This window comes from Pseudomonas sp. Pseusp9 (assembly GCF_059491265.1).
In genome coordinates this window covers 1,831,777-1,944,529 of record NZ_CP168500.1, presented here as the reverse complement: position 1 = coordinate 1,944,529, position 112,753 = coordinate 1,831,777, and the positions used below count along the sequence as shown (strand labels likewise).

107 protein-coding genes and 3 pseudogenes (1 of these 110 cut by a window edge) are annotated in these 112,753 nt (G+C 61.6%); 56 read left to right on the top strand and 54 right to left on the bottom strand.

Going from position 1 to position 112,753, the window contains the following annotated elements:
* Positions 1-279, top strand: the 3' end of a protein-coding gene (surE, locus tag ACEN8E_RS08860) for a 5'/3'-nucleotidase SurE (protein WP_495592279.1). The gene continues 699 nt to the left of window position 1, outside the view; only the last 279 of its 978 coding nucleotides appear in the window; the start codon falls outside the window, past its left edge; its stop codon occupies positions 277-279.
* A gap of 427 nt (positions 280-706) precedes the next feature.
* Here the strand turns inward: surE and ACEN8E_RS08855 are convergent, their stop codons facing one another.
* Genes ACEN8E_RS08855 through ACEN8E_RS08845 form a run of 3 tightly spaced genes read right to left on the bottom strand, consistent with a single transcriptional unit; the run spans position 707 to position 3,571 of the window.
* Complete coding sequence (locus tag ACEN8E_RS08855; protein ID WP_495592278.1) at positions 707-1,822, bottom strand: 3,4-dihydroxy-2-butanone-4-phosphate synthase; 1,116 nt, start codon at positions 1,820-1,822, stop codon at positions 707-709.
* Positions 1,819-2,745 (bottom strand): LipP1 family hormone-sensitive lipase, encoded by a 927-nt coding sequence (lipP1, locus tag ACEN8E_RS08850; RefSeq protein ID WP_495592277.1) that lies wholly within the window; start codon positions 2,743-2,745, stop codon positions 1,819-1,821. The genes ACEN8E_RS08855 and lipP1 overlap by 4 nt, the downstream gene beginning before the upstream one ends.
* Entirely contained in the window at positions 2,732-3,571 is an 840-nt protein-coding gene (locus ACEN8E_RS08845) for an SDR family NAD(P)-dependent oxidoreductase (protein WP_495592276.1), read from the bottom strand. Before ACEN8E_RS08845 ends, lipP1 begins: the two co-directional genes overlap by 14 nt.
* 146 nt (positions 3,572-3,717) lie before the next feature.
* On the opposite strand from ACEN8E_RS08845, the gene ACEN8E_RS08840 reads away from it, so the two are divergent.
* The 4 genes from ACEN8E_RS08840 (at position 3,718) to ACEN8E_RS08825 (ending at position 7,213) form a co-directional block, all read left to right on the top strand.
* Complete coding sequence (locus ACEN8E_RS08840; protein WP_429372844.1) at positions 3,718-4,761, top strand: 3-ketosteroid-9-alpha-monooxygenase, oxygenase component; 1,044 nt, start codon at positions 3,718-3,720, stop codon at positions 4,759-4,761.
* Between the two features lie 135 nt (positions 4,762-4,896).
* The gene (locus ACEN8E_RS08835) at positions 4,897-6,027 is read left to right on the top strand and encodes a helix-turn-helix transcriptional regulator (protein ID WP_495592275.1); all 1,131 of its coding nucleotides are present in this window, start codon (positions 4,897-4,899) and stop codon (positions 6,025-6,027) included.
* Positions 6,028-6,113: 86 nt separating this feature from the next.
* Positions 6,114-6,662 (top strand): ADP compounds hydrolase NudE, encoded by a 549-nt coding sequence (gene nudE, locus ACEN8E_RS08830; protein WP_429372842.1) that lies wholly within the window; start codon positions 6,114-6,116, stop codon positions 6,660-6,662.
* Positions 6,663-7,045: 383 nt separating this feature from the next.
* Positions 7,046-7,213 carry a hypothetical protein gene (locus tag ACEN8E_RS08825; RefSeq protein ID WP_429372840.1) on the top strand — a complete coding sequence of 56 codons (168 nt, stop codon included), beginning with the start codon at positions 7,046-7,048 and terminating at the stop codon, positions 7,211-7,213.
* A 64-nt stretch (positions 7,214-7,277) separates the two neighbouring features.
* On the opposite strand, the gene dmpG is transcribed toward ACEN8E_RS08825, so the two are convergent.
* Genes dmpG through ACEN8E_RS08805 form a run of 4 tightly spaced genes read right to left on the bottom strand, consistent with a single transcriptional unit; the run spans position 7,278 to position 10,868 of the window.
* Positions 7,278-8,312 carry a 4-hydroxy-2-oxovalerate aldolase gene (dmpG, locus tag ACEN8E_RS08820; RefSeq protein ID WP_495592274.1) on the bottom strand — a complete coding sequence of 345 codons (1,035 nt, stop codon included), beginning with the start codon at positions 8,310-8,312 and terminating at the stop codon, positions 7,278-7,280.
* A gap of 13 nt (positions 8,313-8,325) precedes the next feature.
* On the bottom strand, positions 8,326-9,234 hold the full coding sequence (locus tag ACEN8E_RS08815) for an acetaldehyde dehydrogenase (acetylating) (protein ID WP_495592273.1): 909 nt from the start codon (positions 9,232-9,234) through the stop codon (positions 8,326-8,328).
* An 18-nt stretch (positions 9,235-9,252) separates the two neighbouring features.
* Complete coding sequence (locus tag ACEN8E_RS08810) at positions 9,253-10,044, bottom strand: fumarylacetoacetate hydrolase family protein (RefSeq protein ID WP_495592272.1); 792 nt, start codon at positions 10,042-10,044, stop codon at positions 9,253-9,255.
* Positions 10,041-10,868: an alpha/beta fold hydrolase gene (locus ACEN8E_RS08805; protein WP_495592271.1), complete on the bottom strand. Its 828-nt coding sequence runs from the start codon at positions 10,866-10,868 to the stop codon at positions 10,041-10,043. The genes ACEN8E_RS08810 and ACEN8E_RS08805 overlap by 4 nt, the downstream gene beginning before the upstream one ends.
* Before the next feature lie 285 nt (positions 10,869-11,153).
* Here ACEN8E_RS08805 and ACEN8E_RS08800 point away from each other — a divergent pair, with 285 nt between their 5' ends.
* On the top strand, positions 11,154-11,930 hold the full coding sequence (locus tag ACEN8E_RS08800; protein ID WP_495592270.1) for an SDR family oxidoreductase: 777 nt from the start codon (positions 11,154-11,156) through the stop codon (positions 11,928-11,930).
* Positions 11,931-11,943: 13 nt separating this feature from the next.
* On the top strand, positions 11,944-12,438 hold the full coding sequence (locus ACEN8E_RS08795; protein ID WP_495592269.1) for an SRPBCC family protein: 495 nt from the start codon (positions 11,944-11,946) through the stop codon (positions 12,436-12,438).
* Positions 12,439-12,497: 59 nt separating this feature from the next.
* Here ACEN8E_RS08795 and ACEN8E_RS08790 read toward each other — a convergent pair whose 3' ends face one another.
* From ACEN8E_RS08790 to ACEN8E_RS08745, 10 genes are all read right to left on the bottom strand, one after another.
* Positions 12,498-12,932, bottom strand: a complete 435-nt coding sequence (locus ACEN8E_RS08790; protein WP_495592268.1) for a nuclear transport factor 2 family protein — start codon at positions 12,930-12,932, stop codon at positions 12,498-12,500.
* Entirely contained in the window at positions 12,929-13,318 is a 390-nt protein-coding gene (locus tag ACEN8E_RS08785) for a steroid Delta-isomerase (protein WP_495592267.1), read from the bottom strand. The genes ACEN8E_RS08790 and ACEN8E_RS08785 overlap by 4 nt, the downstream gene beginning before the upstream one ends.
* Complete coding sequence (locus ACEN8E_RS08780) at positions 13,319-14,521, bottom strand: acetyl-CoA C-acyltransferase (RefSeq protein ID WP_495592266.1); 1,203 nt, start codon at positions 14,519-14,521, stop codon at positions 13,319-13,321.
* Between the two features lie 30 nt (positions 14,522-14,551).
* Entirely contained in the window at positions 14,552-15,010 is a 459-nt protein-coding gene (locus tag ACEN8E_RS08775) for a MaoC family dehydratase (protein WP_495592265.1), read from the bottom strand.
* 2 nt (positions 15,011-15,012) lie between these two features.
* A complete protein-coding gene (locus ACEN8E_RS08770) occupies positions 15,013-15,795 on the bottom strand; it encodes an SDR family oxidoreductase (protein ID WP_495592264.1) in 783 nt (260 codons plus the stop codon).
* A 13-nt stretch (positions 15,796-15,808) separates the two neighbouring features.
* Positions 15,809-17,002 (bottom strand): acyl-CoA dehydrogenase family protein, encoded by a 1,194-nt coding sequence (locus ACEN8E_RS08765; protein ID WP_495592263.1) that lies wholly within the window; start codon positions 17,000-17,002, stop codon positions 15,809-15,811.
* On the bottom strand, positions 16,999-18,171 hold the full coding sequence (locus ACEN8E_RS08760) for an acyl-CoA dehydrogenase family protein (RefSeq protein ID WP_495592262.1): 1,173 nt from the start codon (positions 18,169-18,171) through the stop codon (positions 16,999-17,001). Before ACEN8E_RS08760 ends, ACEN8E_RS08765 begins: the two co-directional genes overlap by 4 nt.
* A gap of 150 nt (positions 18,172-18,321) precedes the next feature.
* Positions 18,322-19,731, bottom strand: coding sequence for an ArnT family glycosyltransferase (locus tag ACEN8E_RS08755; protein ID WP_495592261.1), 1,410 nt, complete (start codon positions 19,729-19,731; stop codon positions 18,322-18,324).
* 3 nt (positions 19,732-19,734) lie between these two features.
* Entirely contained in the window at positions 19,735-20,013 is a 279-nt protein-coding gene (locus ACEN8E_RS08750) for a lipid-A-disaccharide synthase N-terminal domain-containing protein (RefSeq protein WP_495592260.1), read from the bottom strand.
* Positions 20,010-20,750 carry a glycosyltransferase family 2 protein gene (locus tag ACEN8E_RS08745; protein ID WP_495592259.1) on the bottom strand — a complete coding sequence of 247 codons (741 nt, stop codon included), beginning with the start codon at positions 20,748-20,750 and terminating at the stop codon, positions 20,010-20,012. The genes ACEN8E_RS08750 and ACEN8E_RS08745 overlap by 4 nt, the downstream gene beginning before the upstream one ends.
* 305 nt (positions 20,751-21,055) lie before the next feature.
* Between ACEN8E_RS08745 and ACEN8E_RS08740 the strand changes: the two genes are divergently transcribed.
* Positions 21,056-21,700 (top strand): YceH family protein, encoded by a 645-nt coding sequence (locus ACEN8E_RS08740; RefSeq protein WP_495592258.1) that lies wholly within the window; start codon positions 21,056-21,058, stop codon positions 21,698-21,700.
* A gap of 168 nt (positions 21,701-21,868) precedes the next feature.
* Here the strand turns inward: ACEN8E_RS08740 and ACEN8E_RS08735 are convergent, their stop codons facing one another.
* Both ACEN8E_RS08735 and ACEN8E_RS08730 read right to left on the bottom strand, forming a co-directional pair.
* Entirely contained in the window at positions 21,869-22,387 is a 519-nt protein-coding gene (locus tag ACEN8E_RS08735; protein ID WP_495592257.1) for a cupin domain-containing protein, read from the bottom strand.
* Positions 22,388-22,396: 9 nt separating this feature from the next.
* Positions 22,397-23,215, bottom strand: coding sequence for a shikimate 5-dehydrogenase (locus ACEN8E_RS08730; RefSeq protein WP_495592256.1), 819 nt, complete (start codon positions 23,213-23,215; stop codon positions 22,397-22,399).
* A 246-nt stretch (positions 23,216-23,461) separates the two neighbouring features.
* Between ACEN8E_RS08730 and ACEN8E_RS08725 the strand changes: the two genes are divergently transcribed.
* From ACEN8E_RS08725 to trhP, 3 genes are all read left to right on the top strand, one after another.
* Positions 23,462-23,806 (top strand): hypothetical protein, encoded by a 345-nt coding sequence (locus ACEN8E_RS08725; RefSeq protein WP_495592255.1) that lies wholly within the window; start codon positions 23,462-23,464, stop codon positions 23,804-23,806.
* Between the two features lie 543 nt (positions 23,807-24,349).
* Positions 24,350-24,541: a hypothetical protein gene (locus tag ACEN8E_RS08720; protein WP_495592254.1), complete on the top strand. Its 192-nt coding sequence runs from the start codon at positions 24,350-24,352 to the stop codon at positions 24,539-24,541.
* 261 nt (positions 24,542-24,802) lie between these two features.
* Positions 24,803-26,128, top strand: a complete 1,326-nt coding sequence (gene trhP, locus ACEN8E_RS08715) for a prephenate-dependent tRNA uridine(34) hydroxylase TrhP (RefSeq protein ID WP_495592253.1) — start codon at positions 24,803-24,805, stop codon at positions 26,126-26,128.
* A gap of 124 nt (positions 26,129-26,252) precedes the next feature.
* Here the strand turns inward: trhP and ACEN8E_RS08710 are convergent, their stop codons facing one another.
* A complete protein-coding gene (locus ACEN8E_RS08710) occupies positions 26,253-27,116 on the bottom strand; it encodes a LysR family transcriptional regulator (RefSeq protein WP_495592252.1) in 864 nt (287 codons plus the stop codon).
* 96 nt (positions 27,117-27,212) lie between these two features.
* Here ACEN8E_RS08710 and ACEN8E_RS08705 point away from each other — a divergent pair, with 96 nt between their 5' ends.
* Positions 27,213-28,124 (top strand): DMT family transporter, encoded by a 912-nt coding sequence (locus ACEN8E_RS08705; protein WP_495592251.1) that lies wholly within the window; start codon positions 27,213-27,215, stop codon positions 28,122-28,124.
* Positions 28,125-28,266: 142 nt separating this feature from the next.
* On the opposite strand, the gene ACEN8E_RS08700 is transcribed toward ACEN8E_RS08705, so the two are convergent.
* The gene (locus ACEN8E_RS08700; protein ID WP_495592250.1) at positions 28,267-28,977 is read right to left on the bottom strand and encodes a FadR/GntR family transcriptional regulator; all 711 of its coding nucleotides are present in this window, start codon (positions 28,975-28,977) and stop codon (positions 28,267-28,269) included.
* A gap of 280 nt (positions 28,978-29,257) precedes the next feature.
* Between ACEN8E_RS08700 and ACEN8E_RS08695 the strand changes: the two genes are divergently transcribed.
* The 6 genes from ACEN8E_RS08695 (at position 29,258) to ACEN8E_RS08670 (ending at position 40,117) form a co-directional block, all read left to right on the top strand.
* Entirely contained in the window at positions 29,258-30,604 is a 1,347-nt protein-coding gene (locus ACEN8E_RS08695) for an MFS transporter (protein WP_495592249.1), read from the top strand.
* Positions 30,605-30,628: 24 nt separating this feature from the next.
* Positions 30,629-31,972, top strand: a complete 1,344-nt coding sequence (gudD, locus tag ACEN8E_RS08690; RefSeq protein WP_495592248.1) for a glucarate dehydratase — start codon at positions 30,629-30,631, stop codon at positions 31,970-31,972.
* A gap of 142 nt (positions 31,973-32,114) precedes the next feature.
* Positions 32,115-33,224 carry a class C beta-lactamase gene (gene ampC / locus ACEN8E_RS08685; RefSeq protein WP_495593292.1) on the top strand — a complete coding sequence of 370 codons (1,110 nt, stop codon included), beginning with the start codon at positions 32,115-32,117 and terminating at the stop codon, positions 33,222-33,224.
* 277 nt (positions 33,225-33,501) lie between these two features.
* Positions 33,502-34,125, top strand: coding sequence for a response regulator (locus ACEN8E_RS08680; protein ID WP_495592247.1), 624 nt, complete (start codon positions 33,502-33,504; stop codon positions 34,123-34,125).
* A gap of 3 nt (positions 34,126-34,128) precedes the next feature.
* Entirely contained in the window at positions 34,129-37,722 is a 3,594-nt protein-coding gene (locus ACEN8E_RS08675; RefSeq protein ID WP_495592246.1) for an ATP-binding protein, read from the top strand.
* Between the two features lie 97 nt (positions 37,723-37,819).
* Positions 37,820-40,117: an autotransporter outer membrane beta-barrel domain-containing protein gene (locus tag ACEN8E_RS08670; RefSeq protein WP_495592245.1), complete on the top strand. Its 2,298-nt coding sequence runs from the start codon at positions 37,820-37,822 to the stop codon at positions 40,115-40,117.
* An 88-nt stretch (positions 40,118-40,205) separates the two neighbouring features.
* On the opposite strand, the gene ACEN8E_RS08665 is transcribed toward ACEN8E_RS08670, so the two are convergent.
* Positions 40,206-40,757: a DUF4174 domain-containing protein gene (locus ACEN8E_RS08665; protein ID WP_495592244.1), complete on the bottom strand. Its 552-nt coding sequence runs from the start codon at positions 40,755-40,757 to the stop codon at positions 40,206-40,208.
* Between the two features lie 181 nt (positions 40,758-40,938).
* Here ACEN8E_RS08665 and ACEN8E_RS08660 point away from each other — a divergent pair, with 181 nt between their 5' ends.
* A complete protein-coding gene (locus ACEN8E_RS08660) occupies positions 40,939-41,307 on the top strand; it encodes a VOC family protein (RefSeq protein WP_495592243.1) in 369 nt (122 codons plus the stop codon).
* 20 nt (positions 41,308-41,327) lie between these two features.
* Here ACEN8E_RS08660 and ACEN8E_RS08655 read toward each other — a convergent pair whose 3' ends face one another.
* A complete protein-coding gene (locus tag ACEN8E_RS08655; protein WP_495592242.1) occupies positions 41,328-42,113 on the bottom strand; it encodes a sulfite exporter TauE/SafE family protein in 786 nt (261 codons plus the stop codon).
* Between the two features lie 128 nt (positions 42,114-42,241).
* Positions 42,242-42,991, bottom strand: coding sequence for a hypothetical protein (locus ACEN8E_RS08650; RefSeq protein ID WP_495593291.1), 750 nt, complete (start codon positions 42,989-42,991; stop codon positions 42,242-42,244).
* Positions 42,992-43,210: 219 nt separating this feature from the next.
* On the opposite strand from ACEN8E_RS08650, the gene ACEN8E_RS08645 reads away from it, so the two are divergent.
* Together ACEN8E_RS08645 and ACEN8E_RS08640 are read left to right on the top strand one after the other, a co-directional pair.
* Positions 43,211-44,032 carry an aldo/keto reductase gene (locus ACEN8E_RS08645; RefSeq protein ID WP_495592241.1) on the top strand — a complete coding sequence of 274 codons (822 nt, stop codon included), beginning with the start codon at positions 43,211-43,213 and terminating at the stop codon, positions 44,030-44,032.
* 25 nt (positions 44,033-44,057) lie between these two features.
* Positions 44,058-44,528 carry a DUF1810 domain-containing protein gene (locus ACEN8E_RS08640; RefSeq protein ID WP_495592240.1) on the top strand — a complete coding sequence of 157 codons (471 nt, stop codon included), beginning with the start codon at positions 44,058-44,060 and terminating at the stop codon, positions 44,526-44,528.
* Here the strand turns inward: ACEN8E_RS08640 and ACEN8E_RS08635 are convergent.
* Complete coding sequence (locus ACEN8E_RS08635; RefSeq protein WP_495592239.1) at positions 44,493-46,853, bottom strand: DNA polymerase II; 2,361 nt, start codon at positions 46,851-46,853, stop codon at positions 44,493-44,495. The two genes, ACEN8E_RS08640 and ACEN8E_RS08635, sit on opposite strands and share 36 nt — an antisense overlap.
* 331 nt (positions 46,854-47,184) lie before the next feature.
* On the opposite strand from ACEN8E_RS08635, the gene ACEN8E_RS08630 reads away from it, so the two are divergent.
* A complete protein-coding gene (locus ACEN8E_RS08630; protein WP_495592238.1) occupies positions 47,185-47,625 on the top strand; it encodes a CBS domain-containing protein in 441 nt (146 codons plus the stop codon).
* A gap of 129 nt (positions 47,626-47,754) precedes the next feature.
* Here the strand turns inward: ACEN8E_RS08630 and ACEN8E_RS08625 are convergent, their stop codons facing one another.
* Entirely contained in the window at positions 47,755-48,378 is a 624-nt protein-coding gene (locus ACEN8E_RS08625; RefSeq protein ID WP_495592237.1) for a glutathione S-transferase, read from the bottom strand.
* A 261-nt stretch (positions 48,379-48,639) separates the two neighbouring features.
* On the opposite strand from ACEN8E_RS08625, the gene ACEN8E_RS08620 reads away from it, so the two are divergent.
* Entirely contained in the window at positions 48,640-49,041 is a 402-nt protein-coding gene (locus tag ACEN8E_RS08620) for a hypothetical protein (RefSeq protein WP_495592236.1), read from the top strand.
* Between the two features lie 77 nt (positions 49,042-49,118).
* Here ACEN8E_RS08620 and ACEN8E_RS08615 read toward each other — a convergent pair whose 3' ends face one another.
* Positions 49,119-50,213: a DUF1615 domain-containing protein gene (locus tag ACEN8E_RS08615; protein ID WP_495592235.1), complete on the bottom strand. Its 1,095-nt coding sequence runs from the start codon at positions 50,211-50,213 to the stop codon at positions 49,119-49,121.
* 137 nt (positions 50,214-50,350) lie between these two features.
* Here ACEN8E_RS08615 and ACEN8E_RS08610 point away from each other — a divergent pair, with 137 nt between their 5' ends.
* The gene (locus tag ACEN8E_RS08610; protein ID WP_495592234.1) at positions 50,351-51,886 is read left to right on the top strand and encodes an FAD-dependent oxidoreductase; all 1,536 of its coding nucleotides are present in this window, start codon (positions 50,351-50,353) and stop codon (positions 51,884-51,886) included.
* 136 nt (positions 51,887-52,022) lie between these two features.
* Here ACEN8E_RS08610 and hemB read toward each other — a convergent pair whose 3' ends face one another.
* Together hemB and ACEN8E_RS08600 are read right to left on the bottom strand one after the other, a co-directional pair.
* A complete protein-coding gene (gene hemB, locus ACEN8E_RS08605; RefSeq protein WP_008021700.1) occupies positions 52,023-52,997 on the bottom strand; it encodes a porphobilinogen synthase in 975 nt (324 codons plus the stop codon).
* Positions 52,998-53,135: 138 nt separating this feature from the next.
* Complete coding sequence (locus tag ACEN8E_RS08600) at positions 53,136-53,846, bottom strand: glutathione S-transferase family protein (protein ID WP_495592233.1); 711 nt, start codon at positions 53,844-53,846, stop codon at positions 53,136-53,138.
* 367 nt (positions 53,847-54,213) lie between these two features.
* Here ACEN8E_RS08600 and ACEN8E_RS08595 point away from each other — a divergent pair, with 367 nt between their 5' ends.
* Positions 54,214-54,885 carry a histidine phosphatase family protein gene (locus ACEN8E_RS08595; RefSeq protein ID WP_495592232.1) on the top strand — a complete coding sequence of 224 codons (672 nt, stop codon included), beginning with the start codon at positions 54,214-54,216 and terminating at the stop codon, positions 54,883-54,885.
* 138 nt (positions 54,886-55,023) lie between these two features.
* Here ACEN8E_RS08595 and mnmH read toward each other — a convergent pair whose 3' ends face one another.
* The 5 genes from mnmH to ACEN8E_RS08570 all read right to left on the bottom strand — a co-directional run bounded on the left by mnmH (position 55,024) and on the right by ACEN8E_RS08570 (position 59,403).
* Complete coding sequence (gene mnmH / locus ACEN8E_RS08590; protein ID WP_495592231.1) at positions 55,024-56,127, bottom strand: tRNA 2-selenouridine(34) synthase MnmH; 1,104 nt, start codon at positions 56,125-56,127, stop codon at positions 55,024-55,026.
* A complete protein-coding gene (gene selD / locus ACEN8E_RS08585; RefSeq protein ID WP_495592230.1) occupies positions 56,127-57,161 on the bottom strand; it encodes a selenide, water dikinase SelD in 1,035 nt (344 codons plus the stop codon). The genes mnmH and selD overlap by 1 nt, the downstream gene beginning before the upstream one ends.
* A 199-nt stretch (positions 57,162-57,360) precedes the next feature.
* Positions 57,361-58,317 carry a quinone oxidoreductase family protein gene (locus ACEN8E_RS08580; protein ID WP_495592229.1) on the bottom strand — a complete coding sequence of 319 codons (957 nt, stop codon included), beginning with the start codon at positions 58,315-58,317 and terminating at the stop codon, positions 57,361-57,363.
* A gap of 27 nt (positions 58,318-58,344) precedes the next feature.
* A complete protein-coding gene (locus tag ACEN8E_RS08575; RefSeq protein WP_495592228.1) occupies positions 58,345-58,518 on the bottom strand; it encodes a DUF1427 family protein in 174 nt (57 codons plus the stop codon).
* Between the two features lie 105 nt (positions 58,519-58,623).
* Positions 58,624-59,403, bottom strand: a complete 780-nt coding sequence (locus tag ACEN8E_RS08570; RefSeq protein WP_495592227.1) for an AraC family transcriptional regulator — start codon at positions 59,401-59,403, stop codon at positions 58,624-58,626.
* A 147-nt stretch (positions 59,404-59,550) separates the two neighbouring features.
* On the opposite strand from ACEN8E_RS08570, the gene ACEN8E_RS08565 reads away from it, so the two are divergent.
* Complete coding sequence (locus tag ACEN8E_RS08565) at positions 59,551-59,778, top strand: DUF6555 family protein (RefSeq protein WP_495592226.1); 228 nt, start codon at positions 59,551-59,553, stop codon at positions 59,776-59,778.
* A 35-nt stretch (positions 59,779-59,813) separates the two neighbouring features.
* Positions 59,814-60,092: a hypothetical protein gene (locus ACEN8E_RS08560; RefSeq protein WP_495592225.1), complete on the top strand. Its 279-nt coding sequence runs from the start codon at positions 59,814-59,816 to the stop codon at positions 60,090-60,092.
* Positions 60,093-60,119: 27 nt separating this feature from the next.
* On the opposite strand, the gene ACEN8E_RS08555 is transcribed toward ACEN8E_RS08560, so the two are convergent.
* Positions 60,120-60,275, bottom strand: coding sequence for a metallothionein (locus ACEN8E_RS08555; protein WP_495592224.1), 156 nt, complete (start codon positions 60,273-60,275; stop codon positions 60,120-60,122).
* Between the two features lie 220 nt (positions 60,276-60,495).
* Positions 60,496-61,812, bottom strand: coding sequence for a Na+/H+ antiporter family protein (locus ACEN8E_RS08550; RefSeq protein ID WP_495592223.1), 1,317 nt, complete (start codon positions 61,810-61,812; stop codon positions 60,496-60,498).
* A 156-nt stretch (positions 61,813-61,968) separates the two neighbouring features.
* Between ACEN8E_RS08550 and ACEN8E_RS08545 the strand changes: the two are divergent.
* From ACEN8E_RS08545 to ACEN8E_RS08535, 3 genes and pseudogenes are all read left to right on the top strand, one after another.
* Positions 61,969-63,462, top strand: a pseudogene (locus ACEN8E_RS08545) (methyl-accepting chemotaxis protein); the annotation flags it as partial.
* A 102-nt stretch (positions 63,463-63,564) separates the two neighbouring features.
* Positions 63,565-64,320, top strand: coding sequence for a methyl-accepting chemotaxis protein (locus ACEN8E_RS08540; protein WP_419188604.1), 756 nt, complete (start codon positions 63,565-63,567; stop codon positions 64,318-64,320).
* 261 nt (positions 64,321-64,581) lie between these two features.
* Complete coding sequence (locus tag ACEN8E_RS08535) at positions 64,582-66,258, top strand: MFS transporter (protein ID WP_495592222.1); 1,677 nt, start codon at positions 64,582-64,584, stop codon at positions 66,256-66,258.
* 118 nt (positions 66,259-66,376) lie between these two features.
* On the opposite strand, the gene ACEN8E_RS08530 is transcribed toward ACEN8E_RS08535, so the two are convergent.
* The 4 genes and pseudogenes from ACEN8E_RS08530 to ACEN8E_RS08515 form a co-directional block, all read right to left on the bottom strand.
* Positions 66,377-67,693: a sensor histidine kinase gene (locus ACEN8E_RS08530; protein WP_495592221.1), complete on the bottom strand. Its 1,317-nt coding sequence runs from the start codon at positions 67,691-67,693 to the stop codon at positions 66,377-66,379.
* Positions 67,690-68,358, bottom strand: coding sequence for a response regulator transcription factor (locus tag ACEN8E_RS08525; RefSeq protein ID WP_495592220.1), 669 nt, complete (start codon positions 68,356-68,358; stop codon positions 67,690-67,692). Before ACEN8E_RS08525 ends, ACEN8E_RS08530 begins: the two co-directional genes overlap by 4 nt.
* Positions 68,359-68,361: 3 nt before the next feature.
* Positions 68,362-68,682, bottom strand: a complete 321-nt coding sequence (locus ACEN8E_RS08520) for a PepSY domain-containing protein (protein WP_495592219.1) — start codon at positions 68,680-68,682, stop codon at positions 68,362-68,364.
* Positions 68,682-68,873 (bottom strand): annotated as a pseudogene (locus ACEN8E_RS08515) (PepSY domain-containing protein); the annotation flags it as partial. The gene ACEN8E_RS08520 and the pseudogene ACEN8E_RS08515, both read right to left, overlap by 1 nt.
* Before the next feature lie 192 nt (positions 68,874-69,065).
* On the opposite strand from ACEN8E_RS08515, the gene ACEN8E_RS08510 reads away from it, so the two are divergent.
* The 4 genes from ACEN8E_RS08510 (at position 69,066) to codA (ending at position 72,987) form a co-directional block, all read left to right on the top strand.
* Entirely contained in the window at positions 69,066-70,145 is a 1,080-nt protein-coding gene (locus ACEN8E_RS08510; protein WP_495592218.1) for a patatin-like phospholipase family protein, read from the top strand.
* 75 nt (positions 70,146-70,220) lie between these two features.
* Positions 70,221-70,577 (top strand): 6-carboxytetrahydropterin synthase QueD, encoded by a 357-nt coding sequence (gene queD, locus ACEN8E_RS08505; protein WP_008021670.1) that lies wholly within the window; start codon positions 70,221-70,223, stop codon positions 70,575-70,577.
* A 135-nt stretch (positions 70,578-70,712) separates the two neighbouring features.
* Entirely contained in the window at positions 70,713-71,543 is an 831-nt protein-coding gene (locus ACEN8E_RS08500) for an alpha/beta fold hydrolase (protein ID WP_495592217.1), read from the top strand.
* A 199-nt stretch (positions 71,544-71,742) separates the two neighbouring features.
* The gene (codA, locus tag ACEN8E_RS08495; RefSeq protein ID WP_495592216.1) at positions 71,743-72,987 is read left to right on the top strand and encodes a cytosine deaminase; all 1,245 of its coding nucleotides are present in this window, start codon (positions 71,743-71,745) and stop codon (positions 72,985-72,987) included.
* A gap of 111 nt (positions 72,988-73,098) precedes the next feature.
* Here the strand turns inward: codA and ACEN8E_RS08490 are convergent, their stop codons facing one another.
* The gene (locus ACEN8E_RS08490) at positions 73,099-74,091 is read right to left on the bottom strand and encodes a diaminopimelate epimerase (protein WP_495592215.1); all 993 of its coding nucleotides are present in this window, start codon (positions 74,089-74,091) and stop codon (positions 73,099-73,101) included.
* Positions 74,092-74,256: 165 nt separating this feature from the next.
* Between ACEN8E_RS08490 and ACEN8E_RS08485 the strand changes: the two genes are divergently transcribed.
* Positions 74,257-75,408: an MFS transporter gene (locus tag ACEN8E_RS08485; RefSeq protein WP_495592214.1), complete on the top strand. Its 1,152-nt coding sequence runs from the start codon at positions 74,257-74,259 to the stop codon at positions 75,406-75,408.
* A gap of 127 nt (positions 75,409-75,535) precedes the next feature.
* Here ACEN8E_RS08485 and ACEN8E_RS08480 read toward each other — a convergent pair whose 3' ends face one another.
* The 3 genes from ACEN8E_RS08480 to ACEN8E_RS08470 form a co-directional block, all read right to left on the bottom strand.
* Positions 75,536-77,959: a TonB-dependent siderophore receptor gene (locus tag ACEN8E_RS08480; RefSeq protein ID WP_495592213.1), complete on the bottom strand. Its 2,424-nt coding sequence runs from the start codon at positions 77,957-77,959 to the stop codon at positions 75,536-75,538.
* 98 nt (positions 77,960-78,057) lie between these two features.
* Positions 78,058-79,041, bottom strand: coding sequence for a FecR family protein (locus ACEN8E_RS08475; RefSeq protein WP_495592212.1), 984 nt, complete (start codon positions 79,039-79,041; stop codon positions 78,058-78,060).
* Positions 79,042-79,081: 40 nt separating this feature from the next.
* Positions 79,082-79,582 (bottom strand): sigma-70 family RNA polymerase sigma factor, encoded by a 501-nt coding sequence (locus ACEN8E_RS08470; protein ID WP_495592211.1) that lies wholly within the window; start codon positions 79,580-79,582, stop codon positions 79,082-79,084.
* A 234-nt stretch (positions 79,583-79,816) separates the two neighbouring features.
* On the opposite strand from ACEN8E_RS08470, the gene tynA reads away from it, so the two are divergent.
* On the top strand, positions 79,817-82,105 hold the full coding sequence (gene tynA, locus ACEN8E_RS08465; RefSeq protein WP_495592210.1) for a primary-amine oxidase: 2,289 nt from the start codon (positions 79,817-79,819) through the stop codon (positions 82,103-82,105).
* 136 nt (positions 82,106-82,241) lie between these two features.
* On the opposite strand, the gene ACEN8E_RS08460 is transcribed toward tynA, so the two are convergent.
* The gene (locus ACEN8E_RS08460; protein WP_495592209.1) at positions 82,242-82,550 is read right to left on the bottom strand and encodes a plastocyanin/azurin family copper-binding protein; all 309 of its coding nucleotides are present in this window, start codon (positions 82,548-82,550) and stop codon (positions 82,242-82,244) included.
* A 14-nt stretch (positions 82,551-82,564) separates the two neighbouring features.
* Positions 82,565-83,533: a metallophosphoesterase family protein gene (locus ACEN8E_RS08455; protein WP_495592208.1), complete on the bottom strand. Its 969-nt coding sequence runs from the start codon at positions 83,531-83,533 to the stop codon at positions 82,565-82,567.
* 154 nt (positions 83,534-83,687) lie between these two features.
* Between ACEN8E_RS08455 and ACEN8E_RS08450 the strand changes: the two genes are divergently transcribed.
* A complete protein-coding gene (locus ACEN8E_RS08450) occupies positions 83,688-84,200 on the top strand; it encodes a sigma-70 family RNA polymerase sigma factor (protein WP_495592207.1) in 513 nt (170 codons plus the stop codon).
* Entirely contained in the window at positions 84,193-84,936 is a 744-nt protein-coding gene (locus ACEN8E_RS08445) for an anti-sigma factor family protein (RefSeq protein WP_495592206.1), read from the top strand. The genes ACEN8E_RS08450 and ACEN8E_RS08445 overlap by 8 nt, the downstream gene beginning before the upstream one ends.
* A 12-nt stretch (positions 84,937-84,948) precedes the next feature.
* Here ACEN8E_RS08445 and ACEN8E_RS08440 read toward each other — a convergent pair.
* From ACEN8E_RS08440 to paaY, 4 genes and pseudogenes are all read right to left on the bottom strand, one after another.
* Positions 84,949-85,050, bottom strand: a pseudogene (locus ACEN8E_RS08440) (metal ABC transporter ATP-binding protein); the annotation flags it as partial.
* A 15-nt stretch (positions 85,051-85,065) separates the two neighbouring features.
* Positions 85,066-85,980, bottom strand: a complete 915-nt coding sequence (gene feaR / locus ACEN8E_RS08435; RefSeq protein WP_495592205.1) for a transcriptional regulator FeaR — start codon at positions 85,978-85,980, stop codon at positions 85,066-85,068.
* 101 nt (positions 85,981-86,081) lie between these two features.
* The gene (gene paaX / locus ACEN8E_RS08430; RefSeq protein ID WP_495592204.1) at positions 86,082-87,005 is read right to left on the bottom strand and encodes a phenylacetic acid degradation operon negative regulatory protein PaaX; all 924 of its coding nucleotides are present in this window, start codon (positions 87,003-87,005) and stop codon (positions 86,082-86,084) included.
* A gap of 176 nt (positions 87,006-87,181) precedes the next feature.
* Positions 87,182-87,778 (bottom strand): phenylacetic acid degradation protein PaaY, encoded by a 597-nt coding sequence (gene paaY, locus ACEN8E_RS08425; protein WP_495592203.1) that lies wholly within the window; start codon positions 87,776-87,778, stop codon positions 87,182-87,184.
* A 349-nt stretch (positions 87,779-88,127) separates the two neighbouring features.
* On the opposite strand from paaY, the gene paaF reads away from it, so the two are divergent.
* The 16 genes from paaF (at position 88,128) to ACEN8E_RS08345 (ending at position 105,361) form a co-directional block, all read left to right on the top strand.
* Complete coding sequence (gene paaF, locus ACEN8E_RS08420) at positions 88,128-88,901, top strand: 2,3-dehydroadipyl-CoA hydratase PaaF (RefSeq protein ID WP_495592202.1); 774 nt, start codon at positions 88,128-88,130, stop codon at positions 88,899-88,901.
* A 37-nt stretch (positions 88,902-88,938) separates the two neighbouring features.
* Positions 88,939-89,730: a 2-(1,2-epoxy-1,2-dihydrophenyl)acetyl-CoA isomerase PaaG gene (paaG, locus tag ACEN8E_RS08415; RefSeq protein WP_495592201.1), complete on the top strand. Its 792-nt coding sequence runs from the start codon at positions 88,939-88,941 to the stop codon at positions 89,728-89,730.
* Between the two features lie 3 nt (positions 89,731-89,733).
* Positions 89,734-91,251, top strand: a complete 1,518-nt coding sequence (gene paaH, locus ACEN8E_RS08410; RefSeq protein ID WP_495592200.1) for a 3-hydroxyacyl-CoA dehydrogenase PaaH — start codon at positions 89,734-89,736, stop codon at positions 91,249-91,251.
* Positions 91,244-91,690: a hydroxyphenylacetyl-CoA thioesterase PaaI gene (paaI, locus tag ACEN8E_RS08405; RefSeq protein WP_495592199.1), complete on the top strand. Its 447-nt coding sequence runs from the start codon at positions 91,244-91,246 to the stop codon at positions 91,688-91,690. The genes paaH and paaI overlap by 8 nt, the downstream gene beginning before the upstream one ends.
* Positions 91,687-92,898, top strand: a complete 1,212-nt coding sequence (gene pcaF / locus ACEN8E_RS08400; protein ID WP_495592198.1) for a 3-oxoadipyl-CoA thiolase — start codon at positions 91,687-91,689, stop codon at positions 92,896-92,898. The genes paaI and pcaF overlap by 4 nt, the downstream gene beginning before the upstream one ends.
* Before the next feature lie 99 nt (positions 92,899-92,997).
* Entirely contained in the window at positions 92,998-94,323 is a 1,326-nt protein-coding gene (gene paaK / locus ACEN8E_RS08395; RefSeq protein WP_495592197.1) for a phenylacetate--CoA ligase PaaK, read from the top strand.
* 871 nt (positions 94,324-95,194) lie between these two features.
* Positions 95,195-96,184, top strand: coding sequence for a 1,2-phenylacetyl-CoA epoxidase subunit PaaA (paaA, locus tag ACEN8E_RS08390; protein ID WP_495592196.1), 990 nt, complete (start codon positions 95,195-95,197; stop codon positions 96,182-96,184).
* Positions 96,185-96,212: 28 nt separating this feature from the next.
* The gene (gene paaB, locus ACEN8E_RS08385; protein ID WP_007943393.1) at positions 96,213-96,494 is read left to right on the top strand and encodes a 1,2-phenylacetyl-CoA epoxidase subunit PaaB; all 282 of its coding nucleotides are present in this window, start codon (positions 96,213-96,215) and stop codon (positions 96,492-96,494) included.
* Between the two features lie 8 nt (positions 96,495-96,502).
* Positions 96,503-97,264, top strand: a complete 762-nt coding sequence (gene paaC / locus ACEN8E_RS08380; protein WP_495592195.1) for a 1,2-phenylacetyl-CoA epoxidase subunit PaaC — start codon at positions 96,503-96,505, stop codon at positions 97,262-97,264.
* Positions 97,251-97,784 (top strand): 1,2-phenylacetyl-CoA epoxidase subunit PaaD, encoded by a 534-nt coding sequence (gene paaD / locus ACEN8E_RS08375; protein ID WP_495592194.1) that lies wholly within the window; start codon positions 97,251-97,253, stop codon positions 97,782-97,784. The genes paaC and paaD overlap by 14 nt, the downstream gene beginning before the upstream one ends.
* A gap of 34 nt (positions 97,785-97,818) precedes the next feature.
* Positions 97,819-98,895 (top strand): 1,2-phenylacetyl-CoA epoxidase subunit PaaE, encoded by a 1,077-nt coding sequence (gene paaE / locus ACEN8E_RS08370; RefSeq protein ID WP_495592193.1) that lies wholly within the window; start codon positions 97,819-97,821, stop codon positions 98,893-98,895.
* A 184-nt stretch (positions 98,896-99,079) separates the two neighbouring features.
* Positions 99,080-99,388 (top strand): DUF485 domain-containing protein, encoded by a 309-nt coding sequence (locus tag ACEN8E_RS08365; protein ID WP_495592192.1) that lies wholly within the window; start codon positions 99,080-99,082, stop codon positions 99,386-99,388.
* Positions 99,385-101,031 carry a cation acetate symporter gene (locus tag ACEN8E_RS08360; protein ID WP_495592191.1) on the top strand — a complete coding sequence of 549 codons (1,647 nt, stop codon included), beginning with the start codon at positions 99,385-99,387 and terminating at the stop codon, positions 101,029-101,031. The genes ACEN8E_RS08365 and ACEN8E_RS08360 overlap by 4 nt, the downstream gene beginning before the upstream one ends.
* Positions 101,032-101,065: 34 nt before the next feature.
* Complete coding sequence (locus tag ACEN8E_RS08355; RefSeq protein ID WP_495592190.1) at positions 101,066-102,319, top strand: OprD family porin; 1,254 nt, start codon at positions 101,066-101,068, stop codon at positions 102,317-102,319.
* Positions 102,320-102,377: 58 nt separating this feature from the next.
* Positions 102,378-104,432: a phenylacetic acid degradation bifunctional protein PaaZ gene (gene paaZ / locus ACEN8E_RS08350; RefSeq protein WP_495592189.1), complete on the top strand. Its 2,055-nt coding sequence runs from the start codon at positions 102,378-102,380 to the stop codon at positions 104,430-104,432.
* Between the two features lie 614 nt (positions 104,433-105,046).
* Positions 105,047-105,361: a hypothetical protein gene (locus tag ACEN8E_RS08345; protein WP_495592188.1), complete on the top strand. Its 315-nt coding sequence runs from the start codon at positions 105,047-105,049 to the stop codon at positions 105,359-105,361.
* A gap of 129 nt (positions 105,362-105,490) precedes the next feature.
* Here ACEN8E_RS08345 and ACEN8E_RS08340 read toward each other — a convergent pair whose 3' ends face one another.
* The 3 genes from ACEN8E_RS08340 to ACEN8E_RS08330 are packed head-to-tail and all read right to left on the bottom strand — an operon-like array spanning position 105,491 to position 108,960.
* A complete protein-coding gene (locus ACEN8E_RS08340) occupies positions 105,491-106,399 on the bottom strand; it encodes a helix-turn-helix domain-containing protein (protein WP_495592187.1) in 909 nt (302 codons plus the stop codon).
* Entirely contained in the window at positions 106,396-107,814 is a 1,419-nt protein-coding gene (locus ACEN8E_RS08335) for an aminotransferase (protein WP_495592186.1), read from the bottom strand. The genes ACEN8E_RS08340 and ACEN8E_RS08335 overlap by 4 nt, the downstream gene beginning before the upstream one ends.
* Positions 107,815-107,853: 39 nt before the next feature.
* On the bottom strand, positions 107,854-108,960 hold the full coding sequence (locus ACEN8E_RS08330; protein WP_495592185.1) for a polyamine ABC transporter substrate-binding protein: 1,107 nt from the start codon (positions 108,958-108,960) through the stop codon (positions 107,854-107,856).
* A gap of 215 nt (positions 108,961-109,175) precedes the next feature.
* On the opposite strand from ACEN8E_RS08330, the gene ACEN8E_RS08325 reads away from it, so the two are divergent.
* The gene (locus tag ACEN8E_RS08325) at positions 109,176-109,958 is read left to right on the top strand and encodes an enoyl-CoA hydratase-related protein (protein WP_495592184.1); all 783 of its coding nucleotides are present in this window, start codon (positions 109,176-109,178) and stop codon (positions 109,956-109,958) included.
* Positions 109,955-111,136 carry an acetyl-CoA C-acyltransferase family protein gene (locus tag ACEN8E_RS08320; protein ID WP_495592183.1) on the top strand — a complete coding sequence of 394 codons (1,182 nt, stop codon included), beginning with the start codon at positions 109,955-109,957 and terminating at the stop codon, positions 111,134-111,136. Before ACEN8E_RS08325 ends, ACEN8E_RS08320 begins: the two co-directional genes overlap by 4 nt.
* A gap of 976 nt (positions 111,137-112,112) precedes the next feature.
* Here ACEN8E_RS08320 and ACEN8E_RS08315 read toward each other — a convergent pair.
* Positions 112,113-112,463, bottom strand: a complete 351-nt coding sequence (locus ACEN8E_RS08315; RefSeq protein ID WP_495592182.1) for a hypothetical protein — start codon at positions 112,461-112,463, stop codon at positions 112,113-112,115.
* Positions 112,464-112,753: the final 290 nt, after the last annotated feature.

Here is a 112,753-nt window from a genome sequence, read left to right as displayed (position 1 = left end):
CTCAACTACCCGCCGCTGCCGCCAGGCGAAGTCAAAGGCGTAAGCTTTGCCCCGATCGGCAATTGGGATCGGGTGAACTTCACCTCACAGCGCGGCGCCGACGGCGTGGTCCATGTCAATCTCGCTGCCCCGTCGACACCGACCGCCATCCAGCAAAAGGCCGATGCCTATCAACTGTGGCAAGGCCACGCGGTGATCACCGTGATCGACGGCAACATGACCGCATCGGAGGCGGTGCAGGATCAGGCGAAGATGATGTTGCGGGGTATCAAACCCTGACACCGCACAAAACCTGTGGGCGTACGCAAATTCTACAGGCAACCGAAAATTACTGTAGGAGCGAGCCTGCTCGCGAAGAGGCCGGTACATTCGACATTGATGTCGGCTGCTAAACCGCCTTCGCGAGCAGGCTCGCTCCCACTGGGCCAGTGGGTGTACACAAAATCTGTGACCACCTCAAAACCACTGTGGGAGCGAGCCTGCTCGCGAAGAGGCCGGTACATTCGACATTGATGTCGGCTGCTAAACCGCCTTCGCGAGCAGGCTCGCTCCCACTGGGCCAGTGGGTGTACACAAAATCTGTGACCACCTCAAAACCACTGTGGGAGCGAGCCCGCTCGCGAAGAGGCCGGTACATTCGACATTGATGTCGGCTGCTAAACCGCCTTCGCGAGCAGGCTCGCTCCCACTGGGTCATTGATTGAAGTCAGATTGCCGGTTGGAACGGCACAAACTCGGTGACTTCCAGATCGAATCCGGACACCGCCTTGTAGGGAACCGGTGAGCTCATCAGGCGCATTTTGCGCACGTTCTGGTCGCGCAGTATCTGCGCGCCGATGCCCAGGGTCCTCTGCGGAAATTGCGGTGTACGCAGTTTGCCGCCGCTGCGTTGGCGCAATTGTTCGAGCACGCCGTCAGCGGTTTCCTTCTGTGCCAGCAACACCAGTACGCCGCAATCGGCGGCTGCGATGCTCGCCAGCGAACGCTCGAGGGTCCACTGTTGCGCCCCGCTCTCGCTTTCACACCCCAGCACATCACGCAACGTCTCGATGCTTTGCACCCGCACCAGCACTGGCTGGGTGCTGTCGATCCGGCCCTTGACCAGCGCCAGGTGCAACGAGCCCTGGTAGGTGTCCTGATAGGTCGTCACCTGGAATTCGCCGTGGCGGGTATGCAACGGGTATTCGCCACCGCGCTCGATCGTGCCTTCATGCAGGATGCGGTAGTGAATCAGGTCGGCGATGGTGCCGATCCGCAAGCCATGCCGCTGGGCGAACTCGTGCAACTCGGCACCACGGGCCAGTTCGCCATCCTCGTTGAGAATCCCCACCAGGGTTGCTGCCGGTTGCAGGCCCGCCAGACGCGTCAGGTCGCAGGCGGCCTCGACATGCCCGGCCCGCTGCATCACGCCACCGGGTAATGCCTGTACGGGGAAGATATGCCCCGGTTGCACCAGGTCCGCCGGGCCGCTGGCCGGGTCGACCGCCACCTGGATCGAGCGCGCCCGGTCCGCCGCCGAGATACCGGTGGACACCCCGGTGGCGGCTTCGATGGAGCGGGTAAATCCCACGCCATGTTGCGCCCGGGAGTTGGGCACCATCAGGTCCAGGCCCAGCGCACGGCAGCGCTGTTCGGTCAGAGCCAGACAAATCAACCCGCGCGCCTGCACTGCCATGAAGGTGACAGCCTCGGCGCCGGCCTGTTCGGCGGCCATCAGCAAGGAGCCTTCGCCGTTGTTTTCGTCGTCGGTGATCACCACCATCTGACCCGCGCCGATGGCCTCGATCAGTTGCGGCACGGTATGGAACGTCAGGCCGTTCATTTGAGGGCTCCACGCAGATCGACGCAGGCGTCTGACAACGCTTGCGCGGCGGCTTCGACAAACGGCGCCATGCTGATGAAACCGTGGATCATGCCTTCGCAGCGCTGCACTCGCACCGCAACTTCAGCCTCGCGCAGGCACTCGGCCAACGCCTCGCCCTCGTCCCGCAACGGGTCGAACCCGGCAGTGATCAACGTGGTCGGTGGCAAGCCTGCCAGGTTCTCGGCACGCAACGGCGAAGCCAGTGGGTCATCGGCCTGCGCCGGGGCTTGCAGGTACTGCTCCCAGAACCAGCGCATCGCCTTCGCCGACAACAGATAACTTTCGGCAAATTCCTCGAAGGACTGACTGTCGCAACCCGCATCGGTGACCGGGTAGAACAGGCACTGATAACTGACCTTCGGCCCCTTGCGTTGCGCCGCCAACTGACTGACCGCCAGCGCCAGGTTGCCCCCGGCACTGTCGCCGGCCACGGCCAGACGGCTGCCATCAAAACCAAGCTCGGCCGCCTGTTCGACCAACCAGCAAGTCGCCGCATAACAATCGAGCGGTGCTGCCGGAAACTTGTGTTCCGGCGCCAGTCGATAGGCGACAGACACCACCACTGCTTCGGTCTGGCGGGCCAGTGAGCGGCAGAGATTGTCGTGGGTATCAAGATTGCCCATGACAAAACCGCCACCATGGAAAAACACCAGCAACGGCAGGTTGTGCTCATCCGTAGGCCGATACAGCCGGGCATCCAGCTCACCCTCCGCGCCGGCCACCCGCAGGTCGCGCACCTCACTCATCGGGTCACCAGGGATGACCGGCAGCAGGTTGTCGGAGAACTGTCGGTACTGAACGGCATCGACCTGGCTGAAATCGGGTTCCGGGATGTCGCGAAACTGCTGGAGTACGCCAGCGATCTGCTTATCGAGCGGCATGGGCATCGTCCTCTACATCGGCCATTTGAAACTGCGGATTGGTCTCGCCCAGGATGCTTTTCACCCGGCGCTCAAGGGCCGCCTTGAAACCCTTGTGGGGCAGAATCCAGAAACGTTTTTGCGCGACGGCGGCGAACACTTGCGCGGCCAGTTCAGCCGGGGTCATGCCCTGGCGAATGGTGCTGTCGAGCAGTTGACTGAAGTCGGATCCGGCGGTGTCCACCACCTGGTTCGACGCCATGATTTCACTGGCTACCGGCCCCGGGCACAGCACCGAAACCGACACTGGCGCACCGAGCATGGCGAGTTCGTAATGCAGGGTTTCCGAGAGCGCGACCACGGCCTGCTTGGTCACGTTGTACGGCGCCATCAACGGACTGCTGACCAGCCCGGCAAGGGACGCGGTGTTGATCACATGGGCGGCACGGCCCTGACTGAGCAACAGCGGCACAAAGCTGCGAATGCCGTTGATCACGCCGTTGAGGTTGACGTTCAGCATGCGCTGCCATTGCGCCTCGGTGATTTCCCAGCTGAAGCCGGTCTGCATCACGCCGGCGTTGTTGAACAGCAGGTCGACCCCGCCAAAATGCTCGACAGCAAGGTCTCGCAAGCGCTCGACCTGCTGCACATCACCGACATCGGTGGCGCAGGCAATTGCTTGCACACCGCCGGCCGTCAATTCGTCGCACAGGGCTTGCAGGCCCGCTGCATCCCGATCCGCCAGCACCAGGCGCATGCCCAGCGTCGCCGCGTGTTCGGCCAGGCCTCGGCCAATACCGCTCGCGGCACCGGTAATCACCGCTACCGGCCCTTGTTCATCACTCATCGCCAACTCCTGCCATGGGTCCAATGGCGCCAGTAGAGCGGGCCTGCATAAAGCAGCCATCGTCCATTCAGACGATGCCCGCTTTTACAGGGCCGGCAGAATCCCTTACATGCGCCAACCCCGTGATCCCTTGGGAGAATAACAAGATGAGTACCCTGCACCGCATCGAAGCCAAACTGCTGGAAGACCGCTACGCCCGCGGCTGGCATTGCCTGGGCCTGGCCGCGCAATACCGCGACGGCAAGGCCCATCGCCTGGAGGTGTTCGGCACGCGTCTGGTGGCGTTCCAGGGTGAAGACGGCGAGTTGCATATCCTCGATGGCTACTGCCCGCACATGGGCGCCGACCTGAGCACCGGTTGCGTTGAAGGCAACTCGATCCGCTGTCCGTTTCACGCCTGGCGCTGGGGCGCCGATGGCGTGTGCGATGACATCCCCTATGCCAAGCGCATTCCGCCACGGGCCAAAATCAAAAGCTGGCCGATCATGGAAGAGAACCAGCTGCTGTTCGTCTGGAATGACCCCGAAGGCAACCCGCCGCTGCCCGAACAACGCATTCCGCGCATCGACGCCTGCTACAGCGACGAATGGGCAGCCTGGGAAGTCGCCGAATTGCAGATTGGCACCAACTGCCGCGAACTGATCGACAACATCGCCGACATGGCGCACTTCGGCACCGTGCACGGAGCGCCGGTCGAAGAGTTCATCAACGTTTTCGAAGGCCACCTGGCGACCCAGATCATGCGCGCCCGCAGTGAGCGCCTGTCGGGCGACAGCGTGTTGACTACCGAGGCCACCTATTTCGGCCCGGCCTATCAGATCACCGAGATGAACGGCGCGATGAACGGTCAGCCGATCCACTCGATCCTGCTCAACTGCCACGTACCGATCGATCTCGACAGTTTCACCCTGCGTTACGGCGTGCTGGTGAAAAAGATCCCGGGCTTGAGCGAAGAGCAGAACCAGGCGATGGCCAAGGCTTACGTGGCGCAGGCTCAGGCAGCCTTCTACGAAGACGTGGCCATCTGGCACAGCAAGACCCGCGTCGACAATCCGCTGCTGTGTGACGGCGACGGTCCGGTCTATCAGTTGCGCCGCTGGTACGAGCAGTTCTACACCGATGTCCAGGCGCTGTCGGCGGACGTTGCCGAACACAAGAAGTTTGTCGTGCGCGCCAGCGAACGGGTCTGACCCAGCGGCTTTTCGCCCGCCCCGGGCCTGAGCGGCAGCCGCCGGTCAGGCCCTGAGCCCGAGCGTTGCAAGGAGCCGATACCGGCGCTTATTCTCGGCCACCGCCAACGCTAATAATAAAAACGGTTTTTCCCCATGCAGCAGAGCCTCAGTCTCGATACGTTCAGTGATTTGATCGGCAACCTCTATCAGGGTCCGCTGGAAAACATTCCCTGGGCCACCTTTCTCAATCAACTCAACGTGCACCTGCACAGCAAATATGTGACCTTCATCCTGCGTCCGCCCAGCGCCCACGTGGACGGCTTGATGGTCAACACCACCGGCACCTCGACCGAGGCGACCGCGTCCTACAACAAGCACTTTTTCAGCCTCGACCCGTTTGTCGACCTGCCCAACCGCCAGGTCGTGACCCTCGCCGAGTTCGTCTCCAACGACGACTGGCAGAACTCCGAGTTCTACAAGAATTTCCTCGAGCCGGTGGACGTGTTCCACATCCTCGGTGCCGACATCAACACGGTCGATGGTGCGCAGTGCCGCATTCGCATCAGCCGCGGACGTGACGACAAGCCCTTCGGCAATGAAGAAAAGGCCATGCTCACGCATTTCATTCCGCACCTGGAGCGCTCGATCAAGATTCATATGCAGCTCAACCGTATCGAGGCCGAGCGCAACCTGTACGCTGGCGCGGTGAACCAGATGGCGGTCGGCACGATCATCCTCGACGAGTCCGGCAAGGTGCTGCAGACCAACCAGGTCGCCGACCGGCTGATCCAGGAAAAGGACGGCATCAAACTGGTCAACGATGGCCTGCAGGTCGGCACGGCCCGGGATACCCAGGAGTTCCGCCGACTGGTCAAGCAGTCACTGCTGTCGCAAAAGAGCAGCAACCCGTCGGTGGTCGAGGCTCTGCGCGTGCAGCGGCCGTCCGGGAAAGCGGACCTGGGGATCATCGTGCGCTCGGTGCCCTTGACGGACTGGAGCGAGGGCAAGCAGTGCCCGACCGTGGTGATTTTCATCAGCGACCCGGAGCAACAGTCCACTGCGCCACAGGAAATCGTTCGCGCGCTGTTCGACTTCACCCCGGCGGAAACCCAGCTGGCGATGTTGCTAGCCAACGGCCTGACCCTCGACGAAGCGTCGGAAGAGCTGGGCATCAGCCGCAACACCTCGCGGGCGCACTTGCGCTCGACCTTCTCCAAGACCGGCGTGACCCGCCAGACCATGCTGGTGCGCCTGATCCTGCGCAGTGTGGCGACCCTCGGCTAGCGGCCCTTGCCGCCTCGTCCGCTCGGACGATGGCGGCCTGCGTTGTACGGCGCACAGTGTCTGTATCCCAAACAGGGGACTGCCCCATGCGCAACTGCCCAACCATCCTCAAGACTGAACTGCTGGCGCAAAGCGGCCACTTTCAGATCGAAGCCCTGCACCTGCAATTCAGCAATGGCCAGCAACGGGTCTACGAACGCCTGCGCGGCACCGGTTATCGCTCGGTGATGCTGGTGGCGATGCCCGATCCGCAACATGTGTTGCTGGTGCGCGAATACGCGGTCGGTGTGGAAAAAACCATACTCGGCCTGCCCAAGGGTGGCGCCGAGCCCGACGAAGACTATTTGCAGGCAGCGCAGCGCGAGCTGAGCGAAGAAGTCGGCATGCGTGCCGAACGCCTGACCGAACTGGGCGAGCTGACACTGGCACCAGGTCACCTGTGCCATCGCTACAAGGTGGTACTGGCCGAACAACTGAGCCCCTGCCAACTGCAAGGCGACGAACCCGAACCCCTGGAATGCCTGCGAGTGCCCCTGGCCCATATCCCTGAACTGGTGGCCCGCGGCGAACTGCATGAAGCCCGGGCCATTGCCGCGTTGTTCATGGCAATAGGCGCCCTCGCCCAACGCGACTGACACAACACACTCCTGTGGGAGCGAGCCTGCTCGCGAAGAGGCCGGCACAGCCAACATCTGCTTCGCCTGACACGCCGTCTTCGCGAGCAGGCTCGCTCCCACAGGGGATCATGGCCAGGCACAGGTCCCGGGAACACCCGATAAACCTGTGGGAGCGAGCCTGCTCGCGAAGAGGCCGGTACAGCCAACATCTGCTTCGCCTGACACGCCGTCTTCGCGAGCAGGCTCGCTCCCACAGGGGATCATGGCCAGGTACAGGTCCCGGGAACACCACAAGGGGCGAGGCAGCGTCAATTCGATCAGCTAGTCCATTCGGACGAAGTCACCCTCGCGCTACCGCCATAACCTGTCTCTACAACAATAAAACCGTGTCGAGACCCATCATGCGCAAATCTACTTGTGCTCTGTTCATCATCCTCTGTGCGGGTACTTCCACCAGCCTGTGCCAACTGTTCAAGAATGAAGCCTACCGACCGACCACGGCCTACTTCAGCTGTTCGAGCGCAGCCATCAACTGTTATCCGCCAGTGGTGCGCAATCTGCTGCCTTGAGCGCGCTTTGCAACTGCCATAAAAAAACCACCGAATCATCGGTGGTTTTTTTGTTTCTCCGGGATCAGGTCGGCAACACGCCCCTGGCCCGCGACAGCGTCAGCGCCAGGTCTTCGATCATGTCTTCCTGACCGCCCACCGTGCCACGTCGCCCCAGCTCCACCAACAGTTCACGAGCAGCGATGCCGTACTTCTGTTCGGCACGTTTGGCGAACAGCAGGAACGAGCTGTAGACCCCGGCGTAACCCAGGGTCAGTGCATCGCGGTCGAGGCGGATCGGCTGGTCCATCATCGGCACCACCAGGTCTTCGGCCACGTCCATGATCTTGTACAGGTCCACACCACTGTTGACGCCCATGCGCTCAAGCACCGCGACGAATACTTCCAGCGGCGTATTGCCCGCTCCGGCGCCAAGGCCTGCAACCGATCCGTCGATCCGCGCAGCACCGGCCTCGATGGCCGCCAGGGAGTTGGCGATGGCCATGCCCATGTTGTGATGGCCGTGGAAGCCGACTTCGGTCCCGGCATTCAGTCCGGCACGCAGGGCACCGATTTTTTGCGTCACTTCATCGGGCAGCATGTAGCCGGCCGAGTCGGTGCAATAGATGCAATTGGCGCCGTAGCTTTCCATCAACCGCGCCTGCTCCAGCAGTTTCTCCGGGCTGACCATGTGCGCCATCATCAGGAAACCGACGGTGTCCAGGCCCATCTTCGCCGACATGCCGATGTGCTGGCCGGACACATCCGCTTCGGTGCAGTGAGTGGCCACGCGAATGGTCGACACGCCGTGCTCATGGGCCATCTTCAGATGGTCGAGGGTACCGATCCCCGGCAACAACAGGGCCGAGACCCGGGCCTGTTTCATCTGCGGGATCACCGCGGCGAAATACTCCTCGTCGCTGTGGGCGGGGAAACCATAGTTCAGCGACGCACCGCCCAGGCCATCGCCATGGGTGATTTCGATCAGCGGCACGCCCGCGGTATCGAGGCCGGTGGCCACCGAGACCATTTGTTCGATACTGATCTGATGCTGTTTGGCATGCATGCCGTCGCGCAGACTCATGTCGTGCAGGCGCACGCTCTTACCTTGCAAATTCATGGCAATTCTCCACTCAACGGACGGGCAGTTGCAGGGTGCCCTTGTGGGCTTCTTCGGCGAACATCTCGGCCGTGCGCAAACCGGCGGCGGTCATGATGTCGAGGTTGCCGGCGGACTTGGGCAGGAAATCGCCGAGGCCTTCGACCTCGATGAAAATCGACACCTTGCGCCCGTCGAACACCGGCCCGTTGATCAGCTTGTAGCCGGGCACATAGCGCTGCACTTCGCGGACCATCTCCAGCACCGAGGTGCGGATTGCATCCTGGTTCGGCTCGTCATCGGTCAGGCAGTGGATGGTGTCGCGCATCATCAGCGGCGGCTCGGCCGGGTTGATCACGATGATCGCCTTGCCGCGTCGGGCACCGCCGATCTTCTCAACCGCACCGGCAGTGGTGCGGGTGAATTCGTCGATGTTCTGCCGCGTGCCCGGGCCCACCGAACCTGAGGACACCGTGGCGACGATTTCGCCGTAGCTCACCGGCTGCACCCGCGACACCGCCGCCACCATCGGGATGGTCGCCTGGCCACCGCAAGTGACCATGTTGACGTTCATCGCAAGGCTCGAGGCGTGCTCCTTGAGATTGACCGGCGGCACGCAGTACGGGCCGATGGCCGCCGGCGTGAGGTCGATCATGATCACCCCGAGTTCGTTGAGCTTGCGGCTGTTTTCCGCATGCACGTAGGCCGAAGTGGCATCGAAGGCGACGCGGATGTCATCGTCGAGTACGTGCGGCAGCAAACCGTCGACGCCCTCGGCGGTGGTCTTGATACCCATTTCCCGGGCACGTTTGAGGCCTTCGGATTCAGGGTCGACGCCGACCATCCATACCGGCTCGATCCACTCCGACCGGCACATTTTCATCAGCAGGTCAGTGCCGATATTGCCCGGGCCGATAATGGCCGCTCTGAGTTTTTTGCTCATTGGGTCAAACTCCAAAAGTCAGGCGCAGAAAGACACCCGGGCACTGCCCAGGCCATCGATGGTCAATTCAAAACGGTCGCCGGCACGGGCCGGCTCCAGCGGTACCAGGGAGCCCGACAGGATGATTTCCCCGGCCTTGAACGGGATGCCGAAGGCGCCCAGGGTGTTGGCCAGCCAGGCCACGGCGGTCAGCGGATTGCCCTGCACCGCCGAGCCCAGGCCTTCACTCAGGGGCTGGCCATTCTTGAACACGCGCATGCGCAGGTTGGGCAGGTCCAGCTCACGTGGATCGACCTTGCTGTCGCCCAGCACGAACACGCCGCAGGAGGCGTTGTCGGCCACGGTGTCCTGGATGCGGATGCGCCACTCGTGAATCCGCGAGTCGACGATCTCGAAGCACGGCATCACGTATTCGGTGGCGTCCAGCACGTCGGCCTCGGTGATACCCGGGCCGACCAGATCACGTTTGAGCTTGAAGGCGATCTCGCCCTCGGCGCGGGGCTGGATCAGCTTGTTGGCGGCCAGGGAAATCAGCGCGTCGTCATCGAACGCCATCTGCCGCGTGATGAAGCCGAAATCCGGCTGATGCACGTTGAGCATCTGTTGGACCGCGGCCGAGGTCACACCGATTTTCTTGCCGACGATCTGGTCACCGGCCGCCACCCGACGCTCAATGGCGTACAGGGAAATGTGATAGGCATCCTCAATGCTGATCGCCGGCCAACGCTCGGTCAACGGCGCCAGGGTGGAGCCGCTGAGCAGCGCCTGATAAAGCTCTTCGCCGAACTCACGGCGCAATTGCACGCTCATCGGCGGGCCTCCTGAAGAAAGGCCAGGCACTGGCGGTTGAACAGGTCACGATGCTCGACCTGGACCCAATGCCCACATTCGCTGAGCATCACGAAACGGATGCCGGAGCAGTTTTCCAGCATGGTCTGGGCACCGGAGGACGGGCAGAACTTGTCGTTCATGCCCCAGAAACCGAGGATCGGGCACTGCAACTCGCCCAGGCGCGCAGTCATGTTCGGCACCTGCATGGTCGACAGCACGCACACCGGTTGCTGCTGCACCACAGCCACCCGCTCGTTGACCGTCTCGTCGCTGATCAGGGTTTCATCGAACAATTGCAGGGCCAACAGGCGACGCATGCCCGCCGCATCGTTCAGCTCACCTTTGGCGAAGGCCGCACCCATTTTCTGGATGCCTTCCATCTGCAGGTAATACTGCTCCTTTTCCATCAGGCCACCGGGCGCCATCAGCACCAGGCGACTGACGCGCTGCGGTTGGTCGAGGGCCAGTTTGATCGCGATCGCGCCACCCAGGGAGTTACCGACCAGCACGCAACGCTGGATATCCAGGGTGTCGAGCAGCCCGCTCAGGGCGGCAACGAAGAAGTCCAGGGTGTAGAGGGTGTCGGGTTTGTCCGAAGCGCCGTAGCCCGGCAGGTCCGGGACGATGACCCGGTAGCCGGCTTCGGCGAACACCGGGTAGTTCTGCTTGAAGTTGCTGTGACCGCTGGCACCCGGCCCGCTGCCGTGAATGAAAATCACCGGCTCGCCGCTGCCGGTGTCTTTGTAGTGCAGCTGCAAACCATCCGGCAGCGTAACGAAGTGCCCTTGCGCTGAAGCGCCCATAAGGTGTCCTCCCGGCCTGTTGTTGTCGCCGGATTATTCCGAGCACCCGGACAATCAACATCGTCCGACAGGACTACGCGCCTGCACTGCCTGCACTGTAGGAGCGAGCTCGCTCGCGATGGTGGTCAACGATGACGCTGGATGCCTGATACCCCGCGGTGTTCTCAGGTTCATCGCGAGCAGGCTCGCTCCTACAGGCAATCTCTAGTCTCATTGGACGTTGGCCAACGGGGTCGGCAGACCTAGCATCGAACGTATTACCAACCCACAAAATGAGGCCCCCCCATGCTTGATCCGATGGACTTTCGCGGCAAAGTGGTACTGGTCACCGGCGGCGGCAAAGGTGTCGGGCGCGGCATCAGCCAGCGCTTCCTCGAGTGCGGCGCCGACGTGGTGATCTGCGGTCGCGAAGCCCCGCCAACCCTGCCTGCCAGCGGCGAGCGCGAGGCGTTGTTCGTGGCTTGCGACCTGCGCGACGTCGAGCAATCGGCAGGCCTGATCGCGCAGATCGTCGAGCGCTTCGGCCGCCTCGATGTGCTGGTCAACAACGCCGGCGGCTCGCCGAATGCCGATGCCGCAACGGCCTCGCCGCGTTTCAGCGAAGCGATCATCCGCCTGAATCTGATCGCGCCACTGAACCTGTGCCAACAAGCCAATCAGGTGATGCAGGCCCAGGCCGACGGCGGTGCGATCATCAACATCTGCAGCGTCAGCGCCACCCGCCCTTCCCCCGGTACTGCTGCCTATGGCGCGGCCAAGGCCGGCCTGCTGAACCTGACCACTTCGCTGGCAGTGGAATGGGCGCCCAAGGTGCGGGTCAACGCCGTGACCGCCGGGCTGATTCTCACCGAGCAGGCGGCCATGCATTATGGTGACGACGCGGGCATTGCCCGGGTGGCGGCGACCATTCCGCTGCAACGCCTGGCAAACCCTGAAGATATTGGTGATGCCTGTTTGTACCTGGCATCAACGCTGGCCCGCTATGTCAGCGGCGCGGATATCGCGGTGCATGGCGCAGGTGAACGCCCGGCGTTTCTCGACGCGGCCCAATCCCATTCATAAGAGGACTTTCGACATGCCCGTAGCCAGCCACAGCGTCGTACTGAATCTCACGCAACAAGCTGCGTGGGCCAAACTGCGCGACCTGAGTCTTGCGCCGCACTATGTGCCAGGACTGACCGGTTGTCAGTTCCACCCCGGCGCGCAGGAAGGCGTCGGCGCCAGTCGCCGGGTGCTGCGCAAAGGCGGTCAGTATCTGGATGAAAGCGTGGTGCAGTGGCAGGAAGGCACGGGGTTCGTGCTGCGGTTGCACAAGGGCGGCAATGACTCGCCCTTTCCGTTTCGTGAGGCGAGCTTCAGTTATGCCCTGCAAGCCGAAGGTGGCGTGACCCGCATCACCCTGCAAATGAGTTACAGCCTGCGCGGTGGCAGACTGTTTGAAGGGCTGCTGGCCAAGGCTTTCAACAAGGTGGTGAAACAGATAGCCGAGAACCTCAAGGCCTACTACGAAACCGGCCGCACGCAGAATCCAGATATGGCTGTCAGCACATCCAACATCAATGTTGCCTGACATGCCGCCTTCGCGAGCAGGCTCGCTCCTACAGGGGCCACCTCTGGAGCGAGCGGCCTTCAGGAACGCGTCACTTGCGAGTGAGCGGTAAAACGGGTGGTGACGATCTTCCATTGTCCGGCGATTCGCTGGTATTGGTCCTGATAGAACCCACCCAACTGCCGCGTCGCCCCGCTCTCGCCATCCAGGTTGAAATACCACAGGGCCCAACGGCCCTGGGCTTCATCTTCGCTTAGCACCTGGATTTCCGGGTTGGCGCCGTGATGCAGGTCGATCACCCGATCGTGGCAGGCCAGTTCGCGGTACAGCGCGACAAAACTGTCGCGCCCGCGAAAGACCCCCAAAGGACCGTAATCGATCAGCACTTCACCTTCGGCAAAGCAGTCGGCAATCACCTCGACCTGCTTGAGATCGCAGGCATTGAGGTAGCGATGCTTGAGCTGGCGGATGTCCTCCAGCGCTTCCAGGCGGGCGATCCGCTGCTCCAGGTTCACACGGCACCTCGCGGGGTCACGTTGACCTCACTCCAGAAGGCTTTCATCGAGCTGATCTTGCCGTCGGCATCGAACTCCATCACGTCGATCACATGCAGCGAGCACGGTTGCCCGCCCCACTCCATGTCGACCCGGAACGGCATCGCACCGCAGCCATTGAGGGTCGCTCGAACCGGACCGGTCAGCGTGGCCGAGACCTTCATCGCCCCCAGTCCTTCACGGTAAAAACGCGCGATGGCGTCGATGCCTTGCAATGGCGCCTGGCCAACCGGGTCTTCGACGCTGGCGTCTTCGGCGTAGAGCGCGAGGATGCCATCGATATCACCGGCATCCACCAACTCCACGTAGCGGGACATAGTCGCCTGGATCTGCTCTGCGCTGATCATTCAGACCACCTCGAACAGGGCAGCCGCGCCCATGCCACCACCGATGCACATGCTCACCACCACATAACGCAAACCGCGACGCTGGCCTTCGACCAACGCGTGGCCAACCATCCGCGCCCCGGACATGCCGAATGGATGGCCGATGGAAATAGCCCCGCCATTGACGTTCAGGCGCTCGGCCGGAATACCCAGGGTGTCGCGGCAGTACAGCACCTGACAGGCGAACGCTTCGTTCAACTCCCACAGACCAATGTGGTCCATAGTCAGGCCTTGACGCTTGAGCAGCTTGGGAATGGCATAGATCGGGCCGATGCCCATCTCGTCGGAATTGCAGCCGGCGACGGCCATGCCGCGATAGATCCCCAGCGGTTCCAGGCCGCGTTTTTCGGCCAGTTTGGCACTCATCAACACCGAAGCCGACGCACCGTCGGACAACTGCGAGGCGTTACCGGCAGTGATGAAACGGCCCTTGTCGCTCCATTGACCGCCCGGCCACACCGGCTCCAGCGCCTTCAGGCTTTGCAGGGTGGTGTCGACGCGGTTGCACTCGTCGCGCAGCAAGGTCACGGATTCATGGCGGGTTTCGCCCGTGGCCCTGTCGACGATCATCTGGCGGCTGGTCAGCGGCGCCAGTTCGCGGTCGAAGCGCCCGGCACTCTGCGCCTGTGCGGTACGCAGCTGGCTCTGGTAGCTGTATTCGTCCTGCTCGTCGCGGGAGATGCCATAGCGCGCCGAGACGATCTCGGCGGTTTCGATCATCGGGATGTAGGCGTGCGGGTCCAGCTCGATCACCGAACCCGCTTGGTTGCGATACAGGTTCTTGTGCTTGTTCTGCACCAGGGAAATCGATTCCAGGCCACCAGCCACGGCGATGTCGATTTCGTCGCACATGATGCCTTTGGCGGCCATGGCGATACTCATCAGGCCGGACGAGCACTGGCGCTCGACGGCCATCCCGGCAACCGTTGCCGGCAGGCCGCCGGCAATCGCGCACAGGCGTCCCAGGTTATAGGACTGCGTACCCTGCTGCGCCGCGGCGCCGATGATCACATCGTCCACTTCGCCCGGCTCGATGCCGGCACGGCGCACGGCTTCGCGTACCACGTGGCCGCCCAGTTGCGGCGCTTCGGTGTCATTGAACGCACCGCGAAAGGCTTTGCCGATCGGGGTACGGGCGGTCGAAACGATAACGGCTTCTTTCATGTTCAATTCCTCGAAATTCTGCTGGCCGGTTTACGCCGGGTAATAGCGGCTGATGGTGTCGACCACGCAGCCGGGACGATCCTCGCCGTCGATCTCGACGCTGACGCGGATGGTCGCCTGTACGCCGCCCTTCACTTCCTCGACGGCGATCAGTTGCGCACTGCCGCGCACCCGCGAGCCGACGCGCACCACCGAAGGGAAACGCACTCGCTCACAGCCGTAATTGACGCCCATGGCCAGGCCACGGACTTCGACGATCTGCGGCAAGAACAGATTGACCAGCGCCAGGCTCAGGTAGCCATGGGCAATGCAGGCGCCAAACGGGCCGCTGGCGGCCTTGAGCGGGTCGACGTGAATCCACTGATGATCACCAGTGGCGTCGGCGAACCGGTCGATACGGTCCTGTTCCAGCAGCAGCCAGTCACTGACGCCGAGCGCTTCACCCACAGCGTCGAACAAGGCCATCGGCGTGTCGAAAATACGTGGCATGCTCACGCCCTCTGGCTGGACACCGACAACACTTCGCCGGTCATGTAGGAGCTGTAGTCGCTGGCCAGGAACATCATCACGTTGGCCACTTCCCAGACTTCGGCGGCGCGGCCGAACGCTTCATTGGCGGCGAGCTGATCGAGCACGGCCTGAGGCGCGGATTTGCGCAGGAAGTCGTGCAGGGCAATGCTCGGGCTGACCGCGTTGATGCGGATGCCGTAGTCAGCCGCCTCGACCGCTGCGCAGCGGGTCAACGCCATGACGCCGGCCTTGGCGGCGGCGTAGTGCGATTGCTCTTTCTGCGCGCGCCAGCCGAGTACCGACGCGTTGTTGACGATGACCCCGGCACGCCGCCCGATCATTTTCGGCAGCATGGCGCGGGTCATGCGCATGGTGCCGGTGAGCGTCACATCGAGCACCCGGTTCCACTCCTCGTCGCCCATCTCCACCAGCAAGCGCGAGCCGCCGAGACCGGCGTTGTTGATCAACACGTCGACGCCTTGCAGGTCACGTTCGGCGCAGGCAATCAGTTGTTGCACCTGGTCTTCGTCAGCGACGTTGCAGACCTGGCCGAAGACCTGTTGCAACCCGGTGGTTTCACGGATTTTCAGCACCGCCTCGGCCAACCGGCCTTCATGGATATCGCTGATCATCAGTGCGCGACAACCTTCCTCGGCAGCGCGTACAGCGGCGGAAAAACCGATCCCGGCACCCGCTGCCGCGGTGATCAGCACCGACTTGCCGCGCAGCAGGCCGCGACCTTCAACATATTGAGGTACAGACATGAACTCTCTCCTTTCAGGCGCGCGGACGCGGCTCTTTGGGCATGCCCAGGGCACGCTCGGCGATGATGTTGCGCTGGATTTCGTTGCTGCCGCCGTAGAGGGTGTCGGCACGGCTGAACAGGTACAGCGACTGCAAACGGGTCAGTTGGTAAGGCGCGGCTTCGAGCAATTCCGCCTCGGCGCCGAGGACGTCCATCGCCAACTTGCCGAGGCTGGCGTGCCAGGTCGACCAGAACAGCTTGTAGATGGTCGCCTCCTTGCGCAGCGAACCGTCCTGGCTGCCCGAGAGCATGCGCAGCGAGTTGTAGCGCATGATCCGCAGCCCGCTCCAGGCCTCGGCCAGGCGCTGGCGCAGGATCGGATCGCGGTCTGCGCCGTTGGCCTTGGCGATGGCGATGATTTCGTTGAGTTCGTTCTGAAACTGCATCTGCTGGCCGAGGGTCGAGACACCCCGCTCGAAACCGAGCAGTGCCATGGCAATCTTCCAGCCGTCACCCGGCGCACCGATGATGTTGGCGGCATCGGTGCGGGCATCGTCGAAGAACACTTCGTTGAATTCCGAGGTGCCGGTCAGTTGCTCGATGGGCCGCACGGTGATCTGTGCCTGGGCCATCGGCACCAGCAGGAACGACAGACCGCGATGGCCGACACTGCCAGGCTCGGTGCGGGCGATGACAAAACACCAATCCGATTCGTGGGCCAGGGACGTCCAGACTTTCTGCCCGTTGATCACCCAGTTTCCGCTCGCTTCATCCAGGGTCGCGCGGGTCTTGACGTTGGCCAGATCGGAACCGGCCCCCGGCTCGGAATAACCCTGGCACCAGAAAGACGTACCGCTGACGATCCCCGGCAAAAAGCGCTGTTGCTGCTCGACCGTGCCGAACGCGGCAATGGTCGGCCCGGCCAGCCCTTCGCCGATATGCCCCATGCGACCGGGACCGCCGGCGCGGGCGTACTCTTCGTGGAATATCACTTGCCGGGTGATCGACAAGCCACGCCCGCCATGCTCCGGCGCCCAGCCGACACAGGTCCAGCCACCCTCGGCGAGTTTGCGTTCCCAGGCTTTGCGCTCTTCGGGAAACATGTGCTCATCGCCCGGACCGCCACGAAAACGCAGGGGCTCGAACTCACCGCAGAGGTTGGCGTTCATCCAGTCGGCGACTTCCCGGCGGAAGCGTTCGTCCTGTTCGCTGAAACTGATTTTCATGGCTGCTCCCCAAGAATGACCGTGGCGATCCGCTCGCGATGCCAGGCCGGCAACCCGAGGAAGCTCTCGCTGGCGCGGGCGCGCTTGAAGTAGAGGTGCGGGTCGTATTCCCAAGTGAAACCGACGCCGCCGTGCAACTGGATCGACTCGGATGCGCAGGTGAAATAGGTTTCAGAGCACTGCGCCTTGACCAGCGCCGCCGCCAGCGGCAGTTCTGCCGCGACTTGCGGATCACCCTGCGGATCGAGAACTTCCTGGGCCACGCACGCGGCGTAATAACTGGCCGAACGCGCGCACTCGACCTGCAGCATCATGTCGGCGGCGCGGTGTTTGAGGGCCTGGAAGCTGGCAATCGGGCGACCGAACTGCTGGCGTTCCTGCATGTAGGCCACGCTGAGATCGAGCACCTGTTGCGCGCCGCCGGTCTGCTCGGCAGCCAGGCCGATGCAGGCCAGTTGCAGCACTCGTTCAAGGTGCGACCAGCCGTTGCCGAACTCACCCAGCAGCGCATCGGCTTCAAGGTACAGGCCCTTGAGCTGGATCCGTGCCTGGCGCCGGGTCTGGTCCATGGTCGGCAGCATTTGCCGCTCGATACCGGCCCGCCCGGCGCTTACGGCAAACAGGCTGATGCCCGCCTCGCCGGTCGAACCGGGTTGCCGTGCAGCAATGATCAGAAGGTCAGCACCGTGCCCGTCGAGTACATGCTTGAGGGTGCCGTCGAGGACGAACCCGTCGCCCTCCGCCACCACCGTGGCCTGGACATCATCGGCCGACCAGCCATTGGCACTGCTGAACGCCAGGGTCGCGGTCACGCTGCCGTCGGCAATCGACGGCAACCAACGCTGCTTCTGTTGATCATTGGCGGCCAGCAACAGCGCAGGCGTGGCCATGCAGGCGGTGGCAAAAAACGGCGAGCACAGCAAACGCCGGCCCATCTGTTCCAGCAAGATCGCCAGTTCGACAAAGCCCAGGCCAAGGCCACCGAAGGTTTCGGGGATATGAATGGCGGGCCAGTACATTTCCTGGCACAGACGCTGCCAGAGGGCTTCGTCAAAACCCCGTTCGCTGACCATTGCCGCGCGCACGGCGGCAGAATCCGAGACATCGGCGAGGAAGCCCTCGGCCGATGCGCGGATCATTTCCTGTTCGTCGCTGAATGCAAACTCCATCGCGGCGCCTTCTGCTCGTTTGGCGGGGCGTGCGTGGCGCAACGCCCCTTTGAGCATGAAGTTTGGCGCCGGCCGGACGCGGCAGAATCGTTAGCCCTGCCTAGTCCGAACGGGTGATGTGCTGGCGTGTGGGTTCGGCCGGGAAGCCGATCAGCGGCAGTCGCCCCCCATGCGCACGAGCAGCGCTGAACGGTCCGGTTTCAGGTACGGGCTGATTTCACCGACCTGGCATGTCGCCAGGTTCTGCAATTGCGGTTCGAGGGGTTCTTGCACCAACAGCAACCCCGCCGGACGGGACTCGGACTGCAACTGCGCCACCGTCAGCGGCGCCACCGGCCGGCCCATGTAATAGACCAGACGGATATCCGGCTCACCGAGGGTATAAGCCTTCTGCCCAGGCTGCCCGTTGGCCAGCGTGGCAACCTGCTCAAGGCCACCGACCCGGTGCGACAACACCCGCGCTTCGACGAACATGTAGAACACCACGAACCCGGCCAGCATCACGTAGGGCACAACGGCCAGGATCGTGCGCCAACGCCCCTTGAGGTCATCGAGCACCGCCGTCCAGTGCATCGCCAACAGCAACGCCATCGACGGATAAATCGGCAACAGGTACTTGCCATGCTTTTCAGTGAACAGGGAAAACACCAGCAGCGGCAACAGGCTGCAGCACAACAGCATGGCCGCCTCGCGCCGCGAGCGGATCATTGCCCAGAACTTGCGCGGCTGTACGAACACGATCAGCCAGAACGGGAAGAAATCACCGGCCAGGTACAACAGATAGGCGTACCAGGCCTCGGCGCCCTGCCCGTCGATCTTGTTCATGATGTCTTCGCTGATGATCGACGCCCAGATCCCCCAGCCTTGAGTCACCGATACCGCCAAATACCAGGAACCGCCCAGCACCACGGCCATCAGCCAGCCCCAACCGTCGCACAGATAAGCCTTGGCCCGGGCATCACGGTAGATCAAGGCATAGGCCAGGATCGGCGCCGTCACCCACAACAGGCAAACCGGCCCTTTGGTCAGCAGCGCGCAGCCCAGCAGCACATAACTCAACCGACTCCAGAAGACCCGACCTTGCTGGAAGATGAACTGCCAGGCCGCCAGCAATGCACCGAAGCACAGCAGGGTCAACAGCATTTCGATTTCCGAGCGCCGGGCGAACAGGCTGAAGGCACCGTTCGCGGCCAGGAACACCACGGCGAACAAGCCGACCTGCCGCCCCGCCTGCCGAACGCCATACAGATAGGTGCCGAAACAGCACAAGGCGGCGGCCAGCGCCGAAGGCAGACGCACGCTCCACTCGGACAAGCTACCCAGCACCGCCGTTGAAACCAGGCCGGCCCAATAGAAAAACGGCGGCTTGGACAGGTACAGGTCGCCGTTCATGTAAGGCAGCAGCCAGCTGCCTGCCTCGCGCATTTCGCGCACGGTAACGGCGCGGCGGGCCTCGTTGACACTCAGGAACGGTAAGCTGCCCAGCCCCCAGAAAAACAGCAACGCCATCGCGATAACCACGAGCAGCGTAATATTTCGGGTCGATAACGATCCGCGCATGACCTACTCCTTCAGGCTTCTGCTTTTGGCAATCAACTGCAGGTTGCGAAAATAGACAATGGAGCCAAACGCCTGACCGGCGATGAACACCGGGTCTTCGCGGTAAATGGCATAGGCGAGCAGCAAGGTGCTGCCGACGATGCTCAGGTACCAGAAGCTCACCGGGATCACGCTGCGTTTCTTGTACTCGCTGTACAGCCACTGCAGGACAAAGCGCCCGGTAAAGGCGATCTGCCCCGCAAAACCGACGATCAACCACAAGGTTTCGCGGGAGAGGTTCATCCTTCGATCTCCTGGGCAATGGTGTTCAGCCGCGTGCGCTTGATCAGCCACCAGACTCCGAACAAATCGAGAATGCCGACCAGTGCGCGGTCGATGTTGCCGTATTTCGACACCCCGGCCGTGCGCGGCCGGTGGTTGACCGGGTGCACGATCATGCGCCCGTTATGGCGCTGGATCAGCGCCGGAATATAGCGATGCATGTGGTCGAAGTACGGCAGGCGCAGGAACGCCGCGCGCTCGATCAGCTTCAGGCCGCAACCGGTGTCCGGGGTCGAGTCCTTGAGCAGGCGCCGGCGCAGGTTGTTGGCGAAACGCGAGGCGTAGCGTTTGCTCGCGGTGTCGCGGCGATTGACCCGGTGCCCGGCAACCAGCTGCACATCGACCTGGCCCGGTTCGCCGCGCACCAGCGCGAGCATGCCGGGAATGTCCGCCGGGTCGTTCTGGCCGTCGCCGTCGAGGGTCGCCAGCCATTGCCCGCGAGCCTCCCGTGCCGCGTGGTACAGCGAGGTGCTCTGCCCCAGCGAGCGCTCGTGATGGAGGATGCGCAGGGTGTTGAGGCCGTCGTGGCGCATCTGCCGCAACTCCTGCAGGGTCGCATCGGTGCTGCCATCGTCGACGACGATGATTTCGTAGGATTCATCGGCCAGCGCCACGCGGATTTCCTCAAGCAAAGGCTTGAGGTTGTTCGCTTCGTTCTTGGCGGGAATCAGTACGGATACAAAAAGGTCTTGGCTCATGGAGTCACTCTCGCCTTTATTGGATTTCTTTTATCAGAGGCGAATGAAGGTGTAGTACACCGGCCGACTCGATGCAGGGTTCAGCTGTTCAGGGCGATGACGCCAACAATACCCGCCCTGATGGACGCACTCGCGCGCGACCCCGCATACGGTGCCCGGCCAATTGTAAAAATGGCGTTAATATTTCATACACTTTTTGTCATCATTGCGCAGATGACACAGCAAATTCTGTTGCGCTTGGCGCCTGCCCATCTAAAGTGCACCCACGCAAGTGAAAAACATGAATCGGGTAAGGACGCAGAACCATGAGCGATGAGCAAGAGACGACTTTCGATGAGCCCCGGCTCAATACTACGGAAATCCGCATTCTGGGCTCGTTGATCGAGAAACAGGCCACCAGCCCGGAAACCTATCCCCTGACCCTCAATGCCCTGGTGATTGCCTGCAACCAGAAAACCAGCCGCGAGCCGGTGATGAACCTCACGCCAGGCCAGGTCGGCCAGAGCCTGCGTGCCCTCGAAGGGCGCGGCTTCGCCAAACTGGTGATGGGCACCCGCGCCGACCGCTGGGAGCACAAGGTCGACAAGGCCCTGGAACTGGTGCCGGCACAGGTCATCCTGACCGGGCTGATGTTTCTGCGCGGCCCGCAGACCGTCAATGAACTGCTGACCCGCAGCGGCCGCATGCATGAATTCGAAGATGCCGAACAGGTCGTGCATCAACTCGAACGCCTGATCGCCCGGGGCCTGGCTGTGCTGATTGCGCGTCAGGCCGGCCAGCGCGAAGACCGCTATACCCACGCCTTGGGCGACCCGGCGGATATCGAGGCGATCATGGCGGCACGGAACAACCCGGCCGAGCGTGGCGGTGGCGGGGTTTCGATTGAACGGATCGAAGAACTGGAAGCGCGGATTGCGGCGCTGGAAGAGCGTTTGGCGCGGCTGGAATAATCCGGCTACAGAGATCCCAATGTGGATCGTGGACTCACCGGCAATTGTGATGGACACAAAACCTGTAGGAGCGAGCCTGCTCGCGAAAAACGTCCAGACGACGCGTCTCATTCAGACAGCACGCGTTATCGTTGACGTCCATCGCGAGCAGGCTCGCTCCTACAAGGCCTACTCGCCGTCCCAGTAATCCACCCCATCGGCCTGGCGGGCCACCGCCACAAAACCCGAGGCATTCCCCTCGGCATCCACCTTGAAGTCATCCATCACGGCGTATTTGCCGGAATCGGGGTATTCACAGATCTCCGGGGATTGCTGGGTGCTGACGGCCAGGTAGCGCAACTCGCCGTTGCTGGTATTGATGATCTGGTGCGCCTTTTCAGGCCCGCCCGGCGGGCAGGCGATCACATCACCGGCGCGGATTGGAAAACGTTCCGATCCCAGGCGGACTTGCCCTTGCCCGGCCACGACGTAGAACATCTCCTCATTGACCCGATGACTGTGAAACGGGCTGCCACGCATGCCTGGCTCCAGCACATACAAGCGGTAACCGAGCTTTTGCGCCCCCAATTGCTGACCGACACGGGCCAGACGCTGTTGATAGCGACCGGCGGTTTCACCCGTCGGCGCAAACGCTTCGGGCAACGACTCAAGCTCGACCGAATCCAGATTGACAATGGGCGGATGCATGGACACCTCCTAGCTGCGGGCAAACGCAACTGCCTTTTGGAATTGCTCGTCTGTCGGGCGGACGCCGGTATAGAGCACAAATTGCTCCAGTGCCTGGATGGCGATCACCTCCAGGCCGGTAATGACCCGCTTGCCTTCTGCGCGAGCATGCACGATCAGCGGTGTTTCCGAGGGGATCGCCACCACATCGAACACAGTTTCCGCTTTTTCGATCACTTCAGGCTCAAACGCCAGTTGCTCAGCCTCCGGCCCTCCCGTCATGCCGATCGGGGTGACGTTGACCAGCATCTGCGGGCGACGATCGCCCAGCCCGGCTTGCCACTCATACCCCAACGACTGCGCCAGCGCCTGCCCGGCGTGCTCGTTGCGGGCCACGATCAGGCCACGTTCATACCCACCATCGCGCAAGGCGCTCGCCACGGCCTTGGCCATGCCGCCGCTGCCGCGCAAGGCAAAGGTCGAGTCCTTGGGCACCTGGTGTTTTTCCAGCAACTGGGCAACAGCGATGTAATCGGTGTTGTAGGCCTTGAGATGACCGTCGGTGTTGACGATGGTGTTGATCGATTGAATGGCGGCGGCAGAGGCGTCGAGCTCATCGACCAGGGCAATGCAGGCTTCCTTGAACGGCATCGACACACCACAGCCACGGATCCGCAGGGCTCGGATGCCGGCAACGGCCCCTGGCAGGTCCTGGCTGGCAAAGGCCTTGTAGTAAAAGTTCAGGCCCAGCTGTTCATACAGATGATTATGAAAACGCAGGCCAAAGTTCCCGGGGCGCCCCGAAAGGGACATGCACAGCTGGGTGTCTTTGTTGGGGTTCATCTGCATGGGCAAGCTCCTTCAAATGCACTTTTCGGATGGACGGGATTAGCCCCCCATCGGGTTCTGACCGATCATATAAGCCTGTTCACACGGACTTGAACGGGTCGGTAAGAAAGTCGGTACAGACCTTACACAAAATTTACCCAATGGCCGTGCCGATTTTCGAAAAAACGCTGTCTTAGAAGTATCCCCGCGACAATCCTTGGGTCTATTGCAGACACAAGCGCCGGGCTGAAGAACCGAGGAGCTATCATGATCCGTAAAGTCCCCACAGTAGCCTTGCTGATCGGCGCCCTTGCTATCGCAGGACAGGCGCAAGCCCATGGTGGTGGTAATTACTGGCAAGGCCCGGCGGTGTTTGGCGCGATCGTCGGTACTGCCATTGTCGGCTCGGCCCTGATCAACGCGAATCGCCCGGTCTATGTCACACCGCAACCGGTCTATGCCCAGCCTGCGCCGGTCTATTACGCACCACCGCCACCGGTTTACTACCAACCGGCCCCGGTTTATGTGCAACAACCGGTCTACTACGGCCCTCCACCGGTTTATTACGGCCCACCCCGTGGTTACTACGGCCATCACTACGGCCGCTGGTAACGGACTCATCGAGCCCCGCTGAAACAGCGGGGCTTTTTTATGCCCGTTTGTCGTTGCCGGTCTGGAAAAATCTTGCCAAGGTCGCTATCGGAACAGTGCGCGCGGTGAAAATGGGCAAGATGGACTGACCCGTTTTCCGCCGCTCGGCGAAAAACGGTCATATTTTTGTCATGACAATTCCGCAAGCTCGGGGCTGTCCGTCGATAACAGGTTGATAACAACAAGGACGACCACATGCCAACGCAAACCCGCACCGCATCGTCGGTCTGTGCACCTCCAGCAAGGTCTACAACGCACTGACCGAACTCAAGCACCTGGAAGGTCATCGCAGCGCCAAGTTTCTCTCGCTGCTGACGCAAAGCCTGGTGCGCAAGGGCCTGCTCAACGAGCAGGAAGTGGTTCATATGCTCGATCAGGTGGTCAGCTGACCGACCAACGGTCGCTTGCCCCCGCTGGCATCAATGACCACTATCGAAAGTGTTGATTACCCCTCAAGGCACCCGGACCTTAAAGTGACTCCACAGTTTGATGGAGGTACTTTTGATGTCCCAGGTTCAGATCATGTCCGTTATCGGCAGCGCCGTCCCCGCACAGCTCAGAGAGCTGGGCATGCTCGCCTGCTGGTATCTGGTGCAGGATGGCGTGCAGATCAGCGGTCCGCTCACTTCGCTGCCCGCCGCCCAGGCACTGTCGCAACGCATCGGCGCCGGCCAGTCCGGCAGGTTCAGCGCCTGAGGCAGCTGCACCCCAGGACGGCAGCAGATCCAGATGAAGGCAGCGCTGACCAGCACCGGCAAAATCGTCAGCGACTTGTCCTGCAGGGGCGTTTCGTTGATGTTCGTTGCGTGCCGGCCGGGACGCAAAACTTCCACCCTGATGTTTAGTCCGCTGTGGCTCGCGCGAGTGCCATCGGTTTGTTGAGCAGACATGGATCCAGGTCAATAAATCCCTGACACAGGGCATTTACCCTAGTCGGCTTTTGCGACCGACTCCGTCATGAACCTCTCCACGCCAGAACTGCTCGCCCCCGCCGGCACCCTGAAAAACATGCGATACGCCTTCGCTTACGGCGCCGATGCCGTGTACGCGGGCCAGCCGCGCTACAGCCTGCGGGTGCGCAACAACGAATTCGACCACGCCAACCTGGCCCTTGGCATTCGCGAAGCACAGGCCCAGGGCAAGCGCTTCTACGTGGTGGTGAACATCGCGCCGCACAACGCCAAGCTCAAGACCTTCCTCAAGGACCTTGAACCGGTGATCGCCATGGCCCCGGATGCGCTGATCATGTCCGACCCCGGCCTGATCATGCTGGTGCGCCGGCACTATCCACAGATGCCGATCCATCTTTCGGTGCAGGCCAATACGGTGAACTGGGCAAGTGTCGAGTTCTGGCAGCAGCAAGGCTTGAGCCGGATCATCCTGTCGCGGGAGCTGTCGCTGGAGGAAATCGCCGAAATTCGCCAGCAAGTGCCGGCCATGGAACTGGAGGTGTTCGTGCACGGCGCGTTGTGCATGGCCTATTCCGGGCGCTGCCTGCTGTCGGGCTACATGAACCGGCGCGATGCCAATCAAGGCACCTGCACCAACGCCTGTCGCTGGAAATACACGGCGCAGCCGGCCACGGAAAACCAGCTGGGCGAGATCGTCCGGACATTCGAACCCGCACCGACCCTGGGCATCGGCGCGCCCACCGATCAGGTGTTCCTGTTGCAGGAAGCCAACCGTCCCGGCGAACAGATGCCCGCCTTCGAAGACGAACACGGCACTTACATCATGAACGCCAAGGACCTGCGCGCCGTGCAACACGTCGAACGCCTGACGCACATGGGCGTGCACTCCCTGAAAATCGAAGGCCGGACCAAATCCCATTTCTATTGCGCACGCACCACCCAGGTTTATCGCCGGGCCATCGACGACGCGGTGGCGGGCCGGGCCTTCGACCGCGGCCTGATGACCGACCTGGAGTCCCTCGCCCAGCGCGGCTACACCGAAGGTTTTCTGCGTCGGCATGTGCATGACGAGTACCAGAACTACCAGAACGGCAGTTCAGTGTCGGAGCGGCAGCAGTTTGTTGGTGAATTGACCGGCGAGCGGCGAGATCGCCTGGCCGAGGTCAAGGTAAAGAACCGCTTCGGCCTGGGCGACCACATGGAACTGATGACGCCCAAGGGCAACTTCCACTTCGATCTGCATCAGTTGCAAAACGCCAGGGGTGAAGCGATCGACGTTGCACCGGGCGATGGGCACACCGTGTACCTGCCGATACCGGATGCGGTGGAGCTGGAGTTCGGGTTGTTGATGCGCGATATCAGCCTGACCTGATCTCCAAATCCACCTTATTCCCCCTGTAGGAGTGAGCCTGCTCGCGATAGCGGTGCATCAGTCAACGTTGAGGGTGACTGATGCACCGCTATCGCGAGCAGGCTCACTCCTACAGGGAAATGCTTCAGGCAAACTCCTCGCGGAGCATCGCCACAAACGCCTCTCGCGCCGGGTGCACCCCGGCGTTTTCGTGCCAGTAGAACAGGCTCTCGATGGCCGTCAATTCGGGAAACTCGAACGCCACGCACCCGGCGCCCTTGGCGTATTGATCGAATACCCCTTTAGTCACCAGCGCCACGCCGGCCCCGGCGCTGACGCAACCGACAATCGCGCCGTAGCTGGCCAGGCTGACAATCGGCAGCGCCAACCCGTTGCGCAATAACCAATGCTCCATCGCCGCCCGGTACGGACAGCCCTGAGGCCAAAGGAACATCGTCTTGTCCTGCAGGTCCGTCACGTCGTGCAGCGGCCCGAGGGAGGTCGAAGCGATCAACAGCAACTCTTCGCGGTACATCGGTGTGCGTTTGAGGTGAGAACGCTCGACGTCGACCGCGACAATTGCACCGTCGAGCTTGTGATTGAGCGTGTCGTCGAGTAACTGGGCCCAGGTGCCTGTGGTCAGTTCCAGCGCCACCTGCGGGAAACGCTTGTGGAATTTCGCCAGCAGGCGCGGCAGACGCCCGGTGGCCGACGACTCGATGGCCCCGATGCGCAACGGCCCGGAGGGTTCGGCCGAAGGGTCGACGGCGCGCTTGGCCTCGGCGGTGAGGGCAAGGATTTTCGAGGCGTAGGTCAGGAAGGTCTGCCCCGACGGGCTGATGCGCAGCCCTCGTCCTTCGCGCAGAAACAGCGCGACACCCAGTTCGGCCTCAAGGGCCTTGATCCGCGCCGTGATGTTCGACGGCACGCAATGCAGCACCTCGGCCGCACGGGCGATGCTGCCGACCTCGGCCACGGTCTTGAACATGCGAATCTGTGCCAGCTCCATACATCACCAAAAGTGAACGGTTTACGCAGTATAAGTCAGTTGTGGCGAACGATGCGCTTTCTGATACTCGCTGCATCCGCCTACAGGTGCACGACCATGACACCGCTCACACCCTCCCCCGTTTCACCCTGGAAAATCATCCTGGCCATGGCGTTTGTCGTGACGTGCTGGGGCTACTCCCCGACCGGCATTCATATCGGCTTGCAAGCCTACGACCCCGTGCACCTGGCACTCCTGCGCTTCCTGCTGGCCTCCGCGTTCATGGCTGTGGTCGCGATATTCAAGGGCATCCGCCTGCCCAGCCTGCGCGACCTGCCGCTGATATTCGGCCTGGGATTCTTTGCCGTGAGCCTGCACCACGTGGCGATCAACTTCGGGCAACAGGGTGTCAGCGCCGGCGCTTCGAGCGTCCTGGCCCAGACCACGCCGCTGTTCAGCACGCTGATCGCGCGCTTTGTGTTCAAGGATCAGGTAAGCCTGTGGCGCTGGGGTTGTGTGCTGCTCGGGTTGTTTGGCGTGGTGATTGTGGTGGCGGGCGATCATGGCCTGGGCAGCCTCGATGCCCACGGCTTGCTGATCCTGCTGGCGGCGGTGTCCTGGAGTCTCTACTTCGCCCTGCAAAAACATCACACCGGGCGTTACGACGGGCTGACGCTGGTGTGTTACACGGTGTGGTCCGGCACGGCGCTGTTGCTGATCTTTCTGCCCGGCCTTATGGAGCAGGTCGTCCTGGCGCCGCTGCACGTGCAGTTCGCCGTGTTGACCCTGGGGATTTTCCCGAGTGCCCTGGCGTACCTGGCCTGGGCCTATGTACTGGCGCATGTCGATTTGAGTCGGGCAACGATGACCCTGTATCTGACGCCGCCGACGGCGATGGTGATTGCGTCTTATGCGCTTGGCGAACGGCCGACACTGATGATCGTGGTCGGTGGGTTGGTGGTGTTGGCGAGTGTGCTGGCGTTGAATCTGGAGCGGCGGGCTGTGGTTGTTCAGGTTGCTCGGGTCTGATCCATGTTTTTTTGCTGCCTGGACTGACGTCTTCGCGAGCAGGCTCGCTCCCACATTGATTATGTGAACACTACACATCTCCTGTGGGAGCGAGCCTGCTCGCGAAGAACGATGACTCGGTGCTTCTGAAAAACAGACAACCTCAGCTAGCCGAAAACCGGTCGCGACTGTTGGTCAGGTGCAGCCACATGGCCGCCCGCGCCGCGTCCGGGTCCTGGCGCTTGATGGCATTGAGGATCGCCTCGTGCTCGAGATTGGCCAACTCGCCGAGTTTGCTCAAGTCCACTGCACCACGCTCGGCGGCATTGACCCGGGTGCGCGGGATCATGGCACTGCCCAGGTGCTGCATGATTTCGGTGAAGCACAGGTTGCCGGTGGCTTCGGCGATCAGCAGATGAAAACGCCGGTCCGCCTCGACACAACTGTCGTTGTTGGCCAACAGGCTTTGATAGTCATCCAGCGCTTCACGCATCTGCGCCAGTTGCAGATCGGTACGGCGAGTCGCCGCCAGTGCGGCCGCCTGGGTTTCCAGGCCCATGCGCAGCTCCAGAATGCTGCGCACCCCCAACGCCGTGTCGACATTCAGCCGCAGCCCCTGCTCCGGTGCGCGTTCTATCACAAAGGTGCCAATGCCGTGCCGGGTTTCCACCAGCCCCGAAGCCTGCAACTTGGAGATCGCCTCACGCACCACCGTACGACTGACCCCATGCTCCTGAACGATGGCGTTCTCCGACGGCAACTTGTCGCCGGGCAACATCTGGCCGAGCAGGATGCGCTGGGTCAGCTTCTCCACCAAGTCATGGGCCAGGTTGTGGCTGCGCTTGCGAGCGGGTGCTTCGAGGTCGTCTTGCATGAGGGTGTCCGGAAATCAGGGCTATCGAATCGTAGCACCGCGCTTGGCGGGAATCCTGAAAAATCTCGCCAAACTTGTATGACAACACTCAACAACATGCCCACATTCAGTCGTTAAAAAGGCCAGAAGACATCCCTCAAGGAATAAAATATCTCTGTAAACGCGTTATTTTGTTGGATTAACGTGGTTGCGCGACGAAAAAATCTAGTTGTATGATGTCTAGCAACAACGCAACACCCAGCCTTGCCCCGCATAAAAATAACGAGTGGGAGAAAACGCAGTGAATACATCCATCTCCGGGATGCACGACGACGCCAATTCAGCGCTGAAGTCCGCCATCGCCAAAGTCAAACGTCACGTCTTGCCGCTGTTCGTCATCATGTTCATCGTCAATTACATCGATCGCGTGAACATCGGCTTCGTCCGCGCCCACATGGAACATGACCTGGGCATTGGCGCTGCCGCCTACGGCCTCGGTGCCGGCCTGTTCTTCATCGGTTATGCCCTGTTCGAAGTGCCCTCCAACATCCTTCTGCAAAAAGTCGGCGCGCGCATCTGGCTGACCCGCATCATGCTGACCTGGGGCCTGGTCGCCGCGGGCATGGCCTTCATCCAGAACGAAACCCACTTCTACGTCCTGCGTTTTCTGCTGGGCGTGGCCGAAGCCGGGTTCTTCCCCGGGGTGATCTACTACTTCACCCGCTGGTTGCCCGGCGCGGAGCGTGGCAAGGCGATTGCCATTTTCCTCAGTGGCTCGGCGGTCGCCTCGCTGATCTCCGGCCCGCTGTCCGGCTTGCTCCTGCAAATCGAAGGGCTGGGCCTGCACGGCTGGCAATGGATGTACTTCATCGAGGGCATGTTCTCGGTGGGGCTGTGCGTGTTCGTCTGGTTCTGGCTGGACTCCAGGCCCCACGATGCCAAATGGCTGAGCCGTGAGGAGCAGGACGCGCTGGTCAAGGCCATCGACGACGAACAACTGGCCCGCGAAGCCGCTACGCCGATCAAGCCGTCACTGGGCAAATTGCTCAAGGATCGCCAGATCATCCTGTTCTGCCTGATCTACTTCTTTATCCAGCTGACCATCTACGCCGCGACCTTCTGGCTGCCGAGCATCATCAAGAAGATGGGCGACCTGAGTGACATCCAGGTCGGGCTGTTCAACTCGATTCCGTGGTTGCTGTCGATTGTCGGCATGTACGCCTTCGCTTCGCTGTCGGCCAAGTGGAAGCATCAGCAAGCCTGGGTAGCCGCGGCCCTGCTGATCGCCGCTGCCGGGATGTTCATGTCCACCACCGGCGGGCCGGTCTTGGCCTTCGTTGCAATCTGTTTTGCAGCACTGGGCTTCAAATCGGCCTCGTCCCTGTTCTGGCCGATTCCCCAGGCCTATCTGGATGCACGCATCGCCGCTGGCGTCATCGCGCTGATCAACTCGGTGGGCAACCTCGGCGGCTTCGTTGCGCCAACCACCTTCGGCCTGCTCGAAGAGCACACCGGCTCCATCCAGGGCGGGCTGTACGGCCTGGCCGCGACCTCGATCATCGCCGCCATCATCGTGTTTGCCGCCCGCAACACGCCGAAATCCGCACCTGCCGTGGCGCAGGGCAAACCCATGCCCAACCACGCCTGAACTCCGCCTTTCAAGGATTGCAAAATGAACGCACAAGACTCCGCAAAAGCCCCGGTCATCACCAGCATGCAAGTGGTTCCGGTGGCCGGCCACGATGGCATGCTGCTCAACCTGAGCGGCGCCCACGGCCCGTTTTTCACTCGCAATATCGTGATTCTCAAGGACAACGCCGGGCACACAGGCGTCGGCGAAGTGCCGGGGGGCGAACGCATTCGCCAGACCCTTGAAGACGCACGCAGCCTGGTGGTCGGCAGCCCGATTGGCACCTATCAGAAAGTTCTCAATCAGGTACGCCAGACCTTCGCCGACCGCGATGCCGGTGGCCGTGGTCTGCAGACCTTCGACCTGCGCATCACCATCCATGCAGTCACCGGCCTGGAAGCCGCACTGCTCGACCTGCTCGGCCAGCACCTGGACGTGCCGGTGGCCGCCCTGCTCGGCGAAGGCCAGCAACGCGATGAAGTGAAGATGCTCGGTTATCTGTTTTATGTCGGTGATCGCAACGCAACGGACCTCGCCTACCGCAGCGAGCCAGACGCCGACAACGACTGGTTCCGCGTGCGTCACGAAAAAGCCATGACTGCCGATGCCGTAGTCCGACTGGCCGAGGCAGCCCACGCCCGTTACGGTTTCAAGGACTTCAAACTCAAGGGCGGCGTGCTCAGCGGCGATGCCGAAATCGAAGCGGTCACGGCCCTCGCCGAACGCTTCCCCGAGGCGCGCATCACCCTTGATCCCAATGGTGCCTGGTCACTGAAAGAAGCCATCCGCCTGTGCCGCGATCAGCATCGCGTCCTGGCCTATGCCGAAGACCCGTGCGGGGCGGAAAACGGTTACTCGGGACGCGAAGTCATGGCTGAATTCCGTCGGGCCACCGGTTTGAAAACCGCGACCAACATGATCGCCACCGACTGGCGGGAGATGGGCCACGCGATCCAGTTGCAGTCGGTTGACATCCCCCTGGCCGACCCGCACTTCTGGACCCTGCAAGGTTCGGTGCGCGTGGCGCAGATGTGCCACGAATGGGGCCTGACCTGGGGCTCGCACTCCAACAACCACTTCGACATCTCCCTGGCGATGTTCACCCATGTCGCAGCGGCCGCGCCGGGCGAGATCACTGCCATCGACACTCACTGGATCTGGCAGGACGGCCAGCGCCTGACCAAGGCCCCACTGCAAATCGTCGACGGCTGTGTGCAGGTGCCGCAGAAACCGGGGCTGGGGGTCGAACTGGACATGGATCAGGTCGCCAAGGCTCACGACCTGTACAAAGGCATGGGCCTGGGCGCCCGGGATGACAGCGTGGCGATGCAGTTCCTGGTTCCCGGCTGGAAGTTCGATAACAAGCGGCCGTGCCTGGTGCGTTGAAACGGCAGTTGCGCGTGGCCGTCTGTTGGCGGCCGGTTTAAAAAGCGCTCGGAGTAGAGCGCTTAACCCCCTAAAATGGCGTGCAACTGAATCAACGACGGATACATTCAACATGGACAGGCTTAAAACGATCGCGGCTTGCATGGCGCTGCTCGCCTCGGGCCAGTGCTTTGCACAGGATCAAATCGAGACAGTGGTGAACGACGCTGTACAACCGGTGATGCAAGCCCAGGGTATTCAGGGCATGGCCGTGGCAGTCACCATCAACGGCCGGGCGCGTTACTTCAACTATGGCGTCGCCTCGAAAGAAACCGGCAAGCCCGTCACGCGTGACACCCTGTTCGAGATCGGCTCCGTCAGCAAAACCTTCACCGCCACCCTTGCCGCTTACGCCCAGGCCACGGGCAAGCTGTCGCTGTCGGACAAGGCCAGCCAGATCCTGCCGGCCCTGCGCGGCAGTGCGTTCGACCACATCAGCGTGCTGCAACTGGGCACCTACAGCGCTGGTGGCTTGCCGCTGCAATTCCCTACTGAATACGATTCGGCCGGCAAGATGCTCGGCTACTACAAACAATGGAAACCGCTCTACGCCCCCGGCAGTCACCGACTGTATTCGAACCCCAGCCTCGGCCTGTTCGGCTACCTCGCCGCACACAGCATGGGCCAGCCATTTGATGAGCTGATGGAGAAGACCCTGCTGCCGAAACTGGGCCTCAAGCACACCTATGTGCATGTGCCACAGGATCAGATGGCGCTGTACGCCCAGGGCTACAACAAGGACGGCAAGCCCGTGCGGGTCAGTCCGGGTGCGCTGGATTCCGAGGCGTACGGGATCAAAACCAGCGCCGCGGACTTGCTGGCCTATGTCGACGCAAACATGAAACCGGCATCTCTGGAAAAGCCGTTGCAGCAAGCCATCGCCTTGACTCACAGCGGTTACTACACCGTAGACAACATGACCCAGGGCCTCGGTTGGGAGATGTATCACTACCCGATCACACTGGATCATTTGCTGGACGGCAACTCCACGCCGATGGCCATGGAGGCGCATACCGTCCAGTGGCTGAATCCGCCGCAATCGCAACCGGAGAACGTACTGATCAACAAGACAGGTTCAACCGGCGGGTTCGGGGCTTACGTGGCGTTCGTGCCATCGCAGGACATCGGCATTGTGATTCTGGCCAACAAGAATTATCCCAATGCCGAGCGGGTGAAGATCGCGCATCGGATATTGAGCGCCCTCTCCCCATAACGCCTGATCCGTAATGGCGAAAAAAGGGCGACCTCTTGAGGTCGCCCTTCGTTGCGACGTCAATAGACGCATCCAGTGAAATTCCAGAGCCTCCTACCCCCGACTTATCCCGCTGACACGCCTTGTCAGCCGGCACCACTCTGTCACCCCGCCTTGCATAGCCACACAAACCAAGTAGGATTCGCGCCTCTTTTTTGTTGCTCCAGGCCATGCATCAGGTCTGCCGGACCCTTTTGGACGGCAGGACTATGCTGAAACAGGACATGAGGATTGATCCATGAAAGTGCTGTTGGTCGATGACCACGCTGTCGTGCGCATGGCGATCGGGATGATTCTGACCCGTGAAGGCCATGTCATTGTCGGCGAGTGCGACAACGGTGTGGACGCGTTAAGCAAGGCGTTCGAGCTCAAACCCGATGCCATAGTGCTTGACCTGGATATCCCGCAGATCGACGGCATGGCGGTGATCGATCGCCTGCGCATCGGCGGCAGCCCGGCTCATGTCCTGGTCCACACGGGGCTCAAAGGCCAGGCGTACGCCGCGCAATGCATGCGGGCAGGCGCATCCGGCTTTTTATCGAAGGTCGATGACCCGGTGGAAATCGTGACTGCGCTCAAGGCGGTAGCCAGTGGCAAGTCCTGGTTTCCGGTCGGTACGCTCAATTCGGTGCGCCACAGCGATTTCGCCCGCAACGATGCGCAACTGCTAAGCGGCATTACCCGACGCGAGCTCAAGGTGTTGCACGGCCTGGCCCAGGGCCAGAGCAACAAGCAGATCGCCGACGATATGTTGTTGAGCAACAAAACGATCAGCACCTACAAGACCCGCCTGATGCAAAAGCTCAACGCCAGCAATTTGCTTGAGCTGATCGAGTTCGCCAGACGCAACGACCTGGCCTGACCCATGAATCGACTGGTCTGGCGGTTGTCGGCAGTGCTCGGCTTGTTACTGGTGGCCCTGTCCGTCTGCGCCGATCCCTTGGTGCTGCTCAGCCGTGCGACCACAAGCGACATGAACCTCTCGCTCAATACCGAGCAGCGCCAGTGGTTGAAAAACAAGGGTGAATTGCGCGCCGGGGTTTATCTGCCTGACCGTCCACCACTGGACATCACGGCCAACCAAAAGGATTACGAAGGTCTTTCGGCCGACTATCTCGACTTGCTGGCGCGAGCCCTGGGCGTACGCGTGCGGGTGGAGCGCTATGCCCGTCAGTCTGATGCGTTGAGTGCGCTGCAACGGGGCGAAATCGATCTGGTGCCGGGGATCAATCACCTGGAAGCGGAGCACAGCGACCTGCGCCTGAGTGCGCCCTACGCCTACGACCAGGCCGTGTTGATCAGCCGCTTCGGCACGCACTGGATGAACAATGAACTGCCATCGGGTACCACGGTGCTGTTCGATCCGGACTGGATTCAACGGGATCGGGTGATCTCGCTGTTTCCCGACCACCCTGTGCAAACCGTCGAATCGACCCAGCACGGCCTCGGCAGGGTGGCCTATGGCGATGGCCTCGTGCTGCTCACCGACGCGATTTCCGCACAGTACCTGCTGGAGCGCAGTTACCAACAGAGCCTGAAACAGACCATCCAGCGTGATTCCGAAGGCCTGGGATTCAGTTTTGCCATGCAGCGCCAGAACCGTCAGCTACTGACCCTGCTCAACAGTGCACTGGCCACCCTTTCGCCCCAGGAACGCTTAGTCATCGCCCGTCGCTGGGGAATCGGCGCCAACCCGGGACTTGGCTACAACCGCTTGCAACTGACCGACACCGAGCAGCAATGGATCAAGGATCATCCGCAGATCGAAGTGCTGGCCAACGACCTGTATTCACCCTTCAGCCTGTTTGATTCGCAAGACCAGATGCGTGGCATGGCGGCCGATTTGCTGGAAATGATCAACGACCGCACCGGCCTGGTGTTCCGCCCGCGCAAGGTGTCTTCGGTGGAAGCCATGATCCGCCGCAGCGAACGCGACCCACCCGCCCTGATCGCTGCACTGACCTACAGCGACCGGCGCGAAGAGCGGCTGGCGTTCTCCCGGCCCTACATGATCAACCCGTTCGTACTGGTCACCCGAGTGCAGCCCGAACACGAAGGCCTGGCCCGGCTCAAGGGTCAGTCGGTGGCGATCATCAAGGATTCCGCAGCAGCCAACTGGCTGGAGCGCGAATGGCCCGACATCAAGGTGGTACAGGTCGATACCCCGATCGAGACGTACGAGTTGCTGGCCGAAGGTCAGGTCGAAGGCGTCATTCAGCCGCAACTTGGCGCCGGCTATCTGATCGACCGGTTTTTCCGCGGCCAGCTGCAAATCGATTCGGTGCTTGGCGCGCAACCGGCGCTGATTGCCTTTGCCAGCGGCAAACAGAACACCGAACTGGCATCGATCCTCGACAAGGCGCTGCTCGACATCTCGCCCGATGAGCTGAGTGGCCTGGCCAATCGCTGGCAGAACCCACAGGAAAGCCACGGTGCCTGGAGCGGCTACAAAAACTGGTTCTTTCGGGCGGTACTGGGAATGGTCCTGGTACTGCTGGTGGTGCTTGCCTGGAACTTCGGGCTTCGCCGGCAAATCGCCGAACGGCTCAAGGCGCAAAAAGCCTTGAACGACCAGTTGGAGTTCATGAAGGTACTGGTGGATGGCACGCCTCACCCGATCTACGTCCGCGACCGCAAAGGCTTGTTGCTCACCTGCAATCGTGCCTACCTGCAAACGATGCAGGTCGAGCTGGATCGGGTACTGAACAAAGGCTTGATTGAAGCCAACATCCTGCCCCTGGACGACGCCCACAGTTACAAGCGGATTCACCGTGCGACCCTGGAGAGCGGGGAACCGTCCTTCGACAACTTCACCATGACGGTCAAAGGCCAGACGCACCACGTCTACCACTGGGCGCTGCCATACCGTGACTCCAATGGCACCATGACCGGCGTCATTGGCGGCTGGATCGACCTGACCGAACAACACCACCTGCAACAGGCGCTGATCCAGGCCAGGAAACAGGCCGAGGCGGCCAATCGCGGCAAAAGCCATTTCCTGGCGGTCATGAGCCACGAAATCCGCACGCCCATGAGTGCGCTGGTGGGAGTACTCGAACTGCTGCGCGAGCATCAGCACGAACGAGACACCGACGCCGAACTGATCGACATCGCGCAGAAATCCGCCGACGGCATGATGGAATTGATTGGCGAGATTCTCGACCTGTCGAAGATCGAGTCGGGGCAATTTGAGTTACGCAACACCAGTAGCTACCCGCATCACCTGGCGCGCACGGTGTTGCAGAGTTTCGCCAGCCTCGCCCAACAGAAAAACCTCGTTCTGGAGTTTGTCAGCCATGGCCCTGGCCACGCGGTGCAACTCGACGCACTGCGCTTTCGGCAAATCCTGTCCAATCTGGTGAGCAATGCCATCAAGTTCACAACACAGGGTACGGTGACCGTCGAGCTGAGCCTTGACAGCGGTACACCACCCGCCGATCTGCGCCTGGTGGTGCAAGACACCGGTATCGGTATGGACGAACAACAACGCCAGCGCCTGTTCCGGCCTTACACCCAGTTTGCCGCTCAGGACTCCGAATTGCAGACCGGCACCGGTCTCGGCCTGGCCATCTGCCAACAACTGACCAGGCTGATGGGTGGCCGGCTGGACTGCATCAGCACCCCCGGCCAAGGCTCATGCTTTACGCTGACACTGCAGGTGGCGCCAGTCAGTGAAGGCAGCGCGCCATCGCCCATCGATAATGAGTCATTGCCGCCACTTCCGCTGCGCAACGTGCTGATTGTCGAGGATCACGAGTTCAATCGCGTGGTATTGCAACGCCAGCTCGAATCCCTGGGGATGCGTGTCACCTGCGCCGAGAACGGCCTGGAAGGCTTCAATCTGTGGCGCCAGGGCACGTTCGATTACCTGATCACCGACTGCAGCATGCCGCTGCTCAACGGCGACAGGATGACCCGCCAGTTGCGCGCCATTGAAGCGGCCGAAGGTCGCTTACCAACCCATGTGGTGGGGCTGACCGCCAATGCCCAGCCAGAGGAAATCCAGCGTTGCCTCGATGCCGGCATGAACGCCTGCCTGTTCAAGCCACTCACCCGCAGTGCGCTGGAACGTTACCTGCACGAGGCCGAACGGACACACCAGGCGTGCACGCCGTGCTTCGACCTGTCCAGGGTCACCGACATAACCGCTGGCGACGCGGTCATGACCCGCCAGTTGTTGACGACCGTGCTGCGCACCAACCAGGAAGATTACGACGCCATGCAGGGCCTGTTTCACGCAGGCGAATTCAGCGCCATGGGCCGCCGATGCCACAAAATCCTCGGCAGCGCGCGGATCATTCAGGCAACGCCATTGATCGGGGCCTGCGAATGCCTGGAATCAGGCTGCGAGGCAACGACCACACGACAGGAAGTGCATCGTTTGTTCGAGGCCTTCGCCCAGCAGATGAAGCGATTGCAGGCGCACATCCAGCGCGTCATCGACAGCGATAACCTGTAGGACCATTCCTACAAAAACTTGGGATTCTCCAGCGTTACCCCACCCTCGCGCCTGCGCAGAATTCGCCGCCTCTTCTCCCTGTTGTCGGCGGATCATTATGTTTGCTTTGGGTGTGCGATTTTCTCGGGTTTCGGTCTCGGGTGCCTTGCTGTTATTGGGGACCACCTCAGGTCTGGCGAATGCCGCCAGTTGCGATGCAATCGTCTGCCAGACCTCACCGCTGACCAATGTGCTGATCGACAATGGCAACACATTGAACATCGGCACCGGCGGTGTGCTCAGGGACAGCACGGTCAACCATGGCAATTTCGCTATCTGGGATTGGGGCCAATCGATCGGCACCACGGTCAATGGCAATGAAACGCAGCAGGGTTGGCTGATGGTCAACGATACCGGCTCGGCCCAGGACAGCGTTTTAAATGGTGGCCAGATGGTCCTGCTGGATTCGGCCACGGCCCTGCGCACGACGCTCAATGACGGGTTTATCGATGTGGTGCACAACGCGGTGATCAGCGATACCCGGCTCAACGGTGGCGCCATGTTCGTGTCCATGGACGGCAAGGCCGAAAACACCTCGGTCAACCACAGCGAACTGAATGTCTATCAACGGGGAGTTGCCCAACTCACGACGGTCAACAGCGGCGGCGTCCTGTCGGTAAACGAATCCGCGTCAGCCATCGACACCATCGTCAATCAGGGCGGGATGATGGAAAGCGTCGCGGGCACCCATGTGCACTTCTCCACCATCAACCAGGGCGGGCTGATGGTCCTGGGCGCTGGCGCCGACGCCAGCGATACGAACCTCAACAGCGGCGGCGTCCTGCAAATAAAGGGCGATGCGATTCTCGGCGGGTCAAACCATGTCGACGGACAGGTCCGGTTCGCCGATCCCGCGATCAACGGCTTCCATACCCTGACGATCAAGGGTCCGCTAACGGGAAATGGCTCATTCCTGATGAATACCGACCTGGCCGCCTTGCAAGGCGACTTGATCGAGGTACTGGGACCGGTCAGCGACACCCCGACGTTGGTGGTTGCCGATTCGGGTCGCTCACCTGCGGGCCCGCAACAGCCGTTGATGCTGGTCAACGGCAGTGGCGGCAGTGGCGGTTTCAAGCTCTTTGGCCAGACCATTGATGTCGGCGCCTATCGTTACCAGTTACAGCAGCAGGGCAATGATTGGTACCTGGCCAATCTGGCCGTGATCGACCCCGTCACCCCGCCTGTAGAGCCGCCTGTAGAGCCGCCCGTACAGCCGCCGGTAACGCCACCTGTAGAACCACCCGTGCAGCCGCCGGTAACGCCGCCTGTAGAACCACCCGTGCAGCCGCCGGTAACGCCGCCTGTAGAACCACCCGTGCAGCCGCCGGTAACGCCGCCTGTAGAACCATCCGTGCAGCCGCCGGTAGAACCGGTTTTTCCTGTGGACCCTGCTGAGCCTGTCAGCCCCGTCCAGCCTCCCCGCCTGCCGCAGTCCGAGGTCTTGAGTAAAGGCGCCAACGCCGCCGTCGCCAGCCAGATGGCCGCTACGGCCCTGATCAGCGCCCAGATGCACGCCACCACCGGCCATTTCGACGATCTGCGTTCGGGCAAGGACAAGGGCGGTCTCTGGACCCATGGCTATGGCGTCGAACAACGCCTGGACACTGGCGCCAGTCGCGCGTTCCAGCAGCAGGTCAACGGTATGGAAATCGGTGCCGACAAGGCGCTGCCGCTCGCCGACGGAACACTGTACGTCGGCGGTCTGTTCGGCCAGGGCCAGGGACGCCAGGATTTCGGTGAGGCCAGCAAAGGCAAGATCGACAGCCTCAGTGTCGGTGCCTATGCCAGCTATCTGGATCACGGCGGGCTGTACCTCGATGGCGCGTTGAAATACAGCCGACTGGACAACGACATCGACATCACCAGCAACCTGGGTGAGCCGGTCAAGGCGCATTTCAAGACCCACGCAGTGAGCGCCGATGTTCAAATCGGCCAGTCCATCGGACTCGGCCAGGGCTGGTTTGTCGAGCCCCAGGCGGGGCTGCAAATGGCCCGTGTCAGCGGTGGCCGCTATACGGCGAGCAACGGACTGGACGTTGAACAGGATTCGATAAAATCGCTGCAAAGTCGTGCCGGCGGCTTGTTCGGTCGTGATGTGCAACTGGATAACGGCATTGCGATAAGACCCTATGCCAAAGCAGCGTGGATTACCGAGCATGCAGGCGATGGTCGTGTGAAGGTCAACGGCGTGAAACTCGACAGCCGCCTGCCAGGTTCAAGGGCCGAAATCGGTGGTGGGATGAGGGTGTCGATGGCGCAGCAGCACGACCTTTTTGTCGAGGCCGGTTACACCAAGGGCAGTGATATCGAACAGCCCTGGGCGGCCACCGTGGGTTATCGCTACAGCTGGTAAACCGGTTGGTGCAATGAATCGATGTGGGATCGACGGTGCAGCGATCCCACAGGGTTCATGACCTCGCCGAAAGCGGGCCGGCGCTGGATCAATCATCCGGCATTTCAGGCGGTTTGGCGGGTTTTGCCGGTTTGCTGTTTTTCCCGGCCTTGGTGCCTTTGACTGCCGGCTCGGCTTCAGCGACAGGTGCGGCCACGGTCGCCGTAAATTCTTTCTCGGCCGCCGGCAGTTGATCGACGGCGCTGAAAATCTCGTCCAGCTTGATGGCGTCCGATTGCTCGAGTTTCTTTTCGCCGTCCTTGCCGACCAGGATCACCTTGGTCCTGGCGCCGGCACCCAGCTTGAGCGAGCGGATCAGCGCCGCCGTGTCTTGTGGCCCGAGGTCCTTGCCGTCGCGCTGGCCCATCAGGTTGAGCACGGTGTAGAGCACCATGTTGCGGTCGGTGAATCCCTTGCGATTGGCCGGCTCATCCAGCGACTTTTTCAGGCTGACCCAGGCCGGATCAACAGTGCTCGGAGCGATGACAATCAGTGGCCGGGACCTGCCCTTGTCCATGTCCAGCGGTGAGTCGCCATCAGTGGCGAACAAGGGGCCGGCAATCGCCAGCAAAGCAGCCAGGGTCAGTGACCTGATGAGCATGCGCATCTCCTTTTTGATATCCACGCTCTAATGATTGCGCATCGCGGCGATTGTTCCGGGTGACGTACCGCAAATGTTTTTCGCCTTGTCCCAAGCTTAGGTCAGGGCGGTCATAGCGCAACAGGCTGAGCTAATCTGAAGACTCATGACAACCCGACCGATCCATCGTGAGGACTTGCGCATGAGTGCCCAGTTGAACCACACCATCGTCTGGTGCCGGGACAAGCAGGTTTCGGCGAATTTCCTGGCCGGCCTCCTTGGCCTGCCCGCCCCGCAGCCCTTCGGGCCCATGCTGATCGTCAAATTCGACAACGGCGTGTCACTGGATTTCTACGACAACGACCCACCGATAGCATCCCAGCACTACGCATTCCTGATCGGCGACGAGGATTTCGATGCGGCCTTCGCACGCCTGCAAGCCAACGGTCAGCCGTGGTGGGCCGACCCGGGCAAGCAGCGCTTGAGGGAGATCAATGATTACGCGGGAGGACGGCGGGTGTATTTCGATGACCCGGACGGGCATCTGCTGGAAATATTCACCCGCGAATGAAGCTGGCGTGGCGGATGGAATCAGAACGCCAGTTTGTAACCGATCAACAACAGCATGGTCGCCAGGCAGGGGCGCAGCAGTTCGTCGGAGATACGCCCGGTCAAGTGGCTGCCCAGGTAAATCCCCGGCAACGAGCCCACCAGCAAGTAACCCAGGACGTGCCAATCCATGTTGCCCATGCTGGCATGGCCAAGGCCCGCGACCAGGGTCAGCGGCACGGCGTGGGCAATTTCAGTCCCCACCAGGCGGCGGGTCGGTAGCATCGGGTAGAGAATGAACAACGCCACGGTGCCCAGTGCACCGGCGCCGATGGACGTCAGCGCGACCATGGTGCCAAGGACCAGGCCGGTGACGACCGTCATCGCATTCAGGCGCAATCCGCTGGGGTTGTAGTTGCCACCCGCACGCTTGTGGGCGAAGTCGAGCAGGCGCTTTTTGAACAGGATCGCCAGAGCCGTGGCGAACAACACGAAACCGAGGGCCTGCTTGATGATCGCGTTCATCGCCTCGGGGGCGCTGTGCAGGGTGCTGAGAAACCACAGCGTCAATGCCACCGCCGGCACGCTGCCCAAGGTCAGCCAGCCGGTGATCGCCCAGTCGATGTTGTTGTTCTTTCGGTGAACCAGTACACCGCTGGATTTGGTGATGGCGGCGTACAGCAGATCGGTACCGACCGCGGTCGCCGGATTGATGCCGAACCATAGCAGGATCGGCGTCATGAGCGACCCGCCACCCACGCCCGTCATGCCGACGATGAAGCCGACGACCAGCCCGGCGACGACCAACCCGATGTTCACTAAATCCATGAATACTTCCACAAAGATCGCAGGGGAAATCTGGCCCGCAGCATAGCGATATTTCTTATAACCAGTTATATCGATGCGATCTATCTTTATGCCCTGAATTCAATTCCCACAAGGAATATGTTTCGTGCTCACTGTACAGGGAGGAAATTCAGGAACAGCAGGCTCTGGGCATAGTTGAGGCCGATGCGTCGGTAGCGTTCATCGAGCATCCGGGTCAGCAGGTCCAGCCGGGCGACGATCTTGCCGAACTCGACGGCAAAGCTCAGGTTGCTGCCCTCCTCCGAGATCTCGTTGGAGAACAGCAAGGGTTGGCCCTCTTTGTCTTGTCGCTGGCTGAGGATCCAGGTGGCAATCTCGATATTGCGTGCGGCATTGCTGACGAATACCGGGTTGATCGTATCCGTCATGTAGAACTCCAGGCGATTGCCATGGGCGGTCACCAGCATGCTGCCGATGGCATAGATGAACGCCCCGACCCGATCGCCGAGAAACGCAGGGCTCATGGCAAAACGCAGGGCTGCCAGGTCCTTTTTGCCGCCCAGGGTCGGTAACGGCTGTTGCAGTTCAATAGCCATGCGCACTTGCTTGCCGGCCGTACGGGCATCGAGGAAACCCGACTTTTTCAGCTCATCGGGGTTGCGCAGGTAGAGCTTGCCCATGAGCAGGTAAAGGCTGTCGAGGTTGTCGCGCATGGTCAGGGTGGCCATGCGGTCGACACTGGTTTGCAGGAACTCCTGGGGTTTGCCTTCGCGCATCTGGGTAAGGATGGCGCCGCCCTGCTGTTGGCTGCAACCGGTGACGAAGAACATCGACAGACCTGCCAGCAGCAGGCAACGACGGCGGATTTTTGTGCTGATCGCGGGTGAAACTCGAGCCATGGGTTCTTGAACTTGGGCATGGGCCGACGGCGGGGATCGCCGCAGGCTGCCATGGATAGAGCCGGGCATTTCAAAAAAGTGCAGAATCGGCACAAAGCAATCGATCACCGGCAAGGTGCGGATCAAGAAGATCGCCGCCTGCGACAGCCCGGCAAGGGAACCGATGGACTATTCTGCTGCCCATTGATTTGACCATCGGCATTCATGAAGGAGGTTTGCATGCGCACGCTTGAGTTGGCTGGCGCCAGGGTCCCGGTTATCGGCCAGGGGACCTGGCAGATGGGCGAAGACCGTTCTCGGCACAAGGAAGAAGTCGCAGCGTTGCGCCTGGGCATCGAACTGGGCATGACCCTGATCGACACCGCTGAAATGTACGCCGAAGGCGGTGCCGAGGAAGTGGTCCGCGATGCCATCGCCGGTCGGCGCGACAGCGTCTTTCTGGTCAGCAAGGTGTACCCGCACAACGCCAGCCGCCAGGGCATTCCCCAAGCGTGCGAGCGAAGCCTGAACAGGCTTGGCACCGAGTATATCGACCTGTATCTGCTGCATTGGCGCGGCCAGTATCCCCTGGAAGAAACTGTCGACGCCTTCGAGCGCCTGCGCGAAGCCGGCAAGATCGGTCGTTGGGGCGTATCCAATTTCGACCTCGATGACATGCGGGAACTGAACGCCCCAGCCTGTGCCACCAATCAGGTGCTCTACAATCTGGAGCAGCGCGGCATAGAATTTGACTTGTTACCCTGGAGTCAACAGCAGCGGATGCCAGTCATGGCTTACTGCCCGATCGGCCAGGGTGGAAAAATGCTCGCCAACGCCACCCTCGAACAGGTGGCCGCCCGACACGACGTAACGCCAGCACAAGTGGCGCTGGCATGGATTCTGCGTCAGGACGACGTGATCGCCATCCCCAAAGCGGTCCGCCCCGAGCATGTGCAGCTCAACGCCCAAGCCGCCCATTTGCAGCTTGAAGCCGGGGATCTGGAGGCGCTGGACCAAGCGTTTCACGCGCCACAACGCAAACAGCGGCTGGCCATGGTCTGAACCACCGCAGTCAGAGAGCTTCGCCATGAGAAGCACCGACCGCCTGGACCCGTTCAATCTGCAACGCTTTCTCCAGGCTCAGGCACCGGTATTCGACCGGGTTCAGAACGAGCTGAACAATGGGCACAAGCGCAGTCACTGGATGTGGTTCATTTTTCCGCAGTTTGCCGGGCTCGGCGGCAGCGAGATGTCGCGCCGCTATGCCATCCACTCGCGGGAGGAAGCCCTGGCCTACCTCGAACATCCATTGCTGGGCGCCCGGCTGCGCACCTGCACCCAGGAAGTGCTGAACATCCGGGAGCGTTCGGTGGCCGGGATTTTCGGTCATCCCGACGACCTGAAGTTTCACTCCTCGATGACCCTGTTTGCCCAGGTCGCCGACGCCGACAGCCTTTTCCAGCAAGCCTTGAACCAATACTTCCACGGCATCCTGGATGACTGGACCTTGTCGCTTCTGGATTCAAAACAGGCCCAGCTGCCCCCCAATCAGGGTTGAGAAGTCGTCGTCGACAAACGGCAGTATCGCGTCCGCCACCGGTTGCAGTTGCCGGGTGATGTAGTGATCGTAATCGATGGGCGCGCTGCGCACTTCCAGCGGCTCAGGGCCGGCGACGGTGATCACGTAGCTGATCCAGCCGCCGTTCTGGTATTGCCGCGGGCGACCCTGCCGGTCGTTGTACTCGTCGGCCAGGCGTGCCGCGCGCACGTGGGGCGGCACGTTACGCTGATAGTCGTCGAGGCTGCGGCGCAGGCGTTTGCGGTAGATCAGCCGGTCATCGAACTCACCGGCCAGGGTCTTGCGCACGTAGTCCCGCACATACTCCCGATAGGGCTTGCGCAGAAAGATCAGCGAATAGAGCTCTTGCTGGAATTGCCGGGCCAGCAGCGACCAGTCGGTGCGCACGGTTTCCAGGCCTTTGTAGACCATTTCGTCGCTGCCATCGGCACGGGTCACCAGGCCGGCGTAGCGCTTTTTACTGCCTTCTTCGGCGCCGCGGATGGTCGGCATCAGGAAGCGTTTGTAGTGGGTTTCGAACTGCAGTTCGAGAACGCTTTGCAAGCCATATTCCTGCTGCACATGCTCGCGCCACCACTGATTGACGTGCGCCACCAGCGCCTGGCCGATCTGCGCCGCCTCCTGCTGGCCATGGGCGCGACGCAGCCAGACGAAGGTCGAATCGGTATCGCCGTAAATCACTGCATGCCCCTGGGCCTCGATCAACTGGCGGGTGCGCAGCATGATCTCGTGCCCGCGCAAGGTGATGGACGAAGCCAGGCGCGTGTCGAAGAAGCGACAGCCGCTGGAGCCGAGCACGCCGTAGAACGCGTTCATGATAATTTTCAGCGCCTGGGACAGCGGTGCGTTGTGTTCGCGCTTGGCGGCTTCCCGACCCTCGGCCACCCGGGCGACGATGGATGGCAGGCAATGCCGGGTGCGCGAAAAGCGTGCGCCACGAAAACCCGGCACGGACTCGCTATCGCCCGGGTGTTTGAGTCCCTCGATCAGCCCCACGGGGTCAATCAGGAAGGTCCGGATGATCGACGGATAGAGGCTTTTGTAGTCGAGCACCAACACCGATTCGTACAGCCCCGGCTGCGAATCCATGACAAAACCGCCAGGGCTGGCTTCGGGGGGCTTGCCGCCGAGGTTCGGCGCAACGAAACCCTGACGGTGCATCAGCGGCATATACAGGTGAGTGAACGCCGCCACCGAACCGCCCATGCGATCGGCCGGCAAACCGGTGACGCTGGCCCGTTCCAGCAGGAAGGTGAGCAACTCGGTTTTGGCGAAAATCCGTGTGACCAGCTCGCAATCCTTGAGGTTGTATTTGGCCAGCGCCGGTTTGTCCTCGGCGAACATGCGATTGATTTCGTCCATGCGCTGGTACGGGTTGTCGATGGACTTGCCCTCGCCGAGCAAGGTTTGCGCGACGTTTTCCAGGCTGAACGAGGGAAAACTCCAGGTCGCCGAACGCAGGGCCTCGATACCGTCGATGATCAATCGACCAGCCGCAGAGGCGAAGTAGTGATTGCCGCTGCCGTGTTCGCGCCACTGCATTTCCTCGCCGCCACGCCCCAGTTTCAACGGCACCGCCAGGCGCCGGGCGTGTTCGTGAAGCACCCGCAAGTCGAACTGCACGACGTTCCAGCCGATGATCGCGTCGGGGTCGAACCGGGCAAACCATTCGTTGAGCTTTTTCAGCAACAGGGTCCGCGAATCGCAGTATTCGAGCTGGAAATCCACCTGGCTATCGTCGCCATTGGGCGGGCCGAGCATGTACACCTGCCGCTCGCCGCAGCCTTCCAGGGCAATGGAATACAACTCGCCCTGAGCCGTGGTCTCGATGTCCAGTGACACCAGCTTGAGGCTCGGCCGGTAGCCGGGATCAGCTTTCATCTGTGCGTCGAGCAGCAGGCCCTCGGCATCCGCTTTGCCACTGAAGCGCACCGGCGCGGTGATGAAGCGTTCCATCATGTAGCGTTCCGGCGGGCGCACGTCGGCCTCGAACACCTCGACACCGGCCCGGCGCAGCGCGGTTTCCAGGCGGATCAACTGGCCATGTTGCTGGCAGTAAAGCCCGAGGACCGGGCGATGTTCGAAATCCAGCAGGGCCAGGGGCCTGAGCTCGACGTTCTTCTCGTCATGCAGAACGTTTTCGGCAGGCTGACGCTGCCCGGCCGGGATGAACGCCACCGACGGTTGATGCGGCAGGCGGATGCGCCGGGGACCGCTGTCGGTCGCCAGCCAGAACTCGACTTCCGTACCGGCCGGGGTATCGCGCCAATGCCGGGTCAGGACGAAGCCCTGCTGTAGATCCACCACTGCAAACCTCAACGTTGATTCAGAGGGGGATTCTACCCGTCATCGGTCGGGATAGCGCGTTTACCGCAGGCCTGTCAGACGCACGCCGATCCTGTGGGAGCGAGCCTGCTCGCGAAGGGGTCATAACATTCAACATCTTTATCGACTACCAGTCCGCTTTCGCGAGCAGGCTCGCTCCCACAGGAGGTGTGCCGGGCCTGAAATGAGGGTTTGCTAAAGAAAAACCGCCAAATGACGTTTTTTGCGTGCTGTCTGCCGCTTTCGCCCTTGCCCTGAACGCTTGCGTCTACGATGCTTCAAGGACAACGACAACACCCGAGTAACCACCATGAAAACCGTCGCCCAACTGCTCAAGCTCAAAGATCAGAAGAATCAGGAAGTGCACCAGATCAAACCCGATCACATGGTGCTTGAAGCGCTGATGAAGATGGCCGAGAAAAACGTCGGCGCTTTGCTGGTGGTGGACAATGATGAAGTGGTGGGCATCATCAGCGAACGGGACTATGCACGCAAACTGGTGCTGCACGGCCGCTCTTCCGTGGGCACGCCGGTGCGCGACATCATGGTGTCGCCAGTGATTACCGTCGACACCCATCAAACCGTGGATACCTGCCTTGGCATCATGTCCGATAGGCGTCTGCGTCACTTGCCGGTGGTGGAAAATGGCAAATTGATCGGCCTGCTGTCAATCGGTGACCTGGTCAAGGAAGCCATTGCCGAACAGGCTGAATTGATTCGCCAGCTGGAACAGTACATTCGCGGGGAATAAGTCCGGACACGTTGCATTGCATTTGTGGGAGCGAGCCTGCTCGCGAAAGCGGTATGTCAGTCAATGTAGATGTTGAATGACCAGACGTATTCGCGAGCAGGCTCGCTCCCACATTTGTTTTTTAGGTGTTCAGGCTGGCCAATGCCGGGCGAACACCGGTGCCAGTGCCGGGTGGCGGTCGATGCGTTCCAGCCAGGCGAAAAACCCTGGCCGGGCATTGCGCAAATGCTCCCGACTGCCCGCCCATCGCGAGATCACCGCCGCCAGCACATCCAGGGCCCCTGGCTTCTCGCTGCCCAGATACAGCTCGCCCGAGAACTGATCGGCAAACACCTCCCAACTCCAGTGCAGGCGCCGGCGGGCTCCCGCCATGAGGTTCTGCCTGGACGACTCATCCGCTTCGGCCAGCCAGCGTTCGGGGTAGTCAATGATGCCGATGGCCGCATAGCAATTGCTGACGATGTAGGCCAGGCCACGAATGGCCTGGTCCCGCTCGGCCGGGTCTTGCGGCAGCAATCGCGATGCGGGGAAGGTCAGCCCGAGGTGGATCAGGATCGCCGCGCTCTCGGTCAGCACGCCGCCATCGGGTAGCTGCAAAGTTGGAATCTGTTTCAGCGGATTGAGTTTCTCCAGCGCCTGGGCTGCCTCTGCAGACGTCTCGACATCGATGAAGCGATAAGGAATATCACAGAGTTCAAGGGCGGCCTCGATGGCCGCCGCCCCGGAGTTCTGATGACCGTAGAGCTGGTACATGAACGTCTCCTTGTACACCGCGATCTCTGCGGCGCCTCATCAACCGTCCCGGCAGACGAGCACGCCAGCTATCCAGTGTAGAAGCCGCTACCCGCCACGCAGCGACCGTCCGACGATCGCACCATCACGCTCACAAGAGGTATGGCATCGCACCTATCATTGCCGTCGATGTTCACCATCACCTCAATGAAGTTCTCTTAAAAAATCCCCGGCGTAACATCTGCTCCATACCAACCCATCAGCACCCCGGAGCACACCATCATGAAACGCCAGACCCTCCTCAGCATCGCTTTCTCGGTTTTCGCAGTTAACGCTTTTGCCGCAACTTCTGCTCAACCCGTGGTCGCTGAAGGCGGCTCGGATCGTCTGATTGAAAGCCGTGTGGCCGAGGGTGGTTCCGATCGCCTGATCGAGAATCGTGTGGCTGAAGGTGGTTCGGATCGCCTGCTGGAAAAACGTGTTGCCGAAGGCGGTTCCGACAAACTGCTGCAGAACCGCGTTGCCGAAGGCGGTTCCGACAAACTGCTGCAAAACCGCGTCGCCGAAGGCGGCTCTGACAAACTGCTGCAAAACCGCGTCGCCGAAGGCGGCTCTGACAAACTGCTGCAAAACCGCGTCGCCGAAGGCGGTTCGGATCGTCTGATCGAAAGCCGCGCTGCCTGAATGCAGGGCTCTACCGCAGGACTCAAAGAAAACCCGGCCTCACCCGCCGGGTTTTTTGTGCTTTTTTTACACCACGATCACTTCCCTGCCCGCGCCATGCAACGCTGGTAACGCTCATCGACCCGATTGGCGAACCACGCGGTGGTGAGTTTGCGGGTGATTTTCGGGCTTTGCAGCACGATCCCCGGCAACACTTCACGGGGCAGCGGCCGGCCTTCTGACCGTTCCGCCAGCTCGAAAACCCGCCGATAGAGTTTGCTGTCTTCGAACGCCAGGGTTTTCCCCTCCTCCAGTTGCTCGCGGATCGTCGGATTGCGCATGTCCAGTTGCTTGCCAAGGCTACGCACGGCCAGTTCCGTGGTGCCGGGCATGATCGAACCGTAGTTCACCAGATCGCCATCCAGCGCCAACGGCATACCGGAAGCCCGGCTCACTGCATTCTGAAACGCGGCGTTGCGGCTGGCGTACCAACCCGCGTTGAAGTCCGCAAAGCGGTACAGCGGCTGTGGATAGCTCACCGGATAGCCAAGCAGATGCGCAATGCCGAAATACATGCCGCCGCGCCGGGTGAACACTTCATGGCGAATCGAGCCCTGCACCGGATACGGGTAGCCCTTGGCCTGCTGCTCGGCAAAATCAATCGCGACCTGCATCGGCCCGCCGGTATGCACCGGGTTGAAGCCACCGAACAGTTTTTTGCCCATCGGGACCATGCCGATGAAGTCGTCGAAAATGGCGCTCAGTTCCTTTTCGCTGCGCGCGGCATTCAGGCGCTCGCTGTAGCTTTTGCCATTAGGCGAATCGAGCTTCAACGCAGCGCTCACCAGCAGGCCTGGAATGTGTGCCCTGGCGGCGCGACGGTCGATCTCGTCGCGAGCGATCTTGCCCAGCCCCGGTACGCTCGGATCGGCCTGAAAGGTCGACTCCTGTTCGGTCACGGCCAGCACCGAGCAGAGGTTTTTCGTGGTCGGCGAGATGTCTTGCGCGGTAAACGCGACCTGGATATCCGTGGCCCAACCCTGGGGATCGGCCGCTTTCGCCGGCAGCAAACGCACAATTTCAGCCTTCACTTCGGCCGGAGTGCGCGCCACTGGCTCCTGGGTTCGCTGGCTGCCGCAACCGGCCAGTACCAGCAAGGCGGCGATGCTTGAAATCAATCGTTTGGCTTGCATGTCGTTCCATCTGATCCGTTGGTCGGGAGCAACCATACGACCAATGGCATGCCAACGGCTACGGCCGCGGTAGCCCGATGGTTGCCGCCCTCCCCGACTGGACCATACTTGATCCACGTAGCAAAGAGGACAGGCTCATGCACCGCAGCGACGTGTTGATCATCGGCGCCGGCCCGACCGGGCTGGTCCTGGCGTTGTGGCTGAGCAAACTGGGCGTGCGCGTGCGGATCATCGACAAAACCACCGCCCCCGGCACCACGTCCCGGGCACTGGCCGTCCAGGCACGGACGCTGGAGCTGTATCGCCAGCTCGGACTGGACGACGCCGTGGTGCAAAATGGCCATCGGGTGACGGCCGGCAACTTCTGGGTCAAGGGTGAACCCGTGGCGCACTTGCCGCTGAGCCAGATTGGCGAGGGGCTGACGCCCTACGCTTTTCTCGAGATTTACCCGCAGGACGAACACGAGCGGCTGCTGATCGAGCGCCTGGAAGCCTTCGGTATCGTGGTGGAACGCAACACTGAACTGACAGGCTTCGAGCAAACCGCAGACGGCATCACCGCCACGCTGCACCTGCCCGATGGCCAACAGGAAATCTGCCAGGCCTGTTACCTGGCCGGATGCGACGGTGCCCGGTCGATTGTGCGCAAGACCCTGGATACCGGGTTTCCCGGCGGCACCTACCAGCAGATTTTCTACGTCGCCGACGTGCAGGCCAGCGGCCCGACCTTCAACGGCGAACTGCATGTGGATCTTGACGAGGCGGACTTCCTCGCCGTGTTTCCGCTGGGAGACAGTGGTCGTGCCCGCCTGATCGGCACGGTGCGCGACGAGCGCGCCGAACACGCCGAGACCCTGCGCTTCGAGGACGTCAGCAGCCGGGCCATCGAGCATATGAAGGTGCAGGTCGAGCAGTTGAACTGGTTCTCGACCTACCGTGTGCATCACCGGGTAGCCGATCACTTTCGCAACGGCCGGGCGTTTTTATTGGGTGATGCTGCCCACGTCCACAGCCCGGCGGGTGGCCAGGGCATGAACACCGGGATTGGCGACGCCATCAACCTGGCCTGGAAACTGGCGGCCGTGTTGGGCGGTGCTGCCGAGGCCAGTCTGCTCGACACCTATGAAGCCGAGCGTATCGCCTTCGCCCGCCGACTGGTGGCCACCACTGACCGGGTATTCAACTTCGTCACCGCCGAGGGGCGGATCGCCGATTTGCTGCGTACACGCCTGGCACCGCTCTTGTTACCGAAAATAACTTCGTTCGAAACCTCCCGCGAGTTCCTGTTTCGCACGGTGTCGCAGATCACCCTGAATTATCGGGGCATGCCCTTGAGCGCAGGCGTTGCCGGGCACGTGCATGGCGGTGATCGCCTGCCCTGGGCCCACGACGGTGAGGGGGACAATTTCGAGTCGCTCAGGTGCCTGACCTGGCAGGTGCATGTCTATGGCGACACCAGCGACGAGATGATTGCCTGGTGCCACGAGCACCATCTGCCACTGCACGTGTTCGGCTGGCGACCGGCATTCGAAGTGGCGGGACTGGGGCGCAACGGGTTTTATCTGCTGCGGCCCGATACCTACGTGGCGATCGCCGAGACCTGCTCGGACCCGAAAGTGATCGAACGGTACTTGCATGATCACGGCATCCGGCCGTTTTTTGGCGCGCCCTGAGAACAGCACATCCCCCTGTAGGAGCGAGCCTGCTCGCGATGGACTCAAGGGCGCCGCGTTTAGTCAGTAAACACGCGTCATCGTTAACGACCATCGCGAGCAAGCTCGCTCCTACAGGGGGGATATGCGCTAGTGCTTAAATCCCGGCCAGCGCCAGATCCATCGCAAAGTAGGTAAAGATCAGGTCGGCCCCGGCACGCTTGATCGCCCCCAGGCTCTCGCGCACCACGCGGTCTTCATCGATGGCCCCGGCCTGGGCGGCAAACTTGATCATCGCGTACTCACCGCTCACCTGATACGCCGACAGCGGCAGGCGCGAAGCTTCGCGAATGTCGCGGATGATGTCCAGGTACGCACCGGCCGGCTTGACCATGAGCGCATCGGCACCTTCCTGTTCGTCGAGCAACGATTCGCGCACCGCTTCGCGGCGGTTCATCGGGTTCATCTGGTAGCTTTTACGGTCGCCCTTGAGCGCACTGCCACCCGCCTCGCGAAACGGGCCATAGAGCGCCGAGGCGAATTTGGTCGAATAGGCCATGATCGCCGTCTGGGTAAAACCGGCGTCATCGAGGGCCCGGCGAATCGCCTGGACCTGCCCGTCCATCGCCGCCGAGGGGGCGATCACATCGGCACCGGCACGGGCCGCCGCCACCGCTTGCCTGCCGAGGTTGATCAGGGTCTGGTCGTTGTCGACTTCATGGTTGTGCAGCACGCCGCAATGGCCGTGGTCGGTGTATTCGCAAAAACAGGTGTCGGACATCACGATCATTTCCGGCACCGCATCCTTGGCAATGCGCGACATGCGCGAGACCAGGCCGTCATCGCGCCAGGTGTCGCTGCCGCTGCTGTCCAGGTGATGGGACACGCCGAAGGTCATCACCGACTTGATGCCGGCACGGGCATAGCGCTCGATCTCGCCGGCCAGTTTCGACTCGGGAATGCGCATCACGCCGGGCATGCTCTTGATCGGCACGAAGTCGTCGATTTCTTCTTCGACGAAAATCGGCAGCACCAGATCGTTCAGGCTGAACTCGGTCTCCTGGAACAGGCTGCGCAGGCTCGCATTGCGGCGCAGACGGCGTGGGCGTGCTTCGGGGAACTGACTGGACATGGGTATTCCTGAATTTCAGAGGACGAAATGCAGGAGCGAGCGTGCTCGCGATGGACTCAAGGGCGCTGCGTTTAGTCAGTAAACACGCGTCATCGTTAACGACCATCGCGAGCAGGCTCGCTCCTACAGGCAAGAGGCTTAATTCGATATTGGTTTCGGGATTTCCAGCCCGCGCACCACTGCCGGCCGCGCCAGGAAGCGTTCCAGCACCCGCGTGACGTTAGGGAAGTTCTGAATGCCCACCAGATCGCCGGCTTCATAGAAGCCGATCAGGTTGCGCACCCACGGGAAGGTGGCGATGTCGGCGATGGTGTAGCGTTCGCCCATGATCCAGTCACGCCCTTCAAGGCGGCCATTGAGCACACTGAGCAGGCGTTTGCTTTCCTCGACGTAGCGGTCGCGGGGACGCTTGTCTTCGTAGTCCTTGCCGGCGAATTTGTTGAAAAACCCGAGTTGGCCGAACATCGGACCAATGCCGCCCATCTGGAACATCAGCCACTGAATCGTTTCGTAGCGCGCAGCCGATTCCTGGGCCAGCAGTTGTCCGCTCTTGTCGGCCAGGTAGATCAGGATCGCTCCCGACTCGAACAGCGCCAGTGGCTTGTCGTCCGGGCCATGGGGGTCGAGGATCGCCGGGATCTTGTTGTTGGGATTGAGGGAAAGAAATTCCGGGGACATCTGGTCGTTGGTGTCGAAGCCTACCCGGTGAGGTTCATACGGCAGGCCGATCTCTTCGAGCATGATCGAGACCTTGACGCCGTTGGGGGTCGGCAAGGAGTACAGCTGAATCCACTCCGGGTACTGGGCCGGCCATTTGCGGGTGATGGGAAATGCGGACAAATCGGTCATGGGCTGGATCCACGAAGACATTGAGAGTGACGATCATAATGGAGATAGCGGCTCAGCGATCCCTTGCAGCCATTAATCTCGCTGATAGAAGAGATCAAAAGAGATCACGACCGTTTCAACACCATCAGGTGTAGCGTCTCCACAATTTAGCAACATCCTGTCGCTAACCTTCACTGCAAACCGTTAAGGTTACCGGTACATTGCTGGGCTTTCGATCGGAATCGAACCAAACGGGCTCAGAGGACTCTGAGCACTGCCCGTTTGAGAGCAGGCCGGATTCAACGACATGGAAAACACCCGACGCAGGAACATCGCGGTGTAAAGGTTTGTCAGCCTTAAACGAATTGCGCTGAAGAACCCTTTATTCATGAATTTGCTCAATCTTGCCAATCGCTTCAGACATCGCGCCTACCTGCTCCTGCCCGTCTTGCTGGCGGTCGGGGGGGTATTCCTGTCGCTGGAGCCCAGCCTGAGTCGCGCCCAGCCGATGGATGGCACCCAGACGCTGGTCTTCCTGCGCCACGGGGAAAAACCCGCCGGTGGCCTGGGCCAGCTCAATTGCCAGGGCTTGAACCGCGCCATCGACCTGGCGACGCTGCTGCCGGAAAAGTTTGGCAAGGCCGACTATGTGTTTGCCGCAAACCCGACCCGTAACGTCGAGGAAGGCGAGTTCGACAATTCCTACAGTTACATTCGTCCCCTGATGACCATCAACCCCAGCGCCATCAAGCTCGGCCTGCCGGTGAACATCAACTTTTCCGCCAATGACACCAGTGACCTGGCCGAAGAACTGCTTCACGACAAGTATCACAACTCGGTCATCTACACCGCCTGGTCACACGGCTACCTGCCGGAGCTGATCAACACGGTAGCCGGCGAAGCCACCGGCAAGAAAATGACCATCATGGAAGACTGGGAATCCAGCGACTATGACTCGCTGTATGTGCTCACCCTGACCTGGCACAACGGCAAGGCCAGTTTGCAGAGCCATGTGTACAAGCAAGGCCTGGATAATGGCTCGCAAACCTGTCCGACCTGAGGTTATGCATCGCTCGACAGGGCCCCTTCGCGAGCAGGCTCGCTCCCACAGTAAATCTTCGGTGAACACAAAATTTGTGTGCCGCGCAGATCCAGTGTGGGAGCGAGCCTGCTCGCGAAGGGGCCAGTAAAACCCACATCACTTCCGTTGATTCACTCGCTCGCGCAGATACTCGAGAACCGCCCCCCGCTCTCCGGCAAACTCGATCCGCGCGTCTTTCTTCTCCCGCTGAAACGCATACATCGGATCGTAATACTCGCGCAGCAACCCTTCGATCCAGCCGCGGTGCAGATCCACCGCGCCACTGCGGGCCTGTTCCGCCAACGCCTCTTCCATCAAAACCAGCATGCGCCGATGACGTTCGCCACCCAGGCGCTTCTGCACATTGTTCAGGCTCGCCAGCAACCGCTCGGAAAACAGCGCAAAGCCCTCCTCGCCATGCACGTCGATGAATTCTGCGCACAGATCCACCACGTAATCGCGCAGGATCCGCTCGACCCGACCTTCCAGACTGTCTTCCAGCCACACCATCGGAAACTGCTGCATGCCCTGGTACAGCGGCAACGGCAACGCACAACTGCCCACCGCGCGGCTTTCGTCTTCCAATACGAACTGCTCGATGCCGCTGGCGCGTTTTTTCAGCAGATCTATGGCCAAACGGTTTTCGAAGTCGATGTTCGATGGCTGGCCCGTGGCGCGCTTGCCGAAACTGGAGCCACGATGGTTGGCATGACCTTCAAGGTCCACGCTGTTGCCCAATTGGTTGAGCACTTCGGTCTTGCCCGTGCCGGTCATGCCGCCCAGCAGGACGAAATCGCACTGGGTCACGGCTTGATCGAGAGTGTCCAGCAGGAAGGTACGCATGGCCTTGTAGCCGCCGCCTACCCGTGGGTAATCGATGCCTGTCTCGTCCTTGAGCCATTGCTGGACAATCTGCGAGCGCAGGCCGCCGCGAAAGCAATACAGCAGGCCATCGGGATGCGCCCGGGCAAAATCGGCCCAGGCCTGGATACGTTCGGCCTTGACCGCGCCCGACACCAGTTGATGCCCCAGTACGATGGCCGCTTGCTGGCCATGCTGCTTGTAGCAGGTGCCGACCCGCTGGCGTTCAAGGTCATTCATCAACGGCAGGTTGATCACACCGGGAAACGCGCCCTTGTTGAATTCGACCGGCGCGCGAGCGTCCATCATGGGCCGGTCGTTGAGGAAGATGTCGCGGTAATCGGTGCAGTCGACAGACATCAAAACACCTCGACCGCGTTGCTCTGTCGCTCGACCAGTTCACCGATCGGCTCCAGGCTCAGGCCCAGTTCGGCGGCCACCGAGAGAAACTGCTCGTTGCCTTGCGGCGTTACGGCAATCAGCAGGCCGCCGCTGGTCTGCGGATCGCAGAGTACGCGCTTGTGCAGCTCCTGGAGCCGCCCGAGCTTGCTGGCGTAGCTGTCGAAATTGCGCAACGTGCCGCCCGGTACGCAGCCCTGTTCGAGGTAATACTCGACGCCCGGCAAGCGCGGTACGCGGTCATATTCGATACGCGCCGTGAGCTGGCTGCCGTCGGCCATTTCCACCAGGTGCCCGAGCAGGCCGAAACCGGTGACATCGGTCATCGCGGTTACGCCGTCGAGCTTGCCGAAACGGCTGCCGGGTTTGTTCAGTGTGCACATCCAGTCCCGGGCCAGGCCGATGTCGGCATTGCGCAACTTGCCCTTTTTCTCGGCTGTCGTAAGGATGCCGATGCCCAGGGGCTTGGTGAGATAGAGCAGACAACCGGCCGTGGCGGTGTCGTTGCGCTTCATGTGGCGCTTTTGCACCAGACCGGTGACGGCCAGGCCAAAGATCGGTTCTGGCGCGTCGATGGAGTGCCCACCTGCCAGCGGGATGCCCGCCTCATCACACACCGAACGGCCGCCGCGAATCACTTCCCGGGCAATTTCCGGGGCCAGCACGTTCACCGGCCAGCCGAGAATCGCAATCGCCATCAACGGATCGCCGCCCATCGCATAGATGTCACTGATGGCATTGGTGGCGGCAATTCGACCGAAATCGAAGGGATCGTCGACGATCGGCATGAAAAAGTCCGTGGTCGAGACCACTCCACGCTCTTCGTCGATGGCATACACCGCCGCGTCGTCGCGCGAGGCGTTGCCGACCCAGAGTTTCGGGTCGAGGTTCTGCGCCCCGCTGCCGGCCAGGATCACTTCCAGCACCTGGGGGGAAATCTTGCAACCGCATCCAGCGCCATGGCTGTATTGGGTCAGGCGAATCGGCTCGCTCATAGGGGCACCTCTTGAAATTCAGGTAACTAATCCTACAGCAACGCGCCTTTTCATTTGTAGGAGATGCGCTGGCGAATAGTGCCCCTGTGGGAGCGAGCCTGCTCGCGAAAGCGATGCGCCAGTCGCATCATTGCTGGATGTGCCGCCGTCTACGCGAGCAGGTCGGATCGCCGCACAGTCACTCCCACATTGATTGCAGTCAAGGCAACAGAATCACCTTGTCGCCACTGCCCTGATTCACTTCGGCATAACGCTCCAGCCCCTCGGCCAATGGCGACTCGAACAAGCCCTGCGGCAACGGCAACAGGTCCTGATCGAAGAACCGGCCAAACTGCTCGAGCATCGCCGCACACGCCTGAACCCCGTACAGCAAGGAGTTGATCCCCACCACCGAGCCGCCCTTGCGGTACAACGCCAGGGCTGGCAACTGCACGAGACCGTCCACGGGCGCGGCGATGATCGCGATGCGGCCGAATGCGGCCAGAGCCGGCACCGAGGCCGGTAGCCAGAAACCGGTGGTGTCGAAAATCACGTCGGCGCCGCCGGCATAGACGGCGTTGACCTGGGCCCCGAGGTCTTCGGGTTTATCCAGTTGCAGGGTCTGGTAGCCCTGGTCCTGCAAGTCCTTGACCTGTTCGGGACGCCGCGCGGCCGCCAGCACCCGGGCACCACGCACCTTGGCCAAGGCCAGCGCGGCACTGCCGACCGCCCCGCCACCGATCACCAGCAATCGGGTTTCGGCGGTCACCAGGCTGCGCTCCAGCGCATCCCAGGCCGTGGTGTACGGCACGCCGAGGCTGGCGGCCTGGGCGAAGCTCAGGTGCGTGGGTTTAAGCGCCACGCCTTTGGCCGGCAACTTGACGAACTGCGCGTGGGAACCGTCAGCGAAAAAACCCAGTTCCTTGCCCGTTCCCCAGACTTCCTGACCGATCAACGCCTGCGGGCCGGCCACGACCACACCGGCAAAATCACGACCGGGAATCCGCGGCAGCGTGGTGTAGGGAAAACGCCCCAGCACGTTCTTCACATCGCTGGGGTTCAGACCCGCGGCCTTGATCTCGACCAGCACTTCATCGGCGCCGGGAACGGGGGTAGGCACCTCGACGTAGCGCAGGGCCGAGAGATCACCGGTTTTATCGAATTGCAGAGCTTTCATGGGCGTATCCATCGAGTCAAAGAAGGTTCAGGAAATCCAGCCAGCCACCAGCTCCCGCCCCATCGGCCAGAGTTTTTCGCCGACGAGCATGCCGAGCAGGCCAACCAGTGCGATGGCCGGGGGTGCGGGGGAACGAAAATCCAGGGCGCCGTAGAGCAGACCGACACCCAGACCGATGGCCAGTGACATGAGGTAGTTCATGGCAGACTCCGGGGCAATTGAGGTATGCGCTGAGTCTAGAGGGCGACGCCTGCGAGCATCGGCCAAGTGCTTCTGAATTTCGGCCAAAGCATGGCCCGGCGAAATTCAGCCCTCGCGTTGCGCCGCCGGAAACTGTGAAGGGGCAACCCCCAGTTCACGACGAAACATGTCACTGAAGCTGCTCGGCGAATAGCCCAGTTCCCGGGCAATTGAGCTGACCGCTACGCCCTGGATCAACTCGGCCACCGCCGTCGCCAGTTGCACCTGACGCCGCCACTCGGCGAAGCCCATGCCCAAACCGTCCTTGAACAGCCGCGCCAGGGTCCGCACGCTGGCACCAGCGGTTTCTGCGTGCTGCTCGAACGGAATATCCAGCGAAGGCGCCGACATGACCGCCTGACACAGATTCATCAGCCGACGGTCGGAATCGTCCGGCAGCGGGATTTTCAGCAGCGAACGCCTGGCACGCTTGAGCTCCAGCAGCGCCAGGCCGACCAACGCGTCGTAATACTCGGGCGGCCCGTCGTTGCCCTGCTCCACCAGGCCGACGATCAGCTCGCGCAGCAAGCCGCCGACCTCGATGACTTGCACGCTGTCATCCAGGGTCGCCGCCAGGGACGGGCGCAAGTAGATATTGCGCATTTGCAGGTCGGACACCACGCGAATCCCGTGGGGCACGCCGGGCGGCAACCACACCGCCCGCTGCGGCGGCACCACCAGCGCCTCGTGCGGCGTCTCGACCCACATCACCCCGCTCATCGCATACAGCAACTGGCCCCAGACGTGCTCATGGGGCTCGATGTACAACCCGCGCGGATAGGTGCGAGCCAGCGGCTGCACGGGCACATCGGTGTCACTCAGGTCGGGCGGTGCGGCGAGGGCCATGGTCAATGTTCATTGGGGGGACGGGAAGATTGCATGGTAACGGGGCACCGAATTTGTCGCCAGCAACCGCCGCCATCCGACAATCCGAGTGAATTTTCCCGCTGGCACGCGATCCTTCTATGTACAACAGGGAGGAACCGGGGCTTTATGAACAGCGCAAAATTATTCGTCATCGAGTACACCCTCCATGGCGCTCCAAAGTCTTTCATTATCCGACTGGAAAAAATGGACAACGCAGAAGCCTGGCATTGGGCGAGCTGTGACGCGGGGATTGGGCGAATCCCCAGGTTTGGACGCGAGAAGGTGCAAAAGACCAGCAAGCCGATGGCGGAAAAATTCGGCGTGGAAAACGTCAAGTGGCGGCCGGCGAACTAATCTCTGGCAACCATCAGGTTCGGGGGAGAAGGGACATGAGCGCATCACCCGTCAGCAGCCTTGCGCATCTGGAATACGGTCTGGACACATTGTCCGGCCGCATCAGCAAAAGCGCCGAGTGCCGGATCGGACTGGAACAGGTCGAAAATGACGCCTTTTGCTTCGCCATACGCATCCCGCCGCCAGTGCCGGAAGATCTGGAACATGCCAGGACCCTGGTGCTGCGGGTCGAAGGACGGCGCCTGCAGGGCACCGTCCGCCACAGCGAACGCCTCGATGACGACAGCCTCAGGCTGGAAGTAGAGCCGGACTAGGCTCCACTTTTGTGTGTACCGTGGTTTTCAGTGGGCGCACTTGCAGCCTTGGGAAGCACACTCCTCGCCATGCTCGTGATGCTTGGCACAGGCTTCGCAGCAATAGTGCTTGCCGTGACGCACGATCGGATGTTCACCGAGCATGCAGGAACACTTCGGACAATCGCATTTACGGTCAGTCATGGATTTGACTCCTTCAGTGCTGATCTTCGGGGAGATTGAGGTACAACCCGTGTTTTCAGTGTAGGAGCTACCCTCCGACGGAACCGGTCGGCTGTCGGATCGGATGGGCGAACACCCTGTGGGAGCGAGCCTGCTCGCGAAAGCGGTGTATCAGTCACATCCATGTCGGATGTGCCGCAGCCTTCGCGAGCAGGCTCGCTCCCACAGGGGTATATCGGGGTTACAGCACCATCGCAGCCACCCAGCCGAATGCCAGCAGCGGCAGGTTGTAGTGCAGGAAGGTCGGGACCACCGTGTCCCAGATGTGATGGTGCTGGCCGTCGATGTTCAGGCCGGAGGTCGGGCCGAGGGTCGAGTCCGAAGCCGGCGAACCGGCGTCGCCCAAGGCACCGGCGGTACCGACGATGCACACGATCGCCAACGGGCTGAAGCCCAGTTGCACGCACAGCGGCACGAAAATCGCCGCCAGAATCGGCACGGTGGAGAACGACGAGCCGATGCCCATGGTCACCAGCAGCCCCACCAGCAGCATCAGCAAGGCGCCGATGCCCTTGCTGTGATCGATGTACGACGCCGACGATTCGACCAGCGTCTGCACCTCACCGGTGGCCTTCATCACTTCGGCAAACCCCGAGGCGGCGATCATGATGAAGCCGATCATCGCCATCATTTTCATGCCTTCGGTGAACAGGTCATCGGTGTCACGCCATTTGACGATGCCCGACACCGAGAAAATCAGGAAACCGACCAGTGCACCGATAATCATCGAATCCAGCAACAACTGAACGATGAACGCCGCCGCGATGGCCACACCGGCCACCATCAGGCTCAGCGGGTTGTATTGCACCGCCACTTGCTCGACCTGTTCGATCTTTTCCAGGTCGTAGACTCGCTTCTTGCGGTAGCTGACAAACGCGATCAGCAGGCCCGCCACCATGCCCAGGGCCGGAATACCCATGGCGTGGGTCACATTGATGCCGCTGATGTCCACACCGCTGCGGGCGACGTTGGCCAGCAGGATTTCATTGAGGAAGATGTTGCCGAAGCCCACCGGCAGGAACATGTAGGGCGTGATCAAACCGAAGGTCATGACACAGGCGATCAGTCGGCGGTCCAGTTGCAGCCTGGTGAGTACATACAGGAGCGGCGGCACCAGCAACGGAATGAACGCGATATGGATCGGCAGGATGTTCTGCGAGGCAATGGCCACGACCCAGAGCAGACCGATCAGCAGCCATTTGACCTGGCCACCGCCGTTGGCGTGCTGGCGATCGACCAGCGCCAGCGCCTTGTCGGCCAGCGCATGGGCCATGCCGGACTTGGCAATGGCCACGGCAAAAGCGCCCAGCAAGGCGTAGGACAACGCCACCGTCGCCCCACCGCCGAGGCCACTGTTGAAAGCCTTGAGTGTCGCCTCGATCCCCAGGCCACCGGTCAGGCCACCGACCAGCGCACCGACGATCAGGGCGATCACAACATGCACGCGGGACAGGCTGAGTACCAGCATGATGCCGACCGCGGCAATTACTGCATTCATTTCATTACCTCGAGACAAACGGAAAGACTCCGTCCGGCAGTCTGCGAAGAGCCGCCAGCGGATTAAGGAATGGGTTTTATTAGAGGGCGCGCACTGTGCCGCAGAGTCACCCCCGTGTCAAAGCACCTCGGCGCTGTCGAAATGTAACGGCATGTGATGACCTGTAGGAGCGAGCTAGCTCGCGATGTACTTGAGAGCACCGTGGGGTATCAGGTTTCCATCATTATCGTTGACGACCATCGCGAGCAGGCTCGCTCCTACAGGGGGCACTGTTTGATCGCCGATAAACGGGATAAAGAAACCGAAAACCCTGCCGTTACAGTGCAAAGTCTCAGATATTTATCGAATAAGGACGTCTCCATGTCGCTCAGACAACTTTCCATTCAATGGAAAATCACCCTGCTGGCCGGGCTGTGCCTGGCGGGTATCGTGACCCTGCTGGTCGGTCTTTCCCTGTACCGCATGGAGCACAGCTCCGGGATGGTGAAAGCCTCGAGCATGGAAATGTTGACCGAAGCGGCCCAGGCCCGGATCGAGTCCCAGGGCGAAAACCAGGCGCTGGGGATTCGCCAGCAGTTCATGGACGCCTATCAGTACGGCCACGGTTTCTCCCGGCAGGTGCTGTTCCTGCGTGAGCAGGCCGAGAAGCGCTTTCTCGATGCCTTCGACCTGCGCGAAGACCTGACCCGCCAGGTCAAGTCGGCCCTGCAGGCCAACCCGGACCTGCTCGGCCTGTCGCTGGTGTTCGAACCCAACGGGCTGGATGGCAAGGACGACCTGTTCACCGGTCAAGCCGAGCTGGGCAGCAACGACAAGGGCCGTTTCGCCCTCTACTGGTCGCAGCCGACGCCGGGCAAAGTGACGTCCATGGCCTTGCCGGAAAAGGACATGGCCGACACCAGCACCGGCCCCAGCGGCGAAGCGGCCAACGCCTGGTTCACCTGCCCGCGCACCACGCTCAAGCCGTGCGTGATCGAACCCTACTTCTATGAGATCGATGGCCAGAACGTGCTGATGACCAGCATCGTTTTCCCGCTGATGGTCAACGGCAAGGTCATCGCCTCGCTGTCGGTGGACATCAACCTCAACAGCCTGCAAGCGGTCAGCCTGAGCGCCAGCAAGAAACTCTACGACGGCCAGACCCGTGTCAGCATCATCAGCCCGGCCGGCCTGCTCGCCGGCTACAGTCCGGACGCCAGCAAACTCAGCCAGCGCCTGGAAGCCGTGGACAAGGCCAGTGGCGCCGAACTGCTGCGCATGCTTGCCGCCAGCAGCAAGACCGGCAGCCTGAACAGCAATCAGCAACTGAAAGTGCTGGCACCGTTCCAGCCGATTCCCGGCGGTAAATCCTGGGGCGTGCTGCTCGACGTGCCGGAGAAAGTCCTGGTCGGCCCCGCCGAAGCCCTGAAAAAGCAACTGGACGACAGCAACACCGCCGGTACGCTGGTCGAGCTCGGCCTGGGGATACTCGCCGCGCTGCTGGGCCTGGTGCTGGTGTGGCTGATGGCCCGCAGCGTCACCAAACCGATCCTCGGCGTGGCGCACATGCTCGAAGACATCGCCAGCGGCGAAGGTGACCTGACCCGTCGACTGGCTTACGACAAAAAGGATGAACTGGGCCAACTGGCCGGCTGGTTCAACCGCTTCCTCGACAAGCTGCAACCGATCATCGCCGAAGTGAAACGCTCGGTGCAGGACGCCCGCAGCACCGCGGACCAGTCGTCCGCCATCGCCACCCAGACCAGCGCCGGCATGGAACAGCAATACCGTCAGGTGGATCAGGTGGCGACGGCGTCCCATGAAATGAGCGCCACCGCCCAGGATGTCGCCCGCAGCGCCGCGCAAGCGGCACACGCCGCCCGGGATGCCGATCAGGCGACCCGTCAGGGTTTGACCGTGATCGACCGCACCACAGCCAGCATCGACAACCTCGCCGCCGACATGAGCGCGGCGATGGTTCAGGTCGAAGGCCTGGCAGCCAACAGCGAGAAGATCGGCACGGTACTGGAAGTGATCCGGGCGATTGCCGAGCAGACCAACCTGCTGGCCCTCAACGCCGCGATCGAAGCGGCCCGTGCCGGTGAGGCCGGACGCGGGTTTGCCGTGGTCGCCGATGAGGTGCGCAACCTGGCGCGACGTACCCAGGAGTCTGTCGAAGAAACCCGCCTGGTGATCGAACAACTGCAAAACGGCACCCAGGATGTAGTGAGTTCGATGAACAACAGCCATCGTCAGGCTCAGGGCAGTGTCGAGCAGGTTGGTCAGGCCGTGACGGCGCTGCGCCAGATTGGCGATGCGGTGACCGTGATCAACGACATGAACATGCAAATCGCCAGCGCCGCCGAAGAGCAAAGCGCGGTGGCCGAGGAGATCAATAACAACGTGGCGACCATTCGCGACGTGACCGAATCGCTGTCGGGCCAGGCCAATGAATCGGCACGGGTCAGCCAGTCGCTCAACAGCCTGGCGAACCAGCAGCAGAGCCTGATGGATCAGTTCCGCGTTTAAACCCGACGAAATCCCCCTGTAGGAGCGAGCCTGCTCGCTCCTACAGGTTTTGTGCCAGTCATCCCCCCCTCTTTCAACCTGAGGCGTAGTGGCGAGTGGATATCTGCCACAAGGTGATTATGCTTCAAGGAACCTTGCAGCATTTTGTGGCGTCAACCTCAATGCAAGACCCGTAATCCGATGACTTCAGCCCCAGGGCCTGGGTACGGTAATTGATGGTGGGAACTCCGGCCTACGACAAGAGCAAGACGGAGAATACTCATGACGGCAATCTACGGCACTTCTGCGGGCAGCACGCCCAACCACGGAATCACCCGGGAGGAACGCAAAGTCATTTTCGCGTCGTCCCTGGGCACCGTGTTCGAATGGTATGACTTCTACCTGTACGGCTCCCTGGCGGCGATCATCGCCAAGCACTTCTTTGCCGGTGTCAACGAAACGACGTCCTTCATCTTCGCCCTGCTCGCCTTCGCCGCAGGCTTCGCCGTGCGGCCCTTCGGCGCCATCGTGTTCGGCCGGCTGGGTGACATGATCGGACGCAAACACACCTTTCTCATCACCATCGTGATCATGGGCGTCTCCACGGCCGTGGTGGGCATGCTGCCTGGCTATGCAACCATCGGTGTGGCCGCGCCGGTCATCCTGATCAGCCTGCGCCTGCTGCAAGGCCTAGCGCTGGGCGGTGAGTACGGTGGCGCAGCCACCTACGTGGCCGAACATGCCCCCAAGGGCAAACGCGGCTACTTCACCTCGTGGATTCAGACGACTGCCACCCTCGGCCTGTTTCTTTCACTGCTGGTGATCCTCGCCTGCCGCACCGCCCTGGGTACCGAAGCCTTCGAAGCCTGGGGCTGGCGGATTCCGTTCCTGCTGTCGATCCTGTTGTTGATCATCTCGGTGTACATCCGCCTGCAGCTCAGCGAGTCGCCGGTGTTCCAGAAAATGAAAGCCGAAGGCAAGTCCTCGAAGGCACCATTGACCGAATCCTTCGCCCGTTGGGATAACCTCAAGATCGTGATCATGGCCCTGCTCGGCGGCACCGCCGGCCAGGCCGTGGTCTGGTACACCGGGCAATTCTATGCGCTGTTTTTCCTGCTGCAGACACTGAAGATCGATCCGCAGACCGCCAACCTGCTGATTGCCGGCTCGCTGCTGATCGGTACTCCGTTCTTCGTCTTTTTCGGCAGCCTGTCCGACCGCATCGGGCGCAAAGGCATCATCATGGCCGGTTGCATCCTGGCGGCCCTGACCTATTTCCCGATCTTCCATGCGTTGACCCAGTACGGTAACCCCGACGTGTTCATTGCGCAGGAGAAGAATCCGGTCACGGTCATCGCCAATCCCGCCCAGTGTTCGTTCCAGTTCGACCCGGTAGGCAAGGCCAAATTCACCAGTTCCTGCGACCTGGCGAAGACCGTGCTGGCAAAACGGGCCATCCCCTATGAGAACGTGAAGGCCGAGCCGGGCACCGTGGCGCAGGTGCGCATTGGCGATAAAGTGGTGCAGAGCTTCGAAGGCACCGGCATGCCGGCCGCCGACTTCAAGACCCAGAATGACGCGTTCACCGCCACGCTGGCCACCTCACTCAAGGAAGCCGGCTACCCCGAGAAGGCCGACCCGGCGAAGACCAACTACCCGATGGTGCTGTTGCTCCTGACGATCCTGGTGATCTACGTGACCATGGTCTACGGGCCGATTGCCGCCTGGCTGGTAGAACTGTTCCCGGCGCGCATCCGCTACACCTCGATGTCGCTGCCCTATCACATCGGCAATGGCTGGTTCGGTGGCTTCCTGCCGACGGTGGCGTTCGCCATGGTCGCGGCCACCGGGGATATCTACTACGGGCTGTGGTATCCGATCGTCATCGCGGTGATGACGGCTGTGCTGGGTATCTTCTTCATGCCGGAAACCAAGGATAGGGAGATTCATCACACCTGACCGGCGCACTCCCTGTGGGAGCGAGCCTGCTCGCGAAGACGGCAGCCCATTCACTATCAATGTGACTGGCAGGCCGCTTTCGCGAGCAGGCTCGCTCCCACAGGTTCCCTGGCTGACATCAAGTGTGCCGGGGCAACTCGATGACGACCTTCAGCCCGCCCCACTCACTGTCCAGCAGCAATAACTTCCCATCCCAGCTATCGACGATGTCGCGCACGATGCCCAGCCCCAGGCCATGTCCATGGGTTTGTTCATCCAGCCGCGTACCTCGGCTGAACACCTGATCGCGACGCTCTTCGGGGATGCCCGGGCCGTCATCTTCGACACAGAGTTCAAACCCGCCCGCCGTTTCGACCACGCTCACGCGAACCTCGGCATCCGCCCATTTACAGGCGTTATCCAGCAGGTTGCCCAACAGTTCCAGCAGGTCTTCGCGATCCCATGGCAATTGCAGGCCGGTCGGTGCGCGGTAGCTCAGCGCCAGGTGCTCGCCGTGGATCATGTTCAGGGTTGCCAGCAATCCGGGGAGCTCGGCATCGCAATCAAACAATGCGCCCGGCAACGCATCGCCGGACAACCTTGCACGGTTGAGTTCGCGATTGAGCCGTTGCTCGACCTGCTGCAGTTGCTCCCTGAGGGACTTGCGCAGCTGCGGGTGCGCCTCAAGCTGTTCGCTCGAAGCCAGGCTCAACAGCACCGCCAGCGGCGTTTTCAATGCGTGGCCGAGGTTGCCCAGGGCATTGCGTGAGCGCTTGAGGCTGTCTTCGGTGTGGGCCAGCAAGTGGTTGATCTGCGCCACCAGTGGTTCCAGCTCAACCGGCACCTGATCATCGAGTTGCGAGCGCTGGCCCTGTTGCAACTGCGCGATCTGCTCACGCGCCTGCTCCAACGGCCGCAAGGCGCGGCGCACGGTAACCCGTTGCAGCAGCAGAATCAGCAGCAGCCCTGTCAAACCGAGGCCCAACCCGAGCTGTTGCATGCGCCGGAAGCTTTCGCGTATCGGCGTGTAATCCTCGGCGACGCTGATGGAGATCGGCACCCCCGAGCGTCGATAGTCCGTACGCAATACCAACAACTGCTGCCCTTCCGGTCCCAGTTGCAGGTTGTCGTTGAGGCCGGGTTGCTCGAGCACCGGCATTTCCTGATCCCATAAAGAACGGGAACGCCAATGGCCGTCGGCGAAGTCGATGCGGAAATAGTGCCCGGAAAACGGCCGCTGATAGGCCGGTGACAGTCGTCGTTCATCCAGCTGCAAGCCTTGCGGCCCGCGCACGAGTGCCGCCAGCAGGTTCTCGCTGTCATTGCGCAACCCGGCTTCGAGATAGCGCTGCAATCCCATTTCGAACAGCCACAGACTGGTTTGCGCCAGCACCAGGCCAACGACCACCATCACGCTGATCAGACCCAGGCTCAAGCGGCGCTGGATCGATCTCACCGGGCTTGCCCGCCGAGCAGATACCCTTGGCCGCGACGGGTTTCAATCACGCTTTTGCCGAGCTTGCGGCGCAAATGGTTGACGTGGACCTCCAGCACATTGGAATCGCGTTCGGTTTCACCGTCGTAGAGGTGTTCGGCCAGGTGGCTTTTGGAGAGGATCTGCTCGGGGTGCAGCATGAAATAACGCAACAGGCGAAACTCCGCGGCGGTCAGCTGAATGTCCGCACCGTCGCGGACAACGCACTGCCGACCTTCGTCCAGATGCAACCCGGCAGCCTTGAGCGCCGGCTGGTTGACCTGGCCATGGGAGCGGCGCAACAACGCCTGGATACGCAAGAACAGCTCTTCGGGATGAAAGGGTTTGGTCAGGTAATCGTCGGCGCCAGCCTTGAGGCCTTCGATGCGCTCGGCCCAGGAATCACGGGCCGTCAGGATCAGCACCGGCGTGGTCAACCCCGTCGTGCGCCATTGCGCCAGCACCTCAAGCCCCGGCACGCCGGGCAAACCGAGGTCGAGGATGATCAGGTCGTAAGGTTCGGTACTGCCCTGATGCACTGCGTCGCGACCGTCGGCCAGCCAGTCCACCGCATAACCCTGGCGGTTGAGACCGGCCAGCAGTTCGTCGGCCAGGGGTACATGGTCTTCCACCAGAAGCAAACGCATGGGTCAGTCTTCCTTGTCTTTCAATAAGCGGCCGTCAGTCGCATCGATGTGCAGCTCACGGACCACACCCTCGAGAGTCAATAACTCGACATCATAAAGGTAGATGTTGTGCTTCTCTTCGAGCTCGGCTTCCAGCAGTTTTGCGCCGGGGTAGCGATCCATTGCCTGCTGCAGCAGTTGCTCCAGCGGCAGGATCACGCCCTGTTGACGCAGGCGCAGGGCTTCATCCTGGCCCAGGTCACGGGCAATCACCGACGAGCAAAATGCCAGAAGCAGCAGCGCCGTCCGGCCGCCGGCGCATCGTTTGAATAAAAACACCTTCATTACCAATCCTGATGATCCTTGAGAACCTGCCCGCTGACAGCGTCTAATTCCAGATCCTGGTCGATGCCCTGCTGCCGATCACCGGTCAAACTGGCCAGTGCGAGCGCTGTGAGCTTCTCGAAAGCCGCAATGGTACCAGCGTCGCGCAATCCCGGCGCTTGATCCGGGCCAGGTTCCCGGGCGTGGGTGACACCTTAGCCGGATGAACTTAATTGAAACTGAATGGCCATCATCGCTAACGCCCCCCCCTGTGGGAGCGAGCCTGCTCGCGAAGGGGTCAGGACAGCCAACATCCTTGTTGTATGACACACCGCCTTCGCGAGCAGGCTCGCTCCCACAGTGTTCGTGTTTATAATTTCTGCTTGCCCGACACCGAGACCGCAATGACCGCCATCCACATCAAGTTCCCTTCCCTGACCCTCAAGGCCGGTCCGCGCGCCTTTGCGCACATCCGCGCCAACGGCCTGGAGGCGGCCCAGGTCGGTACCTTGCCCGGTGCGGCCGGCGGCCCGAAGGCGCTGGGAATTCAAGGGCTGGACCTGGCGCTGTTCGGCCACTGGCTGCCGGCGGCACCGCGAGAACGCTCGCTGATTGGTGCATCGGTGGGCTCCTGGCGCTTCGCCAGCGCCTGCCTGCCGGACGCCGCCGAAGGCATCCGGCGTCTCGGGCATCTGTATACCGAGCAGAATTTCGCCAAGGGCGTGACCATGGCGCAGATCAGCCAGAGCTCCCGGCGCATGCTCGATGACCTGCTCGACGGTCGCGATGCCTCGATCCTCAATAACAATGATTACCGCCTGAACATCATGGTGGTCAAAAGCCACGGCCTGCTCGCCGACGATCATCGCGGGCGCCTCGGGCTGGGCCTGTCCTCGGTCATCGCCGACAACCTGCGGGGCCGGGCGCGGCTGGCCCGGTACTTCGAACGCCTGATCATCCACGACCCGCGCCTGGCGCCGCCGGTGGACACCTTGAACGACTTCCCGTCGCGCTTCGTCGCCCTCAACGCCGGCAATCTGCGCCAGGCCCTGCTGGCTTCGGGCTCGATCCCGATGGTGATGGAAGGTGTGCGCGACCTGCCGGGCGCTGGCGCCGGCACCTTCCGCGACGGCGGCTTGCTGGACTACCACCTGGACCTGCCTTATAGCGGCAACGACATCGTGCTTTACCCTCATTTCACCGACCGGGTGATTCCCGGCTGGTTCGACAAGACCCTGCCGTGGCGCCGCGCCTGCCCGGCGCGCCTGCAGAACGTGCTGCTGCTGGCGCCGTCGAAGGACTACCTGGCACGCCTGCCCTACGGCAAGCTGCCAGACCGTAACGACTTCAAGCGCTTCATGGGCGACGCCCCGAGCCGGCAGAAATACTGGCGCACGACCATGGACGAAAGCCGCCGCATGGGCGACGAATTCCTCGAACTGGCCGCCAACGGTCGCTTGGGCGAGCGCTTGCTGACCCTTTAGTCAGGACAAACTGGTAAACTCGCCACCTGCCCGAATCGCTGCGGCGAACGCCACCTGAACAGAGCTGAAAACACTGTGGAAATCTTCAAGGAATTTACTTTCGAATCCGCCCACCGCCTGCCCCACGTACCGGACGGCCACAAGTGCGGGCGCCTGCACGGTCACTCGTTCAAAGTGGCAATCCACCTGAGCGGCGACCTTGACCCGCACACTGGCTGGATCCGCGATTTCTCGGAAATCAAAGAGATCTTCAAGCCGCTGTACGAGCGTCTGGACCACAACTACCTGAACGACATCCCTGGCCTGGAAAACCCGACCAGCGAAGTGCTGGCCAAGTTTATCTGGCAGGAACTGAAGCCGCTGCTGCCGGAACTCAGTGCGATCCGCATCCACGAAACCTGCACCAGCGGTTGCATCTATCGCGGCGAGTAAAAGCACAGCCCCCCTGTAGGAGCGAGCTCGCTCGCGATGGACGCCAGAGCCCCGCGGGCTGCCAGATGCCGCGCGTTATCGTTGACGTTTTTCGCGAGCGAGCTCGCTCCTACAGTCAGCAAGGATCAGGAAGCAATGACCGACTGGCCGCTGGATCAGGTTTTTGACTTCAACGGACATCAGGTGCGCTACGCCATACACGGCGATGGCCCGCCGCTGGTGTTCGTGCATGGCACACCCTTTTCTTCCTGGGTGTGGCACCGCATAGCGCCGCACTTCATCACCACACACCGCGTGCACTACTTCGACCTGCTGGGTTACGGGCAATCCGCACAGCCGGATGGCGATGTGTCCCTGGGCGTGCAAAACCAGCTGTTGGCGCAACTGCTGGAGCATTGGGGCGTGGATCGCCCCGACGTGGTGGCCCACGACTTCGGCGGCGCCACCGCCCTGCGCACGCATCTGCTCAACGGCAAGGATTACCGCAGCCTGACGCTGATCGACCCGGTGGCGCTGACGCCCTGGGGTTCGCCGTTCGTGCAGCATGTGCGTCAGCATGAAGCGGCGTTCAGCGGACTGCCCGATTACATCCAGCGCGCCATCGTGCCGGCCTATATCCGCGGGGCCATCCAGCGCGACATTCCCGACGCCGAACTCGCCCCCTACGTACAGCCTTGGCTGGGAGAGCCGGGGCAAGCGGCGTTCTATCGGCAGATCGCGCAGATGGACGAGCGTTACACCCTTGAAGCGCAGGGGTTGTACCCGACGATTCGCTGCCCGGTACAGATTCTCTGGGGGGAGGACGATCAGTGGATTCCCGTCGAACGCGGGCGGGCCTTGCACCAGATGATTCCCGACGCGCAGTTCCACCCGATACCCAACGCCGGGCACCTGGTCCAGGAAGACGCGCCTGAAACCATTGTCGCGGCGCTGCTGCGGTTTTTGCCCCTGCGACAATCTTCCTGAACAAACCCAATCCCCTGTGGGAGCGAGCCTGCTCGCGAAAACGACGTCACATCCGACATCGAGCTGGCTGGCACACCGCCTTCGCGAGCAGGCTCGCTCCCACATTGGTTCTACAGTGATCAAAGTCACTGGCATGAGTGGTCACCAGCGAGCTAACGTAGAGGTATTGCCTGTACGATTCGCTAAAAGGATCCGCCCGATGCATATCATCAATGCCCGTCTGCGCAACCAGGAAGGCCTGCATGAGTTGTACCTGGAAAACGGCCGGATCAGAAGCATCTCCCGCCAGACCGAAGCCCCGACCCTGGGCCCCGACGATCTGGATGCTGGCGGCAATCTGGTGGTGCCGCCCTTTGTCGAGCCGCACATCCACCTCGACGCGACCCTGACCGCCGGCGAGCCGCGCTGGAACATGAGCGGCACGTTGTTCGAAGGCATCGAGTGCTGGGGCGAACGCAAGGCGACCATCACCCTGGAAGACACCAAGGCCCGTGCCCGGAAAACCATCCAGGCCCTTGCCGCCCACGGCATCCAGCATGTGCGCACCCATGTCGACGTCACCGATCCGCAACTGACTGCGCTCAAGGCGATGCTCGAAGTGCGCGAGGAAAGCCGGCACCTGCTCGACCTGCAAATCGTCGCGTTCCCCCAGGAAGGCATCGAGTCCTACCGCAATGGTCGCGAGTTGATGGAAGAGGCCATCCGCATGGGCGCGGACGTGGTGGGCGGCATTCCGCATTTCGAATACACCCGCGATCAGGGCGTCAGTTCGGTGAAGTTCCTCATGGACCTGGCCGAACGCAGCGGTTGCCTGGTGGACGTGCATTGCGACGAAACCGACGACCCGCATTCACGTTTTCTCGAAGTGCTCGCCGAAGAGGCCCGCAGCCGCGGCATGGGATCGCGGGTCACGGCCAGCCACACCACGGCCATGGGTTCCTACGACAACGCCTACTGCGCCAAACTGTTTCGTTTGCTCGGGCATTCGGGGATCAGCTTTGTCTCCTGTCCCACTGAAAGCATCCACCTGCAAGGTCGCTTCGATAACTTTCCGAAACGCCGGGGCGTGACCCGGGTCAACGAGTTGCTGGAAGCGGGCATGAATGTGTGTTTCGGCCAGGACTCCATCGTCGATCCGTGGTATCCGCTGGGCAATGGCAACATCTTGCGGGTGCTCGAAGCCGGCCTGCACATCTGCCACATGCTCGGTTATCGCAACCTGCAAAGTGCGCTGGACCTGGTGACGGACAATAGCGCCAGAGCCATGAACCTCGGCGATCGCTATGGCCTGGAACGCGGGCGACCGGCGAACCTGCTGATCCTGTCGGCGGAGAGTGACTACGAGGTCATCCGCAGCCAGGGGTTGCCGCTGTACTCGGTGCGCGATGGCAAGGTGTTGATGAAGCGGACGATGCCGGTGGTGGAGTTCAGTGGCATGGGCTGAGGTTGGTGTTGACTGGTCTGGCCCCTTCGCGAGCAGGCTCGCTCCCACAGTGGTTTTATGTCGTTCACAAAACCTGTGGGAGCGAGCCTGCTCGCGATGGCCATTTCGAAGTCAATCGATCATTCGAGCTGTACCAAACAGGCTGACCCGACTCAACTCACCCTGCTCTTCCTCCAGCAAGATCGGCGCCGTGCCGCCCGGCATCGTCACCTTCACTTCCCCGGTACTGACCCAACCCACGTGCCACGCCGCACAGGCCACTGCACTGGCACTGGTCCCCGACGACGCCGTCGGCCCCTCGCCACGCTCGAACACCCGGGCAGCGATGTGCCCTTCGGACAAATGCATCGCCCATTGCAGATTGATCCCCGCCGGGCACGGTTTGCCTGCGCCGACCGGCATGGCATAGGCGATTCGCGTCAGCCCTTCGCCCAACGCCGGTTCGCGCATCTGCTCATTGCTCGGCAGATCCTCGGCACTGTCCACCAGCGTCACGCAATGCGGATTGCCGACCCGCGCGAACTGGCTGTGCGACCATGCATCATTGAGTGCCGCCAAGGGCCCAACGTGGCTGAGTTCACGACCGTTGAACACCACAGCCTCAACCCCGTGAGCACTGACCGCTGTCGGCCCGAATCCCGGTTGCCCCAGATCGAGCCAGAAACCGTGCACGCCATCGACCTGCGCGGCTTTCACGCAAGTCTGCCCCGGCGAAGGCGTGTCGGTTTTATCGTGATGCACCCTGAGTTCACAGGTTTCGCCCTGTGCGAAAAACCCCTGGTCGCTCAGCGCCTGAGAAAAGATCGTCAGCCCGTTGCCGCTCCGCTCGGCCAGCGTGCCATCGGTGTTGACGATCAGCAGATCGAAGGGAGACGACGCCTGAAACGGTCCGACCAGCAATCCGTCGCTGCGATGATCCTTGCTGCCGGCCGGTTGCGTGCCGGGTGCCCAGCTACAGCAAGCCTCGATGGCCGCCACGGCCCATGCCTGACGGGTTTGTGCGGCGTCACCGGCCTGATGGGGCAAGTCGATACCCTGGCGGCGCAGTTCTTCGGGCGCTACCACGATGTAAATATTACCCCGTGCATCGTACCTCTGCGCCATGGCGCCCTCCGTGTGTCATTGCAATGCCTCAACATATCGCGAAACACAGCGGCGCTGTGCAACGATGTCGCCCTGTTTGACCGCAAAATTTTCCGGGCACTGATCGAACCCTCGCCGGCCGATCACTGTCCGTTGAGGATGTGACGTTTTTTGCCAGGGATTGATATGACCAGCCTCAACAACCAAACCACCTTCGTTCCCGGCCGCCTGGAACAGATGTCCACGCGCATCGCCTTTTTCATCGCCGGGTTCGGCATCGCCGCGTGGGCGCCGCTGGTGCCCTATGCCAAGGCTCGGGCCGGGCTGGATGAAGGCACGCTGGGTTTGTTGCTGCTGAGCCTGGGCGTGGGTTCGATTCTGGCGATGCCGTTGGCCGGGGTCCTGGCCTCGCGTTTCGGCTGCCGGCGCGTGGCGACCGGCGGGACCCTGCTGATCTGCGCCGCCCTGCCACTGTTGGCGACGGTGTCGTCGATTCCGGCCCTGATCGCTGCCTTGTTCATGTTCGGCGCAGGCCTCGGCACCGTGGACTCGACGGTCAACCTGCAAGCGGTGATCGTTGAGCGCGCCAGCGGCAAAAACATGATGTCGGGGTTCCATGGCCTGTTCAGCCTGGGCGGGATCGTTGGCGCGGCAGGTGTCAGTGCCTTGCTCGGGCTCGGCATTTCACCACTGGGCGCGACGCTGGTGGTGATCGTGCTGCTGTTGATCGCGCTGGCCAAGGCTGTGCCTCACCTGTTGCCCTATGGCAGCGAGAGTTCGGGCCCGGCGTTTGCCGTTCCCCATGGCATCGTCCTGTTCATCGGCGGCATGTGCTTCATCGTGTTCCTCGCCGAAGGCGCGGCGCTGGACTGGAGCGCGGTGTTCCTGGCGCAGGAGCGCGGTATCGACACCGCCTATGCGGGGCTCGGGTATGCGGCGTTTGCCTTGACCATGACCGTGGGACGCCTGAGCGGCGACAAAATCGTAAGGCGGTTGGGCGCGACACGGGTGATTGTGTTCGGCGGGCTGACAGCCGCCGCAGGTTTATTGCTGGCGACGTTCGCGCCGGGCTGGGAAGCCGCGCTGGTGGGTTACGCGCTGCTGGGTGGCGGTTGCTCGAACATCGTGCCGGTGTTGTACACCGCCGTAGGCAAGCAGACAGTCATGCCCGAAAGCGTCGCCGTGCCGGCCATTACCACCCTGGGTTACGCGGGCATCCTCGCGGGGCCGGCCGTGATCGGTTTCATCGCCCATGGCAGCAGCCTGAGTTTTGCCTTTGCCTTGATGGCAGTGCTGCTGGTGGCGGTGGCGATTGGCGGGAAGGTGTTGAAGGTCTGAAAAGCATCGCGGGCAAGTCGGATCGCCGCACCGCCGCTCCCACAAGGCCTTAGTCGTACACAAATATTGTGAACGCTGAAGAACCCTGTGGGAGCTGGCTTGCCAGCGATGAATTCACCTCGGTCTATCAGAACCCGACGCTGGCCTGCACGAAGAACGTGCGCGGCGCGCCGACGTACATGCCCGAGTTGTTGTCGCTGGAGCGGGTGAAGTACTGCTTGTCGAAGATATTTTTCACCCCCGCCCCCAGCTTCAGGTTCGACACCTGCGGGCCGAAGTCATAGCCGCCACGCATGTTCCAGGTCACGTAACCCGGAATGTCACCGAACTGGCCATCGGCGGTGCCTTCGGTGATGTAGTTGCCGTTGAAGCTGCCATCGGCGTTTACGCCGGTGCCCGGCGAGCGCTGTTTGGACTGGGCGAACGCATCGAGATTCCAGGTCCAGCGGTTGATGTCGTAACGCAGGCCCGCAGTGGCCACCTGACGGGAATAGAACGGCAGGTCACGGCCCTTGAAGCCCGGGATGTCACCTTCGTTGGTGGCGCGGGTGTAGGTGAAACCGGCGTTGGCGGTCAGGCCGTCGAGGCGTGGGTCCAGCGCGGCCAGATCGTAGTGCACCGACGTCTCGATGCCCTGGTGTTTGGTCGCGCCGAGGTTGGTCCAGCCCACATCGTTGCTGATGTATTGCAGTTCGTCGTCGAAGTCGATGTAGAACAGCGTCACCTCACCGCCCCACACGTCATCGTTATAGCGCGTACCGATTTCGTAGGTCTTGGCCTTTTCCGGCTGCAGGCCGTTGGCGGTGTTGTTGCCGACACCGCCCTGCCCCAGCTGGAAGTACTGCAGCGCGCCAAACGAAGTTTCGTAGTTGGCGAACAGTTTCCAGGCATCGGACACGTGATACATCACGCTCAAGGCCGGTAGCGGCTCATTGCTTTCGATGCTGCGGTTTTTCTCCGGCACGCGTTTGCCCGCCGTGTCGAGCACCGGGCGGTCATGCCAGTCGGTGCTGATGTGCTCGAAGCGAATGCCTGGCGTGACGGTCCAGTTGCCGACGTCGATCTTGTTGTCGACGTAGACCGAATTGGCCTCGGTTCCACCGGTACGGTCCTGATAGACATGGCCGTCCGCCCCCGGACGCACCACCGGCTCGTTGTTGACCAGCGCCACACGGCTGGCCTCTTCGTGCATCGCCTCTTTCAGGTAGCGATAACCGACGCTGACTTCCTGGGTGGTCGGGCCCACATCAAACACATGGGACACCCGTGGCTCGATACCAAAGGTGTAGTAGCTGCGCGGATAGGAGTTGAGTGTGCTCAGGTCGCGGGAGGCGATGGTGCTGCCACGAAAACTGTCGGTGTAGTAGGTCAGCACTTCGGCCTGGGTGCGATCGTCGATCTGCCGCGCCCACTTGAACGATACATCCTTGCGGCGGCCGCTGAAGTTGTCGTGGTCGCGTACGGACTGGAACGGGTCGGCGTCGAACTGCGCCTGGGTCAGGCCACCGGGCATGTCGGCCTTGGCATCGTAGTAGTGAAAATTGAGGCTGAAATCGTCGACATCGGTCGGCGCCCAATGGGTCTTGAGGATCACGTCGTCGATGTCGTTGCCGTTGTTGCTTTCACGGTAACCGTTGCCGTTCACGCCGGAGTACAACAGCGCCACGCCCATGCCGTTGTCGGCGGTGCCGCCCATGAACGCGGTGTCGATGTGCTTCCAGCCACCGTGCTGCGACGTTTCCAGGGTGGTGCCGATTTCCGCGGAGGCCTGTTCCGGGATTGCGCGGGTCACGAAGTTGATCACGCCACCCACGTTTTGTGGTCCGTAGCGCACGGAGCCGGCACCGCGCACCACGTCGATGCTGTCGAGGTTGCCGGAGGAGATCGGGGCCATGGACAGTTGCGGCTGGCCATAAGGCGCGAACGCCGCCGGGATGCCGTCGATCAGCACAGTGGAGCGTGGCGACAGGCGCGAAGTCAGGCCACGCACGCCGACGTTGAGGGAAATATCGCTGCCGCCGGTGCCGTTGGCGTCCTGCACTTGCACGCCAGGAACACGCTTGAGCACGTCGCCGACGTTCATCGCACCCTGCTCGACCATGGCTTCGCGGCGAATCACGGTGCGTGCCCCGGGGTGGTTCTGCACCACGGCGGCATCGGCATCGCCGAGCCAGTCACCGACGACCTTGATGTCCGTCACGCCCAGCTCCAGCGGACCGTTGGCTGCCGAGGCGGGTGCCGGCATCAGCGTCACCGAACCTGCATCGATCTGGTATTGCAGGCCGCTGCCTTGCAACAACTGGCGCAGCGCGTCTTCCGGGGCAAGGTTGCCATCCACCGCCGGAGCCTGTTTGCCGGCGACCAGTTCAGGGCTGAAGAACACCTGAAGCGAGGTCTGCTGGCCCAATTGGCTCAGGGCTTGTCCCAAGGGTTGCGCCGGGATGTGGATGCCGTCGGCCGCAAAGGCCTGGGGCAGCGCAACGTTGACCGCCAGCGCAAGGGCCAGCGGCAACCAGGGGAGTTTGTTGTTTTTAGCGGTGGGGTTTTTCACGTCGAACGTATTCCTGTGGATCGCAAGAGTGTGCGCTTGTTAATGCAAACCAGTTGCAGTTGAACAGGAAGACGATGAACTCGAAAAAAACCTGAATTTTATTTTGAAATTATTTCCTGACTGCCGTCGCCAAGGGTGCGCACGGCCACCGGCAGGATGCTCGGCAAGGCCTTGAGCAGCGCGTCGGTGTTGTCGGACTTGAACACGCTGGTCAGGCGCAGATTGCCCACCGCCGCGTTGCCGACCTTCAGCGGTTTCTCCCGATAACGCGAGACCTGCTCGGCGACTTCGGCGAGGCTGGCGTTGTCGAACACCAGTTTGCCGCTGCGCCAGGCGGTCATTTCCGCCGGGTTGACGGCATAGGCGGCGGCAACATTGCCCTGGGCATCGACGTGGGTGCCAAGGCCTGCAGTCAGATTGATGAAGTCGCTGTCGGCAGCATCGCGGCCTTGAACCTTGACAGTGCCCTGCTCCACCACCACCCGGGTTTCGCTGGCGCCGCGACGCACATCGAAACGGGTGCCGGTGACCGTGACCTTGCCGCTGCCCGCCGCGACCACGAAAGGCCGGCGGGTGTCATGCTCGACGCTGAACATCGCTTCGCCTTCGCTCAGCTCGACGTTGCGTTGACCCTTTTCAAAGCGCACCTGAATCCGGCTGCGGCTGTCCAGATCGACCACCGAGCCATCCGGCAGCGCCACATGGCGTCGCTCATTCAGGGCCGTGGAAAACTCGGCGGTGTACGGCGCAGGATGATTCAGGCCGCTGAACAGGCCCAGGCCGAGCGCCACTGCCAGCACGCTGGCCGCCACCGCGTAACGCAGCACGGGACGCCGCTTTTTCAGGGCTGGAGGGGCTTCACACAAGGCACGCAAACGCGCCCCCCGCCCCACCGCGGCGGCGCTCCACAACCCCTGGAGCACTTCGAATTCGTAGCGGTGTTGGGGGTGTTCGTCCAGCCAGGCCTGAAACCGGCGACGCACTTCGACATCGACCACAGGCGCCTGCAATCGCACAAACCACTGCGCCGCGTCATCGCGAACCGTTGTTTGCCCGCACGCACAATCACGAGTATCCATCATGGAAGTTCCTGTTTGGCCGGGGAAGAGAAGGCGCGGCCGGTCATGACTGCAGCCCGTCCAGGCGATCGCGCAGGTGCCGAAGCGTGCGGATCATATACTTTTCCACCATGTTCCTGGACAGCCCCAGGCGTTCGGCGATTTCGGCCTGGGTCAGGCCCTCGATTTTCTGCCAGACAAACACCTTGCGGCAGTTGACCGGCAGCTCGGTGAGCGCCCGTTCGATGGAATCAGCCAACTGGATCGCGTGCATGAAATGCTCCGGGTCGCCGGTCGGCGACTCACTGAGATCGATCGCCTCTGACTCCATGGCGCCCCGCCGGTCCTCACGCCGATAACCATCCACGGCGATGTTGCGCGCGGTCTGGTGCAAATACGCCCGGGGCTGCTCCACCCGCGCCGGATCGGACTCAAGCACCCGCACGAAGGTATCGTGGGCCAGGTCCTCGGCCTGCTGACGGTTTCTCAGGCGACGGGTCCAGGTGCCAACCAACTCTTCGTAATGCTCGAAAAAGCCGTGTCTGCGGGGCAGCTTGAGGGTCATTGCGCTGTGCTGTGGAGACGGGGTGCGAATAGTAATGCTTCCTATTAACTGGAAGCAATGGTTTGCAGTCCTCTACATCAGGCACTTTGTCCGCTTGCCTTTGCGCATTTCGTCAGGAAAGCTGGCTTGCGGCACAGAACCAAAGAAATCTGGCAGGCATTCAAATGCAACCATTGACGGGTTGGAACACAGTGCAGAAATGCCTGTACCCGGCTTTTCCCCAGGAATTCTCACATGTTCAGCTCCAAAGCATTGCCTAAAAGAACACCGCTTGCCCGTCTGGCCCTGGCCATCACTCTGAGCACCCTCGGCCTGCCTTTCTGGGCCAACACTGCCCAGGCCCACGGCGGTCACGCCGACATGGTGCCGCTGCAAGCGGGTCTGGAGGCCTTTGGTGCCACGGTGAAATGGGACGATTACGCCAACCTGTTCACCATTGCCAAGGACGGGGTCTATCTCAAGGTCAAGCCCGACAGCAAAGTGGCGATGCTCAACGGCAAGCGGATCGAGCTGACAGTGCCGGTGGTGTTCAAGGACCACACGGCGTTCATGTCCACGGACTTCATCAACCAGGTGTTCCAGTCCGGCCTGGACAAGACCTTCGTCGTCGAGACCCGCCCCAACCCGCTCAACCCCCTGAGCGTTGCCGAAATCACCACGGCCGTGGACATCGTCAAGAAATCGGAAAACTACAAACCCGGCTTCCGCTTCACCGAAGTCTCGGTCAAGGAACCGCCCAAGGATCAGGTGTGGAACTTCGCACTTACCGGGCAAAACGTCGCCCAGCCGCGTGAAGCCTCAATCGTGGTGCTCGACGGCAAGAATGTGATCGAGGCGCTGGTCGATCTCGACAGCAAACAGCTCAAGTCCTGGAAGCCGATCGAAGGCGCCCACGGCATGGTACTGCTGGACGATTTCGCAACGGTGCAATCGGCCGTCGAGACCAGCCCGGAATACGCCCAGGCCCTGGCCAAGCGCGGCATCAACGATGTGAAAAAGGTCGTGGCCACGCCGCTGACCGTCGGCTACTTCGATGGCAAGGACGGCCTGGCACAGGACAAGCGCCTGCTGAAAATCGTCAGCTATCTCAACACCGATGACGGCAACTACTGGGCGCACCCGATTGAAGGGCTGGTGGCGATTGTCGACCTGGAACAGAAGAAGCTGATCAAGATCGAAGACGAAGCGCTGATCCCGGTGCCGATGAAGCCGACGCCTTATGACGGGCGCGGACGCAAGGGCGTTGAGGTCAAACCGCTGGAAATCACCGAGCCCGAGGGCAAGAACTACACCATCAGCGGCAACAGCATTCACTGGCAGAACTGGGACTTCCACGTTCGCCTCGATTCGCGGGTCGGCCCGATCCTGTCCACCGTCACCTACGACGACAAGGGCAAGAAACGCAAAATCATGTACGAAGGCTCGCTGGGCGGCATGATCGTGCCTTACGGCGACCCGGATGTCGGCTGGTACTTCAAGGCCTACCTCGACTCCGGCGACTACGGCATGGGCACCCTGACTTCACCGATTGCCCGCGGCAAAGATGCCCCGGAAAACGCCGTGCTGCTGGACGCCACCATCGCCGACTACACCGGCGCACCAACCGAGATCCCGCGCGCCATCGCAGTGTTCGAGCGCTACGCCGGCCCGGAATACAAGCACCAGGAAATGGGCCAGCCCAACCTCAGCACCGAGCGTCGTGAGCTGGTGGTGCGCTGGATCAGCACCGTGGGCAACTACGACTACATCTTCGACTGGGTCTTCCAGCAGAACGGCACCATCGGCATCGACGCCGGCGCCACCGGTATCGAAGCGGTCAAGGGCGTGAAATCGAAAACCATGCACGAAGACACCGCCAAGGAAGACACGCGCTACGGCACCCTGCTGGACCACAACATCGTCGGCACCACGCACCAGCACATCTACAACTTCCGCCTCGATATGGACGTGGACGGCGAGCAGAACTCACTGGTGGAAGTGAACCCGGTGGTACTGCCGAACGACCGTGGCGGCCCGCGCACCAGCACCATGCAGACCGAAACCAAAGTCGTCGGCAACGAGCAGCAGGCGGCACAGAAATTCGACCCGTCGACCGTGCGCCTGCTGACCAACCTCAGCAAGGAAAACAAAGTCGGCAACCCGGTTTCCTATCAGTTGATTCCGTACGCCGGCGGCACGCACCCGGTGGCCAAGGGCGCCAACTTCGGCAAGGACGAATGGCTCTACCACCGCCTCAGCTTCATGGACAAGCAGCTGTGGGTGACGCAATACAACCCGGAAGAGAAGTACCCGGAAGGCAAGTACCCGAACCGCTCGGACAAGGATTCCGGCCTCGGGCAATTCACCCAGGACAACCACTCCATCGACAACACCGACGATGTGGTCTGGCTGACCACCGGCACCACCCACATCGCCCGTGCCGAAGAGTGGCCGATCATGCCGACCGAATGGGTGCATGTGCTGTTGAAGCCGTGGAACTTCTTCGATGAAACACCGACCCTGAACCTCAATTCACCGAAATAAGGCACACACAAAACCCTGTAGGAGCGAGCCTGCTCGCGATGGACGTCAACGATGACGCGGGCTGTCTGAATACCCGCGTTGTCCCGACGTTTTTCGCGAGCAGGCTCGCTCCTACAGCAGATCAGGGATCAGCGGATTATTGGCTGACCACAATCCTGCCGATCATCTGCGGATGCAGCGCACAAAAATACTCATACTCCCCCGGCGTGTTGAACACCCAGGAGTAACTGTCACCGGTGTCCAGCGCCGCCGAGCGAAACACCTTGTGCGTCTCCGCCACCGTGTGCGGGATCTCGTCGTCGTTCACCCACGTCACTTTGGTGCCCACAGTGACCGCCAGATCCTTGGGGCCGAACATGAACTCCCTGATATTGACCTTCACCTCCTGAGCCCATACCGGCATCGCCAGCATCATGCAGGCAACCGCCAACCATCGCGCTTTCATTCGCTTACCCTCCCCTAGACCAGTGTCGAATCGATCAGCGCCAGCGGATGCTCACCCTGCGTCGCCCGCACGTCGGTGACTCCCAGGTAATTGCGCAGTTGATCGGCGGCCACCGTCATCGGCCCAGGCGTCGGCGCTGTGCCCGGCGCGGGTTGCGGATACGCGGTGCCACGGGCGGTATGAAAGGTGATATTGCCTTCGACCTTCTGGATGACCTGATGGATATGCCCGTTCAAAACCGTCACCGAACCGTAAGGGCGCAGCATGGCAATCGCCTGGTCGCCATCCTCGGTGCCCCAACCCCAAGGCTGATAAATCGTCCACAACGGAATATGGGTAAACACCACGATGGGCGTGCTGCTCGTAACAGCGCGCAGGTCGTCGGCCAGCCACGCCAATTGATCGGCGCCCAGGGTCGCCTCATGGCCCGCCTGGAAGTTGAAGACGTTCACCAGCGCGATGAAATGCACGCCGTGGTCATCGAAGCTGTACCAGCCATTGCCTTTGGTGCCTTTGCCGTAGCGTTCCAGATAGAGCTTGCCGCCGCCCTCGTCGAGGGTGTCGTGCTCGCCCGGCACGTAGTGCACGGTGGACGGCAGGCCTTTGAGCAATTGGGCGGCGGTGTCGAACTCTTCGGGCTTGGACAGGTGGGTGATATCGCCGGTATGCAGGATCAATGAGGGCCGTTTTGGCAGCGCGATGACCTTGTCGATGGCCACCTGCAAGGTCTTCACCGGGTCCGGGTTGGCCTCCTTGTTGAATCCGATGTGCGAATCACTGACCTGCACAAAGTGGAAGTTGCCGGCGAGTGCCTTGGGGTCGGCGACATTTCCCGCGTCATCCAGGGCGAACGCCCGGGGAATGCCGCCGCACAGGGCCCAGACCACGCCAGCCCCGGCCCACGCCGAACATTTGAGCAGCGTGCGGCGGTCAGGATTGAGCAGGCCGTCGACGCGCCGTTGGTTTTTTGAATGGATGTTCATCGGTTTTCCCTCGCAAGCGAACTACAGTGATGCAGCTGACACGAGGTAAAACCTTGTGGGACGAGTCTTTATTCCCGGTCGAAAAATATTCTTTTTCCGGGGAATAAAATGCCACGGACCACAGTTATGGAAGAGGGACAGTGCGGGAACCACCATGACGCGATTTGAGGAATTGTTTGCGCCCCACCTGGACGCCGCCTACAACCTCGCACGCTGGCTCACCGGCAACGACAGCGCCGCGCGCGATGTCGTGCAGGAAAGCGCCCTGCGCGCCTTCAGGTTTTCCCAGCGTTTCGTCGATGGCAACGCCAAGGCCTGGTTCCTGACCATCGTGCGCAATGAAAGCTACACCTGGCTCAAGGCCACGGCCGGGCGTCATTGGGTTGCTTTCGGCGACGATATTGCCCAGGACCAGGGAGCATCAAGCCACGACCAGACCCCGGAGTTGCTGGCCATTCACACGGAAAATGCCGCGCTGGTCCAACAAGCCCTGTGCGCCCTGCCACCAGCATTCCGTGAGGTGATTGTTCTCAAGGAGCTCGAAGACATGCCCTACAAGGACATCGCCCTGGTGGCCGACATTCCCCTCGGAACCGTCATGTCGAGACTGGCCAGGGCTCGCGCCATGCTCAAGCTCGAACTACTGAAGCTGCACGATCATGAATGAACTCGACTGCACGGTTTGCCAGCCATTGATCCATGGTTATCTGGACCAGGAACTTGACCCTGCGACCGCGGCGCAAGTGGCCGGGCATTTGGCCGAGTGCGCCGAGTGCGCGCGCCAGCGCGATCAGGCAAGGCTGCTGATGACCAGCGTCAAGCAACGGGCGCCCTACTACGCGGCACCAGCTTCGCTGACCGCCCATGTATTGGCCCTCGACACGCCTGCCCCGCGCTTTCTGGAACGTTGGCGAGCGTGGTTCGCGCCGGCGTTTTCTGCGACGGCGCTGGCCTTGGCGGTGATGCTTTATGTGGCGACGCCCGGCAGCGAACAGCCGTTGATGGACGAGGCCGTCTCCAGCCACGTTCGCTCATTGATGGGCGAGCATTTGAACGATGTGGTGTCGTCCGACCGCCATACCGTGAAACCCTGGTTCACCGGCAAGCTCGACTTCTCGCCACCGGTATCCGATTTCTCGGCGCAGGGTTTTCCACTGCTGGGCGGGCGCCTGGACTATCTGCAACACCAGACCACGGCGGCCCTGAGTTACGGGCGCAACAAGCACATTATCAATGTGTTCATCCTGCCCACGCCGCAGGCCGACAAACCGCGCCGGAGCGAAACGATCCGTGGCTTCAACGTGGTGTCCTGGCAAGAGAACCATATGCGCTTCGTGCTGGTGTCGGACCTTGAGAAAAGTGAGCTGGAGGCGCTGGGCCAGTTGCTCCGCAATGGCGCATAAAACATCCATGCCCTGTGGGAGCGAGCCTGCTCGCGAAAGCGGTGTGTCATTCAAGATAAATGTTGACTGACCTGACGCCTTCGCGAGCAGGCTCGCTCCCACAAGGTGATGAATTGTGGATGCAAGGCTTCAGGCATGCTGCTTGCGGTACTCCCCCGGCGCAATACCGAAGCGCGACTTGAACGCGGTGGAGAAGTAGCTCGAATCGGAAAAACCCCACGAATACCCCAGCACCGACAACTTCTGCTCCTTGCCCGATTGACGCAGGGATTCGGCGCACAGGTCCAGGCGACGGTTCTTGATGTAGCGCGCCACCACCAGGCCTTTCTTGGCAAACATCCGGTACAGGCCACGGGTGGAGATGCCGACCTCCCGCGCCAGCCATTCCGGGCACAGGTCCTCGGAGCTGATGTTTTCATCAATGCAGGTGAGCGTCTTGCGGAAGATCCGCTCGTGGACATCAGTGCAATCGTCGGCCTGGCTGATCGCCGGGCGCAGCAGACTGACAATCGCCTCCAGGGTTGCTTCGCTTTCCTGGCGGGTCAGATGCTGCTGGCGGGAAGCATCGAGGATCAACCGATGCGAGAGCATCGCGATAGGCGAGCTGGCAGCAATCCGGTGGCCGCACTTGACCTGACTGAAGCGCAGGGTTTGCTCGACCAGTTGATACGGCAGGATCAACGACAACTGCCGGGAATTTTCGCTGTAGATGAAGTCGCTGGGCCGCGAGGCATCGATCAGCGTGATATCACCAGGGGACAACAGGACCTTGTCGTCGCCCTGAGCCATGCCCGCCGTGCCGTCGAGCTGGAACACCGCAAAATACTTGCCGCCCTCGCCCGCCGCGACTTCCTGGGGCGTACGGTACAAACGCGCCTGGCATGCATCGACGAAACTGAGCTTGAGCGCATCGCTCTGGTATTCGCGGATGCGCCCGGCGAATTCGCTGCCCAGGGGTTGTGCGTTGAAAGCGCCACAGATCTGGTTGATCTGATGGATCCACTGATCGAACCCATCATGGCGCTGTGCTGTTGTAGAAATCATGTCAGGCCTCGCGCAGGCTTATTTTTATTGTCTACGTCAATCCACACGACATCGGATGCTTCAAGTCTCCTGAACAGCACCACTCCCTGAACAATGACGTGCTATTTCAATCCGCCAAAACGCCGATAGAAGCTTTCACCCACATCCGGCAACGGGCCGTCGGCCGTTTCCAGTGCAGCGTTCAGCCATTCTTCGGCCTTGGCATAGATCAAACGGTAAATGTTGCGGCACAACTGCCGGGCGGCACGGCCTTCCCAATCGCCGGGCAACAACTCGTCCGGCAGCTGCGGGTCGCGCAGCAGCAGCTTGCGGTACTCGTGAATCAACAGCACCCGCGCCAGGAAGCAGTCGGCAGGCTGCAGGTTTTCCTGCTCGCGCAGCGCTTGCCACAGCGGCCGAAACAACTGGATGAACTCGCTGTAGTGCGCAGCCAGCTCCTCGATGTTCCAGCTTTCGCGCACTTGCAGGCGCAGCGCTTTGGAAGCCAGAACATCCTGGGCAGTGGTTTCGAAGACGATGGTGTCCTCCTGCGCGCCGAGGTCGAGCAGCGTTGCATTGACGTCAGAACGGTCGGTGCGTGGACAGGCCAGCACCATCGGCGAAATCGCCCCGAAGCCTTGCCACTCCAGTTCCTCGCGCACCTGTTTGCGTTTGTCCTGGGTCAGTTGCGAGAGCATCACCAGGCACCAGGAACCATCCCAGGCCGGCATCGTGGTGCTGTAGACACGCTTGAAGGCTTTGTCGAATCGCCGGCGACCGGTGCCGGTCAGGCTGTAATAGCTGCGACGACCGACTTTCTCGGCGGTCAGCCAGCCTTCCTTGGTCAGGCGAAAAATCGATGTACGGATCAAACGCTCGTTGATGCCGATGGGTTCGAGCAATTGAATCAGGCTGCCCAGCCACACGGTGCCGCCATGGGGTTCGATGGCATCCCCGTACAACGTGATGATCAAGGAACTGGCGCGGATCGGCGTCTGCTCCTGGAAGCGTGTAATCAGATGGTTCAAGGGTGTCAGGGACGACATGGGCGTTCCGTGCAAAAAAAGAAAAGGAATATACCGAAAACCTGCCTGTTAATCGCACCCACCTGTAGGAGCGAGCTTGCTCGCGAAAAACGTCCGGACAATACGGGTATTCAGACAGCCCGCGTCATCGTTGACATCCATCGCGAGCAGGCTCGCTCCTACAAAGGGATTTGTATTCACTGGGAACTGCCTTTCGGCCGCAACCCTCTGTCGCTGATGCGCGGGCGATCAGCTTCCGGCTCGCTCAGCGGTTCGCAAACCTGCATCTGCATGAGGCACCGCTTGGCCAGCTCCTGGTACTCACGTGTGCCCGCCTGTTTCCACGCCACTTCCTGATCGCTGAGGGTGCGCTTGATGCTGGCCGGTGCGCCCATGACCAGCGACTGTTCCGGGCATTCGAAGCCGGCCTTGACGAACGCCGCCGCCGAAACGAATGAACGCGGGCCGATCCGGGCGTTGTCCATCACCACCGCATTCATGCCCACCAAAGCGTCGGCGCCAATCCGGCAACCGTGCAGCACCGCGCCGTGGCCAATGTGGCCGTTGCGCTCGACCACCGTGTCGCTGTCGGGAAAACCGTGCATCACGCAGGTGTCCTGCAGGTTGGCGCCCTCCTCCAGCACGATCCGCCCGAAGTCCCCGCGCAAGCTGGCCAGCGGACCGACATAGCAATGCGGGCCAATGATCACGTCACCGATCAATACGGCAGACGGGTGCACATAGGCACTCGGGTCAACCACAGGGGTCAGGCCATCAAGGCTGTAGCAGGTCATGAAAGCGTCCTTCACAAAGCGATGCAAATAATGGCTCATTTTGTATCACATCAGTTTTCCAAGCACAAAGATTAAAAAGCGTATCACTTGAAATACAGCTTTCCGACGAATGCCAATGTGCCGTTTGAATCGGGCTTAAACCCAATATATTCGGGGTCAAACCCATCATCAGTGTCCTTGCTTTTGCAGAGAAACCAATCAAAACCCACACCAATAAGACACATTAAATCTATTTTCGTATTGCATTTACGTATCACGTTATAGCTATACTTGGGCAAAACCGGCCCCTGCAGCCGATCCAACAACAAGCCGGCATCACCGCCGTGCGTACACCGTGAGGGCAACCGCCGTGCCTCAAACCCTGACCGTCGAAACGATCGAGACTGGCGTGCGCCTGATTACCCTGCAGCGCCCGCAAGCGCTGAATGCCCTGAACACCCAACTGCTGGGCGAACTGGCGGACGAACTCAGCGCCGCCCAAGCGGACCCCGACACCCGCGCCGTGGTCATCACCGGCAGCCGCAAGGCCTTCGCCGCCGGTGCCGACATCAAGGAAATGGCCGAGCGTGACCTGGTCGGCATCCTCGACGACCCGCGCCAGGCCTCATGGCAGGCCATCACCCGCTTCAGCAAACCGCTGATCGCCGCCGTCAACGGCTTCGCCCTGGGCGGTGGCTGCGAACTGGCGATGCACGCCGACATCATCATTGCCGGCGAAGACGCCCGCTTCGGCCAACCGGAAATCAACCTCGGGATCATGCCCGGCGCCGGTGGCACCCAACGCCTGCTGCGCGCTGTCGGCAAATCCATGGCCATGCAGATGGTGCTCACCGGCGAGCCGATCGACGCCCGCCAGGCCCAGCGCGCCGGCCTGGTCAGCGAAGTCACGCAACCGGAATTCACCGTCGAGCGCGCCCTGCACATCGCCCGCAGCATTGCGGCCAAGGCGCCACTGGCCGTGCGCCTGGCCAAGGAAGCGCTGCTCAAGGCCATGGACACCGACCTTGCCAGCGGCCTGCGCTTCGAGCGCCACGCCTTTACCGTGCTGGCCGGTACCCGCGACCGCGATGAAGGCATTGCCGCGTTTCAGGAAAAGCGCAAGCCGACCTTCACCGGCCAGTAATCACCGAATTCGAGAACTCCCAGAGAGCGCCCAAACCATGAATTTCGAACACATCCTGTTTTCCGTCGAAGCCGGCGTCGCCCTGCTCAGCCTCAACCGCCCGGACCAGCTCAACAGCTTCAACACCCAGATGCATGGCGAAGTGAAAGAAGCGCTGAAACAGGTGCGCCAGAACCCGGACGTGCGCGTCCTGCTGCTGACCGGTGAAGGTCGCGGCTTCTGCGCCGGGCAAGACCTGAGCGACCGCAATGTCGCGCCGGGCGCCGCCGTGCCGGACCTGGGCGAATCCATCGAGAAGTTCTACAACCCCATGATCCGTCAACTGCGCGACCTGCCGATGCCGGTGATCTGCGCGGTCAACGGCGTGGCAGCCGGTGCAGGCGCCAACATTCCATTGGCTTGCGACCTGGTACTGGCCGCGCGCTCGGCAAGCTTCATCCAGGCCTTCTGCAAGATCGGCCTGATCCCCGATTCCGGTGGCACCTGGACCCTGCCGCGCCTGGTCGGCATGGCCCGCGCCAAGGCCCTGGCCTTGCTCGGCAATCGCCTGACCGCTGAACAGGCCGAACAATGGGGCTTGATCTACCGCTGCGTTGAAGACGCCGAACTGCGCGACGAAGCGCTGAAACTCGCGCAACACCTGGCCACCCAGCCAACCTACGGCCTGGCGCTGATCAAGCGCAGCCTCAACGCCAGCATGAGCAACAGCTTCGACGAGCAGCTGGACCTGGAGCGCGATCTGCAACGCCTGGCCGGGCGCAGCGAGGACTACCGTGAAGGCGTCGGCGCCTTCATGGAAAAACGCACCCCAAGTTTCAAGGGACGCTGAGTCATGACCGCATTGAATAAAACTGAACGCGTCGCCGTGATCGGCGCTGGCGCCATGGGTGCCGGTATCGCCCAGGTCGCAGCTCAAGCCGGGCATCCGGTATTGCTGCTGGACAATCGTCCCGGTGCTGCCGCTCAGGCCATCGAAGGCATTGACCGGCAATTGGGCAAACGCGTCGAGAACGGCAAGCTGTCCGCCGAATCGCGCAGTGCAACCATTGCCCGCCTGCAAGCGGTGGAAGCCATCGAAGCCCTGGCCGACTGCGACCTGATCATCGAAGCCATCGTCGAGAACCTTGAGGTCAAACGCGCACTGTTTCGCCAGCTCGAAGGCATCTGCGGCGAGCACTGCATCCTGGCCAGCAACACCTCGTCGCTGTCGATCACCAGCATCGCCGCGCAACTGCAACGCCCGCAGCGCCTGCTCGGCCTGCACTTCTTCAACCCGGCGCCAGTCATGGCACTGGTGGAAATCGTCTCCGGCCTGGCCAGCGATCCGGCACTCGCCGAATGCCTGTACGACACCGCCAAAGCCTGGGGCAAGAAACCGGTGCACACCCGCTCCACACCGGGTTTCATCGTCAACCGCGTGGCCCGGCCGTTCTACGCCGAGAGCCTGCGAATGCTTCAGGAAGGCGCTGCCGATTGCCCGACACTGGATGCGCTGATGCGCGAAGCCGGCGGCTTCGCCATGGGCGCGTTCGAACTGACCGACCTGATCGGCCACGACGTCAACTACGCCGTGACCTGCTCGGTGTTCAACGCCTATTACCAGGACACCCGCTTCCTGCCGTCGCTGATCCAGAAAGAACTGGTGGACGGCGGACGTCTGGGGCGCAAAAGCGGACAAGGCTTCTACAGCTACGCCCAAGGCGCCGAACGCCCGCAAGCAACTGAAATCAGCAGCACCGCGAGCGTCGAGACTTGTATCGCCGAAGGTGACCTCGGCATCGCCCAGGGTTTGCTGGCGCGCTTGAGTGAGCAAGGCGTCGAAGTCATCCGCCGCGACGGCCGCGGGTTGTTGCGGGTGGGTGACGCAGTGCTGGCCCTGAGCGACGGCCGCATGGCCTGCCAGCGCGCCCGCGAAGACGGGTTGCGCAACCTGATCCTGCTGGATCTGGCCCACGATTACGCCAAGGCCCAGCGCATTGCCATCAGCTACTCGAACGGCATTGATCCGCTGGCACTCGAACAAGGCGTTGCCCTGCTGCAACGGGCCGGCCTCAAGATCAGCCTGCTCAGCGACAGCCCGGCCCTCGCCGTCCTGCGCACCGTCGCCATGCTCGCCAACGAAGCCGCCGACGCCCTGCTGCAAGGCGTGGCCTCGGCCGCCGACATCGACCTGGCCATGCGCGCCGGGGTCAATTATCCGCAGGGCCCGCTGGCCTGGGCCGACACCATCGGCCTGCCCCATATCCTGACCGTGCTGGACAACCTGCAAGCCGCCTATGGCGAAGAACGCTACCGGCCATCGCTGCTGCTGCGCCGCCGGGTTGCCGAAGGGAGAAACTTCCATGACTAACCGCGAAGCGATGAACCTGGCCAGCGACTGCGCGCAAGCGTTGTTCCAGCGCGACACCGCCAGCCAGGCCATGGGCATGCGCCTGCTGTCCGCCGGCCCAGGCGTTGCCCGCGTGGGCATGACCGTGCGCGCCGACATGCTCCAGGGCCACGGTACCTGCCATGGCGGCTACCTGTTTGCCCTCGCCGATTCGGCGTTTGCCTTTGCCTGCAACAGCTACAACGAGGCCACGGTGGCCATCGGCTGCAGCATCGACTACATCGCCCCGGCGCACCTGGGCGACACGCTGAACGCCGACTGCACCGAGCAAAGCCGCTCCGGGCGCACCGGCAACTACGACGTACGCATCGAAAACCAGCAGGGCCAGCTGATCGCCCTGTTCCATGGCAAATCCTACAAAGTGCGCGGCCCGGTGCTGACGCAGGAGAACCCCGAATGAAAGACGCCCTGATCATCGACGCGGTGCGCACCCCCATCGGCCGTTACGCTGGCGTCCTGAGCGGCGTGCGCGCCGACGACCTCGGCGCGGTGCCGTTGCGCGAACTGCTGCGCCGCCACCCGCAAGTCGACTGGAACACGGTCGACGACGTGATCTACGGCTGCGCCAACCAGGCGGGCGAAGACAACCGCAACGTCGCGCGCATGTCGGCGCTGCTGGCCGGGTTGCCGGTCAGCGTGCCGGGCACCACCCTCAATCGCCTGTGCGGCTCCGGGCTGGATGCCATCGGCACCGCCGCCCGGGCGATTCGCAGCGGCGAAACCGGGCTGATGCTGGTCGGCGGCGTTGAATCCATGTCCCGCGCACCGCTGGTGATGGGCAAGGCCGAGCAGGCGTTTTCCCGTGCAGCCGACATCTTCGACACCACCATCGGCTGGCGCTTCGTCAATCCGTTGATGAAAAAGGCCTACGGAATCGACTCCATGCCGGAAACGGCAGAGAACGTCGCCGAACAGTTCAACATCTCCCGAGCCGACCAGGACGCCTTCGCCCTGCGTAGCCAGCAACGCGCTGCCGCAGCCCAAGCCAACGGTCGTCTGGCCAAAGAAATCGTCGCGGTGGAAATCCCCCAGCGCAAAGGCCCGGCCAAAGTAGTCGAGCACGACGAGCACCCACGCGGCGACACCACCCTTGAGCAACTGGCCAAACTGGGCACGCCATTCCGCGAAGGCGGTAGCGTTACCGCCGGCAACGCCTCCGGGGTCAACGACGGTGCCTGCGCCCTGCTGCTGGCAAGCCCGGAAGTCGCCCAACGCCACGGCCTGACCGCCCGTGGCCGCGTTGTTGCGATGGCTACCGCAGGCGTCGAGCCGCGCATCATGGGCATCGGCCCGGTACCGGCCACCCGCAAGGTGCTGGAACTGGCCAACCTGAGCCTGGCGGACATGGACGTGATCGAGCTCAACGAAGCCTTCGCCGCACAAGGCCTGGCGGTGTTGCGCGAACTGGGTCTGAGCGACACCGATCCGCGGGTCAACCCCAACGGCGGCGCCATCGCCCTTGGTCATCCGCTGGGCATGAGCGGCGCACGACTGGTGACCACCGCCCTGCACGAACTGGAAGAACGTAACGGCCGCTACGCCTTGTGCACCATGTGCATCGGTGTCGGCCAAGGGATCGCGCTGATCATCGAACGTCTATCCCACTAAAGAACCGCGATTCCCGAGGAGCCCAGAGGTATCCTTGGGGCATGCACTCAAAGCCCCGCTGCAAAGGGGCTTGAACACAAAAACAATTCGAGTGAAACCATGAACATGCCTATTTCCCAATCCACGCTTGATCCCGTGCTGGACCCGCTGGAAACCGCCAGCGTCGACGAACTCCGTCAGCACCAGCTCGAACGTCTGCGCTGGAGCCTGAAACACGCTTACCAGAACGTACCGTTGTACCGTCAGCGCTTCGATGCCCTGGGCGTACACCCGGACGACATCAAGTCCCTCGAGGACCTGGCGAAATTCCCGTTCACCACCAAGTCCGACCTGCGCGACAACTACCCCTACGGCATGTTCGCCGTGCCTATGCACGACGTGGTACGCCTGCACGCCTCCAGCGGCACCACCGGCAAACCGACCGTGGTCGGCTACACCCAGAACGACATCGACACCTGGGCCAACGTCGTGGCCCGTTCGATTCGCGCCGCCGGCGGCCGTCGTGGCGACAAAGTGCACATTTCCTATGGCTACGGCCTGTTCACCGGCGGCCTCGGCGCGCACTACGGCGCCGAACGCCTGGGCTGCACGGTGATCCCGATGTCCGGCGGCCAGACCGAAAAACAAGTGCAACTGATCAAGGATTTCCAGCCGGACATCATCATGGTCACGCCGTCCTACATGCTCAACATCGCCGACGAAATCGAGCGCCAGGGCATCGACCCGCACAAACTGGCCCTGCGCCTGGGCATCTTCGGTGCCGAACCGTGGACCGCCGAACTGCGCAGTGCCATCGAGGCGCGCATGGGCATCACCGCCCTGGACATCTACGGCCTGTCGGAAATCATGGGCCCGGGCGTGGCCATGGAATGTGCGGAAACCAAGGACGGCCCGACCATCTGGGAAGACCACTTCTACCCGGAAATCATCGACCCGGTCACCGGCGAAGTACTGCCGGACGGTCAGATGGGCGAACTGGTGTTCACCTCCCTGAGCAAAGAAGCCCTGCCGATGATCCGCTACCGCACCCGCGACCTGACGCGCCTGCTGCCGGGCACCGCGCGCCCGATGCGGCGCATCGACAAGATCACCGGACGCAGCGACGACATGCTGATCATCCGCGGGGTCAACGTGTTCCCGACGCAGATCGAGGAGCAGGTGCTGAAAATCAAACAACTTGCCGAGTGCTACGAGATCCATCTGTATCGCAACGGCAACCTGGACAGCGTTGAGGTGCATATCGAACTCAAGGCTGAGCATCAGCACATGACCGACGAACAGCAGAAGGCTGTTTGTGGCGAGCTGAGCAAGCACATCAAGACTTACATCGGGATCAGCACGCGGATCGTCCTGCGGCCGCTCCATTCGATCAAGCGTTCCGAGGGCAAGGCCAGCCACGTTGTGGATAACCGCCCTAAAGCATGACTGCTGCACCTTTTATAGCCCCGCTTTTGCGGGGCTTTTTTTTGGATTGGGATTGGGATTGGGAGCATATCCGTTGCTGCGGTAATGGCGGCTTATGGTTCCGCCCTTACGGCGGGTTACTTGGAAGATCGGAGCGCCGCCCGGCCATCCATGGCCGTACGCGGCTAACCCGGCATCCCTGCCGGGTTACCCACTGCGCAGAACCTGCGCTCGGCCTCTCGAGGGGGCAAGCAGATCAAAAACCAAAGCCAAAGCGAGGCGGCCTGACAGCCGGCCTGATCGCGATTGAACGCGCTCCCCCTGTAGGAGCGAGCCTGCTCGCGAAAAACGCCGGGACACCGCGGGCATTCAGGCAGCCCGCGTTATCGTTGACGACCATCGCGAGCAAGCTCGCTCCTACAGGGCCGAGCGTTAGCTCGCCTGCCGCTCTTGATCTTGATCCACCCGCCCCTTCGGCAGGCTGAGCGCAGGTGTTCATCCGGGGAATGGCGCGTAGCGCCGTTCGACGCAGTCGAACCCATTGCATGCAGGTCGCGCGCAGCCGACCGGAGGGCAATGCCCCCCGGATGAATGCCGGAGCGAAGGAACCCCGAGCCTTGGCGAGGGGCCGGACGTTCGGGGCGAGCGCTTTTTTTGCTTACTTTTTTTGAGGCGCTTGTCAAAAAAAGTGAGTCGCCGTAAGGGCGAAACCCTAAGCCGCCGTTACCGCAGCAACGGATATGTACCCCACCCAAATACCCCGCCGCCCCCAAAGCGATACAAAAAACAAATACGACACGTCATTTTGTGTTTGATATTAATTTCTGTATCGCTTATAAAGTTATCCATGCCCTCGAAATGCCCCTGAACAAAAAAGAGGCCGGAGACCGAAATGTACGCACAGCTAGTAGAAACAGGCGTCAAGCGCATAAAAGACCTCTCGGAGATGTCCGATGAGGAACGCGCCTTCCAGGAAAAAATCGATTCAGAAATCAAGATCGAAGCCAAGAACTGGATGCCAGATGCCTACCGCCAGACCCTGATCCGGCAGATTTCCCAGCACGCCCACTCCGAAATCGTCGGCATGCTGCCCGAAGGCAACTGGGTCACCCGCGCGCCATCGCTCAAACGCAAACTGCAACTGATGGCCAAGATCCAGGACGAAGCCGGCCACGGCCTGTACCTGTACAGCGCCATGGAAACCCTGGGCGCCGACCGCGATGAAGAAATCGCCAAGCTGCACAGCGGCAAGGCCAAGTACTCGAGCATCTTCAACTACCCGACGCTGAACTGGGCCGACATGGGCGCGGTGGGCTGGCTGGTGGATGGCGCGGCGATCGTCAACCAGGTGGTGCTGCAGCGCACCTCCTACGGCCCGTACTCGCGGGCGATGATCCGCATCTGCAAGGAAGAGAGCTTCCACCAGCGCCAGGGTTACGAAATCCTCCTGACCATGATGCGCCACGGTACCCAGGCGCAAAAAGACATGGTCCAGGACGCGATCAACCGCCTGTGGTGGCCGTCGCTGATGATGTTCGGCCCGAGCGACGAACACTCGCCGAACAGCGCCCAGTCCATGGCCTGGAAAATCAAGCGCCAGAGCAACGACGAACTGCGCCAGCGCTTCATCGACCAGACCATCCCGCAGCTTGAGCTGCTGGGCTGCACCTGCCCCGACCCGGACCTGAAGTGGAACGCCGAGCGCGGCCACTACGACTTCGGCGAAATCCAGTGGAGCGAATTCTACGAAGTGCTCAAGGGCAATGGCCCGTGCAACCAGGAACGCGTCGCCACTCGCCGCAAGGCGATTGAAGACGGTGCCTGGGTTCGTGAAGCCGCCGTCGCCCACGCCCGCAAAAAACAAAACAAGAACGCCGCCTGATCCGGCCACCTGATGTGGAGTAACTGAAATGTCCGAGTGGACCCTCTTCGAAGTTTTCGTGCGCAGCAAGCACGGCCTGAACCACAAGCACGTTGGCAGCGTGCATGCCGCCGACACCACCATGGCCATCGAGAACGCCCGCGAGCTGTACACCCGTCGCAGCGAAGGCGTGAGCCTGTGGGTAGTGCCTTCGGCATTGATCACCGCTTCGTCGCCGGATGAGAAAGACCCGCTGTTCGACCCGTCGGACGACAAGGTCTACCGCCATGCCAGCTTCTACGAGCTGCCGGCCGAAGTCGGGCACATGTGAGGTCGACCATGGACAACAAGACTGATCTGATCGAATACCTGCTGCGCCTCGGTGACAGCGCCCTGATCCAGGGCCAACGCCTGTGCCAGTGGTGCGGCAAGGCCCCGGCACTGGAAGAAGAGCTGGCGTTGATGAACGTCGGCCTCGACCTGGTGGGCCAGGCGCGCAACTGGCTGGAATACGCCGCCGAACTGCTGGATGACGGCCGTGACGCCGATCACCTGGCGTTCCGCCGCGACGAGCGCGCCTACCGCAACCTGCTGCTGGTGGAACAACCCAACGGCGACTTCGCGGTGACCATGCTCAAGCAGTTCCTCTACGACGCCTGGCACTTGCCGGTGTTGCAAGGCCTGAGCCAGTCCAGCGATGAGCGCATCGCCGGGATCGCCGCCAAGGCGGTGAAGGAAGTCACCTATCACCTGCGCCGCTCCGGCGAGTGGGTCGAGCGCATGGGTGACGGCACCGAGGAAAGCCACAAGCGCATGCTCGCGGCCACTCCTGAAGTCTGGCGTTTCACCGTCGAGCTGATTGCCGCCGATGACAGCGAACAGCGCCTGTGCGCAGCCGGCATCACGCCGGATATCGCCACTGTCGCCGCTGCATGGCAAGCCAAAGTCGAGCAGATCTTCGCCAGCGCCACCCTGCCCGTGCCGGCCGCGCCAAGCTACTTCTACCTGAATGCGCGCAAGGGTCTGCACACCGAACACCTGGGCATTCTGCTGGCTGAAATGCAGTTCCTGCCACGAGCGTACCCCGATGCAACCTGGTGAGTTGATCGCCAGCGACCTCGGCGCCCGGCCGGCTCAACCGACCGACCTGGCTGCCGCGTGGGCGATCCTGTCCGAAGTCATGGACCCGGAAGTGCCGGTGGTCAGCGTTGTCGACCTGGGCATCGTCCGGGATCTGGACTGGCAGGCCGGTCACCTTCACGTGGTGGTCACCCCGACCTACTCCGGTTGCCCGGCCACCGAAGTGATCGAGGGCGACATCCGTGCCGCCCTGGAACAGGCTGGTTTCAACGCCCCGCGCCTGGAGCGCAAGTTGACTCCGGCCTGGACCACCGACTGGATCAGCGACAGCGGCCGTGAACGCCTGCGCGCCTACGGCATCGCACCGCCCGAGGGCAGTTCCAGCAAGCGCAGCCTGCTCGGAGAGAGCCCGGTGATCGCTTGCCCGCAATGCGGCAGCGTCCACACCGAGGTGCTCAGCGAATTCGGCTCCACCGCCTGCAAGGCGCTGTATCGCTGCGTCGATTGCCGGGAACCGTTCGACTATTTCAAGTGCATCTGAGCGGCGAATCGGCCGTCCCAGCTGGAGAACAACAATGAGCAAATTTCACAGCCTGACCATCAAGGACGTGCGCACCGAGACCCGTGACGCGGTGTCCATCGCCTTCGAGATTCCGCAGGACCTGCAAGACAGCTTCCACTTTACCCAGGGCCAGCACCTGGTGATGCGCACCCAGCTGGACGGCGAAGAAGTGCGTCGCTCCTACTCGATCTGCACCGGCGTCAACGACGGTGAACTGCGCGTGGCGATCAAGCGCGTGGCTGGCGGGCGTTTTTCCGCCTACGCCAACGAACAACTGAAAGCCGGGCAAACCCTGGAAGTCATGCCGCCCGCCGGGCACTTCAGCGTCGAACTCGACCCGGCACGCCATGGCAACTACCTGGCCGTGGCGGCGGGCAGCGGCATCACGCCGATCCTGTCGATCATCAAGACCACCCTGGAAACCGAACCCCACAGCCGCGTGACCCTGCTGTACGGCAACCGTTCCAGCTCTGGTGCGCTGTTCCGTGAACAGCTTGAAGACTTGAAGAACCGCTACCTGCAGCGCCTGAACCTGATCTTCGTGTTCAGCCGCGAACAGCAGGACGTCGACCTGTACAACGGTCGGATCAACGCCGAGAAGTGCGAACAGCTGTTCAGCCGCTGGCTCGACGTCAAGGCCCTCGACGCCGCCTTCATCTGCGGCCCGCAGGAAATGACCGAGACCGTGCGCGACAGCCTCAAGGCCAAGGGCATGCAACCCGAGCGCATCCATTTCGAACTGTTCGCCGCCGCCGGCAGCGAGCAAAAGCGTGCCGCCCGCGAAGCCGCCCGCCAGGTCGATGCGGCGGTCAGCCAGATCACCGTGATCAGCGACGGCCGCGCCCTCGCCTTCGACCTGCCGCGCAACAGCCAGAGCATCCTCGATGCGGGCAACGAAGTGGGCGCCGAACTGCCTTACTCGTGCAAGGCCGGCGTGTGCTCGACCTGCAAGTGCAAGGTCATCGAAGGCGAAGTGGAAATGGACAGCAACCACGCCCTGGAAGACTACGAAGTGGCCGCCGGCTATGTGCTGTCGTGCCAGGCCTTCCCGATCAGCGACAAGGTCGTGCTGGACTTCGACCAGCTCTGACCCACCGTTTTCAGGAACAACCACAAAACCTGTGGGAGCGGGCTTGCCCGCGATAGCGGTAGATCAGTCACCAGCGATGTTGAATGTGATGGCCTCATCGCGGGCAAGCCCGCTCCCACAGTTTCAGCGTTCGACCCGAATACACCGTTTCACCCAAAACAAAAACAACAAAGGAGCGCGCGTCATGACACCCCAAGACATAGAACTCATCCACCAGCACCCCGACTTCATCCAGCTGGTACGCCGCAAGCAGGCGCTGTACTGGTCGCTGTCGCTGATCATGCTGGTGATCTATTTCGGCTTCGTACTGCTGGTGGCTTTCTCCCCTTCTACCCTCGGCCAATCCCTGAGCGGCGGCGTGACCACCGTGGGCATGCTGGTGGGTGTCGTAATCGTCGGGCTGGCCTTTGCGTTGACCGGATTCTATGTCTATCGCGCCAACAACGTGATCGACCCGCTGAATGAAAAACTCAAGCAGGAGTGCGCACGATGAGCCGCCTTCTCGCGTTGTTCCTGCTGCCGCTGGCAGCTGTCACTGATTTTGCGATGGCCGCTGACGGCGCAACCCGTCCACTGAACTGGAACGCCATCGGCATGTTCCTGGTATTCGTGCTATTCACCCTTGGTGTGACCCGCTGGGCCGCCCTGCGCACCCGCTCGGCCAGTGATTTCTATACCGCCGGCGGCGGCATGACCGGCTTCCAGAACGGCCTGGCGATTGCCGGCGACATGATCTCGGCGGCGTCTTTCCTCGGCATTTCCGCGATGATGTTCCTCAACGGCTACGACGGTTTGCTCTACGCCCTGGGCGTGTTGGCCGGCTGGCCGATCATCCTGTTCCTGATCGCCGAACGCCTGCGCAACCTCGGCAAGTACACCTTCGCCGACGTGGTTTCCTATCGCCTGGAACAAACCCCGGTGCGCCTGACCTCGGCCTTCGGCACCCTGACCGTGGCCCTGATGTACCTGGTGGCGCAGATGGTCGGCGCCGGCAAGCTGATCGAATTGCTGTTCGGCATCGACTACCTCTATGCCGTCATGCTGGTCGGCGTGTTGATGGTGTTCTACGTGACCTTCGGCGGCATGCTCGCCACTACCTGGGTGCAGATCATCAAGGCGGTGATGCTGCTGTTCGGCACCACCTTCATGGCGTTCATGGTGCTCAAGCACTTCGGTTTCAGCACCGAGGCGATGTTCGCCGGCGCCACCGCCGTGCACGCCAAGGGCAACGCCATCATGGCGCCGGGCGGCTTGCTGTCGAATCCGATCGATGCGATCTCCCTGGGGCTGGGCATGATGTTCGGTACCGCCGGCCTGCCGCACATCCTGATGCGTTTCTTCACCGTCAGTGACGCCAAGGAAGCGCGCAAGAGCGTGTTCTACGCCACCGGTTTCATTGGTTACTTCTACCTGCTGCTGATCATCGTCGGCTTCGGCGCGATCGTCATGGTCGGCACCGATCCGTCATACCGCGATGCCACTGGCGCGATCATCGGCGGCGGCAACATGGTCGCGGTGCACCTGGCCCAGGCCGTGGGCGGCAACCTGTTCCTTGGTTTCATTTCGGCGGTGGCCTTCGCCACCATCCTGGCGGTGGTCGCCGGGCTGGCGCTGTCCGGCGCCTCGGCGGTGTCCCACGACCTGTATGCCTGCGTGATGCGCAAGGGTCAGGCCAGCGAACAGCAGGAGATGCGCGTGTCGCGGATCGCCACGCTGTGCATCGGCGTGCTGGCGATCATCCTCGGCCTGCTGTTCGAATCGCAGAACATCGCCTTCCTCTCGGGCCTGGTGCTGGCCATCGCCGCGTCGGTGAATTTCCCGGTGCTGTTCCTCTCGATGTACTGGAAAGGCCTGACCACCCGCGGCGCTGTCCTCGGCAGTCTGTCCGGACTGGTCTCGGCGATTGTATTGCTGGTGCTGAGCCCCGCGGTGTGGGTCAACGTGATGCATCACGACAAGGCACTGTTTCCGTACTCCAACCCGGCGCTGTTTTCCATGAGCCTGGCGTTCTTTAGTGCATGGCTGTTTTCCGTCACCGACACCTCGCCCCGTGCAGCCCTTGAGCGTGGCCGTTATCTGGCGCAGTTCATCCGCTCAATGACCGGCATCGGTGCCACCGGCGCCAGCAAACACTAAACGACGACCAATCGGTTGGCAGGGAATAAAAATAATGAAACCCGCACGCACCACGTCTTATGAATCACTGTTTTCGCTGGCCGCCGCATTGAGTCTGCCCATGATCGCCCCCAGCGCCATGGCCGACTTCATCGGCGACAGCAAGGCCCGAATTGATATGCGTAACCACTACATCAACCGCGACTTCCGTCAGGACAACGCACCGCAATCCAGGGCAGAAGAATGGGCCCAGGGATTCACTGCGCGCATCGAGTCCGGGTTCACCGACGGCACCTTCGGTTTCGGCCTCGACGCACTGGGCGAACTGGGGATCAAGCTCGACTCCAGTCCCGACCGTCGTGGCACCGGGCTGCTGCCATTTGGCCCGCAGAGCCATGAGCCGGACGACGAGTACAGCGAGCTGGGCCTGACCGGAAAATTGCGGGTATCCAAAAGCGTGTTGAAACTCGGCACGTTGCAGCCCTTGTTGCCAGTGGCGACTTACAACGACACACGCCTGTTGAGTTCGACCTTTGAAGGCGGCTTGCTGACCAGCCAGGAAATCGACGGCCTGACGGTGAATGCCGGTCGCCTGACCAAGGCCAACCTGCGGGACTCCTCCAGCAACGATGACATCGGCTTCGGCGCCGCCACCAGCGACAGCTTCGACTTCGGCGGCGGCAGCTACGCGTTCAGCCCGCAACTGAATGTGAGCTACTACTACGGCAAGCTCGACCAGATCTATCGCCAGCAATTCGCCGGACTGGTGCATACGCAACCGCTGGGCAACGGCTTCAACCTGCGCAGCGACCTGCGTTATTTCGACAGCCGCGGTGACGGCGCCGAGCGGGCCGGGCGCATCGACAACCGCAACCTCAACGGCATGTTCACGGTGTCCCACGGTGCCCACAAGGTCAGTGCCGCCTACCAGCAATTATCCGGCGACAGCGCCTTTCCGTTCCTCAACGGCGGTGACCCGTACGTGGTCAACCTGGTGACTTTCAACACCTTTACCCGCGCCGACGAGGATTCCTGGCAGCTGCGTTACGACTATGACTTCGCGGCGCAAGGCATTCCCGGCCTGACCTTCATGACCCGCTACACCGACGGCCACCACGTCAAGGCGGGCAGCGTCGACAACGGTCACGAATGGGAGCGCGACACCGATATCAACTACGTCATCCAGAGCGGTGTGTTCAAGAACGTCAGCCTGCGCTGGCGCAACGTGACCTTCCGCTCCGGCAATGGCTTGACTACCGCCCTCGATGAGAACCGGCTGATCGTCGGTTACACCGTGGCGCTTTGGTAATTCCGAAAGGGCGCGGCCACGGTCGCGCCACAACCCCTCATAACCAGGAGCATTCGTGATGTCCCACGCCCCTACCCTGCAAAGTTTCATCGCCGGCCGCTGGATCGGCCAACAAGGCGCACAAGTCCTGCGCAGCGCCATCGACGGCCACGAAATTTTCCACACCCATGAAGAACGCCCGGACTTCGCCGAGGCCATCGAGCACGGTCGTCGTCAAGGCGTCAGCGGCCTGATGGCGCTGGACTTCCAGCAACGTGCACAGCGCCTGAAAGCCCTGGCCTTGTACCTGGCCGAGCGCAAGGAACAGCTCTACGCGATTTCCCACCACAGCGGCGCGACCCGTGCCGACAGCTGGATCGACATCGAAGGCGGCAACAGCACCCTGTTCACCTACGCCAGCCTCGGCTCGCGTGAGCTGCCGTCGGGCAACGTGGTCCACGAAGGCCCGGCGCTGCAATTGAGCAAAATGGGCACCTTCGCCGGTACCCACATCCTGGTGCCGCGCGGTGGCGTGGCGGTGCACATCAACGCCTTCAACTTCCCGATCTGGGGCATGCTGGAAAAGTTCGCCCCGAGCTTCCTCGCCGGCATGCCGTGCATCGTCAAGCCAGCCAGCGCCACCAGCTACCTGACCGAAGCCGTGGTGCGCCTGATGGACGAATCCGGCCTGTTGCCAGCGGGCAGCCTGCAGCTGATCATCGGTGGCACCGGCGACCTGCTCGACCGCCTGCAAGGCCAGGACGTGGTGACCTTCACCGGTTCCGCCGACACCGCCGCCAAGCTGCGGGTCAACCCGAACCTGATCCGCAACTCGGTGCCGTTCACCGCCGAAGCCGACTCGCTGAACTGCGCGATCCTCGCTCCGGACGTGACCCCGGACGACGAAGAATTCGAGCTGTTCATCAAGGAAGTCGCCCGCGAGATGACCACCAAGGCCGGGCAGAAATGCACCGCCATTCGCCGCGCCATCGTGCCGGCCAAACACATCGATGCAGTGGCCACGCGCCTGCGTGATCGCCTGGCCAAAGTCGTGGTCGGCGACCCGTCGGTGGAAGGCGTGCGCATGGGCGCATTGGCCTCCCACGATCAGCAGAAAGACGTCGCCGAGCGTCTGGAAATGCTGTTGCAGAGCAGCGACATGCTGTTCGGCGCCCGTGACGGTTTCGAACCGCGCGGCGAGAATGTGGACAAAGGTGCGTTCTTCGCCCCGACTCTGCTGCAAGCCCGCGACCCGCACGCTGAAGGTGGTGCACACGACATCGAAGCGTTCGGCCCGGTCAGCACCCTGATGGCCTACGACGATCTAGACGAAGCACTGGCCCTGGCCGCTCGCGGCAAAGGCAGCCTGGTCGCCAGCCTGGTGACCAAGGATCCACAGATCGCTGCCAAAGCCGTTCCGGTCGCAGCCGCCCTGCACGGTCGTTTGCTGGTACTGGACCGCAATTGCGCCGGCGAATCCACCGGCCACGGCTCGCCGCTGCCACAACTCAAACACGGCGGCCCGGGTCGTGCCGGCGGTGGTGAAGAGCTCGGCGGTTTGCGTGCGGTGAAACACTACCTGCAACGCGCCGCGGTACAAGGTTCGCCGACCATGCTGGCAGCGGTCACCGGCGAGTACGTGCGTGGTGCCAAGGTCATCGAAACCGACGTGCACCCGTTCCGTCGCTACTTCCAGGACCTGCAGATCGGCGAGTCGTTGCTGACCCACCGTCGCACTGTTACCGAAGCTGACCTGGTGAACTTCGGTTGCCTGTCGGGCGACCACTTCTACATGCACTTCGACGACATCGCGGCCAAGGAATCGCAATTCGGCAAGCGCATCGCCCACGGTTACTTCGTGCTGTCGGCCGCGGCCGGCCTGTTCGTCTCCCCCGGCGTCGGCCCGGTGCTGGCCAACTACGGCCTCGACACCCTGCGCTTCATCAACCCGGTAGGCATCGGCGACACCATCCAGGCCCGCCTGACCTGCAAGCGCAAGATCGACCAGGGCAAGAAGAGCCCGCAAGGCATCCCGCAAGGGGTGGTGGCGTGGGATGTGGAGGTCACCAACCAGTTGGGTGAGCTGGTGGCCAGCTATGACATTCTGACTTTGGTGGTCAAACGCGAGGATTGATCAGGCTTCATGGTTGGCCACAAATCTTGTGGTCAACCAGCAACCCCTGTAGGAGCGAGCCTGCTCGCGATGGAGGTCAACGATAACGCGGGCAGTCTGACTGAACGCGCTGTCTGGACGTTCTTCGCGAGCAGGCTCGCTCCTACAGGGGTTGAGGTGATTCAGGCGTCAATTGGCGTAGGACATTTCTGTTTTTCCTAGACTTCGGACATGCCCGTTGTCCCTCATCCACAACCCACCGCCCCCGTTTTGCAGATATTCATTGCGCAGGTCCTAGGACATTTCCAGGCAAGGTCTTCGGAGATTTCCTTCGAATTGTGGCGAATAGCATGAACTGGTTTCAATGGTGCTCAATCGATAGCCTTTGGTGGTCACTGAAATTCAGTGGTGGGGTGTAGGAACCTCCAGAATCTGAAAGCGCTCTGGCGTCATTGCCTGGTTTGCGGCCGTTCAAATGCGCCCGTAAGATCAGCTGCGGCGGCCATGTACGGGCACGCTTCGGCGTGGTCGAGAGGTGCTCTCAGATCTCGATTTCCTACCCCGTACATGGCTGCCACCCCGGCCCGTAGGAAAGGCTTTTGGCAGCTCCATTTTCTTTATGAGAGCTCGAAACCATGAAAACCATTCACCCCGATCCACCCTACGAAAACCCAACTCCACACCCCGACAATCGCTTCATGGCGCTCACCAGCAATTGCAGTGAAATGCCCACCCTCTTCGTCGACACCCACGCACCGCTCGACGTCCTGATGGACGCCGCCAACTACCGAATCCGCGCCGTCACCCAAGTGCTGGAAAACCTGTCCATGCGCGGCTCGATCGAGTGCGATTCCTTTATCCTCAGCGACTTTTCATTGCTCTGCGCAATCCCGTTGCGCGACGGCTGTGATGTGCTGGATGTGGTCGGACGACGATTGCGGGCACGCTGACCAACCCTGTAGGAGCGAGCCTGCTCGCGATGGAGGCCAACGATAACGCGGGCGGTCTGACAGAACGCGCCGCCTGGAGGTTCTTCGCGAGCAGGCTCGCTCCTACAGGGTTATCGGTGTGTCAGGTGGTCAATGCTTGCGCAACCACTCGATAAACAGCGCAAACAACTCCGACTGCGAACCCACTTCCAGTTTCAGATACAGATTCTTGCGGTGCATGCGCACGGTTTCCGGTGAGATGCTCATCTGGCTGGCCGTGGATTTCACCGAATGCCCGCGCAGGATCATGTGCGCCACTTCCCGCTCGCGCTCGGTGAGCAAGTCGCTGCCGAAATGCTCGAAGGCCGACTGCACCCGGTGCTTGAGGTCATCGCGCATGCCCTGGTCTTTTTCGCACTGAATCTCGCGATTGCGCAGCATCCCGCGTTGGCTGAATTCGCTGACGAACTCGCGCACCAGCGGTTCTACGGCACGTAGCAGATTCAACTGTTCGGCGCTCAGGCATTCACCGCCGAAACCCTGATAGAGGCTGACGGAAATCTTCGTGTCATTGCCGATATCGACGATGTAGTAGCTGTCTTCCGAACAGCCCGCCTTCAGGTAGTAAGACTTGTAGTAGTCACTGTCGAAGAAGTTGTCCGGCGCGATTTCTTCCAAGTGATAGAACCCTTGCGCCAACCCCTGCTCCACCGCCAGGCAAAACGGATCTAGCAGGTAGCCTCCGGAAAAATAGCGCTCAAGAATCGAGACCTGATACTCCTGGGCAATCCCGCGCTGATACAGCAACTGGGGCGCGCGGTCCTTGCGCTCCAGGCTGATCATCATCGACTCGACGGACACCAGCTGCGCCAACGCTGACGCCAGGTGTTGCAGGGCGTCAGGCTCATCGATATGGGCGAATGCCTCACGCATGCCCCCATGCCATTTGTGCAATGCCCCGAAGGGCATTGCGATCAGCGTATCGTCGTTTGGTTTGTTCATGCCCCGCAGTCTAGCGGGTGAACAGGGCCTTGGTAAAAGCCTGACGGATGAAGTCATTGGCCGAAATACTGGCCGCTCTGCTCAAGCTCGGCAGCCACTTCAAGGATGCACACCCGCAGGGTCTCGACGATTTCATCGACCTGGGCAAACGTCAGGATCAACGGCGGCGACATCACGTTGAGGTGCATGATCGGCCGCACCAGCAAGCCCCGGGCCTGGGCCCGCGAGTGGATTTTCTCGCCGATGTTGATCTCGTCTGGGAACAGCGCCTTGGTGCGTTTATCGGCGACGAATTCCACACAAGCCATGAGTTTCTGGCAGCGCACATCGCCCACCAGCGGCAAGTCCCGCAGGGTTGCCAGGCGGTCTTCCAGATACGCCCCCACCGTGTCGACATGGGCCAGCAGGTTTTCCCGCTCGATGATTTCGATGTTCTTCAGCGCCGCCGTGCAGCACACCGGGTGGCCGCTGTAGGTGAAGCCGTGAGTGAAACAGCGGCCCTTGCCCGGTTCGGCGATGACTTTCCAAATGCGGTCGGAAAAGATGCATGCGCCCAGCGGCAGGTAAGCCGAGGTCAGGCCCTTGGCGGTGGTGATGATGTCGGGCTGCACGTCGAACACATCATAAGAAGCAAAGAACTTGCCCAGCCGCCCGAACGAAGTCACCACTTCGTCGGCGACGAACAGGATGTCGTAGCGCTGGCAGACGTCCCACATGCGCTTGAGATAACCCTGCGGCGGAATGATCACTCCGCCCGAGCCCATGATTGGCTCGGCGAAAAATCCGGCGACCTTGTCCGCGCCAATCGACAGGATCTTGTCTTCGAACTCCTTGACCAGAAACTCGAGAAATTGCGCCTCGTCCATGCCGTCGGGCGCACGGTATGGGTTCGGGTTGGAGACGTGGTGGATCAGCGGGTTGGCGTAATCGAACTCCGGTACGCGGTCGGCGGCCTTGTTGCCGATCGACATCGTCAGGGTGGTGGAGCCGTGATAGGCATTGAACCGGGCGATGACGTGCTTCTTCTCGGGTTTGCCACGGCAGTTCTGGTAGTACTGGATCAGCCGGTACGCGGTGTCCACGGCGGTGGAGCCGCCGGTGGTCAGGAACACATGGTCGAGGTCGCCGGGGGCCAGGTTGGCGAGTTTTTCGCACAACTGGATGGCGACGTTGTTGGACATGTCGGAAAACGGATTCGAATAGGCCAGTTGGTGCACCTGGTCGGCGATGGCCTCGGCCATTTCCTTGCGACCCAGGCCGATGTTGGTGCACCACATGCCGCCCACCGCATCGAGAAAGCGGTTGCCCTGGGTGTCGTAGATGTAGGCGCCGTCACCTGCGACGATGTTCAATGAACCTTGCTCGGCGTGCTCGTCGAACACGTGGTAGCCGTGCATGTGATGGGCTTTGTCGGCCTTGACCAGCCGGGACTCGTCCGCTGGGGAAAAAACGGTGCGTGTTGGAGTCGCCATAAATAAACCTCTAACCGAATTGACTAACGATCGAACAAATCAGATGCCGCTTTTCACCGTGCTCCAGACCCGGGTAATCGCCCGCATGTCCTTGGCGTCCTGAGTCTTCTGCGGGAACAGACGCTCGCGGGTCTGTGCGTCGGGGTAGATCGCCGGGTTGTCGCGCACATCGGCGTTCAGCAACGGCGTGGCTGCCGCGTTACTGTTGGCGTAGTTGATGAAATCACTGACGTCGGCCATCACCTGCGGCTGCATCAGGTACTCAAGAAACTTGTGCGCGTTGGCGACGTGGGTCGCGTCGGCCGGGATGTACATGTTGTCGAACCAGATCAGCGAGCCTTCCTTGGGAATGAAGTACGTCAGGTCGATCTTCTTCTTGGCTTCTGCGGCGCGGGCCATGGCCGTGGCGTAGTCGCCGGACCAGGTCATGGCCATGCACACATCGCCGTTGGGCAGGCTGGTCAGGTAATTGACCGAGTCGAACTTGCGGATGTACGGCCGCACGGACAGCAGCAGTTCCTGGGCGGCTTTCAGATCCGCCGGCGCAGCGCTTCGCGGATCGCGCCCCAGGTAGGTCAAGGCCATGGGGATGACTTCGGTCGGTGCATCGAGCAGGGTCACGCCGCAATCGGCGAAGCGCGAGACGATTTTCGGGTCGAAAATCATCGCCAGCGAACCGATAGGCGCGTCCGGCATGCGTTCCTTGATCTTGTCGACGTTGTAGGTCACGCCGTTGCTACCCCAGGTGTATGGCGCCGAGTACTGGGTGCCGGGGTCATAGCCTTGCAGGTCCTCGAGGATCTTGGGGTCGAGGTTGGTCCAGCCCGGCAGCTGTTTTTTATCCAGCGGCTGGAACACCTTGGCCTTGATCAGCGGCGGCGCAAGCGAGGCGTTCAGTACGATCAGGTCATAGCCGGAATGGCCGGTGAGCAACTTGGCCTGCACCGTTTCATAGGAGTCGAAGGTGTCGTAGACCACCTTGATGCCGGTGGCCTTTTCGAAATCGGCGATGGTTTTTTCACCGATGTAGTCCGCCCAGTTATAGAGCCGCAGCGTATTGCTGTCGTCCACTTGAGCGGCGTAGGCATTCAATGTCAGCGGTACAACAAACAGGCTGGAAATCACCTTAAGCAGCGTCTTGCCCATAGCAAATGCACCTTATAGCGAGTTCGGCTCTGGATGAGCGGATGCCCTCACTATTGGCGGATTCACCGGGCGGAACCATACCCCGAATGGGTGTGTGTCGTTTTTGGCTCACCGGCATGGCAAAAAGCGGCAGCGCAGTTGACCCGTTTTGCCATAGATCCGGGGTTTGTCCGGCGCTTAAAGTGGCGGCCTGAAACGACCCTGCGGAGCCTGCGATGACCGACCTGATCAAACACGAGCAACGCGACGGCGTGTTGACGCTGACCATCGACCGCCCGGACAAGCTCAACGCGCTGAACAACGCCATGTACACGCAACTGGCCGACCTGTTGCAGGCCGCGGACGAAGACGCGCAGACCGGTGTGATCATCCTCACCGGCGGCCCGGCCTGCTTTACCAGCGGCAATGACCTGGTGGATTTCCTCCAGCATCCGCCGACGCATCTGGACGCCCCGGCGTTCCGCCTGATGAAAGTCGTCACGCGCCTGCAAAAGCCGCTGATAGCGGCAGTCTGTGGGGCCGCCATCGGCATCGGCACCACCTTGCTGCTGCATTGCGATCAGGTGCTGGTTACCCGCAACGCCAAGTTGCGCATGCCGTTCGTCAACATCGGCCTGTGCCCCGAATTCGGCGCCAGCCTGTTGCTGCCACGCCGGCTCGGCCATGCCCGCGCCGCGAGCCTGCTCCTGTTGGGTAACGGCCTGGACGGCAATGAAGCGGTGGCCTGGGGTCTGGCCAACGAAGCCTTCGATGACGGCGAACAATGCCTGGCGGCGGCCACCTCCATCGCCCGGCGCTTTCTGGCCATGCCCCAGCAAGCCTTGCGCCAATCGCGGCAACTGATGAAACAGGCTTCCCTGGCCGAACTGGAAGCCACCCTGCGCGAAGAAAACACCCTGTTCATTCAGCGCTTGAACACCGACGAGGCGAAAAACGCCTTGAACGCACTGCTCAATCGCAGTACAGACAAGAATCAACCGAAAGGAAACCAGCCATGAACACTCCAGAAATCTACGTTGTCAGCGCCGCCCGTACCGCCATCGGTACCTTCGGCGGTTCGCTCAAGGACGTGCCACTGGCCGACCTGGCGACCACGGCCGTGAAAGCTGCCCTGCAACGGGCCGCCGTGGACCCGGCACTCGTTGGCCATCTGGTGATGGGCAATGTGATCCCGACCGAAACCCGCGACGCCTACATCTCCCGCGTCGCGGCGATGAACGCCGGTATCCCGAAGGAAACCCCGGCCTATAACGTCAACCGCCTGTGCGGTTCGGGTTTGCAGGCCATCATCAACGCTGCACAGACCCTGATGCTCGGTGATGCCGACATCGTCGTCGGTGCCGGTGCCGAATCCATGAGCCGCGGTCCATACCTGATGCCTTCGGCCCGTTGGGGTTCGCGCATGGGCAACGCCCAGGTCATCGACTACATGCTCGGGATCCTGCATGACCCGTTCCATGGCATCCACATGGGCATCACCGCCGAGAACGTCGCCGCGCGCAACGGCATCACCCGCGAAATGCAGGACGCCCTGGCCCTGGAAGACCAGAAACGCGCCGCCCATGCGATTGCCAATGGCTACTTCAGCGAGCAGATCGCGACCGTGGAAATCCAGGATCGCAAGGGCGTCAAGCTGTTCAGCGTCGACGAGCATCCGCGCGCGACGTCCCTGGAACAGCTGGCGGCGATGAAGCCGGCGTTCAAGAAGGACGGCTCGGTCACCGCCGGCAACGCCTCGGGCCTGAACGACGGTGCCGCTGCACTGGTCATGGCCACCGGCAACGCGGTTCAGGCCAATAACCTGAAACCAATGGCCCGCCTGGTCAGCTACGCCCACGCCGGCGTCGAGCCGGAGTTCATGGGCCTGGGCCCGATTCCGGCCACGCGCCTGGCGCTCAAGCGCGCAGGCCTGACCGTCGCCGACCTGGACGTGATCGAAGCCAACATCGCCTTTGCCGCACAAGCCTGCGCCGTCAGTCAGGAACTGGATCTGGACCCGGCAAAGGTCAACCCGAACGGTTCGGGGATTGCGTTGGGTCACCCGGTGGGCGCGACGGGCGCAATCATTGCCACCAAGGCTATCCACGAACTGCACCGTACCGGTGGCCGTTACGCGTTGGTGACCATGTGCATTGGTGGTGGTCAGGGGATTGCGGCGATTTTTGAGCGGGTTTGATAGGGTCTTTCATGGTGCTTTAACCGCGTGCATATCCATTGCTGCGGTTATGGCTGCTTATGGTTCCGCCCTGACGGCGGGTTACTTGGAAAAGCCCCAAGTAACCAAGGGCTCTTGCCCCTTTCGTTCGGTGCCTCGCCAAGGCTCGGCATTCCCTCGCTCCGGTCCTGCTCCGTGGGCCCGCCGCGATCGGCCATCCATGGCCGTACGCGGCTAACCCGGCATCCATGCCGGGTTACCCACTGCGCAGAACCTGCGCTCGGCCTCTCGAGGGGGCAAGAAGATCAAAAACCAAAGCAAAAGCCAGGCGGCCTTCGGGCCGACCTGGCTTTGGCTCGTGCCCCCGATTCCCTGTAGGAGCGAGCCTGCTCGCGATGGACGTCAACGATGACGCGGGCTGCCTGAATGCCTGCGGTGTCTGGGCATTTTTCGCGAGCAGGCTCGCTCCTACAGGGGAACGCGTTCACTTCAGTTCAGGCCAACCTGATGGCCAACCAATTTCTTGCAGCTGCCCCCCAATCAAACTGTAGGAGCGAGCTTGCTCGCGATGGTCGTCAACGATGACGCGGGGTGTCTGAACGCCCGTGGTGTTCCGGCATTTTTCGCGAGCAGGCTCGCTCCTACAGGAGATTGAGTACAGCCACGAAAGCCAGGTCGGCCCGCAGGCCGCCTGGCTTTTGCTTTTGATCTGCCCTGCCCCGTCGGAAGGCCGAGCGCAGGTTCTGCGCAGTGGGCCCACGGAGCAGGACCGGAGCGAGGGAACCCTGAGCCTGGGCGAAGGGCCGTACGTCAGGAGATAAAGCGCTTGGTTACTTGGCGCTTCTCCAAGTAACCCGCCGCAAAGGCGGAACCAATAGTGGCCATGACCACAACAATGGATATGTACACAATCGCTGTCCCCATAAAAAAGGGCAGACGAGGTGCGGCTCGTCTGCCCACAAAAAACGGGAACCCCCTGAAAAGGCGGTGTGAAGCCTCAGCTGCCCTGCGGCACCAACCGCGGCCCGTTGCGCGCCACCTGCTGCCCCGGTTCGAAGCGGGTGTTGGGCGAGCGCACGGTGCTGATTTCACCTTGAGCGTCCTTCACTTCATAAGCAGTTTCCGTCAGCCCTGCGGCTTGCTGAATCGAACCACCGGCAAAAAACCCGACACCGGCACCGACCAATGCGCCAACAGGCCCACCCACTGCGCCCACCATCAAACCGGTCAGCGCACCGTAACCTTTGCCGGCGGTGGTATCAGGCACTTCGCGCACGACCTGGTCGGCCATGCACAGGGGGGAAAGCAACAGACAGAGCGTGAATCCGAGAGGAATGGAGTGAGACATGGCAAATTCCTTCTTCGAGTCAATGCCATATCAAAATCACAAAACATGCCATTTAAAGAGTCTTCGTATATCAACAAGTTAATTTTACGAGAGTCATACTGACAACAAAAAATAGAGTCAGCATGACTACTTCGTGGTCACAATGACTTGCTCCAGGTCAAAAGATTGCAGCCTCGGAGTGCCTTGATGTTTTCCCCCGCAACTGGTCGCTTTCCATCAATCCACCCGCCTCTCCGCCCCCTAGATTAGGACCCACAACAAAGCCGTACCCTACGGCACCAGGCACCGAG

What these genes read in the sequence shown, in the direction of transcription:
- paaA (WP_495592196.1), top strand. Translation starts at nt 95,195, where the DNA reads ATGTACGCACAGCTAGTAGAAACAGGCGTCAAGCGCATAAAAGACCTC.
- ACEN8E_RS08720 (WP_495592254.1), top strand. Translation starts at nt 24,350, where the DNA reads ATGTCCCAGGTTCAGATCATGTCCGTTATCGGCAGCGCCGTCCCCGCA.
- ACEN8E_RS08520 (WP_495592219.1), bottom strand. Translation starts at nt 68,682, where the DNA reads ATGAAGGTGTTTTTATTCAAACGATGCGCCGGCGGCCGGACGGCGCTG.
- ACEN8E_RS08620 (WP_495592236.1), top strand. Translation starts at nt 48,640, where the DNA reads ATGAAACGCCAGACCCTCCTCAGCATCGCTTTCTCGGTTTTCGCAGTT.
- ACEN8E_RS08795 (WP_495592269.1), top strand. Translation starts at nt 11,944, where the DNA reads ATGCCCGTAGCCAGCCACAGCGTCGTACTGAATCTCACGCAACAAGCT.
- paaD (WP_495592194.1), top strand. Translation starts at nt 97,251, where the DNA reads ATGCAACCTGGTGAGTTGATCGCCAGCGACCTCGGCGCCCGGCCGGCT.
- hemB (WP_008021700.1), bottom strand. Translation starts at nt 52,997, where the DNA reads ATGTCCAGTCAGTTCCCCGAAGCACGCCCACGCCGTCTGCGCCGCAAT.
- dmpG (WP_495592274.1), bottom strand. Translation starts at nt 8,312, where the DNA reads ATGAATTTGCAAGGTAAGAGCGTGCGCCTGCACGACATGAGTCTGCGC.
- ACEN8E_RS08570 (WP_495592227.1), bottom strand. Translation starts at nt 59,403, where the DNA reads ATGGCCCTCGCCGCACCGCCCGACCTGAGTGACACCGATGTGCCCGTG.
- ACEN8E_RS08540 (WP_419188604.1), top strand. Translation starts at nt 63,565, where the DNA reads ATGGAACAGCAATACCGTCAGGTGGATCAGGTGGCGACGGCGTCCCAT.
- ACEN8E_RS08665 (WP_495592244.1), bottom strand. Translation starts at nt 40,757, where the DNA reads ATGCTCATCAGGTCACTGACCCTGGCTGCTTTGCTGGCGATTGCCGGC.
- ACEN8E_RS08800 (WP_495592270.1), top strand. Translation starts at nt 11,154, where the DNA reads ATGCTTGATCCGATGGACTTTCGCGGCAAAGTGGTACTGGTCACCGGC.
- ACEN8E_RS08725 (WP_495592255.1), top strand. Translation starts at nt 23,462, where the DNA reads ATGATCCGTAAAGTCCCCACAGTAGCCTTGCTGATCGGCGCCCTTGCT.
- feaR (WP_495592205.1), bottom strand. Translation starts at nt 85,980, where the DNA reads ATGATTTCTACAACAGCACAGCGCCATGATGGGTTCGATCAGTGGATC.
- ACEN8E_RS08650 (WP_495593291.1), bottom strand. Translation starts at nt 42,991, where the DNA reads ATGGCTCGAGTTTCACCCGCGATCAGCACAAAAATCCGCCGTCGTTGC.
- ACEN8E_RS08510 (WP_495592218.1), top strand. Translation starts at nt 69,066, where the DNA reads ATGACCGCCATCCACATCAAGTTCCCTTCCCTGACCCTCAAGGCCGGT.
- paaG (WP_495592201.1), top strand. Translation starts at nt 88,939, where the DNA reads ATGAATTTCGAACACATCCTGTTTTCCGTCGAAGCCGGCGTCGCCCTG.
- ACEN8E_RS08660 (WP_495592243.1), top strand. Translation starts at nt 40,939, where the DNA reads ATGAGTGCCCAGTTGAACCACACCATCGTCTGGTGCCGGGACAAGCAG.
- ACEN8E_RS08365 (WP_495592192.1), top strand. Translation starts at nt 99,080, where the DNA reads ATGACACCCCAAGACATAGAACTCATCCACCAGCACCCCGACTTCATC.
- ACEN8E_RS08805 (WP_495592271.1), bottom strand. Translation starts at nt 10,868, where the DNA reads ATGGGCGCTTCAGCGCAAGGGCACTTCGTTACGCTGCCGGATGGTTTG.
- ACEN8E_RS08625 (WP_495592237.1), bottom strand. Translation starts at nt 48,378, where the DNA reads ATGTACCAGCTCTACGGTCATCAGAACTCCGGGGCGGCGGCCATCGAG.
- ampC (WP_495593292.1), top strand. Translation starts at nt 32,115, where the DNA reads ATGGCGCTGCTCGCCTCGGGCCAGTGCTTTGCACAGGATCAAATCGAG.
- ACEN8E_RS08615 (WP_495592235.1), bottom strand. Translation starts at nt 50,213, where the DNA reads ATGCAAGCCAAACGATTGATTTCAAGCATCGCCGCCTTGCTGGTACTG.
- ACEN8E_RS08840 (WP_429372844.1), top strand. Translation starts at nt 3,718, where the DNA reads ATGAGTACCCTGCACCGCATCGAAGCCAAACTGCTGGAAGACCGCTAC.
- ACEN8E_RS08485 (WP_495592214.1), top strand. Translation starts at nt 74,257, where the DNA reads ATGACCAGCCTCAACAACCAAACCACCTTCGTTCCCGGCCGCCTGGAA.
- paaB (WP_007943393.1), top strand. Translation starts at nt 96,213, where the DNA reads ATGTCCGAGTGGACCCTCTTCGAAGTTTTCGTGCGCAGCAAGCACGGC.
- ACEN8E_RS08535 (WP_495592222.1), top strand. Translation starts at nt 64,582, where the DNA reads ATGACGGCAATCTACGGCACTTCTGCGGGCAGCACGCCCAACCACGGA.
- ACEN8E_RS08345 (WP_495592188.1), top strand. Translation starts at nt 105,047, where the DNA reads ATGAAAACCATTCACCCCGATCCACCCTACGAAAACCCAACTCCACAC.
- paaE (WP_495592193.1), top strand. Translation starts at nt 97,819, where the DNA reads ATGAGCAAATTTCACAGCCTGACCATCAAGGACGTGCGCACCGAGACC.
- ACEN8E_RS08755 (WP_495592261.1), bottom strand. Translation starts at nt 19,731, where the DNA reads ATGCGCGGATCGTTATCGACCCGAAATATTACGCTGCTCGTGGTTATC.
- paaZ (WP_495592189.1), top strand. Translation starts at nt 102,378, where the DNA reads ATGTCCCACGCCCCTACCCTGCAAAGTTTCATCGCCGGCCGCTGGATC.
- ACEN8E_RS08640 (WP_495592240.1), top strand. Translation starts at nt 44,058, where the DNA reads ATGAGAAGCACCGACCGCCTGGACCCGTTCAATCTGCAACGCTTTCTC.
- ACEN8E_RS08610 (WP_495592234.1), top strand. Translation starts at nt 50,351, where the DNA reads ATGCACCGCAGCGACGTGTTGATCATCGGCGCCGGCCCGACCGGGCTG.
- ACEN8E_RS08450 (WP_495592207.1), top strand. Translation starts at nt 83,688, where the DNA reads ATGACGCGATTTGAGGAATTGTTTGCGCCCCACCTGGACGCCGCCTAC.
- tynA (WP_495592210.1), top strand. Translation starts at nt 79,817, where the DNA reads ATGTTCAGCTCCAAAGCATTGCCTAAAAGAACACCGCTTGCCCGTCTG.
- ACEN8E_RS08705 (WP_495592251.1), top strand. Translation starts at nt 27,213, where the DNA reads ATGACACCGCTCACACCCTCCCCCGTTTCACCCTGGAAAATCATCCTG.
- paaK (WP_495592197.1), top strand. Translation starts at nt 92,998, where the DNA reads ATGAACATGCCTATTTCCCAATCCACGCTTGATCCCGTGCTGGACCCG.
- ACEN8E_RS08560 (WP_495592225.1), top strand. Translation starts at nt 59,814, where the DNA reads ATGAGCGCATCACCCGTCAGCAGCCTTGCGCATCTGGAATACGGTCTG.
- paaC (WP_495592195.1), top strand. Translation starts at nt 96,503, where the DNA reads ATGGACAACAAGACTGATCTGATCGAATACCTGCTGCGCCTCGGTGAC.
- pcaF (WP_495592198.1), top strand. Translation starts at nt 91,687, where the DNA reads ATGAAAGACGCCCTGATCATCGACGCGGTGCGCACCCCCATCGGCCGT.
- ACEN8E_RS08340 (WP_495592187.1), bottom strand. Translation starts at nt 106,399, where the DNA reads ATGACTTCATCCGTCAGGCTTTTACCAAGGCCCTGTTCACCCGCTAGA.
- ACEN8E_RS08835 (WP_495592275.1), top strand. Translation starts at nt 4,897, where the DNA reads ATGCAGCAGAGCCTCAGTCTCGATACGTTCAGTGATTTGATCGGCAAC.
- ACEN8E_RS08710 (WP_495592252.1), bottom strand. Translation starts at nt 27,116, where the DNA reads ATGGAGCTGGCACAGATTCGCATGTTCAAGACCGTGGCCGAGGTCGGC.
- ACEN8E_RS08770 (WP_495592264.1), bottom strand. Translation starts at nt 15,795, where the DNA reads ATGTCTGTACCTCAATATGTTGAAGGTCGCGGCCTGCTGCGCGGCAAG.
- gudD (WP_495592248.1), top strand. Translation starts at nt 30,629, where the DNA reads ATGAACGCACAAGACTCCGCAAAAGCCCCGGTCATCACCAGCATGCAA.
- ACEN8E_RS08550 (WP_495592223.1), bottom strand. Translation starts at nt 61,812, where the DNA reads ATGAATGCAGTAATTGCCGCGGTCGGCATCATGCTGGTACTCAGCCTG.
- ACEN8E_RS08735 (WP_495592257.1), bottom strand. Translation starts at nt 22,387, where the DNA reads ATGCATCCGCCCATTGTCAATCTGGATTCGGTCGAGCTTGAGTCGTTG.
- paaI (WP_495592199.1), top strand. Translation starts at nt 91,244, where the DNA reads ATGACTAACCGCGAAGCGATGAACCTGGCCAGCGACTGCGCGCAAGCG.
- paaY (WP_495592203.1), bottom strand. Translation starts at nt 87,778, where the DNA reads ATGACCTGCTACAGCCTTGATGGCCTGACCCCTGTGGTTGACCCGAGT.
- ACEN8E_RS08745 (WP_495592259.1), bottom strand. Translation starts at nt 20,750, where the DNA reads ATGAGCCAAGACCTTTTTGTATCCGTACTGATTCCCGCCAAGAACGAA.
- ACEN8E_RS08555 (WP_495592224.1), bottom strand. Translation starts at nt 60,275, where the DNA reads ATGACTGACCGTAAATGCGATTGTCCGAAGTGTTCCTGCATGCTCGGT.
- ACEN8E_RS08855 (WP_495592278.1), bottom strand. Translation starts at nt 1,822, where the DNA reads ATGAACGGCCTGACGTTCCATACCGTGCCGCAACTGATCGAGGCCATC.
- ACEN8E_RS08320 (WP_495592183.1), top strand. Translation starts at nt 109,955, where the DNA reads ATGAACACTCCAGAAATCTACGTTGTCAGCGCCGCCCGTACCGCCATC.
- ACEN8E_RS08335 (WP_495592186.1), bottom strand. Translation starts at nt 107,814, where the DNA reads ATGGCGACTCCAACACGCACCGTTTTTTCCCCAGCGGACGAGTCCCGG.
- trhP (WP_495592253.1), top strand. Translation starts at nt 24,803, where the DNA reads ATGAACCTCTCCACGCCAGAACTGCTCGCCCCCGCCGGCACCCTGAAA.
- ACEN8E_RS08500 (WP_495592217.1), top strand. Translation starts at nt 70,713, where the DNA reads ATGACCGACTGGCCGCTGGATCAGGTTTTTGACTTCAACGGACATCAG.
- ACEN8E_RS08455 (WP_495592208.1), bottom strand. Translation starts at nt 83,533, where the DNA reads ATGAACATCCATTCAAAAAACCAACGGCGCGTCGACGGCCTGCTCAAT.
- selD (WP_495592230.1), bottom strand. Translation starts at nt 57,161, where the DNA reads ATGAGCGAGCCGATTCGCCTGACCCAATACAGCCATGGCGCTGGATGC.
- ACEN8E_RS08445 (WP_495592206.1), top strand. Translation starts at nt 84,193, where the DNA reads ATGAATGAACTCGACTGCACGGTTTGCCAGCCATTGATCCATGGTTAT.
- ACEN8E_RS08760 (WP_495592262.1), bottom strand. Translation starts at nt 18,171, where the DNA reads ATGGAGTTTGCATTCAGCGACGAACAGGAAATGATCCGCGCATCGGCC.
- ACEN8E_RS08475 (WP_495592212.1), bottom strand. Translation starts at nt 79,041, where the DNA reads ATGATGGATACTCGTGATTGTGCGTGCGGGCAAACAACGGTTCGCGAT.
- ACEN8E_RS08785 (WP_495592267.1), bottom strand. Translation starts at nt 13,318, where the DNA reads ATGATCAGCGCAGAGCAGATCCAGGCGACTATGTCCCGCTACGTGGAG.
- ACEN8E_RS08780 (WP_495592266.1), bottom strand. Translation starts at nt 14,521, where the DNA reads ATGAAAGAAGCCGTTATCGTTTCGACCGCCCGTACCCCGATCGGCAAA.
- ACEN8E_RS08355 (WP_495592190.1), top strand. Translation starts at nt 101,066, where the DNA reads ATGAAACCCGCACGCACCACGTCTTATGAATCACTGTTTTCGCTGGCC.
- ACEN8E_RS08595 (WP_495592232.1), top strand. Translation starts at nt 54,214, where the DNA reads ATGAATTTGCTCAATCTTGCCAATCGCTTCAGACATCGCGCCTACCTG.
- ACEN8E_RS08470 (WP_495592211.1), bottom strand. Translation starts at nt 79,582, where the DNA reads ATGACCCTCAAGCTGCCCCGCAGACACGGCTTTTTCGAGCATTACGAA.
- ACEN8E_RS08655 (WP_495592242.1), bottom strand. Translation starts at nt 42,113, where the DNA reads ATGGATTTAGTGAACATCGGGTTGGTCGTCGCCGGGCTGGTCGTCGGC.
- ACEN8E_RS08580 (WP_495592229.1), bottom strand. Translation starts at nt 58,317, where the DNA reads ATGAAAGCTCTGCAATTCGATAAAACCGGTGATCTCTCGGCCCTGCGC.
- ACEN8E_RS08600 (WP_495592233.1), bottom strand. Translation starts at nt 53,846, where the DNA reads ATGACCGATTTGTCCGCATTTCCCATCACCCGCAAATGGCCGGCCCAG.
- ACEN8E_RS08315 (WP_495592182.1), bottom strand. Translation starts at nt 112,463, where the DNA reads ATGTCTCACTCCATTCCTCTCGGATTCACGCTCTGTCTGTTGCTTTCC.
- ACEN8E_RS08670 (WP_495592245.1), top strand. Translation starts at nt 37,820, where the DNA reads ATGTTTGCTTTGGGTGTGCGATTTTCTCGGGTTTCGGTCTCGGGTGCC.
- paaX (WP_495592204.1), bottom strand. Translation starts at nt 87,005, where the DNA reads ATGTCGTCCCTGACACCCTTGAACCATCTGATTACACGCTTCCAGGAG.
- lipP1 (WP_495592277.1), bottom strand. Translation starts at nt 2,745, where the DNA reads ATGCCGCTCGATAAGCAGATCGCTGGCGTACTCCAGCAGTTTCGCGAC.
- ACEN8E_RS08630 (WP_495592238.1), top strand. Translation starts at nt 47,185, where the DNA reads ATGAAAACCGTCGCCCAACTGCTCAAGCTCAAAGATCAGAAGAATCAG.
- ACEN8E_RS08675 (WP_495592246.1), top strand. Translation starts at nt 34,129, where the DNA reads ATGAATCGACTGGTCTGGCGGTTGTCGGCAGTGCTCGGCTTGTTACTG.
- ACEN8E_RS08845 (WP_495592276.1), bottom strand. Translation starts at nt 3,571, where the DNA reads ATGAGTGATGAACAAGGGCCGGTAGCGGTGATTACCGGTGCCGCGAGC.
- ACEN8E_RS08700 (WP_495592250.1), bottom strand. Translation starts at nt 28,977, where the DNA reads ATGCAAGACGACCTCGAAGCACCCGCTCGCAAGCGCAGCCACAACCTG.
- ACEN8E_RS08825 (WP_429372840.1), top strand. Translation starts at nt 7,046, where the DNA reads ATGCGCAAATCTACTTGTGCTCTGTTCATCATCCTCTGTGCGGGTACT.
- ACEN8E_RS08330 (WP_495592185.1), bottom strand. Translation starts at nt 108,960, where the DNA reads ATGGGCAAGACGCTGCTTAAGGTGATTTCCAGCCTGTTTGTTGTACCG.
- ACEN8E_RS08360 (WP_495592191.1), top strand. Translation starts at nt 99,385, where the DNA reads ATGAGCCGCCTTCTCGCGTTGTTCCTGCTGCCGCTGGCAGCTGTCACT.
- ACEN8E_RS08490 (WP_495592215.1), bottom strand. Translation starts at nt 74,091, where the DNA reads ATGGCGCAGAGGTACGATGCACGGGGTAATATTTACATCGTGGTAGCG.
- ACEN8E_RS08325 (WP_495592184.1), top strand. Translation starts at nt 109,176, where the DNA reads ATGACCGACCTGATCAAACACGAGCAACGCGACGGCGTGTTGACGCTG.
- ACEN8E_RS08730 (WP_495592256.1), bottom strand. Translation starts at nt 23,215, where the DNA reads ATGCAGATGAACCCCAACAAAGACACCCAGCTGTGCATGTCCCTTTCG.
- paaH (WP_495592200.1), top strand. Translation starts at nt 89,734, where the DNA reads ATGACCGCATTGAATAAAACTGAACGCGTCGCCGTGATCGGCGCTGGC.
- mnmH (WP_495592231.1), bottom strand. Translation starts at nt 56,127, where the DNA reads ATGTCTGTCGACTGCACCGATTACCGCGACATCTTCCTCAACGACCGG.
- ACEN8E_RS08565 (WP_495592226.1), top strand. Translation starts at nt 59,551, where the DNA reads ATGAACAGCGCAAAATTATTCGTCATCGAGTACACCCTCCATGGCGCT.
- ACEN8E_RS08815 (WP_495592273.1), bottom strand. Translation starts at nt 9,234, where the DNA reads ATGAGCAAAAAACTCAGAGCGGCCATTATCGGCCCGGGCAATATCGGC.
- ACEN8E_RS08750 (WP_495592260.1), bottom strand. Translation starts at nt 20,013, where the DNA reads ATGAACCTCTCCCGCGAAACCTTGTGGTTGATCGTCGGTTTTGCGGGG.
- ACEN8E_RS08680 (WP_495592247.1), top strand. Translation starts at nt 33,502, where the DNA reads ATGAAAGTGCTGTTGGTCGATGACCACGCTGTCGTGCGCATGGCGATC.
- nudE (WP_429372842.1), top strand. Translation starts at nt 6,114, where the DNA reads ATGCGCAACTGCCCAACCATCCTCAAGACTGAACTGCTGGCGCAAAGC.
- ACEN8E_RS08810 (WP_495592272.1), bottom strand. Translation starts at nt 10,044, where the DNA reads ATGAGCGTGCAATTGCGCCGTGAGTTCGGCGAAGAGCTTTATCAGGCG.
- ACEN8E_RS08740 (WP_495592258.1), top strand. Translation starts at nt 21,056, where the DNA reads ATGAGCGATGAGCAAGAGACGACTTTCGATGAGCCCCGGCTCAATACT.
- ACEN8E_RS08460 (WP_495592209.1), bottom strand. Translation starts at nt 82,550, where the DNA reads ATGAAAGCGCGATGGTTGGCGGTTGCCTGCATGATGCTGGCGATGCCG.
- ACEN8E_RS08775 (WP_495592265.1), bottom strand. Translation starts at nt 15,010, where the DNA reads ATGCCACGTATTTTCGACACGCCGATGGCCTTGTTCGACGCTGTGGGT.
- ACEN8E_RS08575 (WP_495592228.1), bottom strand. Translation starts at nt 58,518, where the DNA reads ATGAACTACCTCATGTCACTGGCCATCGGTCTGGGTGTCGGTCTGCTC.
- ACEN8E_RS08525 (WP_495592220.1), bottom strand. Translation starts at nt 68,358, where the DNA reads ATGCGTTTGCTTCTGGTGGAAGACCATGTACCCCTGGCCGACGAACTG.
- ACEN8E_RS08645 (WP_495592241.1), top strand. Translation starts at nt 43,211, where the DNA reads ATGCGCACGCTTGAGTTGGCTGGCGCCAGGGTCCCGGTTATCGGCCAG.
- codA (WP_495592216.1), top strand. Translation starts at nt 71,743, where the DNA reads ATGCATATCATCAATGCCCGTCTGCGCAACCAGGAAGGCCTGCATGAG.
- ACEN8E_RS08765 (WP_495592263.1), bottom strand. Translation starts at nt 17,002, where the DNA reads ATGAAAATCAGTTTCAGCGAACAGGACGAACGCTTCCGCCGGGAAGTC.